This window comes from Streptomyces sp. NPDC037126 (genome assembly GCF_055605965.1).
In genome coordinates this window covers 165,067-273,116 of sequence record NZ_JBVJTD010000014.1, presented here as the reverse complement: position 1 = coordinate 273,116, position 108,050 = coordinate 165,067, and the positions used below count along the sequence as shown (strand labels likewise).

The window sequence follows — 108,050 nt, the reverse complement described above, 5'->3', positions numbered from 1 at the left end:
CCGGGTGTGCCCGGTGTCGTCGTAGTCGGTGTAGCCCTGCTCGTCTCCGGGACTCATGCCGCGTACGCCCCCTCCGCCTTGTAGACATACGACGGTAGCCGTGCTGGTTCCCGCGCGGGCGCGGTGTGGTGACTCGACATCAGGGAAACGCAACCTCAGCCGGTGGGCACGACGGGTGGGTGGGGTGGAGGGGACGAGGTCCGGGCGTGCCCGGCGGAAGGAGGGCGCCCGTCAGACGGCCATGCCGTACACGATGGTGAACAGCGTGCCCAGGGAGCCGATGATGAAGACCCCGGTGAGGCCGGCGATGATGAGGCCCTTGCCCTGCTCCGCGCTGAAGGTGTCGCGCAGGGCCGTGGCGCCGATGCGTTGCTTCGCCGCGCCCCAGACCGCGATGCCGAGGCAGAGCAGGATGGCCACGGCCATCACCACCTCGATCATCACCTTGGCCTCGTTGCCCAGGCTGCCGAAGGGGCCCCAGTCCGGAGCGATCCCGCCGATGATGGTGTTGATGTCTCCCTTGTCGGCCGCAAAGAGCATGTAAGTCACCGCCCCTGGTGGGTAGTTCCGCGAGCGCCCCTGCGGTGTGCAGAGGTCGGGCCTCATTCTCGCCGACAACGCCGCCAACGTATGTCGACTTGACGTCATTGACTGGCGGGTTTCGTACGAATAGCTCGTACGGTCACTCTGTGTATCACGGCAGGTCACCCCGGGCAACGAGGTCAGACCGGAACCTGTCGTGTGGTTCTGTCGTTGACCCCCTTTACGACCTGGCACGGTTTCTGACGGCAGGTCGGGTGAGGCGTCGCTTCGATGTTCTCACGCGCGGGGGGCGGAAAACGGACACAGGCCCCGGCGGCGGGCGCCGCGGGGCCTGTGGGGTGCGGGGTTCGGAGGGGTCGGCCGGTGAAGGCCGATACGCCCTCGGGGGTGCTCCGGCCGGTCGGGCCGTCGTAGCCCGATCGGGCGGTGTTCGCGCGGGCGGAGGTGCTGCGGTCCCGGCCCAACGCACAAGAGATGCAGGTGGGTTGCTCGGGGAGGGTGTCCCGGGCCGGGAAAACGGGTCGCGGCCGGCTGCCGTGACCCGTCCTCCCGCCGTGCCGCCGAGGGGACCCCACGTCCCCCTCAACTGGCGGCTCCCCGTGACCCGACGGGGCGGTCAGGCCGTGGTGGTTCAGCCCGTGAAGGCGTCCGTGCCCTCCGGGGTGCCCCAGCCGGTCGGGCCGTCGTAGCCGGACCTGGCGGTGCAGAAGTAGCTGGTGGAGCAGGAGCCGTTGTTGCCGCTGGTGACGTCGTTCAGCGCGGAGGTGCCGGCCGCGGCGTACGGGTACTGGGCCGGGTAGTCGCCGCTGCCCGGGGTGCCGGCCAGGGCGTAGACCGAGGCGATGATCGGCGAGGAGGCGCTGGTGCCGCCGTAGGTGTTCCAGCCGTTGCCGTCGGCGCCGTAGGTGTCGTAGACCGAGACGCCGGTGGCGGGGTCGGCGACGGCCGAGACGTCGGCGATCATGCGCTTCTTGCAGCCGGTGTCCGTCTGCCAGGTGGGCTTGGCGTCGTAGGCGGAGCAGCCGGAGCCGGTGCCCTCGGTGCTGGAGGTCTTCCAGACGGACTCGCTCCAGCCGCGGCTGTTGGAGGACGTCTTGAGGGCGGTGCCGCCGACGGCGGTCACGTACTTCGAGCCGGCCGGGTACTCGGCGCCGTAGGCCTCGTCGCCCGCGCTGGCGGTGATGGCGACGCCCGGGTGGTTGTAGTACTTGGAGTCGTACGAGGTGTCGGAGGAGGACTCCGAGCCGCCGTAGCTGTTGGAGACGAACTTCGCGCCCAGCTTGACGGCCTCGTTCACCGCGGTGCCCAGGTTGGCGTCGCTCGCGGTCTTCGCCTCGACCAGCAGGATGCTGCAGTTCGGGCAGGTCGCGCTGACCATGTCGAGGTCGAGGGAGATCTCGCCGGCCCAGCCGCTGTCGGCGGACGGCAGGGAGGTGGTCGAGCCGGTCTGGCCGACCTTCTCGAAGCAGCCGTTGTCGCTGGTGCAGTCCGGGAGGCCGTAGTACGACCGGTAGGCCGCGAGGTCCGCCTCGGCGTTCGGGTCGTCGTAGGCGTCGACGATGGCGACGGTCTCGCCGGAGCCGTTCGCGGCGGCCGCGTCCGAGAGGCCGTAGGCGGACTGGATGTCCGAGGGGCCGTAGCCGGTGGGGGAGTCGGCGGCGGCGTTCGGCCGGACCGTCTTCGGCGTGCTGCCCTTGAGGACCGCCTGCTTCTCCATGAAGGCGGTGGTGCCAGCGGTGACGCGCAGCGCGTCGCAGGCGGCGTAGCCCTTCTTCGGGGTCGCGGCGCAGGCCTTCGTGTACTGCACGTGGGCCTTGGCGACCTGGGCGGCGATCGCCTTGGTGCTCACCTTGTGGTGCGTGGTGGCGGGCTCCGCGCTCGCGTGTGCGGCGGTGCCGAGCCCGGCGATCAGCAGCGCGGCGGTGGCCGCCGCGGCGGAGCCGGCGCGGCGCCATCTGCCGCGTATGTGGGGGTTGGTGGGGGTGGTCGTACGCAAGGTACAGCCTCCTGTGAGTGGTGGGCAGAGGCCTGCGGGTGTGGGGGTCCACCGGCGGGGTACCGGTGGGGGCGGCGGCCCGCGACGACCATCGCGTTGTTGAGTACGCGACAACAAGAGGCTTTCGAAAACCTGACTTCCGCGTTGCCGAAGGCGGTACGGGGCTTACTGATCAATGACGCCTGGATGGCACTGAGCTGGGGGGGTCTTGACCGGCGTCACAGGTTGGCCGCTGGGTCAACGGCGCCTTTTTCAGCGGGGCTTGAGGCCGTTCAGCAGCAGGTGGACGTGCTCGTCCAGGCCGGCCATGGCCTCGCCGGCGTCGAGCGCGCAGCTGGCGATGAGGGCGGCCAGGCCGTGCAGGCTCGCGGCCGCGACCAGGGTGAGGCGCTCCGGGTCGCCCCGGACGATCAGGCCCTGCTCCTGGGCGTCCGCGAACATCCGGGTGAGGGAGCCGAGTGAGCGGTCGACGGCCGCGGCGAGCTGGGCGGAGCTGTCGGGGTCGTGCTTGCGCGCGAACATCAGCTCCAGCAGCTCGGGATGGTCGACGGCGAAGCCGAGGTAGGCCCGCGCCAGCGCCGTCATCCGTCCCTCGAAGGACTGGTCCGGGCCGTCCGCCGCGCCGTCCAGGGACTGGTTGAGGCGCTCGTACCCGTCGAGCGCCAGGGCGTCGAGCAGGGCCTGCTTGTCCCTGAAGTGGCGGCCCGGGGCGGCGTGGCTCACGCCGATGTCGCGGGCCAGCTCGCGCAGCGAGAGCGCGCCGGCCCCCTTGTCGCGCAGGGTGCGCTCGGCGCTCTTGAGCAGGGCGGCGCGCAGGTCTCCGTGGTGATAGGGGCGACTCGCCGAGGACGTACGCGACATGCGGACCATCGTATCGCGATGTTGTCATTGACAGCATTGTTGGCGATGCCTACATTGGCGGCATGGCCGATACGACCGACGCGCGCGGCGCGCGCAAGTGGAACGCGACCCACCTCCCCGACCTGAGCGGCCGTACGGCCGTGGTCACCGGCGCCAACAGCGGCATCGGCTTCGCCGCCGCCGAGGCGCTGGCCCGCGCCGGGGCGCACGTGGTGTTCGCCGTACGGGACCTCGCGCGGGGCGGCGCCGCCGCGGCGCGGGTCAGCGGCAGCACCGAGGTGCGCCGCCTGGACCTGGCGGACCTCGACTCGGTGCGCGAGTTCGCCGCCGGCTGGGACCGCCCGCTGGACCTGCTGATCAACAACGCGGGCGTGATGATGCTGCCGGAGCAGCGCACCCGGCAGGGCTTCGAGATGCAGTTCGGCACGAACCACCTCGGGCACTTCGCGCTGACGAACCTGCTGCTGCCCCACGTCACGCACCGGGTGGTGACCGTGTCGTCCACCTATCACGCGATGGGCGACAAGGTGATCCACTTCGAGGACGTGAACCTGCGGGGCGGCTACCACCCGACGCGTGCCTACGCCCAGTCGAAGCTGGCCAACCTGCTGTTCACCCTGGAACTCCAGCGCCGGCTGGCCGAGGCGGGCTCCCCCGTCCGCGCCCTGGCGGCCCACCCCGGCTACGCGGCCACCAACCTCCAGAGCCACGCGGCCAGCCCCCTGTCCCGGGTGGTCATGCGGCTGGGCAACGTCTTCCTCGCCCAGGACGACAGGGCCGGCGCCCTGCCCACCCTCTACGCCGCGACCCAGGACCTGCCGGGGGCGTCGTACGTCGGCCCCGACGGCCTCGGCGGGATGCGCGGCGCGCCCACCCTCGTCGGGCGCAGCGCGGCGGCGAGCGACCCGGAGGCTGCGCGGCGGCTGTGGAGGCTGTCGGAGGAGCTGACCGGGGTCGAGTGGAAGGACGCGCCCGCCGTCCGGCCCTGATGCCGCGGTCCCGAACGGTTACGGTGACAGGAAGGACCCTCCCCAGGACACACGGACCCACGATGGCGGCAGCGGCGGGCGGCAGCGGCCCGGTGGACTTCCGGCTCGACGGCCGTACGGCCCTCGTGACCGGGTCGGCGCGCGGGCTCGGCCTGGAGATGGCGCGCGGGCTCGCCGGAGCCGGAGCGCGGGTGGTCCTCAACGGGCGGGACCCCGCCAGCCTGGAGGCGGTGGCCGCCCGGCTGTGGGACGAGGACGGGTACGACGTCACGGCCGCCGCGTTCGACGTCACCGACCGGGAGGCCGGGGAGCGGTTGGTCGGGACGCTGGGCGCCCTCGACATCCTGGTGAACAACGTCGGCCACCGGGACCGGCGGGGCGTCAGCGAGATGACGCCGGAGGAGCTGAACGCGCTGCTCGACGTCCATCTCACCTCCGCGTACGCGCTGAGCCAGCAGATGGCCCGCGGGCTGGCCGGACGCGGGGTCCCGGGCCGCATCGTCAACGTCTGCTCGGCGGTGGGCCAGTTGGGCCGCACGGGTGACGTCGGCTACGCCACCGCGAAGGCCGGCCTGGACGGCCTGACCAGGGCACTCGCCGCGGACCTCGGCCCGAGCGGCACGACGGTCAACTCGGTGGCGCCGGGCACCTTCGCCACCGGGGCCGACGCGGATCTCGCGACGGACCCCCGCTGGGAGGCCTGGCTGCGCACCCGCACGGCCCTCGGCCGCTGGGGCCGCCCCGAGGAGATCGCCGGCGTCGTCGTCTTCCTCGCGAGCGACGCGGCCTCCTTCATCACCGGCCAGACCATCGCGGTGGACGGGGGCATGACGACGACGTTCTGAGGGGGGTCCGGGGTCGTGCGAAGGCCCGGCCCCCCGACGAGCCGTGGGGCCGGTGGGGCGGTTCATCCGATTCGACGCACGGGGGAGGCAGGTGGGAGGGGGGCCGGGTACGGTGGTGCTGCACCGGCCATCGGAAGGTTTCTGCGGAAAATCTCAGTGAAGTCGGGACGGGTTTCTCACCTTCGTGAGACAGAGTGAGGGCTGATGAAGCGCATCTCACGCATCTCGGTCACCTCGCGTCCCGCTCTGCTCGGGGCTGTGGTGATGCTCGCCCTGACCTCGGCGTCCGTGGCTGCCGCCGACGACGGGCCGGGCCCCTTCGGGGTCACCGCGGACGCCGTCGCCTCCCTGCGGAGCGCACGGGTCGGCGCGCTGTTCGGCGCCGACCGGGCGGGCAACCTGGCCGGCGGGCACTACTGCACCGCCTCGGTCGTGCACAGCCCGCACGGCAACCTCATCGTCACCGCGGCGCACTGCGTGAACGGCGCCGACAGCAACCTGGTGTTCGTGCCGGGCTACCGGAACGGCCGGGCGCCCTACGGGGTGTGGAAGGTGACGCGCCGGTTCCTGCCCGACGGGTGGGCCAGGGACCAGGACGAGGACAGCGACATCGCCCTCGCCACCGTGGCGGACCGGGGCGGCAGGTCGATCGAGGAAGTGGTCGGCGCCAACCGGTTCATGCCCGGGACGGCCACCGGCGCGACCGCGGTGACCGTCACCGGGTACCCGGACGCCCGCGAGGTGCCCATCCGCTGCACCAACAAGCCGCACTCGCACAGCCGCACGCAGCAGCGCATCGACTGCCCCGCGTTCACCGCCGGCACCAGTGGCAGCCCCTGGATCAACGGCGACGGACAGGTCGTCGGCGTCCTCGGCGGCCACGAGGAGGGCGGCTCGACGGACGACGTGTCGTACAGCGTGGTCCTCGGGTCGCAGGCGGCCGAGCTGTACCGGGACGCCATAGCCGCCTCCTGAGGTCACTGAGGTGGCGTCAGGCCGGAGCCTCCAGCCGTGAAATGCCGCCACTTCCCGACCAAATGGCTTTGAACCGCGCCCGCATGGGGGAAAGTTGGACCCGTGCGGAAGGTATGGGTGATCGGTGGGGCGGCCGTCGGGCTCGGGACGGGCTTCGTCATGCTGCTCGTCGTCGGGGTCTACATGGTCGCCGGCAACCTGGTGGGCGGGCTGGCCACGGGCGGCCGCGCGCTCGCCAAGGGCGCCGTGCCCGCCGCCTACAAGCAGCTCGTGCAGCAGTGGGGCAACCTGTGCCCGGCGCTCAGCCCGGCGCTGCTCGCCGCCCAGCTCTACCAGGAGAGCGGCTGGAACCCGACGGTCGTCAGCCCGGCCGACGCCCAGGGGATCGCGCAGTTCATCCCGAGCACCTGGGCCACGCACGGCATCGACGGCAACGGCGACGGCAAGCGGGACATCTGGGACCCGAACGACGCCATCCCGTCGGCCGCGTCGTACGACTGCGAACTCGCCAAGTACGTCAAGGACGTTCCCGGCGACGTCTCCGACAACATGCTCGCCGCCTACAACGCCGGTGCCTACCGGGTCATAAGGGCGGGCGGGGTGCCGGCGATCCGCGAGACGCAGGACTACGTCAAGCGCATCCGCAGCCTGGCGGAGAGCTTCGCCGCGCCGGCCGCCAGGCTCGACCCCACCCGGCAGGCCGCCGGCGCCATCGGCTTCGCCCAGAAGAAGCTCGGCACGCCCTATCTGTGGGGCGGCGAGGGCACGGCCGAACAGGGTGGGCGCTTCGACTGCTCGGGGCTGACCCAGGCCGCGTACGCGAGCGTCGGCATCACGCTGCCGCGCGTGGCCAACGACCAGTACAACGCGGGCCCGCACCCGACCCGCAGTCAGCTCCTGCCGGGCGACCTGGTGTTCTTCTCCACCGACCTCGGCGACTCCCGGGCCATCCACCACGTGGGCATCTACGTGGGCGGCGGGTACATGATCGACGCGCCGCGCACGGGAGCCGTCATCCGGTTCGACCCGATCGACAGCCCCGACTACTTCGGCGCCACCCGGGTGACCGAGGATGGCGCAAAAGCGCTGCCCACGGCGGTGTGAACCAAGCGTGAACCCATGCCCTGAGCTGCGGAGATGAGTCTCTCTTCGATAACGTCTGCGTGATCATTCAGTGGAGAGTGGAACGTATGGGTGGGGGCCGTGCGTTCCTGTTGACGTAGCCGAGCGGACGTCAGTGCGGCAGTGCAGCGGAAGCGGATCTACGCACCACGGGGGGCAGGAGCGACGCACACGAGGTGCGTCCGGGAAACCGACGAAGGGGCCGCAGCACCATGGCTGTACTCGCCGAATCCGGATCGAACCCCGACGTCGAACTGCTCTACGACATCAACGGCCTGGCCAAGGACGCCCCGCACTGGTTCGACCGGGTCATGGAGTTCGTGGGCGAGTACGGCCTGCTGCTCGCGATGGTCCTGCTCGTGCTGTGGTGCTGGTGGTCCGTGCGCCGCCGCGGCGGCGAGGACGCGGCGTCCTCGGTGGCCGCGCTGGTGTGGGCGCCGCTCGCGGCCGGCATCGCGGTGCTGGTGAACATCCCGATCCGGGGCTTCGTCGAACGCCCCCGGCCGTTCGTGGACCACCAGGGACTGGACGTCCTCGTCCCCGGCAAGACCGACTTCTCCTTCGTCAGCGACCACGCCACGATCACCATGGCGCTCGGGGTGGGCCTCTTCGTCGCCAACCGGAGGTTCGGCGTCGCCGGGATCGCCCTCGCGCTGCTGGAGGGCTTCTGCCGCGTCTTCATGGGCGTCCACTACCCGACCGACGTCGTCGGCGGCTTCGCCCTCGGCACCGCGGTCGCGCTGCTGCTGTCCCCGCCGGCCACGGCGCTGCTCACCCCGCTGATGCGGGCGGTGGAGCGGTCGCCGCGGGCCGGACGGATCGTGCGGCGCCGGCCGGTGGGCGGGGCGCAGGAGGGCGCCCTGCTGCCCGGCGCGCGTACGCCGGTCGAGTCGGAGGAGCGGGACCTGGCCGCGTAGCGGGCGGCGCCCCCGAGGGGGCGCCGGGCTGCGGCTACAGGCCCTGGCCGTAGGAGAAGAAGCGGTTCGGGTCGTACTGCTTCTTCACCTTGCCCAGGCGTGACACCGCGTCACCGTAGTAGGCGGTGCGCCAGTTCGTCAGCGTGGGGTCCGTGTAGTTCTGGTAGGCCGCGCCGGAGGCGTAGGGGGCCATCGCCTTGTGGGCCGAGGTGAGCCACGACTGGGCCGTCGCGCCGGAGGCCCCCGCGCCCCAGGAGGCGATGTACTGGGTCAGCATCCGGGAGCGGCGGTGCACGAAGGCCGTGGCCGTGGGGGAGACGCGGTTGACCGCGCCGCCGAGGGCGGTGAAGGCGATGCTGCCCGCGCCGCCGCGCACCGAGCCGATCTGCCGCAGCACGGTCTGGATGCCCGCGGCGGACAGCGAGCGGTCGAAGAAGTCGGAGCGGGCCGCGTAGGTCTCGCGGCCGAGCCTGCCCTGCGGGGACCGGCCCGGGGTGGAGCCCGGCAGGTGGCACTGGGGCTCGGTGGAGAAGGAGGAGCAGCCGGCGTAGATCTCCATGGCCTCCTCGTAGCCCCGTCGGCGCAGGGAGACGGAGGTGGCGTTCGCGCCGGCCTGGTGGGCCAGGCGGTCCACGGCGTTCTGGAGCTCGCCGTAGGTGCCGAGGGAGAAGCAGGCCACGGAGATGCTCGGGGTGCGGCCCGGCGAGCACTCCAGGTGCAGGGAGGACCAGATCTCGTCGGGCTGGCTCGGGCCCCACTCCTGCCAGGCCTTGAGGACGGCCGCGGCCTTGGCCCAGGGCCAGGTCATGTACGCGGTCACCGCCTGCGGTGCCGGGTGGGTGCGGAACTGCAGCTCGGTGACGACGCCGAAGTTGCCGTTGCCCGCGCCGCGCAGCGCCCAGAAGAGATCGGAGTGGGACGTGGCGTTCGCGGTGACCTGGGTGCCGTCGGCCGTGATCACGGTGGCCTGGGTGAGGCTGTCGCAGGTCAGGCCGTAGGCGCGGGAGGCGACGCCGTGGCCGCCGCCGAGCACCAGGCCGGAGACGCCGACCGTGGGGCAGGAGCCCGCCGGTATGGTCACGCCCTTCGCGCCGAGCCCCCGGTAGACGTCGATCAGCTTGGAGCCGGCGCCGACCACCGCCGTGCCGCCGCCGACGCGGATCCCGTTCAGCCGGGAGACGTCGAGGACGAGCCGGCCGTCGCCGGAGGAGTAGCCCGCGTAGGAGTGGCCGCCGTTGCGTATCGAGACCTTCAGGCGGTGGGCCTGGGCGTACGACAGGGTCGTACGGATGTCCCCGGCGTGGGCGACGTAGGCCACCGCGGCGGGCTTCAGGCCGTCGAAGCGGGTGTTGTACAGCTGGTGGGCCGTGGGCCAGCTCGCGTCGCCGGGCCGCACCAGGGTGCCGTCCAGGTCGTGGGCGAGGGCCGTCCAGTTCGAGGCGGCGGCCGCGCTGGTGGTCTTCAGAGACGTGAGGGAGGATGAGGACGCCCCGGCCGTGCCCGACGGGTGCGTCGAGGCCGCGGCGGAGTGGCCCCCGCCCGTACCGCACGCGGTCAGTGCCGTCGTCGCCAGGGCGGCCGCGCCGCCCGAGATGAACGTACGCCGTTCCATGTCTCCGTCGCCTTTCCTCGGCTCTCCTGGAACGAGACGACGGCGGGCAGGACAGGGTTCCCCCGTTCGGGTGATGAACACCGAATACGCGTTCGCGTAACCCGGCAGTCGGGACCGGGGCGTGCTCTACCCGTAAGCATTCCGTTACCTCACCGGGCCGACGGCAGGGGTTCACCCGTCGTTCACTTACGGCCTTCGGCGGCTTCACCTGTTCTGCCTAATTTCGGCCGTGCACGGTGCGGAGCGCGGCCTTACATGCACTCCAGCACTCACTTACCTCGCACGCCGCCGACAGCGGCGGCTCCTGGAAGGAACTTCCGAAAGTGATGCTTCAGCGCAAGAACCGGCTGCGCGCCCTTTCCCTCGGTGCTGTCGCCGTGACCGGCGCCCTGGCCCTGACGGCGTGCGGCTCCGACGACAACGGTGGCGGTTCCAAGGCGTCGGGCAACCCGTCCACGGCGGCCAACGCCAGCTCGATCAAGTGCGACAACGCCAAGGGTCAGCTGCTCGCAGACGGCTCCTCCGCGCAGAAGAACGCGATCGACGCCTGGGTGAAGAACTTCTCCCAGGCCTGCGGCGTGCAGATCAACTACAAGGGTGGCGGCTCCGGCGCCGGTGTCACCGCGTTCACGCAGGGCCAGGTGGCCTTCGCCGGTTCCGACTCCGCGCTGAAGCCGGAAGAGGTCGCGGCCTCCAAGAAGGTCTGCACCGGTGGCGGCCAGGGCATCGACCTCCCGATGGTCGGCGGCCCGATCGCCCTCGGTTACAACGTCCCGGGTGTCGACAACCTGGTCCTGGACGCCCCGACGATCGCCAAGATCTTCGACAGCAAGATCACCAACTGGAACGACCCGGCGATCAAGAAGCTGAACCCCTCGGCGAAGCTCCCCGACCTCAAGATCCAGGCGTTCCACCGCTCGGACGAGTCCGGCACCACGGACAACTTCACCAAGTACCTGATCGCCTCCACCCCGGCCAACTGGAAGTACTCCGGCGGCAAGGCCTGGCAGGCCAAGGGCGGCCAGTCCGCTCCGCAGTCCGCGGGTGTGGCCCAGCAGGTGAAGCAGACCTCCGGCGCCATCGGCTACTTCGAGCTCTCCTACGTCCAGGACGGCATCAAGGCCGTCTCGATCGACACGGGTGCCAGCAAGCCGGTCGCCCCGAGCACCGAGAGCGCCACCGCCGACATCGCCGCCGCCCAGGTCGTCGGCACCGGCAAGGACCTCTCCCTGAAGCTGGACTACAAGACCAAGGCCGAGGGCGCGTACCCGATCACCCTGGTCACGTACGAGATCATCTGCGACAAGGGCAACAAGTCCGACACCCTGCCCGCCACCAAGGCCTTCCTGAACTACATCGCCAGCGAGGACGGCCAGAAGATCCTCTCGGGCATCGGCTACGCACCGGTCCCCGACGCGATCATCAGCAAGGTCCGCACCACCATCGCGGGCCTCAGCTGACCTGATCCGAGAGTGCGGCCCGGTTCCCACGGCCTCCCCGCGGGCCGGGCCGCACCGTCCGGTGCACCGCCGCCACGAGCCGCACACCCAAGGAGGTGGACGGCTCCGCAGACCGGAGATCCCGATGGACATATCGACGAAGACGACAGACGCTCCACCCCCCGCCCCCCAGCCGGCCGTGACCGAGACGAAGCGCAACGCCCGCGGCGCGACCCGCCCCGGTGACCGCATCTTCCTCGGGCTCTCCCGCGGCTCGGGCATCCTGCTGCTGGTGATCATGGCCGCGATCGCGGTCTTCCTCGCCTACCGTGCCACCCTTGCGATCAGCAAGGACCACGGGAACTTCCTGACCACCTCCGAGTGGAACACCAACCTCCAGCCGGCGACCTTCGGCATCGCGGTGCTGGCCTTCGGCACGATCGTCTCCTCGGTCATCGCCATGGTCATCGCGGTCCCGGTCGCGGTGTCGATCGCGCTGTTCATCACGCACTACGCGCCCCGCCGGCTGTCCGGCCCCGTCGCGTACGTGATCGACCTGCTCGCCGCCGTGCCGTCCATCGTGTACGGCCTGTGGGGCGCCCTGATCCTGGTGCCGCACATGAACGGCCTGTACGGCTGGCTCAACGACTTCTTCGGCTGGACCGGAGTCTTCTCCTGGGACCAGGGCGCGCCGCGCTCGATGCTGACCGTCGGCATCCTGCTGGCGATCATGATCCTGCCGATCATCACCAACGTGAGCCGCGAGGTCTTCCGCCAGGTCCCGCAGACGCACGAGGAGGCGGCCCTGGCTCTCGGCGCCACGCGCTGGGAGGTCATCCGCATGTCCGTGCTGCCCTTCGGCCGCTCCGGCGTGATCTCCGCGTCCATGCTCGGCCTCGGCCGCGCGCTCGGCGAGACGATGGCCGTGGCCACCGTGCTCTCGCCGGACTTCATCATCCACGCCAGCCTGCTCAACCCGGGCGGCGGCACCTTCGCCCAGAACATCGCCAGCAAGTTCAGTGAGGCCGACGAGTTCGGCCGGGACGCGCTCATCGCCTCCGGTCTCGTCCTGTTCGTCATCACGCTGCTGGTCAACGGCGCGGCCCGGCTGATCATCGCCCGTCGCGCGGAGTACTCGGGGGCCAACGCATGAGCACCGCAGCCGTCAACGACCGGCGCCCCAGCACCCTGCGGGCCGCCAGCCTGCCCAAGTGGACGCCGTGGGCGATCGCCGGTGGCTCCCTCGTCCTGGGCATCGCCGTCAGCCTGGCCGCCGGCCTGGACAGCAAGATCCAGTGGGCCCTGATCGCCGCGGTCCTGTTCGTCGTCGGCACGTACGTCATCGCCGCGCGCGTCGAGGGGCGCCGGCAGGCCAGGGACCGCATCGCGACCAGCGTCGTGTGGGTCGCCTTCGTGCTCGCCGTGATCCCGCTGGTCTCCCTGATCTGGGTGACTGTGGCGCGCGGTGTGAAGGTCCTGAACGTCTACTTCCTGACCCACTCCATGGGCGTCGTCGCCGACACCGAGCCCGGCGGCGGCATCTACCACGCCATCATCGGCAGCCTGGAGCAGGTCGGCCTCGCCACCCTGATCGGCGCCCCGGTCGGCGTGCTCACCGCGATCTACCTGGTGGAGTACGGCCGCGGCCGGCTCGCCAAGACGGTCACCTTCTTCGTCGACGTGATGACCGGCATCCCGTCGATCGTCGCCGGTCTGTTCATCCTCAGCCTGATGCTCATCTTCCAGATGCAGCCGTTCGGCTTCGCCGGTTCGCTGGCCCTGGCCATCCTGATGATGCCGGTCGTGGTCCGCTCCACCGAGGAAATGCTCAAGCTCGTCCCGAACGAGCTGCGCGAGGCGTCCCTGGCGCTCGGCGTGCCGAAGTGGCGCACCATCCTGAAGGTGGTCCTGCCGACCTCCATCGGCGGCATCACCACGGGCGTCATGCTGGCCGTGGCGCGTATCGCGGGCGAGACCGCTCCGGTGCTGCTGCTGGTGTTCGGCAACCCGTTCATCAACAACAACCCGTTCGAGGGTGCGCAGTCGTCGCTGCCGCTGTACATCTACCAGCAGTTCGCCAACAGCGCGGGCGCGGGTGCGGCGTACGACAGGGCATGGGCGGCCTCGCTCACGCTGATCGCCTTCGTGATGATCCTCAACCTGGTGGCCCGCGGCATCGCCCGCTGGAAGGCCCCGAAGACCGGTCGCTGAGGCGACTAGATCCGGCTCCGCCGGGCGGAGCCACACAGCGACCGAGCTTGAATTTCTGGAAGTGAAGTAGACATGGCCAAGCGAATCGACGTAAGCGGACTGACCGCCTACTACGGCTCCCACAAGGCGATCGAGGACATCTCGATGACCGTCGAGCCGCGTTCGGTGACGGCGTTCATCGGCCCCTCCGGCTGCGGCAAGTCGACGTTCCTGCGCACGCTGAACCGCATGCACGAGGTCACCACGGGTGGCCGCGTCGAGGGCAAGGTGCTGCTCGACGACGAGGACCTCTACGGCCCCGGCGTCGACCCGGTGTCCGTGCGGCGCGAGGTGGGCATGGTCTTCCAGCGCCCGAACCCGTTCCCCACGATGTCGATCTACGACAACGTCGCGGCGGGCCTGCGCCTGAACGGCAAGTACCGCAAGAGCGAGCTGAACGACATCGTCGAGAAGTCGCTCAAGGGCGCGAACCTCTGGAACGAGGTGAAGGACCGCCTGAACAAGCCGGGCTCCGGACTGTCCGGTGGCCAGCAGCAGCGGCTGTGCATCGCGCGGGCGATCGCCGTGGAGCCGAAGGTCCTGCTCATGGACGAGCCCTGCTCCGCCCTGGACCCGATCTCGACCCTCGCCATCGAGGACCTGATCGGTGAGCTGAAGGAGCGCTTCACGATCGTCATCGTGACGCACAACATGCAGCAGGCGGCGCGCGTCTCGGACCGTACGGCGTTCTTCAACCTCGCCGCGGTCGGTCAGCCGGGCCGGCTGATCGAGATCGACGACACCGAGCGGATCTTCTCCAACCCGTCCGTCCAGGCGACGGAGGACTACATCTCCGGCCGCTTCGGCTGACGGACGCTGCCGCTCCGGCTGGGCCGGGGTGGCGTCGGACCCCTCGCGGTGCTGCATGGCGGTGCCACCGCGAGGACGCAAGAGGGCCCGCCCCTGGCTTTCGGGGGCGGGCCCACTGCGTTCGGCTTATGCCTGCCTCGGGGGCTCCGCCCCCAACCCCGCCGGGGCCCCGCCCCTGGCCCCCTCCGCCCACCCACCCGACTCGGTCGGCCGAGAGGCGAAAGTGCGAGGTGGGGAAGTGAGACGCCCGCATGTGTCGGCGCACCTGGAAGCCGGGCACGCCCGCCTGGCACGCCCGCCTGGCGCGGTCGGCGGGGAGGCGAGATCAAGGGCCGCTGCCCCCCCGGCTCGTCGGCCTAGGGGCGAGGGATGAGGGGGCGTCCCGGCTTCGTCGGGTGAGGGATGCCCCGTGGCTGAAAAGGGGTGTGGGGAAATGGCGCGCCCACCCTCTCGGCCGGTGGCGAGGTGGGTGGGCGGGGTGGGGTGGGAGGGGGGTCAGAGGACCGTCAGGTTCACCACTCCGAAGGCCGCCGCGGCCACCAGGGCCGCTGCCGGCATCGTGATGAACCAGCCGAGGACGATGTTCTTGGCGACGCCCCAGCGGACCGCGTTGACGCGCTTGGTGGCGCCCACGCCCATGATCGCGGAGGTGATCACATGGGTCGTGGAGATCGGCGCCTTGAAGAGGTACGCCGTACCGAACATGATCGACGCGCCGGTGGCCTCCGCGGCGAAGCCCTGCGGCGGGTCCAGCTCGATGATCTTGCGGCCGAGGGTGCGCATGATGCGCCAGCCGCCCGCGTACGTGCCGAGGGACAGCATCAGCGCCGAGACGATCTTGACCCAGACCGGGATCGGGTCGCCGAAGGTCTCGTGGCCGGAGATCACCAGGGCCATGACCACGACACCCATGGTCTTCTGGGCGTCCTGGAGACCGTGGCCGAGGGCCATGCCGGCCGCGGAGACCGTCTGCGCCATGCGGAAGCCCCGCTTGGCCTTGTGCGGGTTGGCCCGGCGGAAGAGCCACATGATCGCCAGCATCACCAGGTAGCCGACGATGAGGCCCACCACGGGGGACAGGAACATCGGGATGATGATCTTGTCGATCACGCCGTTCCAGTGCACCGCCGTGCCGCCCGCGAGTGCCGCGCCGACCAGGCCGCCGAACAGCGCGTGGGAGGAGGACGAGGGCAGGCCGAAGTACCAGGTGACCAGGTTCCAGGTGATGGCGCCGATCAGCGCCGCGAAGAGGATCCCCATGCCGGTGGCGCCGGAGGGCGTCTCGATCAGGCCCTCGCTGACGGTCTTGGCGACCCCGGAGCCCAGGAAGGCGCCGGCGAGGTTCATCACCGCCGCCATGGCCAGGGCCGCCCGCGGGGTCAGCGCCCGCGTGGACACCGACGTGGCGATGGCGTTCGCCGAGTCGTGGAAACCGTTCGTGTACGTGAAGAAGAGCGCGACCGCGATGGTCACGACCAGGGCGAAGGTGGCCATCGAAGTCTCAGGACTCCTTGACGGCGATGGTCTCCACCGTGTTCGCCACGTGCTCGAACGCGTCCGCCGCCTCTTCCAGGACGTCCACGATCTGCTTGAGCTTGAGCACCTCGATCGCGTCGTACTTGCCGTTGAAGAGCTGGGCGAGCAGCTTGCGGTGGATCTGGTCCGCCTGGTTCTCCAGCCGGTTGACCTCGATCCAGTACTCGGTGAGGTTGTCCAGGGTGCGGAGGTTCGGCATGGCCTCCGCGGTCAGCTCGGCCGCCCTGGCGAGCACCTCGATCTGCTGCTCGACGCCCTTCGGCAGCTCCTCGACGTTGTAGAGGACGACCAGGTCGACGGCCTCCTCCATGAAGTCCATGATGTCGTCGAGCGAGCCGGCGAGGGCGTAGATGTCCTCGCGGTCGAACGGCGTGATGAACGAGGAGTTCAGCTGGTGGAAGATCGCGTGCGTGGCGTCGTCGCCTGCGTGTTCCGCTGCCCGCATCCGCTCCGCGATCTCGGCCCGGGCGGAGGAGTCCGCCCCGAGCAGTTCCATCAGGAGTTTCGAGCCGGTGACGATGTTGTCCGCGGATGCGGCGAACATGTCGTAAAAGCTCGTCTCCCTGGGGGTCAGACGAAAGCGCACGTGGGGTCCTCGGGGTGCTTCGGTTTCGGTCAGGCTGATGCTAGGCGCATCATCCGGCCACGGCTATCGGGCCGCACCCCAGTGTCGCCCATCGGGCAAAGTGATCATCAGGGGGGCGTACCAAGGGCCACATACCCCGCGATGTTCGGTACCATATACCCACTAGGGGTATGTACCGCGATCGTGTCCACAGCCCGTCCCGAGATGGAGGCCCGCGATGACGACGACCGAGGCCGGCGCCACGCACGGCTACCACGAGCAGAAGGACGAGCACCTCAAGCGACTGCGCCGGATCGAGGGGCAGATCCGCGGTCTGCAGCGGATGGTCGACGAGGACACCTACTGCATCGACATACTCACCCAGGTCTCCGCGTCCACCAAGGCGCTGCAGTCCTTCGCGCTCCAGCTGCTGGAGGAGCACCTGCGCCACTGCGTGGCCGACGCGGCCCTCAAGGGCGGCGAGGAGATCGAGGCGAAGGTGGACGAGGCGACGAAGGCGATCGGCCGGCTGCTGCGGACCTGAGGGCTCAGGCGTCCCGCTCCTCGGCCACCCGCAGCACCTCGTCGATGCTCTCCAGGCTGAGCCGGTCCTCGGCGGCCGAGGCCGCGATGATCAGCTCGCCGCACAGCTCGATCTCGGCGAGGGCCACGTGGTCCTGAACCGCCGTGCCGCCGACCGGAGCCACCTGCCTCACCTCTTCCCTGCCGTCACCGACTTCCTAGAGTAGGCAGCGGTCTACACGCCGCGCATGGCACGGACGGGCTACTTACGGGGTGGCGTCCCGGACTAGTGCCCGGCCGGTTTCAGGCCTCGTCGCCGCGGTCGTCCCCGCCGTCGTCCTCGGCGATGCGGCCCGCGTAGATGTCCCGGGAGCGCGGCAGGCGCACGTCGGCGGGGGCGCCGAAGTCGTACAGCAGCAGGGTGGAGGCGACCGCCACCGGGGTCTTCTGCCGGCCGTTGACGAAGCTGAAGCGCTGCCTGAGCTTGCGGATGCGGCCCTGGTCGTCGAGGTAGACGTCGAACGGGACCTCGACCGTGGCGAACCCTTTCGCCGCGGCCGCCAGGGACTGCCTGACGTCCGCGGAGGCGTAGCGGGCGGCGCGGCCCAGGTCCGCGGTCCCCCGGTAGTGCCGCACCGGGATCCCGCCGACCTCGGTCCGGCCGACGTAGACCGCCCCCCGGGTCCCGCGCAGCACCTCGGCCGCCGCGTACGGGTCGGTCGCGCCGCCGGTGACCAGGTTGCCGTCGGAGAGCGAGGCGGTCTCCACGCGCACCCACTTGTCGGTGGGCACACCGGCCCCCCGGTTCTTCATGAACAGCGCGCCCGGCGCGAGGAGTTCCGTGATGGGCCGGTGCTCGGAGGCGCCCGCCGGGTCCTCGGGCAGGACGACGGTGAGCTGTCCGAGGTGGTGCCGGTAGTCGTAGACGCCCCGGCCGCGGATGGTGACCAGGGTGCCGCCGGTCGCCATCTCCATGGAGGTGCTGGCCTTCGAGCTGCCGGCGCCGAGCAGGGCGCCGGCGGCCCGGGTGAGGGTGGCGACCGGGTCGCCCGCGCCGCCCTTCACGTCCTCGGCGGCGGCACCGGTGCCGGAACAGCCCGTGCCGGTCGCCCCGAGCCCGAGCATGATGCCCACCGCCACGACCGTCCTGCCCGCGTGCCTGCGCTCCCGCCGATCCATCGCCTGCCTACCCCCAGCCGGTACGTCCGTCACGGGAACCCTGTCGCCCGGTTAACGACGGGTAGGGGACTGTCGTCACGCGCTGCCGAAGCCTGGGAAGGCGCACACGAACGCTTGGGGCCGCACTGGGTAACGTTGTCGGTGTGGCGCAGCAGGACGGGCCGGCGCGAGCCGGGCAGGGGCAGGAACATCTCACGACGACGACGGAACAGGGCCGCTTCTGCGTGGCCCGCTGCAGCTGCGGCTGGCGCGGGCCGGCCCGGCGGGCGCGCAGCCAGGCCCGCGCGGACGCGAGCGGGCACACGGACGGGCCGTAGCCCGGTCGCTACAGGTGCCCGGCCGGGCGGAACAGCGCGTCCACCAACTCCCGGTCGCGGGGCTGGGTGAGGCGGGCGCGGGCCGCGACGGGGGACAGCCAGAGGATGCGGTCCACCTCGTCGTTAGGCGTGAAGCGGCCGGCCGCGGCCTCGGCCGCCCAGTAGCGCACCTGCTTGGGGCGGCCGTTCGCGAGGTAGCGCATGGTCGGCAGCTCGGCGCCGGGCCTGGCCCCGTACCCGGTCTCCTCCGCGACCTCCCGCAGGGCCCCGGCGAGCGGGTCCTCGCCGCGCTTGAGCTTGCCCTTCGGGTGGGACCAGTCGTCGTACTTCGGCCGGTGGACCAGGCAGATCTCCAGGGCGCCGTCCACCGGGGAGCGGCGCCACAGGACGCAGCCCGCCGCCCGGACCAGGGTGTCGTTCACACCGCCTCCACCGTCGCCTTCTGCCACGCCTGCTGGAACGCGAACCTGGCCGCCTCCACCTCGTGCCGCTGGTCGGCGTGGAGGACGCCGAGCGCGTACGCCGTCGCCGGGGCGATCCTGGGCGTGCGGGCCGCCTGGGCGGCCGCCGCGGCCGCCTCCGAGGCGTCCCGGTGCCGGTTCAGTGCCTGGCCCGCGGCCAGCAGCCGGACGTCCACGGGGGCGTTGCCGCCGTGGAGCACCTCCCTGGCGTACCGGTGCAGGCGCAGCAGCAGGCGGACCTGGTGCCAGGGGCCGTCCTGGGGGTGCGGGGACGGGTCGGGGGACAGGCCGTGGACCAGGGCCTCGGCGTTGTAGGGGTGGCCGGCAGTGACCAGGGGCAGCGCCGCGACGGCGTCCGTGAGGCGCTCCTCCGCCGCGGCCGCGAGGGGGCGGAGGCCGGTGGTGGGGGCCGCCGGGGTGAGCAGCACCTCGCTGGCGAGCACGGCGAGCTTGTCGGCGACGGCGTGGAAGCGGGAGGAGCCGAGGGCCTGGAGGGCGGTCGAGTGGGCGCGGGTCCGGGCCAGGGTCAGCTGTCGTTCGAGCAACGCGCCGGCCTTCGCGGCGCCGACCGTGAGGTTGCCGCGTTCCAGGACGGCCGTGGCGCCGGCCGGGCCGCCGGCGCTCTCCAGCCCCGCCGCGCCGTCGACGGCCTGGGCGGGGAACACCGAGGCCCCGGACAGCCGGTGCAGGGCCAGCAGCAGCCGTTCCAGCCGGGCCTCGTAGGAGTGTTCGAGGCCGAGGGTGCCGGACAGCCAGGCCAGCTCGGGCCGCATCTCCTCCGACCAGTCGGGGTCCAGCAGGGGGCGGAAGGTGTGCAGGCTGCCGCTGATGCGGCGGGCCGAGCGCCGCAGGGCGCCGGCCGCGTCGACGGACTCCTTCGCGCCGTTCCCCCCCGCGCTCGCTCGCGCGGGGGAGCCCCCGTTGCCCCCGGTCTCCCGGTGCAGGCGCAGGGCGCGGAGGAACTCCGTGGCCTGGGCGCGCAGGTAGCCCGCGAGGGCGTCCCCGGTCACCACCCCGGCCGTGGGGTCCGTCGGGTCAAGGTGTTGCTGTGCCACGCCGGCGCCTCCGGGCGTCTATGAGCATCTCCTGGACGTTGCGCAGGGGCTGTCCGTCCGCGTCGGTCGCGTGCCGGGTCCACTCGCCGTCGGCGCCGAGGTGCCAGGAGGCGGTGGTGTCGGACATGCCGGTGTCGAGCAGCCGGTTCAGGGACGCCCGGTGGCCGGGGTCGACGACCCGGACCAGGGCCTCTATCCGGCGGTCGAGGTTGCGGTGCATCATGTCGGCGCTGCCGATCCACACCTCGGGCTCGCCGCCGTTGCCGAAGGCGAACACGCGGGAGTGCTCGAGGAAGCGGCCGAGGACGGAGCGCACCCGGATGTTCTCCGACAGACCCGTGACGCCGGGGCGGATCGCGCAGATGCCGCGCACCCAGACGTCGACCGGTACGCCCGCCTGGGAGGCCCGGTAGAGCGCGTCGATGACCGCCTCGTCGACCATCGAGTTGACCTTGATGCGGATGAAGGCAGGACGGCCCGCGCGGTGGTGCTGGGCCTCCTTGTCGATCCGCGAGACAAGGCCGTCGCGCAGCGACTTGGGGGCCACCAGCAGCCGGCGGTAGGTCTCGCGGCGCGAGTAGCCCGACAGCCGGTTGAACAGGTCGGAGAGGTCCGCGCCGACCTGCGGGTCGGCGGTGAGCAGGCCGAGGTCCTCGTAGAGCCGGGCGGTCTTCGGGTGGTAGTTGCCGGTGCCGACGTGGCTGTAGCGGCGCAGGGTCTCGCCCTCCTGGCGGACCACCAGCGACAGCTTGCAGTGCGTCTTCAGGCCGACCAGTCCGTAGACGACGTGGCAGCCGGCCTCCTCCAGCTTCTTCGCCCACTTGATGTTGGCGTGCTCGTCGAAGCGGGCCTTGATCTCCACCAGGACCAGGACCTGCTTGCCGGACTCGGCGGCGTCTATGAGCGCGTCGACGATCGGGGAGTCGCCGGAGGTGCGGTACAGGGTCTGCTTGATCGCGAGGACGTCCGGGTCGTCGGCGGCCTGCTGCAGGAAGGCCTGCACGGAGGTGGAGAAGGAGTCGTACGGGTGGTGCAGCAGCACGTCCCGCTGGCGCAGGGCGGCGAAGATGTCGGGCGCCGACGCCGACTCGACCTCGGCGAGGTCACGGTGGGTGCCCGCGACGAACTTCGGGTACTTCAGGTCCGGCCGGTCCAGGCCGTGGATGCGGAAGAGACCGGTGAGGTCCAGCGGGCCGGGCAGCGGGTAGACCTCGGCCTCGGAGATCTTCAGCTCGCGGACCAGCAGGTCCAGCACCTCGCGGTCGATGGACTCCTCGACCTCCAGGCGCACCGGCGGGCCGAAGCGGCGCCGCATGAGCTCCTTCTCCAGGGCCTGCAGGAGGTTCTCGGCGTCGTCCTCCTCGACCTCGAGGTCCTCGTTGCGGGTGAGGCGGAAGGCGTGGTGCTCCAGCACCTCCATGCCCGGGAACAGCTCCTCCAGGTGCGCGGCGATCACGTCCTCGACGGGGACGTAGCGGCCGGGGCTGCTCTCCAGGAAGCGGGACAGCAGCGGGGGCACCTTCACGCGCGCGAAGTGCTTGTGGCCGCTGACCGGGTTGCGCACGACGACGGCCAGGTTCAGGGACAGGCCGGAGATGTACGGGAACGGGTGCGCGGGGTCCACCGCCAGCGGGGTGAGGACCGGGAAGATCTGGTGCCGGAAGAGCGTGAACAGGCGGGCCTGCTCCTTGTCGGTCAGCTCGCTCCAGCGGACCAGGTGGATGCCCTCCTCCGCGAGCGCGGGGGCGACGTCCTCGTGGTAGCAGGCGGCGTGCCGGGCCATCAGCTCGCGCGAGCGGGCCCAGATCATCTCCAGCACCTCGCGGGGCTGCAGCCCGGAGGCGGAGCGCGTCGCCACGCCGGTGGCGATGCGGCGCTTCAGGCCGGCCACCCGGACCATGAAGAACTCGTCCAGGTTGCTGGCGAAGATCGCGAGGAAGTTGGCGCGCTCCAGCAGCGGCGTGTTCGGGTCCTCGGCCAGCTCCAGGACCCGCTCGTTGAACGCGAGCCAGCTGCGTTCCCGGTCGAGGAAGCGCCCCTGCGGCAGGGGGGTGCCGCCGGCCTTCATCTCGTCGTACGCGTCGAGGTCGGCGTCGAGGTCGGGCTCCAGGTCGGAGACCGAGCCGGCGACGGTCCGCGAGCGGTGCGCGGCTATGGAGCCCACGTCGGGCTGGATGTGCTTGATCTCTGCCTGGGCGTCTTGCTGACTCATGAACCCATTCTTCCGCGCGGCGGGCATCACAGGCGCGTCGGAACGTGCGGGCGGGAGCGTCACGGCCCCGTTTTCCGCGGGCCCCTCGGGGGGCGGCGAAGGCTCTGGCACGGCGGGCTTCATTGGCCGAGCGTCGCAAGCTCGTCTGAATCGATGGTTACGAAGACATGACGTGCGGGATAGCGAGGGGCGGCCCCCGGGGGTTTGCGTCGCGAAAGCGACGGATTTCGTACGGGACCGTACGCCCTTCGGTCGGTCCGGGCCACCCCCGGGGGCGGCAGCCACCGTGCGGCCGCCGCGCAGGAGGCACGGGAGAGGGCCCCGGCCGGCCCGGCCGGGGCCCTCACGGGTGTCGGGTCCTTGTCACGTCTCGGTGCGGTACATGAGGTCCGTCTCGTACGTCGTGAACCCGAGCCGTTCGTACACCGACACGGCCGCCTTGTTGTCGGCGTCGACGTAGAGCATCGCGGTCGGCAGCCCCTGCCCGGCGAGATGGCGCAGGCCGATCGTGGTGAGGGACTTGCCGAGGCCGCCGCCCTGCTCGCCGGGGCGGACACCGAGCACGTAGACCTCGCCCAGGCCCTCCTCGGCGTGCACCTTGGTCCAGTGGAAGCCGGCCAACTCGCCGCGTCGCTCGGCCAGGAAGAACCCGGCCGGGTCGAACCACGGCTGGGACTTGCGGTCGTCGAGGTCCCGCTGGGTCAGCGAGCCCTGCTCGGGGTGGTGGGCGAACGCGGCGGAGTTGACCGCGAGCCAGGCCGCGTCGTCCTTGCCGGGCACGAAGTTGCGCACGCTCACGCCCTCCGGCAGCACCGGGTCGGGCAGCTCCAGGTCCGTCAACGAGCGCCGCATCTGGCGCAGTTCGCGGAACAGGGTCAGCCCCAGCACCTGGGCGAGGTGGCGGGCGGCGGAGTGGCCGCCGTGCGCCCACACCCGCAGGCGCTTGCCGGAGGCGGCGAGCAGGGCCGCGCCGAGCGCCCGGCCGTGCCCGTGCCCGCGCTGCGCGGGGTGGACGACGAGTTCGGCGGCCGGGGCCTCCACCGGGTCGGTGTCCTCCAGCTGGGCGTAGCCGACGAGTTGGCCGTCGACGGACAGCAGCAGGTGCGTGACGCCCGCGCGGGCGCCGCCGCGCAGCTGCAGCCGGCCCTGCTCGGACACCGGTTGCTGTCCGTCGACCCGGGCGGCCTCGCCGAGCAGTGCCAGCACGGCTTCGGCCTGGTCCGGACCGAGCGCGGAGTAGGTCTCGATGGAGCGGGAGGAGAAGGCCCGTACGGCGTCGTCGCTGCTCATGCGTAGAGACTACGGCAGCCGACCGGTCAAACCCGGGTGAAGGACACTTCGGTTCCGCAATTTCCCCGCGAATTGTGTGCGGCGGTATTTAATCGAGTCTCCGGTGGAATTCGTCTTTTACCGACCTGCGGACGAGATGGGTGGAAAGCCCCACGTCGGAGCCTTGTATCGCCGTTGAGTGATGCTGGCGGAGAGTTTATCGGCGAAATTCACGGAAGGAGGAGAAGAGGCGCCTCAAACCCGTTACCGGGCCACCGGAGCAGGCGCCTTCTCCGGCGGCTACGGCTGGTCGTCGACCGGCTCCGGCGGGGCCGTCGGGGCGCCCGGGAGGCGCACGGTCGCCACGGTGCCGCCGTCCGGGGCGCGCGTCAGGGTGACCTCGCCGCCCGCCTGCTGGACGGTGCGCGCGACGATGGACAGGCCGAGGCCGGAGCCGGGGAGGGCGCGGGCGCTGGGGGAGCGCCAGAAGCGGTCGAAGACGTGCGGGAGTTCGTCCTCGGGGATGCCGCGGCCGTGGTCGCGGACGGTGAGGACGCCCTCGCTCAGCCGCACCTCGACCGCGCCGCCCTCGGGGCTGAACTTGACCGCGTTGTCGAGGACGTTGACGACCGCCCGTTCCAGCGCGGAGGGCTCCGCCCGGACGAACCAGGGCTCCAGGTCCGCCGTGATCGTCAGCTCGCGGCCGCGCAGGCGGGCCCGGCGCAGGGCGGCCTCGACGGTGTCCTGGAAGGACACCACCTGGACGCGCTCGCCGCGCTGGCCCTCGGAGCGGGAGAGCTCCTGCAGATCGCCGATGAGGGACGCCAGTTCCGTCATCTGCGCCTTCACCGAGTCGAGGAGCGCCTTGCGGTCCTCCGGCGGCAGCGGGCGGCCCGTCTCCTCGCTGCGGGTGAGGAGTTCGATGTTGGTGCGCAGGGAGGTGAGCGGGGTGCGCAGTTCGTGGCCGGCGTCCGCGATGAGCTGCTGCTGCAGCTCACGGGAGTTGGCCAGCGAGCCCGTCATGGAGTTGAAGGACCGGGACAGCCGGGCCACCTCGTCCTCGCTGTCCTCCTCCACGGGGATGCGGATGGTCAGGTCCTCCGTGCGGGCCACGTGCTCCACGGCCTCGGTGAGCTTGTCCACCGGGCGCAGACCCGCACGGGCCACGGCGAGGCCCGCCGCGCCGGCGCCCACGACACCGACGCCGGACACCAGGAGCAGGATGAGCGCGAGGTCGTTGAGGGTCTTCTCGGTGTTCTTCAGGGGGACGGCGATCATCAGGGCCGCGCCGGGGAACACCTGCGGACCCACGTCCGTCTCGGCCACCAGCGGCATGGTCAGCACCCGCACGTCGTTGCCGCTGGTGTCCGTGCCGTTGCGGAGGATGCCGCCGCTGTGGTTGCCCGCGTTCCTGACGACGACCCGGTCGGCGGACGTGGTCTTCACGGTGCCGGCGGAGTCCGGCAGGACGCAGGGCGTGCCGTCCGCCTTGACCAGCTGTGAGTAGAAGCTGTCGTGCGTGCGCAGGCCGCTGCCGTAGCCGGGCTCCGTCGGCTTCTGCAGGCACGTGGTGAGCAGGGCGTAGATCGCGTTCCGGTCCACGGGGCGCGGCGACGACTTCTGCAGGTCGTTGTCGACCTGGTCGTACAGCTTCCCCTGGACGATGAACCAGCAGGTCACCGACACCGCCGCGACCGCGAACGCCACGGCCGCCGCGACCAGCATCGCCAGCCGGGCCCGGATCGGCAGCGTGCGGTAGCGCCGTACGAGCTTGTTCACTCGGCGCCGCCCTGGCGCAGGACGTACCCGACGCCCCGCACGGTGTGGACGAGGCGGGGCTCGCCGCCGGCCTCGGTCTTGCGGCGCAGGTACATGACGTAGACGTCGAGGGAGTTGGAGGAGGGCTCGAAGTCGAAGCCCCAGACGGCCTTGAGGATCTGCTCGCGGGTCAGCACCTGGCGCGGGTGTGCCATGAACATCTCCAGGAGCGTGAACTCGGTGCGGGTGAGTTCGACGTGCCGGCCGCCGCGCGTGACCTCACGGGTGGCGAGGTCCATGCGCAGGTCGCCGAAGGTGAGGGCCTCGTCCTCCTGGGCCTCGGGGGAGATGGCCGCGGCGTAGGAGCTGCGCCGCAGCAGGGCCCGGATCCGGGCGAACAGCTCGTCCAGTTCGAAGGGCTTGACCAGGTAGTCGTCGGCGCCCGCGTCCAGGCCGGTCACCCGGTCGCCCACGGTGTCGCGGGCGGTGAGCATGAGGATCGGGGTGGTGTCCCCCGCACCGCGGATGCGGCGGGCCGCCGTCAGGCCGTCCATGCGGGGCATCTGGATGTCCAGGACGACCAGGTCCGGCCGGTAGGCCGTGGCCTTGTCCAGCGCGTCCGCGCCGTCGACGGCGACCTCGGTCTCGTACCCCTCGAAGGCGAGGCTGCGCTGCAGCGCCTCGCGTACGGCCGGCTCGTCGTCGACGATCAGGATGCGCTGGGTGTCACGGTCGCCTTCGGCGGGGCTCATGCTCGCGATTCCTCGGGGTGCGGTCGGTGGGCGTGCCAGGGTCGGGTGCTTCTCAGCCTGCCACGTCGGGGAGCCGCCGGGCACGTGCGGCGCCGTGCGGGGTGGGAGGGGCAGGGGCCTGGCGCCCGGTGGGGTCCGCGGTGCGGTGGGACCGCGAGCCCGGCGCGTCCGGGTGGCGGGGGCGGGGTGCCCGGCGGGCGTGGGTCAGGCGCCCAGGACCGCGAGGCTGCCCATCGTGGTCAGGCGGCGCAGCGGGACCTTGCGGCGGTGCGGACGGTCGGCGGAGGTGCGCAGGCCCATCAGCTGGGGGACCGGCGCCGGGATGATCTCCGGGGCGCGGGGGGCGGGCGGTGTGTGCAGGGCCTCGGCGATCCCGAGGGCGATGGTGACGTCGGCCGGGCCGCGGCCCGCGGGCTGGTGCGAGAACTTCCGGATCATGACGTGTTCCCTTCTAACTCTGCGAGCCCGAGCGGAGCTTGGCCAGATCGGACTTGACCGTGTTGACGGGGATCGCGAAGCCGAGGCCGATGCTGCCCGCGTCCGAGGACGAGGAGGACTGCTGGCTCGAGGAGTACATCGCGGAGTTGATGCCGATGATGTTGCCGCCGGCGTCGATCAGGGCGCCGCCGGAGTTGCCGGGGTTCAGGGACGCGTCGGTCTGGATGGCCTTGTACGTCGTCGTGGACGAACCGGTGTCGCCGTTGAACTGGCGGCCGCCGAACTGGAACGGCCACTGGCCGTCACCGCCCTGGCCCTGCCCCTGGCCCTGTTCGGTGGAGACGGTCACGTCCCGGTTGAGCGCGGAGACGATGCCGCTGGTGACGGTGCCGGTCAGGCCCTCGGGGGAGCCGATCGCGACGACCGTGTCACCGACCTGGACACCACTGGAGTTGCCGAGGGCCGCGGTCCTGAGGCCCGAGGCGCCCTTCAGCTTGATCAGCGCGAGGTCCTTGGAGCTGTCGGTGCCGACGACGTCGGCGGCGTAGCTCTTGCCGTCGCTGGTGCGCACCTTGATCGACTGCGCGCCGGCGATGACGTGGTTGTTGGTGACGACCTCGCCGCCGGAGGAGATGACCACACCGGAGCCGGTGGAGGAGCCGTCGCTGAGGGTCGCGTTGATCTCGACCACGCTCGGGGTGACCGCGGCGGCGATCGCGGCGACGTCGCCCTTCTTGCTCGACGGCACCACGGCGGTGCTGGTGCCGGCGGCGACCGTGTCCTTGCCGGTCAGCTCCTGGAAGGCGTACGCCGTGCCGCCGCCGACCGCCGCCGCGACGATCGCGACCGCCGCGAGGAGGGCGACCGGACCCCGGGGGCGCTTCTTCCCGGGCTCGGGCGCCGGCGGCACCGCGCTCGTCGCCGCCGCAGGCTCGTACGGCGGCGGGGGCGGCCACACGGGGTTCACGGGAGCGGAGTAGCTGTACTGCTGGGCGTACGCACCCTGGGGTTCGCCGTACGCGCCCTGGGCGTCGTCGTACTCGTACTCGCCGCTGCGGCGGATGCTCTCGGTCATGACAAGAAGGGTCCCCCGTGACCATGAGAGCTTCCTGAGTGCTTGCTGAGAAGCCCGGCAGAACCTCGTTTGCCCGATATAAAGGCGCTTCCGGCGGGCCGGGACCCGCTCTCAGCCGCCTCTCACGAAGCCGTCAGACCCCGCAGCCGCAGGAGGTGCGCACCACCAGCCGGGAGGGGAACGTCTTCAGCCGCTCCCGCCGCGACCCGGCCACCCGCAGCCCGTCGTCCAGCACCAGGTCGACCGCCGCACGGGCCATCGCCGAGCGGTCCGAGGCGACCGTGGTCAGCGGCGGGTCGGCGAGGGCGGCCTCCTTGATGTCGTCGAAGCCGGCGACGGCCAGCTCCCCGGGCACGTCGAGGCGCAGCTCGCGCGCGGCCCGCAGCACGCCGATCGCCTGGTCGTCGGTGGAGCAGAAGACCGCCGGCGGCCGGTCGGGGCGGGAGAGGACCTCCAGGGCCACGCGGTAGGCGTCGTAGCGGTTGTACGGCGCCTCGAACAGCCGGCCCTCGGTGCTGAGGCCCGCCTCGGCCATGGCCCGCTTCCAGCCCTCGACGTGGTCGGAGACCGGGTCGCCGACGGCCGGCGTCTCCGCCGTGCCTCCCATGCAGGCGACGTAGTCGTAGCCGTGCTCCAGCAGGTGGCGCACGGCGAGCTGGGCACCGCCGAGGTCGTCGGTCACCACGGCCACGTCGTCGATGGCCTCGGGGCGCTCGTGCAGCAGCACCACCCGGGCGTCCCAGGCGTCGATCTCGGCGGCCGCGAGGTCGTTCAGGGCGTGGCTGACGAGGATCAGCCCGGAGACGCGCATGCCGAGGAAGGCGCGCAGATAGTGGACCTCGCGTTCGCCGATGTAATCGGTGTTGCCGACGAGGACCATCTTCCCGCGCTCGGAGGCGGCCTGTTCGACCGCGTGCGCCATCTCGCCGAAGAACGGCTGGCGGGCGTCCGGGATGATCAGCCCTATGAGGTCCGTGCGGCGCGAGGCCATCGCCTGCGCGACGCGGTCGGGGCGGTACCCCAGTTCCTTGATCGCGGCGAGGACACGCTCGCGCGTGGCCGGGGCGACCGGCCGGGGTCCGTTGTTGATGACATAACTGACGACGGCGGTGGAGGTTCCAGCCAGCCGTGCCACATCATCCCGAGTCACCTTGGCCACGCGCGGAGTCTACGCGGATTGACCCGCTCTGGGCAGGGCGTATCGCCGCTTGGATGTGCGGGAGCAATGCCCCGCGCGAGCGCCTTTCACGCGTGGCGCGGGAATCTAGGCGTCCGCGTGGATCTCGGCGTCGCCCAGCACGCCGGGTGTGTCTGAATCGCCCGCCTTTGCCCGGTCCGCCTTAGCCTTGGCGTCCTCGGTGGCGCGGTCGCCCTTCTCGGGGGTAACGAATCGATAACCGACGTTCCGTACGGTGCCGATCAGCGACTCGTGCTCCGGGCCGAGCTTGGCGCGCAGCCGCCGCACGTGCACGTCGACCGTGCGGGTGCCGCCGAAGTAGTCGTAGCCCCACACCTCCTGCAGCAGCTGGGCGCGGGTGAAGACCCGGCCCGGGTGCTGGGCGAGGTACTTCAGCAGCTCGAACTCCTTGAAGGTGAGGTCGAGGACCCGGCCCTTGAGCTTCGCCGAGTAGGTGGCCTCGTCCACGGAGAGGTCGCCGTTGCGGATCTCCATCGGGGAGTCGTCGTTGACGATCTGCTGACGGCCCATGGCGAGCCGCAGTCGCGCCTCGACCTCGGCCGGGCCCGCGGTGTCGAGCAGGACGTCGTCGATGCCCCAGTCCGCGGTGACGGCGGCGAGGCCGCCCTCGGTGACGACGAGGAGCAGGGGACAGCCGGGGCCGGTGGAGCGCAGCAGCTGGCACAGGCTGCGCACCTGAGGCAGGTCGCGGCGGCCGTCGACGAGGATGACGTCGGCGCCCGGGGTGTCGACGAGGGCCGGACCCTCCGCCGGGGCGACCCGCACGTTGTGCAGCAGCAGGCCCAGGGCGGGGAGCACCTCCGTCGACGGCTGGAGGGCGTTGGTCAGGAGCAGCAGAGAACTCATACGTCTGGTTCCTCCTCGGTCCCGGCGGGCGGTGCGGCACTGCTCTGCGATCCCGAAGGCCCCGTACACCCACGGTCACCTGAGGTTTCCCGTTTCGTATACAACGCTTCCGAAAGCACAAAAGGACCCGGGGGCTGCGCTGCCCGAGTCCTCTGCCCAGCAGAATAGCCCACATGAGCAACCGTGCGGCAGGTCATGTGGCGCGTTCCACCGTTCGTCCGAATCGCGAGACGGGCAGACGGGGGCCTGTCCGGACGTTCCTGCGCACGGCCGACGGCATTCCGATCGATTCCGTATACGAACCGGGTCCCGTCGTATACGAAGGCGGTCCGGACCCCTCCCGGACACCCTCGGGCGACCTGGTGTTCGTGATCGCCCACGGCTTCACCGGGGACGTGGACCGTCCGCACGTACGAAGGGTGGCGGGCGTGCTCGCCCGTTACGGCCCGGTCGTCACCTTCTCCTTCCGGGGCCACGGCCGCTCCGGCGGCCGCTCCACGGTCGGCGACAAGGAGGTGCTCGACCTCGACGCCGCCGTCGAGTGGGCCCGCGGCCCCGGGCACCGGCGCGTGGTGACCGTCGGCTTCTCCATGGGCGGCTCGGTGGTCCTGCGGCACGCGGCGCTGCGCCCCGGCACGGTCGACGCGGTGGTCGCGGTCAGCGCGCCGGCCCGCTGGTACTACCGGGGCACCGCCCCCATGCGCCGCCTGCACTGGCTGGTCACCCGCCCCGAGGGCCGCCTGGTCGGCCGCTACGGCCTGCGCACGCGCATCCACCACCGCGACTGGGACCCGGTGCCGCTCTCCCCGGTCGAGTCGGTGCCGAGGATCGCCCCGGCCCCGCTGCTCATCGTGCACGGCGACCGCGACGGCTACTTCCCGCTCGACCACCCCCGCATGCTCGCCGAGGCGGCCGGCGGTCACGCGGAACTGTGGCTGGAACCCGGCATGGGCCACGCGGAGAACGCGGCGGACGACGCCCTGCTGGCCCGGATAGGGGACTGGGCCGTCAGCCGCCCCCGTCCCGGCGCCGCTTCGTGAGCTGCCGCGCGCCGCGCGACCGGGGCGCGGGAGAGCGGGCTCCACGCCACGGGTGATCAACGGGCACCGTTCGACGGCCGGGACGGCGCAGGTGGCCGGGGCGGCTCGGGGGTGCCTTAGCCTGGCAGCGTCCGTTCCTACTCTTTGCCGCCGATTGAGGAACCAGATGCCCAAGGTCACGGTGCGCTACTGGGCCGCCGCCAAGGCCGCGGCCGGGGTCGCCGAGGAGCCGTACGACGGGGACACCCTCGCCGACGCGCTGGCCGCCGTACGCGCGCGACATCCCGGTGAGCTGACGCGCGTGCTGCAGCGATGCTCCTTCCTCCTCGACGGCGACCCCGTCGGCACCCGCCCGCATGAGACGGTACGGCTGGCCGAGGGCGGCACGGTCGAGGTGCTCCCGCCGTTCGCAGGAGGATGAGCCGATGAGCGACCAGCCGTACGAGGGCGGCCCCTACCAGGGCTACGACGCCTACCAGCAGCAGGGTGCCCCGCAGGACTGGGCCGGACACGACCCCCACGCGCAGCCCGGCTACGACCCGGGGCACACGCAGCAGTGGCAGGGGCAGACCTGGGACACCCAGACGCACGCACCGGTGCAGTCGGCGGAGACGGCGTACCCGCAGCAGCAGCAGCCGTACCAGCAGCCGCAGCAGGCGTACCAGCAGCACCCTCAGCAGGAGGGCTACCAGCAGCAGGGGTTCCAGCAGCCGCAGCAGCCCCAGCAGCAGGCGTACCAGCAGTACCAGCAGCCTCAGCAGCGGTTCACGGAGCAGCCGTACGCCCAGTCGCAGCCGGAGCCGGAGATGCAGGCGCAGCCCGCGCCCGCGTCGGCGGCGGCGCCGGTCCAGGCCCCGGCGTCCGAAGGGGAGGCCGGGCCCGGCTACGGTCCCGCCACCCTCGGCGGCAACGCCCGGATCACCGACGCTCAGCGGGCGCGCCTGGAGGGCCGTTCGCCGATCATCGAGCCCGGCATGCAGTCGGCGGCGCTCACCGCGCTGCTCGGCCTGCTGCTGGCCGCGACGGCGGGCATCGGCTCCTACGCCCTCGTCGTCCCGCTCGTGCTGCTCCAGGCGGTGACGGCCGCCGGCTGGTTCCGGCTGAACGGCATGTGGCCGGCGAGGCAGGGCATCGCGCTCGCCTTCGCGGGCGGCCTGGCGGCCGACGCGTCGGTCCTGGCCGCGGGCCGCGCGCACGCGCCTGCCGCGATCCTCGGCCCGCTCGGGGTGTGGGTGCTGCTGTCCCTGGTCCTCCAGCTGCGCTCGCACGCCTCACCGGACGAGCGCATGTACGGCCTCATGGCGACGGTCGTCTCCGCGGCCCTGACGGTCCTGGCCACCGGGTACCTGGGCGCCCAGCCGCACGCGGCCTCCGTCGGCGCGGCCGCGGTGGCCGTGGCCGTCCTGGCGCGTGCGCTGCCGCTGCCCACCCCGGCATCGGTCGTCGTCTCGGTGCTCGCCGCGGCGGGCGCGGGCATCGCCGTGGGCGGCATGACGGGCTTCGGCACGAAGGGCGCGCTGCTCGGCGCGGCCGCCGGAGCCTGCGCGCTGATCGGCCACCGGGTGGCCGCCTACGACTACCCGTCGCGGTTCGTGCACTTCACGGCGGGCGTGGCGCTGCCGCTGTCGGCCGCGGCCCCGGTCGTGTGGGTGCTGGGGCGCGCGCTGGGCTAGCCCCCGTGGGGGTGCCCGACGGCCCGTCGGGTGCGGTCCGTCGTGACCGGCGGGCCGGGCACCCCGCCATGACGGCAGACCGAAGGGCCGTATCCCCACCGGCGTCCAACCCCGGGGATACGGCCCTTCAGTCCGTCACGCGACCGCTCAGACCGCGATGGCGACCTCCGCGAGGCCGCCCTGCTGGGCGACGACCGTGCGGTCGGCGGAGCCGCCCGGCACCAGCGCCCGGACGGTCCACGTGCCCTCGGCCGCGTAGAAACGGAACTGTCCGGTCGCCGAGGTCGGAACCTCCGCGGTGAACTCGCCGGTCGAGTCCAGCAGACGGACGTAGCCCGTCACCGGCTCGCCGTCCCGGGTCACCTGGCCCTGGATCGTCGTCTCACCGGGCTTGATCGTCGAGGCGTCCGGGCCGCCGGCCTTCGCTCCACACATGTACTTCTCCAGAAGGGTCTGACCGGAAGGCCGGTCGGGATGGATACCTGTTGCCTTACTTGCCGGCGCCGAGCTCGATCGGCACGCCGACGAGGGAGCCGTACTCGGTCCAGGAGCCGTCGTAGTTCTTGACGTTCTGCACGCCGAGCAGCTCGTGCAGCACGAACCAGGTCAGGGCCGAGCGCTCACCGATGCGGCAGTAGGCGATCGTGTCCTTGGCGAGGTCCACGTCCTCGGCGGCGTAGAGCTCCTTGAGCGCGTCGTCCGACTTGAAGGTGCCGTCGTCGTTGGCGTTCTTCGACCACGGGATGTTGCTGGCGGTCGGGACGTGGCCCGGACGCTGCGACTGCTCCTGCGGCAGGTGGGCCGGGGCGAGCAGCTTGCCGGAGAACTCGTCGGGCGAGCGGACGTCGACCAGGTTCTGGGCGCCGATCGCGGCGACGACGTCGTCGCGGAAGGCGCGGATCGAGGTGTCCTGCGGCTTGGCCTTGTAGTCGGTCGAGGCGCGCTCGGGCACGTCGGAGCCGTCGACCAGCTCGCGGGCGTCCAGCTCCCACTTCTTGCGGCCGCCGTCGAGGAGCTTGACGTTCTCGTGGCCGTACAGCTTGAAGTACCAATAGGCGTACGACGCGAACCAGTTGTTGTTGCCGCCGTAGAGGATCACCAGCGTGTCGTTGGCGATGCCCTTCTTCGACAGGAGCTTCTCGAAGCCCTCCTGGTCGATGAAGTCACGGCGGACCGGGTCCTGGAGGTCCTTGGTCCAGTCGATGCGGATCGCGTTCTTGATGTGGTTCTTCTCGTAGGCGGACGTGTCCTCGTCCACCTCGACGATCGCGATGGTCGAGTCGTCCAGGTGATCCTGGAGCCAGTCGGCGTCGACCAGGACGTCGCTGCGGCTCATGCTCTTCTCCTCCGGGGCAGTCGCGGCGGGGCGTGCGAGTGTGAGGGGGCGCGCGCCCGGGGTGCGGGCAGCGCACAGGTGCCCTTCCAGCAGGGCGAGGGGTGAAATGCGGAAGTCGGGGACTTTCGCTCAGAAGGGGCGACAGAGCATGGCGGCAACGCGGCACAGGTCCACTGCCCGCCGCTTCGTGAGATCCGCCTGTCGCTTCATGCCGTCGATCGTAGGGACGTCCGGGCGGGCGTGTCACCGGTGTGTCACATGACGAGACGCGATCGTCCGGATGCTGGGATATGAAACGCGCCCGGGCGGCTGCCGCGCAGCCTCCGGGCGCTCGTGCGACACTCCGCGTCCCTGTCGCGGACGCGACCGTCTCGCCCATCGGACGAGTGGTCCACCGGCGGTCGCCGCCGGGAGGTCGTCTACCCCGCCAGCTTGACGTCCGAACCCTTGACGGTGATCTCCACGCCGTCCTTCGCGGCCTCCACCCTGTCCAGCTTGATGCCGCCGGGCAGCCGGTCGATGGCCTGCTGGAAGTCGGTGATCTGGCGGATGCGGTCGTCGGCGATCGCGGCGGCCCCCAGCTTGGGCAGGGAGTCGGCGTGGACCTCGACCTTGTCGTTCGCGACGGTCACCGTGCTGAGCACGGACACGGTCTGCTTGATCCCGAGGCGGGGGACGGTGCCCTCCACCGCGACCTTGATCTTGCCGTTGCCGCCGTCGGACAGGCCCACCACGCGGGCCGTGATCCCCGGGGCCACCGCGGTCGGCTCGGACTTGGCGGTCCTCAGCAGTTCGGCGTACGAGATGGTGGCGGTCCCGGTGGCGCTGGAGGCGGTGGCGGAGCTGTAGTCGCCGGAGAACTCGACGCCCTTCATGTCGGCCTTCAGGTCGTCGATCCTGATGGTCCGGCCGGCGGTGCCGGTGGCCGCCTCGTAGTTCTTGATCCCGACCTCGACGTCGTCCAGGGAACCGCCCGCGACCTGGGTGAGGAACGGGAACCCCTTGATGTTCACGTCCGGCGTCGACGCCAGGTTCTCCGTGGCCTTCAGCTTGTCCGCCGCCTCGCCCTCGGCGAAGTGCACCGCGACCCGGTCCACGATCACGAACAGGCCGCCCAGGATCACGACGAGGATCAGGAGTATTCGCAGGGCGCGCATGTGGTGTTCCCCCGGGTCGGCGTTGTCGTTCGACGTGCGGTTCGGCGTACGCCACGGTAACCCCGTCCGGCGCGCGGCCGGACGGATTGTCGATCACTTGTGACAGGCCCCGCCCCGCGGCCCGTTCAGGCCCCCGTCGTCGCGGCGCCGAACCGGGGGGTCGGACCTACTCTGGAGGCATGTACGCACGGCGGCGTCACGTTTACTTCGCCATGATGGCGGTCTGTGTCGGACTGTTCGTCCTGGCGTGGGGCGTCGTGCGCATCTGGTCGGTCCCCGCGGCCGTCGGCATGTGCATCGTGGCCATGGTGATCCCGCCGGTCGCCGCGATGATCGCCAACCGGCGGGGCCCGGAGGACCGTTGGTGGGACGATCCGTCCGGGGACCCGCAGTCCGACGAGTGGTGGGACGAGCTGGACGGCAAGAAACCGCCGCGCTCGTGAGGGGACTCAGTACACGAGCGCCTGGGTGCCGTCCGCCAGCGCCTCCTGGACGAACACCTGCGCGCCCGCGATCCGCACGCCCTCGAGGACGTCCTTCTCGGTGATCTCCCGCCGGGCCGCGCACTGCGTGCACAGCGTGACGCGGCCGGCCGCGAGGATCGAGTCGATCAGGTCGGGCAGCGGGGCCGCGTGCGGCAGTTCGAACTCCGCGGCCCGTCCGGGCAGCGCGAACCAGGACGACTCCCCGGTGAGCCACAGCGAGACGTCCACCCCACTGGCCACGGCCACCGCGGCCACCGTGAACGCCTGCGAGCAGCGTTCGGGGGCATCGGCCCCGGCCGTCACCTTGATCACGAGCTTCTTCGCCATGTCCGAATCGTAATCCGTCCCCCTACAACTCCATGGACATGCCATGAGTCTCCTGTGCGCTCGGGCGACGGAGTCCGCGCTTCCCGTTCTGCAGGGAGACATCTTGGAAGTACTGGAAACGCCGTGGGCAGCGGAACCGGACGCCTCCGCGCCCCCGGCCCGGCGACGACGCGGCCGCACCGCCGGTCTGGTCGCGGGCGCCGCGGTCCTCGGCGTCGTCGCGGGCACCTGTGCCGGATACGTCGTACAGGCCGGCCGTCCGCCCACGCGGCTGCCCTCCCTCTCCCAGCCGGTCGTCCGCCAGGCGAAGGGGGACGTGGCGCCCCTGTCGGCCGCCGAGGACCACCGGGTGACGACGGACGGCGACCTGCGCAAGCTGCTGCTGAAGCGGCCGCGCGGTGCCCGGGACGGGGACTTCGTCACCGGGGCCGGCGGCTGGATGGACGTCGCCGACTACGCGGACACCTTCGACAGGCCCACCGACGCCTTCTCCCAGCTGCTGACGGACGAGTTCCGCCGCGCCGCCGTCGTCGGCTGGCGGGTCGGCGGTACGTACAGCGTCGAGATACGGCTCGTGCAGTACCGCCAGGAGACGAAGGCGGCCGCCGCCCAGCGCGTGGAGAACCAGCAGTACTGGTCGGGACGGCGTCCGAACACCAGCAGCTGGCCGGTGCCGGGCGCCGGCGACGGCATGGCGTACGTGCACCACACGCCCCGGAGCGAGCCCGGCTACCTGCCGGAGTACCAGGCCGAGGCCCAGGCGTCGCGCGGCGACATCGTCATGGAGGTCTGGGTCACCGACACCAGGCCGATCGCCAAGGAGAAGATCATGGACCTGGCCGAGCGGCAGGTGGCCCGGCTGTGAAGAGCTCAGTAGGCAGGATCGCCGGTGCCGGTGTGCTGGCCGCCGCGGTCGTCGCCGGGATCGGGTAGGGCGCCACGGCGGACAAGGCGCTCGCGGGGGGCCACGGCTGGGTGCGGCCCAAGGTCTTCCTCGACGAGTACGCCTCCAAGGACGACCGGGAGAAGCTGGCCGGTGTGCTCACCGACCGCGGCCTCCGGCACGTCGCCGCCCGCGGCTGGACCATGCCGGACGGCACCCGTACCCGCATCTACCTGCTGCAGTTCGACACCGGCCTGATCGCCGGGGAGGTCCAGCAGGACGAGTTCTCGGGCTACGACCTGACGGCCGACCTGCTGCGCGGGGCGCCCCGCTCGCTGCTGGACGAGCGGTTCCCCGAGCGCGCCCAGGTCCCGAACGTGCTGCACTACGCCTACGTCGAACCCAAGCCGTACGGCGCCGAACACGTACCGCAGGCCTACATCGTGGCCGGGGACGTCGTCGGACTCGTGGTGCAGTCCCGCAAGGGCGGTGCCCGGGAGGTGCCGTTCCAGCAGACGGTCGTGCTCCAGGAGCAGCTGCTCGGCTGAGGCCCACCTCGGAAAGAGGGCCGGGGCCCGGCCGCGTAAGCTGGGCCCCGGCTCTGTCGTATGCCCACCCTCGCTCAAGGAGCACCCGTGGAGATCTTCTTCGAAACCCTGCTGGTCCTGGTCTGCGTCGGCGTGCTCGCCTTCGCCTACCTGACCGTGAAGAAGCTGTACCAGGGCCAGCGCTGACCCCCCACCCAGGAAAGCTCCGCTCATGATCGAGATCCCGTCCGACCTGCACAAGGACCTCGTCCCGCTCGCCTTCCTGCTCGGCAACTGGGCCGGCGCGGGCGTGCACGACTTCCCCGGCTCGGAGAAGTGCAACTTCGGGCAGGAGGTCACCTTCGGCCACGACGGCCGGGACTTCCTGGAGTACCACTCCCACACGTGGGTGCTGGACAACGACGGCAACAAGGTCCGCCCGCTGGAGTCGGAGTCCGGCTTCTGGCGGATCGACGCCGACCGCAAGGTCGAGGTCACGATGACCCGTGACGACGGCACGGTGGAGATCTGGTACGGCTCGATGGCCGACAAGAAGCCCCAGATCGACCTCGTGACGGACGCCGTCGCCCGGACGGCCGCCTCGCAGCCGTACTCCGGCGGCAAGCGCCTCTACGGGTACGTCAAGAGCGACCTGATGTGGGTCGGCGAGAAGCAAACCCCCGAGGTCGAGCTGCGCCCCTACATGTCGGCCCACCTGAAGAAGGTCGTCACCCCGGAGGACGTCGAGCGCTGGGCCAAGGCCCTCCCCGACGACATGCCCGACGACGGCATCGCCTTCTTCAAGTAGTCCTAGACTTTCCGGTGTGGTGAGCACCGACTGGAAGAGCGACCTCAGGCAGCGCGGCTACCGGCTGACGCCGCAGCGGCAGCTTGTCCTCGAAGCCGTGGACACCCTTGAGCACGCGACCCCCGACGACATCCTCGTGGAAGTGAGGAAGACGGCGTCGGGGGTCAACATTTCCACCGTCTACCGCACGCTGGAGCTGCTGGAGGAACTGGGCCTGGTCAGCCACGCCCACCTCGGCCACGGCGCGCCGACGTACCACCTCGCCGATCGGCACCACCATCTGCACCTGGTGTGCCGCGACTGCGACAACGTCATCGAGGCCGACGTGGCCGTGGCCGCCGAGTTCACGGCCAAGCTGCGGCAGCAGTTCGGCTTCGACACCGACATGAAGCACTTCGCGATCTTCGGCCGCTGCAAGGACTGTTCGCCGAAGAGTCCGACGACCACGTCGTAGGCTTGATCATATGAAGAGCCCCCTGCTGTCCCTGCCCGGCGCCGTCCCCGCCGAGGGCGTGGACGAAGGTGTCGCCGCCCACTACGGCGAACTGTTCCGTGAGCAGCGCGCCCTCGCCGACGGCGCCGGATTCGTCGACCTCTCGCACCGCGGCGTCGTCACCGTCACCGGCGAGGACCGTCTCGGCTGGCTGCACCTGCTGCTCACCCAGCACGTCAGCGACCTGCCCGTCGGCGAGGCCACCGAGGCGCTGATCCTGTCCGCGCACGGCCACATCGAGCACGCCCTGTACCTGGTGGACGACGGCACGACGGTCTGGGCGCACGTGGAGCCCGGCACCCAGGACGCGCTGCTCGCGTACCTGGAGTCGATGAAGTTCTTCTACCGGGTGGAGACCGCCGACCGCACCGCCGACTTCGCGGTGGTCCACCTGCCCGCCGGTTCGATCGCCGAGGTCCCCGAGGGCGTCGTCGTACGCGAGACGGCGCACGGCCGTGACCTCTTCCTGCCGCGTGCCGACCTGGAGTCCTTCGCGGCCGCGCACGGCCCGGCCGTGGGGCTCCTCGCCTACGAGGCGCTGCGCGTCGAGCACCACCGCCCCCGCCTCGGCTTCGAGACCGATCACCGCACCATCCCGCACGAGCTGGGCTGGATCGGCACGGCGGTGCACCTGCAGAAGGGCTGCTACCGGGGGCAGGAGACCGTGGCCCGCGTCCAGAACCTGGGCAAGCCGCCGCGCCGTCTGGTCTTCCTCCACCTGGACGGCAGTGAGGTCCACCTCCCGGCGGCCGGCACCGGCATCCGCCTCGCCGACGAGGGCCCCGACGGCCGCAAGATCGGCTTCGTGACGACGTCGGTGCGCCATCACGAGCTGGGCCCGGTGGCCCTGGCCCTGGTGAAGCGGAACGTGCCGGTCGACGCGAGGCTCGTGGCCGGGGAGACGGCCGCCGCCCAGGAGGTCGTGGTCGAGCCGTAGCCGCGCGCTGGTCAGATGTCCAGCAGGACCGTGAACGGGCCGTCGTTCGTCAGGGACACCCGCATCTGCGCGCCGAAGCGGCCCGTGGCCACCGTCGCGCCCAGCTCCCGCAGCCGGGCCACCACCTCGTCCACCAGCGGCTCGGCGACATCGCCCGGCGCGGCGGCGTTCCACGTCGGGCGGCGGCCCTTGCGCGCGTCCCCGTACAGGGTGAACTGGCTGATGACCAGCAGCGGGGCGTCGATGTCGCTGCACGACCGCTCGTCGTGCAGCATCCGGACCGACCACAGCTTCCGGGCCAGCTGGGCCGCCTTCTCCTTGGTGTCCTCGTGGGTCACCCCGACGAGGACGCACAGCCCCTCGCCCTCGATCGCGCCGACCGTCTCGCCGTCGACGACGACGCTCGCGCCGTCCACCCTCTGCACCACCGCACGCATGCGGACCATCATGCCGGGTGCCCGGCGCGCGTCCACCGGCGGTCCACTATGGATCCCTTACCCCCCATCTGGGGCCGTTCGGGGGCACTCGGTCACATAGCGGCCACTTGGGGTGGCACGATGCTGTCACACGCCGGTCGAGGGGACGGTCAGAACCAGATGAGCACACCGAGCACCAGCGGTCGGCTGAGCACGCCGGGCACGTACCGGCCGCCCGCGCAGCGCGCCGACGGCCCGGCGCCGCCCGCGGAGCCGCCCGAGCACGACCTGGCCCCGCTGAGCCTGCCCGAACTGCGCACCCTGCGCCGCGACGCCCAGCGCGACGAGGCGGACCTCAGCTATGTGCGGCGGCTGCTGCAGGGGCGGATCGACATCCTGCGCGCGGAGCTGGCCAGGCGCGGCCGGGCGGCCGTGCCGGCGCCCGCGGACGGCTCCGTGGTGGACCGGCTCCCGGAGATCCTCAAGGACGCCCCGGCCCGGCAGCGTTCCTCGGCCCGCCATGTCACGCTCGGCACCCCGCACAACGAGGAGTACCGGCAGCTCGCCGCCGAGATGCTCGGCGAGGTCGAGCTGAGCGACCTCGGGGCGCGCACCGACCTCGAACTGACCACCGCGATGGGGCGCCTGGTGCGGTACGAGCAGGAGGTGTCCCGGCGCCGCGCGCGGCTGCAGCACACCGCGGACGACTGCAGCGGGGAGATCGCCCGCAGGTACCGCGAGGGCGAGGCGCAGGTGGACGACCTGCTGCTGTGAGCGGGGCCGGGGGGCGTACGACCTGGTAATGCGGACGACAGGCGCCGGGCCGCCCGCCTACGGTGACACCATGATTGACGTCCGCACCGTCACCGAGGCCGAGTTCGAGGACTGGCAGCGCGCCCTGTCCGTCGGGTTCCTGCAGCCCCCCGTCATATCCTCCGAGCAACTCGAGGCCCGTCGCGCGCAGTTCGTCCCGGGCCGGCTGCTCGGCGCCTTCGACGGCGGCCGGTGCGTCGCCACCTTCCGCTCCTTCGCGCAGGAGCTGACCGCGGTGGGCGGCGCGCCGGTCCCCGCCGACGCGATCTCCAACGTCACCGTGAGCCCCACCCACCGCCGCCGTGGCCTGCTGAGCCGCATGATGGGGCAGGACCTCGCGGCGGCGAAGGAGCGCGGTGACGTCGTCGCCACCCTGATCGCCGCCGAGTACCCGATCTACGGGCGGTACGGCTTCGGTCCCGCGACCTGGACGACCCAGTGGACCGTCGAGGTCACCCGGGCCGGCCTCGACCCGCGCTGGTCGGGTCCGGCGGACGGCGGCCGCATCGACCTGGTGGACGGCGAGGACGTGCGCAAGCTCGGCCCCGAGCTGTTCGAGCGGTTCCGCCGCGCCCGGCCCGGCGCGGTCAGCCGCGACGAGCTGTGGTGGCGGATGCACACCGGGGCGGTCCGCTTCCACGACACGTGGACCGAGCCGTTCCACGCCGTCTACCGCGCGCCCGGCGGCGAGGTCGAGGGCCTGGTGTCGTACAGGTCCGACGAGACCTGGCACGGCAAGCAGCCGGAGCAGACCGCCGCCGTGCAGAAGCTGATCGCGACCACCCCTGCGGCCGAGCGCGCGCTGTGGCACTACCTGTGCTCGATCGACTGGATCACCAAGGTCAAGAGCGGTTACCGCGGCCCCGACGACCTGCTGCCCGACCTCCTCCCCGACCCGCGCGCGGCCCGGGTGACCGATCACGCGGACTGGCTGTGGGTGCGGATCCTGGACGTCGTACGGGCCCTGGAGGCGCGGACGTACGAGGGGGAGGGGACGCTGGTGCTGGAGGTCGCCGACGGCGCCGGGCTCGCCGGCGGGCGGTTCCGGCTGGAGGCCTCGCCCGAGGGCGCCTCCTGCTCGCCGGCGGGCGCCGCGGGCGCCGATCTCACGCTGGACGTGCGCGAGCTGGCCTCGGTGTGGCTCGGCGGGGAGTCGCTGCTCCGGCTCGCCGCGCTGGGGCGGGTCCGGGAAGAACGAGAGGGCGCCGCCCGGAAGGCCGACGCCCTGTTCCGCTCGTCCGGACGACCGTGGTGCCCGGACATCTTCTGACGGCTCCCTTCTCCCGGTGGCCCTGACCGTTCATCCGTAGCGAGCTGTTCAGTTGTGGCTGTGCTCTGCGGTGTTCAGTTGTGGCTGTGCGATGGCGTGTTCAGTTGTGACTGTGCGCTTCGGTGGCCGTCCCCTGTCCGGGCTCCCGGCTCCCCTCCGGAGGGGAGCCCGGTCGGCCAACCACTGGGAAGCTCGACCATGTCGTGCGAGTTGGTAGCCAACTTCACTGTACTTATCTCCGTTGGAAGGCGGCTCATAACCAGCTGTCGCCGAACTGCCGCAAGATGGCGGGAAGTTGTAGGGTTTGTCCGTGGACCCGGAGCACGCCTCCGCCAATGGACGGACGAGGTCACAGCGGCCCCACGCGTCCCACGGCGAGATCGCCGACGAACTGCGCAGCCGGATCAGGTCCGGACAGCTGCGGCCGGGTCAGCGCATGCCCACGCAGGCCGAGCTGGCCGTCGAGTTCGGTGTGGAGCGCGGGGCCGTGCGCCAGGCGCTGGGCATCCTGCAGTCGGAGCAACTGCTCACCAACGTCTCCAAGGGCAGCCCGGCCACGGTGGCGGCCGGTCCCGGGACCCCGCGTCCGGTGCCCGGCCCCCCGGCGCCGCCCCAGCCCACCATGGTGGGTCTGGCCCCGCGCATCGCGGCGGCCTTCGCCGCCCCGCACGTGGAGATCGACGCGATCTGCCTGACCTCGGTGTCGCTCACGCTGGCCGTCGGGGAGCCGCTCCGGCAGATCCACGCGGGCCGGCTGAAACCGGCCAAGATCGACGTGCGGGTGCTGCTGCCCAGCCGTGACATCGACCTCGCGTTCCCGGCGCCGGTGGACGCCGACGACGGGGGGCTGCTGCACCGGCGCTGGCTGAGCCAGCGCAACGCCCAGGGCATGGTGCTGCGGCAGAACCTGCTGGCGCTGTGCACCACGCACGGCATCGACGTGCGCGTGTCCTTCCGGGCGCTGCCGTTCACGCCGCCGGTGAAGCTGTACCTGCTCAACGGGTCCGAGGCGCTCTTCGCGTACTACACGCTCAAGCGCCGCGAGCGGCAGATCGGGCACGAGTACCTGCAGCTGTACGACACCGACGGCACGCGCTCGATGCTGTTCGCGTTCCCGCAGGGCGCGGGGCTGCGGGACACCACGTTCGTGGAGCAGTCCCATCTGTGGTTCAACGCCCTGTGGGAGACGATCAGTTCGGATCTGGTGCTGACGTCGTAGCGCCCCGTGCCGTCACAGCACGGGGCCCGCGAGGAGCAGCGCGAGCAGGACGGCCCCGGCGGAGCTGACCGCCGGGCTCCGGGCCTTGACGCCCACGGAGAGCAGCAGCAGGCCGACGATGCCGGCGGCACCGTACTTCCACTGGACGATCTGTTCGAAGCCGACGACGAGGACGGCGGAGAGGAGGGCGAGGGCGGGCACGGCGATTCCCCCTTCGGGTGCCGGTGGGAGGCAAAAGTTCCGCCAACTTGCAAAAGTTGGCAACCAACTCCAACTAAGTTGTCCCCACTTGGCAGTAGTTCATAAACAACTTCCGGGCAACTCCCCTCAGATGGATCCGAGTTGTAGCGTTTGGTCGTGACCCAGGAGCACGTGGCAGTGAACGGGAGCAGCAGGCGCAGCCCGCAGGAGATCGCCGACACCCTGCGCGCACGCATCCGCGCCGGCGTCCTGCGGCCGGGCGAGCGGCTGCCCACGCAGGCCGAGCTGGCCGAGGAGTTCGGCGTGGAGCGCGGAGCCGTGCGCCAGGCCCTGCGGGCACTTCAGCAGGACGGTCTGCTCACCCACGTCAGCAAGGGCAGTCCGCCGCGGATCGCCGGGCCGCAGTCGGCCCCGGAGGAGCCGCAGCCGACCATGGTGGCCCTCGCGCCCCGGCTGACCGAGGCCTTCGCGGCCCCCCATGTGCGCATCGACGCGGTCTGCCTGACCGCGCAGAGCCTGATCCCCGCCCTCGGTGAGCCGCTGCGCCTGATCCACGAGGGGCGGCTGCGCCCGGACCGGATCGACGCCCGCGTTCTGCTGCCCTCCCGGGACATCAACCTCGCCTTCCCGGTCTCCGTCGACGCGGGCCGCGCCGACGACGCCGTCCACCAGCGCTGGCTGGCGATGCGCAACGCCCAGGGCCAGGTCCTCCAGTACAACCTGCAGGCCCTGCGCGGCACCCACGACATCGACGTCCAGGTGACCTTCCGGGCGCTGCCGTTCACCCCGCCGGTGAAGCTGTACCTGCTCAACGGGACCGAGGCGTTGTTCGCCCACTACATGATCATGCGCCGGGCGGAGCCCACCGACACCGGGACGCTGGAGATGTTCGACGCCGTCGGCTCCGAGTCCCTGCTGTTCTCCTTCGAGCGGCGGTCCGGGCAGCGGGACGCGGCGTTCGTGGAGCAATCGCAGAAGTGGTTCGACGCCCTCTGGGAAACCATCACGACGGACCTGACACTCTCCTAGTGACTTCTGATGCGACTTCTGATGCGTCCTCCGGTATGACTTCTGCTGCTAACGAGACCGAGAAGCTTCGTGGACTGATCACTTCTGCCCGGGTCGTGCTGTGGGACTTCGACGGGCCCATCTGCCGGCTGTTCGCCACCCACAAGGCCGAGCGGGTGGCCGCCGACCTGGTGGCGTGGCTGGAGGGGCAGGGCCTGCACGGGCTGCTCACCGAGACCGAACGGGAGACGCTGGACCCGCAGGTGGTGCTGCGCGCGGTGGGCCGCCGGCGCCCGGGCAGCGACCTGGTGGCCGGGCTGGAGGAACGGCTCACCCAGGAGGAGCTGCGGGCCGCCTCCTCCGCACTGCCCACCGCCTACGCCGACCCGCTGATCCGCACCTGGACGGCCGTCGGCGCCCGGCTGGCCGTCACCACCAACAACTCGCCCCGCGTGGTGCGCACCTACCTGGAGACCCGGGGCCTGGCCGGCTGTTTCGCCCCCCACCTGTACGGCCGCACCGAACATCTGCACCACCTCAAGCCGGACCCGCACTGCCTGGTCCGCGCGCTCAGCGCGATGGGCGCGGCCGCCCGGGCCGCCCTGATGATCGGCGACGCGCCCTCGGACCTCGCCGCGGCCCGGGACGCGGGCGTTCCCTTCCTGGGCTACGCGCGTAACGAGACGAAGGAGAAGCACCTGCGGGCGGCGGGCGCCGAACAGGTCGTACGGTCGCTCGAGCCCTTGCTGAGGTTGCTCCGGAGCGGGCGTCCGGTCGGCTAGCATGCCGACACGTCCGGGCCACCGCTCGGACGTGTGCGTACCCGTGCGCGGGGAGCGGCGACGAGCCGGTCCCGGCCGGGGGCCTGGCACGGACGAGTGGCGGACCACCCGCCGGGCCACTCCACCGCGCCTCGCAGGCCGCACCGGCCACCACCGGGGAACCGTGTCGCCCCGGGCATGTCCCCCGACGTGTCCGTGAGACGCCGTACCCGTGCCCGACCCTTCCTTATCGCGCGATCGACCCCGGAGCGGCCAGTGGGCGCACCGCCTGTTCCCCGTGCCGCGGCCGGGGGGCACGCCGGCAGAGTTCGGACGGAAGCCGCCGTCCAGGCGTTCGTGGCCCGTGCCGCCGCGGCCGGCGGGGGGAGCGCCGGCTTCCACCACCGCAACCATGTGCTGCCCCTGACCGAGCCGCTCGCCGGGCTGCTGGGCAGGGCGCCGGGCACCCTGGTGACCGTGCGGCTGCCGCGGCCGGACGTGGTGCCCGTGGTGATCCGGACCTGGCCGAGCGAGCCGGAGATCCTGCGCGCGGTCCACCGGGTGCTGCCCCAGGTGCCGCAGTGCCTGGCCGCGGGGGACGGGTACGCCGTCCACAGCCATGTGGAGGGGCGGGTGCTGGCCGACGTATGCGGTCCCGGCAAACCCGTCGACGGACCGCTCCTGAGGGACCTCGCGGACCTGCTCGCCGCCATCGTCCAGGTGCGCGGCGGCGCGCTGCCGCCCCTGCCGCAGGGCTGGCCGCGCAACCACACCGACTCCCAGGGCTTCCTGCGCACCCTCGCCCACCTCTCCGACCAGCAGATCCGGCGCCCCAACTGGCGCCGGTACGGCGGCCTGTTCACGGCCCTCGGCGTGCCCGAGGACGCCCTGCTGCGGTTCGCCGACCGGGTGCCGGCGATGACCCGGCGGCCGTACGGCCTGCTCCACGGCGACCTGCACCGCGGCAACCTCGTGCTGCCGTCCGCCGGCACCCCGCCGCTGCACTGCGTGGACTGGGAACTGGCCGGATTCGGCGACCCGTTGCACGACCTCGCGGTCCATCTGGTGCGGATGCGCTACCCGGACCACCAGTGGCACGAGGTGGTGGACGCCTGGTCCGACGCGGTGCGCCGGGTGCGGCCCGCAGCCGTGGCCGGATTCGGCCGGGACCTGCGCCACTACCTCGCGTTCGAACACGCGCAGTCCCTCTACGCCGACGTCATCCGGGCCGCCCGGACCCTGGAGCACTCCTTCGACCCGGAGAGCCTGCGCCGGGCGACGGCGACCGTGCGCGACGCGCTGGGGGCGGCCACCGAGCCGCTGCGGCTGGGCCGGGTGCCGGGGGAGCCCGAGATCGAGCGGGTCCTCTTCCGGCGCGGCGCCTGCCGGCCCGGCAGGCGCCCGCGCAGCATCGGCTGGGTGCCGGACCGGCGGGTGCCCGAGCGCCGGGACTTCCCGCACGAGGCGGTCGCCGACGCGCTGTTCCTGGAGGGCGCCGCCCCGGCCGACCGGGTGTTCAAGGGGGCCGCGCACCTCAACACCGTGATCCGCGTCCCGGGCGCCGCCTTCCCCGTCGTCGTCCGCCGCGAGGTGACCGTCCTGCTGCGGCGCGAGCGCAGCTTCCTGAGCGAGCACGCCGTCCTCGCGGCGATCGAGCGGTCCGGGGTCCCGGTGGCCGCGCCCCGGGTCCTGGCCCTGGGCCGGAGCCACGCCACCGACCCGGACCACCACTACGGCGGCGACCGCTTCGCCGTCCACACCTACGAGGGTGCCCGCGACCTGGGCCGCCGCCCCGAGCACCCGGTGCACGGGCTGCGGCCGCACGAGGCGGACTGCCTGGTCGACCAGCTGGCCGCGCTGACCGAGGTCGACCACGCCGGGATCGACCCGGTGGGCGGCCGGCCCGGCTTCTACGGCTGGCTCAGCGACCAGTTGGTCGCGCTGGTCGAGGGGCTGCCCCGGGAGTCCCAGCAACTGGCCCGTTTCCTCGGCCTGCCCGACGCGTCCCGGCTGCGCGAGATCCTCGCCCGGCACACCGTCACCGACCGCGACCCCGCCCTGCTGCACGGCGACCTCAACCCCTGGAACCTGGTGCGCCGCGACGACGGCACGGCGCTCACCCTCATCGACTGGGAGATGGCCCTGGTCGGCGACCCGCTGTACGAACTGGTCCGGCACATGCACCTGACCCCCACGCGGCCGGAGATCCGCGACCGCATGTTCCGGCGCTGGGAGGCCCGGCTGGCGGAGCGGTTCACCCGGAACTGGCGCGAGGACTGGCGGGTGTACCGGTGGACCGAGCTGGTCCGCTCCGCCTACGTCGACCTCGACCGGCTGGTCACCGGGACCAGCCTGGACGCCCCCAACGTGCGCCGCGCGGTGGAGTCGTACGCCATGACCCTGGCCGCGGCCACCGCGTCCCTGGGCCTGTCGTCCCGCAGGCGCGGCGCCCCGCCCCTGGCCTGGCCGACCGGTCCGGGCGGCGCTGCGTAGGCTCGCCCCATGGGTGAGATGGGGCTGCGCGAGCGCAAGCGGCAGCGGATGTACCAGGACGTGTCGGACACCGCGGTGCGGCTCTTCCTGGAGCGGGGCTTCGACGCGGTGTCGGTGGCGGAGGTCGCCGCCGCCGCGGGGATCTCCAAGCCGACCCTCTTCCGGTACTTCCCGGCCAAGGAGGACCTGGTCCTGCACCGGATCGCCGACCACGAGGACGAGGCCGCGCGGGTGGCCGCCGGGTCGGCCGACCCGGTGGACGCGCTGCGCCGGCACTTCCTCGCCGGGCTGGAGCGGCAGGACCCGGTCACCGGGCTGAACGACCACCCCCAGGTGCTCGCCTTCCACACCCTGCTCTACGGCACCCCGGCCCTGGTGGCGCGGGCGTACGGCCATCAGCGGCGGTCGGAGGAGGCGCTCGCCGGGGCGCTCGGGGGCGGCCTCGAGGCGCGGCTGGCCGCCGGGCAGATCATCGCCGTCCAGCGCATTCTCGCCGAGGACAACTGGCGGCGGATCGCGGCCGGGGAGCCGGTCGCCCGGGTGGCGCCGGACGCCGTACGGGCGGCCGGGCGGGCGTTCGGCCGGCTGGCGCGGGGGCTGCCGGAGCTGAGGTCCGACGGCCGCGACCCGGAATGAGACACGGTTAAAAATGTAACTCGGTAACGACATGGCGGTACGCTGGCGCCATGACCGCACCGGACCCCGCCCTCACGGCCGCCCTCCGTGCCGAGCGCGCCCACCACGACACCTGCCGTGCCGCCCTCGCCGCGATGGTCGAGGGCGCCGCCGAGCAGGTCGTCGTCGGCGAGGACGTGTCCGCCTCCGGAGCCGACGCCGAGGTCCTCGGGTACCGGCTGCGCAGCCGGGCCAAGGCGCTGCGCGAACTCCCGCCCGGCCCCCTGTTCTTCGGCCGCCTGGACTTCACCGACCGCGATCCCGGGCACGGCGGGCAGAGCTACCACGTCGGCCGGCTCCGGATCACCGAGGACCCGGCCGCCCCGCCCCTCGTCGTCGACTGGCGGGCCCCCGTCTCGCGCGCCTTCTACCAGGCGAGCGCCCGCGACCCGCGGGGCGTCGGGGTACGGCGCCGGTTCGGCTGGGCGCCGGGCGGCCGGGGGCGCTCCGCCGACCTCACCGGCCTGGAGGACGAGCACCTGGCCCGGGGCGAGTCGCGCACCAGCGACATCGTGGCCCGCGAGATCCAGCGGCCCCGCGTCGGGCCCATGCGGGACATCGCCGCCACCATCCAGCCCGACCAGGACGACCTGGTGCGGGCCGCCCTCGCCGACTCGGTGTGCGTCCAGGGCGCGCCCGGCACCGGCAAGACCGCCGTCGGCCTGCACCGCGCCGCCTACCTGCTGTACACCCACCCCAAGCGGCTCCAGCGCGCCGGCCTGCTCATCCTCGGCCCCAACCGCACCTTCCTGCACTACATCGCCGAGGTGCTGCCGTCGCTCGGTGAGACCGGCGTGCGCCAGGCCACCCTTCTGGACGAGATCGCCCGCCACCCGGTCACCGGCACCGACCCGCCGCCCACCGCCTCGGCCAAGCACGACGCCCGGATGGCCGAGGTGCTGCGCCGGGCGCTGTACGCGCGCGTGACGACCGACGGCGTGGGCGACCTCGTCGTACCGGACGGCTCCTGCCGGCTGCGGGTGCCCGCCGCCGAGGTGGCCGCCGTCGTCGCCGGGGTGCGTGCCGAGGACCCCCCGTACGCCGTGGGCCGCGAGCGGGTGCGCACCCGTCTGGTGCGGCGGCTGCGCGACCGGGCCGAACGGCACTCCGGGGTGCTGCCCGCCTCCTGGGCGCGCCGCGTCGAACGGGCCCGGGCGCTCACCGCGCACCTCGACGCGGTCTGGCCGCGGGTCCGCCCCGAGGAGGTGCTGGCCGAACTCCTCACCGGCGGCACGCTCCTGGCCCGCGCCGCCGACGGCCTGCTCGACCCCGGTGAGCGGGCCGCGCTGGTGTGGCCCCGCCCGCCGCGCTCGTACAGGTCGGCGCGGTGGTCGGCCGCCGACCTCGTCCTCCTGGACGAACTGGCCGGGCTGACCGAACGCCCCGAGGGGTACGGCCACATCGTCGTGGACGAGGCGCAGGACCTCTCGCCCATGGAGTGCCGGGCGATCGCCCGCCGTGCCGCCTTCGGCTCGCTGACCGTGCTCGGCGACCTCGCCCAGGGCACCACCCCCTGGGCCGCCCGTGACTGGGCCGCGCAGCTGCGCCACCTCGGCCGGCCGGACGCGGCCGTGGTACCGCTGACCACCGGGTTCCGGGTGCCGGCTGCCGTCGTCGAGCTGGCCAACCGGCTGCTGCCCCGGCTGGGCGTCTCCGTGCCCCCGGCCGGCTCGCTGCGCGCCGACGGCGAGCTGACCATCCGCCCGACCGGCGACGTGCCCGGCACGACCGTGACCGCCGTGCGCGAGGCCCTCGCCCGCGAGGGCTCCGTCGGCGTCGTCGCGGCGGACGCCGACGTGGACCGCCTGCGGCGGGCCCTGGTCGCGGCCGGCGTCGAACCGGCCGCCCCCGACGTCCTCGGCGCCCGCCTGGCCCTGGTGCCCGCGAGCATGGTCAAGGGCCTGGAGTACGACCACGTCGTCGCCGTCGAACCGGCCGCCGTCGCGGAGGCGGAGGAGCGCGGCGCCCACCGGCTGTACGTCGTCCTCACGCGTGCGGTGTCCCGGCTCGACGTGGTGCACGCCCGGCCGCTGCCCTTCTGAGGCGGCATCGGTGCCGGTGCCCACTGCACCGCGTCGGCGGGGCCCTGGCCGGGCGGGGCCCCACGGGCCGATCCTGGGACGGTGACGCTGCTCTTCCTCGACGTCGACGGCCCGCTCATCCCGTTCGGGGCGGCGGACCGCGCGTACCCGGTCTACGGCGGCCCCTCGGCGCCCACCGGTGACCACCCCCTGCTGTCCCGCGTCGACCCCGGCCTCGGGCCGCGTCTCGCCGCGCTGGGCTGCGAGCTGGTGTGGGCCACGACGTGGATGGACGACGCCAACACCTGCCTCGCGCCCTGGCTCGGCCTGCCCCGGCTGCCGGTCGTGGAATGGCCCGACGAGGACGAGCCGCCGGAGCTGCTGCACTGGAAGACCCGGCCGCTGGTCACCTGGGCCGCGGGCCGTTCCTTCGTCTGGGTGGACGACGAGATCACCGAGGCCGACCGCGCCTGGACCGCCGTCCACCACCCCGGCTCCGCCCTCCTCCACCGGGTCGACCACCGCTACGGCCTGACGGCGACCGACTTCACGATCATGGCGGAGTGGCTCGGCCGGCCCGGCTGACGACCGGGCCGGCCGTGCGGCTCACGCGCCCACGTACGCCGCCAGGTGCTCGCCGGTGAGGGTGGAGCGGTCGGCGACCAGGTCGGCGGGGGTGCCCTCGAAGACGACGCGGCCGCCGTCGTGGCCGGCGCCCGGGCCGAGGTCGATGATCCAGTCGGCGTGCGCCATGACCGCCTGGTGGTGCTCGACGACGACGACCGACTTGCCCGAGTCGACGAGCCGGTCGAGCAGGCCGAGGAGCTGCTCCACGTCGGCCAGGTGCAGTCCGGTGGTCGGCTCGTCGAGGACGTAGACGCCGCCCTTGTCCGCCATGTGGGTCGCCAGCTTCAGCCGCTGCCGCTCGCCGCCGGAGAGCGTCGTCAGCGGCTGGCCCAGGGTGAGGTAGCCGAGGCCCACGTCGGCCATCCGCCCGAGGATCCGGTGGGCCGCCGGGGTGTGCGCCTCGCCGGCCCCGAAGAACTCCTCCGCCTCGGTCACCGGCATCGCCAGCACCTCGCTGATGTCCCGGCCGCCGAGGTGGTACTCCAGCACCGACGCGTCGAACCGCTTGCCCTCGCACTCCTCGCAGGTCGTGGCGACCCCGGCCATCATGGCCAGGTCGGTGTAGACGACCCCCGCGCCGTTGCAGGTGGGGCACGCCCCCTCGGAGTTGGCGCTGAACAGCGCCGGCTTCACGCCGTTGGCCTTGGCGAACGCCTTGCGGATCGGTTCGAGCAGTCCGGTGTACGTCGCCGGGTTGCTGCGCCGGGAGCCGCGGATCGGGGCCTGGTCGACCGAGACGATCCCCGCGTCGGCCGGGATCGACCCGTGCACGAGCGAGCTCTTGCCGGACCCGGCGACGCCGGTGACGACGGCCAGCACCCCGAGCGGGATGTCGACGTCCACACCCCGCAGGTTGTGCGTCGTGGCGCCGCGGATCTCCAGCGCCCCGGTGGGCTTGCGCACCGACTCCTTGAGGACGGCCCGGTCGTCGAGGTGGCGGCCGGTGAGGGTGCCACCGGCCCGCAGGCCCTCGACGGTGCCCTCGAAGCACACGGTGCCGCCCGCCGTACCCGCGCCGGGACCGAGGTCGACGACATGGTCGGCGATCGCGATCACCTCCGGCTTGTGCTCCACCACGAGCACCGTGTTGCCCTTGTCCCGCAGCCGCCGCAGCAGGTCGTTCATCCGCTGGATGTCGTGCGGGTGCAGGCCGATGGAGGGTTCGTCGAAGACGTAGGTGACGTCGGTGAGCGAGGAGCCGAGGTGGCGGATCATCTTCACGCGCTGCGCCTCGCCGCCCGACAGCGTGCCGGAGGGCCGGTCGAGCGAGAGGTAGCCGAGGCCGATCTCCACGAACGAGTCGAGCGTGTGCCGCAGCGACGCGAGCAGCGGCGCCACCGACGGCTCGGCGAGGCCGGCGACCCATGCGGCGAGGTCGCTGATCTGCATCGCGCAGGCGTCGGCGATGCTCAGGCCGCCGATCCTCGACGAGCGGGCCGCCTCGGTCAGCCGGGTGCCGGCGCAGTCGGGGCAGATGGTGAAGGTGACGGCCCGGTCCACGAACTCCCTGATGTGCGGCTGCATGCCCTCCCGGTCCTTGGCGAGCATCGACTTCTGGATGCGCGGCACCAGGCCCTCGTAGGTCATGTTGATGCCCGCGATCTTCATCCGGGTCGGCTCGAGGTGCAGGAAGTCGTGCAGCTCCTTCTTGGTGTACCTGCGGATCGGCTTGTCTGGGTCGACGAGGCCGGACTCGGTGTAGAGGCGGTAGTTCCAGCCGCCCGACTTGTAGCCGGGCACGGTCAGCGCGCCCTCGTTCAGCGACTTGGAGTCGTCGTAGAGCTGGGTGAGGTCGAGGTCGGTGACGGTGCCCCGGCCCTCGCAGCGCGGGCACATGCCGCCGGTGATGCTGAAGCTGCGCCGTTCCTTCACGGTCTTCCCGCCGCGCTCCACGGTGACCGCGCCCGCCCCGCTGATCGAGGCGACGTTGAAGGAGAACGCCTTGGGCGAGCCGATGTGCGGCCGGCCGAGCCGGCTGAAGAGGATGCGCAGCATGGCATTGGCGTCGGTGGCGGTGCCGACGGTGGAGCGCGGGTCGGCGCCCATCCGCTGCTGGTCGACGATGATCGCGGTGGTCAGCCCGTCCAGCACGTCCACCTCGGGACGGGCCAGCGTGGGCATGAAGCCCTGCACGAAGGCGCTGTAGGTCTCGTTGATCAGCCGCTGCGACTCCGCGGCGATCGTGTCGAACACCAGCGAGCTCTTGCCCGATCCGGAGACGCCGGTGAACACGGTCAGCCGGCGCTTGGGGATCTCGACGCTGACGTCCTTGAGGTTGTTCTCGCGTGCCCCGTGCACCCGGATCAGGTCGTGGCTGTCGGCGGCGTGCGATGCGATGGCGTCGTCCATGCCGGCCACGCTATCCGCGCCCCGCGCCGCCGCGCTTCTCGATTCCTGACCGTTCCCGAACCCGGCCCGTCCACCGGTGGGACCGGCGCGACACACTCTTGCAAGCAGGCTGCTTGCAATTGTTAGCGGGAGTGGGGCAAGGTGGAGGCATGGCATCGCTGAACGTCGGCAATCTCGGTGAGTACCTGCGCGAGCAGCGGCGCAACGCCCAGCTGTCGCTGCGGCAGCTCGCCGACGCCGCCGGGGTGTCCAATCCGTACCTGAGCCAGATCGAGCGCGGGCTGCGCAAGCCCAGCGCGGAGGTGCTCCAGCAGGTCGCCAAGGCCCTGCGCATCTCCGCCGAGACGCTGTACGTCCGCGCCGGGATCCTCGACGCCGAGCGGGACCGGGACGAAGTGGAGACGCGTGCCGTCATCCTCGCCGATCCCTCGCTCAACGAGCGGCAGAAGCAGGTGCTGCTCCAGATCTACGAGTCCTTCCGCAAGGAGAACGGATTCGGGATCGGCGAACCCGCCGCGGCCGAGGACGACGAGAACGGCGCCGGGCTCACGGACGAGGGGACCGGCGGCACCGCCGTGCGCGGCACCCGCACGGCCGACCCAGACGATGCCGGCCCGCGGCGGACGGCCGGATAACGCCGGACCAGGGCACCGGACGCCCACCGCGGACCACACAACCTCAGCCGAACGCGAATCCGGGAGGACCATCACCATGGCCATCACCGACGACCTGCGCAAGACCCTCAGCGACCCGACTCCGCTCTACTTCGCCGCCGGCACCGCCGACCTGGCCCTGCAGCAGGCCCGGAAGGTGCCCGCCCTGGTCGAGCAGCTGCGCACCGAGGCGCCGTCCCGCATCGAGAAGGTGCGCAACACCGACCCGAAGGCGGTGCAGGAGAAGGCCACGGCCCGGGCCAAGGAGGCGCAGGAGACCCTGCAGGCCAAGGTCAACGAGCTGATCGGCACCCTCGACGTCGACCTGAAGAAGCTGGGCGAGCAGGCGCAGGACCTGGCCCTGCGTGGGGTGGGCGTCGCCGCCGAGTACGCCGTCAAGGCCCGGGAGACCTACGAGAAGGTCGCCGAGCACGGCGAGCTGACCGTGCGCACCTGGCGCGGCGAGGCCGCCGAGGAGATCGAGGACCTGGCCATCGTCGTCGAGGGCAAGCCCGACTCGGCCGAGGGCGAGGGCGCCGGGCCCGCCGAGGCCGGCACCGCCGCCGCGGACCGCAAGCCCGCCGCGAAGAAGGCTCCGGCGGCCCGCAAGGCCACCCCGGCGAAGAAGACGGTCCCGCCGGCCAAGTGACCGTGCGGAACGAGGCGCGTACGGGCCGGGCACCTATGGGGTGCCCGGCCCGTTCTATGGGTACGGTGGCGGCGTACGGACCGGGGGACGCGCACTGATGGGGACACGGACCGGGAGGCACGGGCGGTGGGCAGCATGCTGATGTTGGGCTTTGCGGGGTTCCTGGGGATCTTGAAGATCATCCTCATGGCCCTCGCCGCGTTCGGGCTGTTCGACGCCGCGTTCCGGCGTGAGGACGCCTTCCGCGCGGCCGGCAAGCAGAACAAGGTCTTCTGGCTGATCATCCTGGCCATCGCGCTCGTGGTCAGCTACCTGTTCACGATCCTGTCCATCCTGCCGATCGCCGGTGTGGTCGCGAGCATCGTCTACATCGTGGACGTCCGCCCCGCCCTCAAGCAGGTCTCCGGCGGCGGCAACGGCTGGGGCCGCCGCCGCGGCGGAAGCAGCAGCGACGGCCCGTACGGCCCCTGGAACGGCGGCCGCTGAGCGCCCCCTCACGGGGGCGCCGGGCCCGGCCCGGTCTCAGCCGGTCCGGTCCAGCAGGACCACCGCGACGTCGTCCGTCAGCTCGCCCCCGTTGAGGTCGCGGACCTCGCTCACCGCGGCGCGCAGCAGTTCCTCGCCCCGTAGGCCCTGGGCGAGCTGGCGCCGGATCATGTCGACCATGCCGTCCTGGCCGAGCCGCTCGCCCTCCGTGCCGACCCGGCCCTCGATCAGGCCGTCGGTGTAGAGCATCAGGCTCCACTCGGCGCCCAGCTCCACCTGCATGCGCGGCCAGCGGGCGCCGGGCAGCAGGCCGAGGGCGGGCCCGTTGTTGTCGTACGGCAGCAGCCGGGCGGTCCGGCCGGGGCCGGACAGCAGCGGGGCCGGGTGGCCCGCCAGGCACAGGCCCGCGCTGCGGCCGTCCGGGGCGATGTCCACCGTGCACAGCGTCGCGAAGATCTCCTCGTCGGCGCGCTCGTGCTCCAGCACCTCCTGGAGGGTGCCCAGCAGCTCGTCCCCGCACAGCCCGGCCAGGGTCAGCGCCCGCCAGGCGATGCGCAGCTCCACGCCGAGCGCGGCCTCGTCCGGGCCGTGGCCGCAGACGTCGCCGATCATGGCGTGCACGGTGCCGTCGGGGGTGCGGACGGCGTCGTAGAAGTCGCCGCCGAGCAGCGCCCGGGAGCGGCCCGGGCGGTAGCGGGCGGCGAAGCGCAGCGAGGAGCCGTCCAGCAGCGGGGTGGGCAGCAGACCGCGCTCCAGGCGGCGGTTCTCCTGCGCGCGCAGCCTGCCCTCGGCCAGCCGCCGCTCGGCGGTGTCGGAACGTTTCCGCTCCACCGCGTACCGGATGGCGCGGCTGAGCAGCCGGCCGTCCAGCTCGTCCCGGAACAGGTAGTCCTGGGCGCCCACGCGCACGGCCTCGGCGCCGCGCTCGGCGTCGGCGGAGGCGGTCAGCGCGAGCACGGCGTGCCGGGGCGCGAGCCGGAGCACGTGCCGGAGCACCGCCAGCTCGTCGTCCGGGTCGCCGCCGCCCGGCGCCGGCAGCGCCAGGTCCAGCAGGATGCAGTGGACGTCGTCGGTCAGCAGCCGCTCGGCCTCGGTGAGGTTGCGCGCGGTGCGGACGCGGATCGGCTTGCCGTCCGAGTCCAGCAGGTCGGGCACGATCGGCGAGCCGGCCGGGTCGTTCTCTATCAGCAGCAGGGTGAGAGTGGCGCCGGTGCCGTTCGCGGGCGCGGCGTCGCGGTGGGCCTCTTCCTTGAGGGGGCCGCCGACTGCGGAGGCGGCCTGCGCCTGACCACTCTCCACGGCCGGGATCGCTCTCTGCCGCGGTACGGGTACGGGCATGGTCTGGGTTCCTTCCCTCCCCCCGAGGGCACGGCGGCGTCGAGGGGTCTCGACCCACCGACGGGTGACCATAGCGGGTGCTCCCACCCCGATGGAATGGTGTGAGCCGCGTCGCTCCGGAGCAGGCCCTTGTCATATGCCGCGTTCTATACCGCAGTTGGACAGCCCGCCCCGGAAGGGGGGATGACGAAGCTCACGTCGGGCCCGGGTTTGGGCCGGTGTTGGCGGTGCACTGGGTCACACGGCACACATCACGGGGGCATGGCCGGACATGACCTGCCTCACGCGTCGGGGCGCACGACGCCCAGGATCGGCATGGAACCGGCGCCCGCCACCGTCACCGTGCGTCCCGGGCGCGGGGCCTGGATGATCGCGCCGTCACCGACGTAGATGGCGACGTGGCTCGCGTCGTCGAAGTAGATGACGAGGTCGCCCGGGCGCATGTCCTTGACGTCGACGTGCTTGAGCTGCTTCCACTGCTCCTGCGAGGTGCGCGGGATGGGACGGCCGGCCGCGGCCCAGGCCTGGGAGGTCAGGCCCGAGCAGTCGAAGGACGCGGGTCCCTCGGCGCCCCACACGTACGGCTTGCCGAGCTGGGCGGTGGCGAACGCCACGGCCTTCTCGCCCTGCGCGGAGGCCTTGCCGTGGATCTTCTTGAGTATGCCGGTGTCCAGCCAGGCGGTCTGGGCCTTCAGGGCGGCCTGCGCCTCCAGCTGGGCGAGCCGCTCCTTGTCCTTCTTCTCCAGCCTCGACTCCAGCTTCTCGGCGGCGTCGATCTGCTGCTGGATCTTCTTCTTGGCGGCGGCCTTCTCCTTGCGGTCCGCGTCCAGGTTCTTCCACTGCGCGGCCGCGTCGTCGGCGTAGTCCTCCAACTGCTTCTGGGTGACGCTCAGTTCGCTGATGAGCCGGCCGGCCGCATGCTGCCCCTGGAGGGCCAGTCCCGCGCCGTCGAGGAACTGGCCGGGGTCGTTGCTGAACAGGAACTGGGCGGTGGGCGGCAGTCCGCCGTTGCGGTACTGCTCGCGGGCCGTCGCGCCCGCCTGGTCCTTCAGCCTCGTCAGCTTCTGCTGCCCCTCGACGATCTTCTTGGCCAGCGCGACGATCTGGGCGGACTGCTGTTTCGCCTTCTCCTGGGCCGCGTTGTAGGCGTCGGTGGCGACGGCCGCGTCGTGGTAGAGCTTGTCGAGCTTCACGCGGACCTGTTCAAGGTCCTTGCTGGGCGGGGGAGTCGGTGTGCCGCCCGTCGTCGGTGCGGGTGTCGGCGCCGGGGCCGCGAACGCCGTACCGGGTGCCGTGAGCACGGTCACCGCGCAGACGACCGTCAGGGCGGCCGTGAGCAGACCGCGCTTGCCCGTACCCATACCTCTTCCCCCAAACTGATTTACCGTCAGTAACTTACGGTCGCCCGAGGGATCGTGCCACGGCCGCGCGCAAAGCGACAGAGGGCGTCGGAAGTCGTGTTTCCCCCCGCGCCCCGCCCGTAAGACGATCTCCTCGCCGATGTGACGTGCGACGCGCGGAGATCGTTCCGCTCCCGGCTCCCCGAACGGGTGATGTCAGACGCGGGGCGCCAAAGCCGCCCAGGCCACGGTCACTTCGCCCTGCCGCCAGCGGCCCGGGGTGTCCGTCACCGGCCAGTCGGCCGTCAGGTCGCGGACCGTGCGGAGCCAGCGCTGGCGGGCGCCGTAGGAGGCGTAGGGCGCGGCGGCGGCCCAGGCGCGGTCGAAGTCGCGCAGGAAGGCGTGCACCGGCTCGCCGGGCACGTTCCGGTGGATCAGCGCCTTCGGCAGCCGCTCGGCGAGGTCGGAGGGCCGCTCCAGCGAACCCAGCCTGGTGGCGAAGGTGACGGTCCGCGGCCCCTCCGGGCCGAGCGCCACCCACACGTGCCGCCGCCCGATCTCGTCGCAGGTCCCCTCGACCAGCAGGCCGCCCCGCGAGCCGCCGCCCGCCGGGGCGAGCCGCGCGCGCAGCCGCTGCCACACGGCGGCGACCTGTGCCTCGTCGTACTGCCGCAGCACGTTGGCGGCGCGGATGAGCGCCGGGCGCCCGGGGACGGGGACCTCGAAGCCGCCGTGCCGGAAGACCAGCCCGTCGCGCTCGTACGGCCCGGCCGCCGTCACCCGCTCCGGTTCGATCTCGATCCCGACCACCCGCGCGCGGGGGGCTACGGTCCGCAGCCGGCCGAGCAGCTCCACGGCGGTCCAGGGCGCGGCCCCGTAGCCGAGGTCGACCGCCACCGGTTCCCCGGCACGCCGGAGCTCCGCGCCGTGCGTCGCCGCGATCCAGCGGTCCATGCGGCGCAGCCGGTTGGGGTTGGTGGTCCCGCGCGTCACGTTCCCCACGGGGCGGGAGGCGGCGCGGGCTGTCATGCATACGAGGGTAGGGGCGTCCTGCCCCTGCCCACGCACACCGTCATCGAACGGTTGATCGATCAAGGGTAATGATTCGGTAAAGCGGTCCCGGCCGGAAATGGCTGGGCACCCGGGCGCTGTTGGACTCCCTTGGAGGGCGAGACAGGCCCTCCGTCCGGCATGCCCGCAGCAAGGAGGACCGCCACGTGAGCCAGTACGTCAGCAGGCTCGGGCGACGCTCCCCGTCCGCCGCGTCCCGGCTCCGGCTGCACCGCAGGCCCCGCCGGGTCGCCATGCTCTCCGTGCACACCTCCCCGCTGCACCAGCCGGGCACCGGTGACGCCGGCGGCATGAACGTCTACATCGTGGAGCTGGCCCAGCGGCTCGCCGCGATCAACATCGAGGTGGAGATCTTCACCCGGGCGACCGCCGGCGACCTGCCGCCCACGGTCCAGCTCGCGCCCGGCGTCCTGGTCCGGCACGTCGACGCCGGCCCCTACGAGGGCCTGGCCAAGGAGGACCTCCCGGCCCAGCTGTGCGCCTTCACGCACGGCGTGATGCAGGCGTGGGCCGGCCACCGCCCCGGCCACTACGACCTCGTCCACTCCCACTACTGGCTCTCCGGACACGTCGGCTGGCTCGCCGCCCAGCGCTGGGGCGTCCCCCTGGTGCACGCCATGCACACCATGGCCAAGGTCAAGAACGCCAGCCTGGCCGACGGCGACACCCCGGAGCCCGCCGCCCGGGTCATCGGCGAGACCCAGATCGTCTCCGCCGCCGACCGCCTGATCGCCAACACCGCGGAGGAGGCCGGCGAACTCGTCCGGCACTACTCGGCCGCCCCCGGCAACGTCGCCGTCGTCCACCCCGGCGTCAACCTGGAGCGCTTCCGCCCCGCCGACGGCCGGGCCGCCGCCCGCGCCCGCCTCGACCTCCCGCAGGACGCCCTGATCCCCCTCTTCGCGGGCCGCATACAGCCCCTGAAGGCCCCGGACGTGCTGCTGCGCGCGGTGGCCGTCCTCCTGGACGAACGCCCCGAGCTGCGCTCCCGCATCCTCGTCCCCGTCGTCGGCGGCCCCAGCGGCAGCGGCCTCGCCAAGCCCGAGGGCCTGCAGAAGCTCGCCGCCCGGCTGGGCGTCGCGGACGTCGTACGGTTCCGCCCGCCCGTCGGCCAGGAGCAGCTGGCGGACTGGTTCCGGGCCGCGTCGGTGCTCGTCATGCCGTCCTACAGCGAGTCCTTCGGGCTGGTCGCCATAGAGGCGCAGGCGGCCGGGACCCCGGTCCTCGCCGCCTCCGTCGGCGGCCTGCCGGTGGCCGTGCGGGACGGCGGCACCGGCTTCCTCGTCGAGGGCCACGACCCGGCCGACTACGCGCGCGTGCTGGGCCGGTTCGCCGACGATCCGTCCCTCGCCACCCGCATGGGCGACGCCGCCGCCCGGCACGCCCGGTCCTTCGGCTGGGACGCGGCCGCCGCGGCGACCGCCGACGTCTACGCGGCCGCGACCCAGTCGCACCGCCGTCGCGTACGCTCCCACCATGGGTGACGTCGAGAAGGCCGGACAGGTCCTGGAGGCCGTGTTCAAGGACGCCGAACTGGAGTGGGAGAGCCCCGAGCCGGGGAACTACGTGGTCAGACTCCCCGGCACCCGCAAGCTCAACACGACGGTGTCCTTCCTCGTCGGCCGCCACTCCCTCTCCGTCAACGCCTTCGTCGTCCGCCACCCCGACGAGAACGAAGCGGGCGTCCACCGCTGGCTGCTGGAGCGCAACCTCAAGCTGTACGGCGTGAGTTACGCCGTCGACCACCTCGGCGACGTCTACGTCACCGCGCGCCTGCCGCTGTCCGCGGTCACCCCGGACGGGATCGACGGCCTCCTCGGCCAGGTCCTGGAGGCTGCCGACGGCGCCTTCAACACCCTGCTGGAGCTGGGCTTCGCCTCCTCCATCCGCAAGGAGTACGCCTGGCGGGTGTCCCGCGGCGAGTCCACGCGGAACCTGGAGGCGTTCATGCACCTGATCGACCGCCCGGCGAACTGACGCCACCGGCCCGGACGTCCGGCCGCGACGGCCGTACGGGGCTCAGCGCGCGCTGCCGCGATAGCGCCCCGGTGTCACCCCGACCAGCTTCCTGAAGTGCCGGGTGAGATGGGCCTGGTCGTAGAACCCGGCCACCGCCGCCACCTCGCCCGGCGCCAGCCCGTCCAGCAGCAGCCGGCGGGCCCGGCCGACCCGGCGGGACATCAGGTACCGGTGCGGGGGGATGCCGTACGCGGTGCTGAACGCCCGCACCAGATGGGCGGGATGGGCGTGCAGCAGCCGCGCGGCCTCCTCCAGCGAGACCCCCGCCACGACCCGGGCGTCGAGCAGTTCCCGCAGCTCGCGCGCGAGCCCCGGGTCCCGGGCGGCCCGCGGCGCCCCGGCCCGGCGCCGCAGATGGTCCCGCAGCCGCTCCCCGACCAGGGTCAGCCGGCTCTCCGCCTCCAGCTCGTCGCCGGGCCTGGCCAGGGCGGAGTGCAGCCGGCCCACACCCAGCCGCAGCGACCTGTTCGCCACGGGCAACGACCGCGACAACCGCGCGGCCGTCCGCGCCGTGCCCACCGCGGAGCTGGACCTGGCCGGGCTCGCCGTGTACGGGCCGCGGAACGCGGTGGACAAGGTGCTGAAGGGCGCGCGGATGCACCCGTGACCACCGTCTCGCGGCCCGCCGCCGCGGGTCAGCCGAACATGCCCGGCACGTAGTCGCCGGCGGGCTGCTGGACGATGACGTTCGCCCGGTTGTAGGCGTTGATCAGGGCGATGAGGGCCACCAGGGCGGCGAGCTGGTCATCGTCGTAGTGCTTGGCGGCGTTCGCCCAGGCCTCGTCCGACACCCCGCCCGCCGCGTCCGCGATCCGCGTGCCCTGCTCCGCCACCTCCAGCGCGGCCCGTTCGGCGTCGGTGAACACCGTGGCCTCCCGCCAGGTCGCGACCAGGTTCAGCCGGGTGGCGGTCTCGCCGGCGGCCGTGGCGTCCTTGGTGTGCATGTCGGTGCAGAAGGCGCACCCGTTGATCTGACTGGCGCGGATCTTCACCAGTTCCTGCGTGGCGGCGGGCAGCGTGGAGTCCGAGATCACCTTGCCCGCCGCGTTGAAGTGCTTGAGCATCTTGCCGACGACGGGGTTGGTGTGGAGGTTCAGCCGAGCGTCCATGGTCTGCTCCTGTGTGGTAGCCGCTGCTTACACCTCTACGACGGGACGGCCCGGCGGGATGTGACACGGCTGGTTGTGACGCGCGGCACATCCCCCGTCAGGCGGTACTGAGCTCCGCCCCGGCCTCCGCCGGCGCCGCGGCCGGCGCCGTGCGCTCCGGCGGGAGGCGGCGCATGAGCACCGCGTACCCGAGCCCCGCGACCGTGCCCACGGCGGCGCACATCATCCACAGCCACCGGGCGCCGAACCGGTCGATGACCGCGCCCGACATCAGCGGCGCGACCAGGGCGGCCAACGACCACGACAGGGTGTACACGCCCTGGTAGCGCCCGCGCCCGTGCACCGGCGAGAGCCGGACGACGAGCCCGGTCTGGGTCGGCGCGTTGACGATCTCGGCGAGGGTCCACACGCACACCGTGACCATGAAGGCGCCCACCGAACCGGCGAAGGCGGTGAGCCCGAAGCCGTAGCCAGCGAGGACGGACGAGACGACCAGCAGGGTGCGCGGGTCGCGGTGCTCGATGAACCGGGTGACCGGGATCTGCAGGGCGACGATCAGGACGCCGTTGACGGCGACGGCCATGCCGTAGTCGGCGGGCGAGAACCCGGCCCGCCCCATGGCCACCGGCAGCCCGACCGAGCCCTGCTGGAAGACCAGCGCGACGAGGAAGGACAGCCCGACGACGGCCATGTACCGCCCGTCGCGCAGCACCGTGCCGAGGCCGACGTCGCCGTCCGCGTGCTTCGCCGAGGCCGCGGGCCGCGACTCGGGCAGCTTCAGGAACACCACGGCCGCGCACAGGGCCGTCATCCCGGCCTCGATCAGGAACCCGGCGCGGTAGCTGTACTCGGCGATGAACCCGGCGGCCGTGGAGGACACCGCGAACCCGAGGTTGATCGCCCAGTAGTTGAGCGAGAAGGCCCGCACCCGGTCCTCGGGCCGGACGATGTCGGCCATCATCGCCTGCACGGCCGGCCGGGAGGCGTTGGAGGCCATGCCGACGAGGAAGGCGACACCGGCGATGGCGACCGGGTCGGTCATGAACCCGAGCAGCGCCACGGAGGCGGCGGTCGCCGACTGGGCGACGAGCAGGGTCGGCCGCCGTCCCAGCCGGTCGGCCATCACCCCGCCGCCCAGCGAGGAGACGACACCGCCGAGCCCGTGCAGCGAGGCGACGAGACCGGCGTACGAGGCGGAGTAGCCCCGGTCGAGCGTGAGGTAGAGGGCCATGAAGGTGGCCACGAACGCGCCGAGCCGGTTGACAAGGGTGCTGGTCCACAGCCACCAGAACTCACGGGGGAGCCCGGAGACGGTTTCCCGGGCAGCACGTCTGAGACGGGCGGCGGACATGACAGGACCCCCAGGTGACGGGCGCCCCCGGTAGGGGCGCCGTAAGCCGCTCAAGCGGTAAGCACAACTTACAGAGAGGGTCTGGCAGGGGCCACCGGATTAACAGATGCCGTCAACGGTCCACCCACCGGTCGGGCCGGGCGATGTCCCGGAGGCGTCGATTACGCTCTGAACCATGGCCGACGCACCGTACAAGCTGATCCTCCTCCGCCACGGCGAGAGCGAGTGGAACGCGAAGAACCTGTTCACCGGCTGGGTGGACGTCAACCTGAACGAGAAGGGCGAGAAGGAGGCGGTCCGCGGCGGTGAGCTGCTCAAGGACGCCGGCCTGCTGCCCGACGTGGTCCACACGTCCCTCCAGAAGCGCGCGATCCGTACCGCGCAGCTGGGCCTGGAGGCCGCCGACCGCCACTGGATCCCGGTCCACCGCAGCTGGCGCCTGAACGAGCGCCACTACGGCGCCCTCCAGGGCAAGGACAAGGCGGCGACGCTGGCCGAGTTCGGCGAGGAGCAGTTCATGCTCTGGCGCCGCTCCTACGACACCCCGCCGCCGCCGCTCCCGGAGGACTCCGAGTTCTCCCAGGCGCACGACGCCCGCTACGCCTCCATCCCGCCGGAGCTGCGCCCGGACACGGAGTGCCTGAAGGACGTCGTCGTCCGGATGCTCCCCTACTGGTACGACGGCATCGTCCCCGACCTCCTGGCCGGCCGCACGGTCCTGGTCGCGGCCCACGGCAACTCGCTGCGCGCCCTCGTCAAGCACCTCGACGGCATCTCCGACGCCGACATCGCGGGCCTGAACATCCCGACGGGCATCCCGCTGTACTACGAGCTCGACGCCGACTTCAAGCCGGTCACCCCCGGCGGCAGGTACCTCGACCCCGAGGCGGCCGCAGCAGCCATCGAGGCGGTCAAGAACCAGGGCAAGAAGAAGTAGAGAACGTGATCATGCCTCCCACCTGCGCGAACGGCGCGGATGGGAGGCATTTTCATGTGCTGGAACCTCCCTGGAACCTCAGCCCGTGGGGCCCTGCGGTCGGAGCGCTCGCCCGAGAGCCTTCCGGGCGCGGTCCCGGCTGCTCGGCATGAGGTGCGCGTAAACCTTCAGCGTCAGCCCCGGATCGGAGTGCCCGAGGTATTCCGCGAGGGCCTTGATACTCTCCCCGGCGTCCAAGAGCACGGACGCGTAGAAGTGCCGGAGCGCGTGCATGCCGTGCTCGCGCGCGGCGGCGTGCTCGCGGCTCTTGGCCTTGGGGATGACCCCGGCCTTGGCGAGCGCGGGCTTCCAGTGGTCTTCGTTCAGCGACGTGCGCCAGACGTGCCCACCGTTGGGGCCCGAGAAGATGAGGCGCCGGGTCACCGGCTGGCCGTTCGCTCGCATCCACGGGAGCTTGATCTCCACAGGCGGGAACCGCTTGATGTGCGCCTGTAGGGCCTCTGCCACGGGGTCGGGCAGCGGTACGTCACGGAGCTTGCCGCCCTTCGGGGGCGCGAACACTGCCTTGCTCAGGCTCAACTTCAGTTGCTGCACCACGTGCACGGTGCCGTTGTCGAAGTCGATGTCATCGACGGACAGACCGAGGATCTCGCCTTGGCGCAGACCGCACCCTGCACCGACGTCGACCATGGGCCGGAAGCGTTCGACCATGGCCGCGCGCATGGCGAAGACGCGCTCAGGCTCCCAGGGGACGACACGGCGCGCACCGATGGCCGGCGGGGTCACCGTGTGCGAGTTGCAGGGGTTCCGGCGTAGGCATCCGTCCTCCACAGCGGCGGAGAGCACGGAGCGGACGTTGGAGAAGATGACGCGGGCGTACGAGCCGGACATGCCGGTCTCTTCGAGCTGGGTCACGAACTCGCGGATGTGGCTCGGCTGGAACGACCCGAGCTGACGCGACCCGATGCGGGGGAAGGCGTGCAGCTTGAGCTGAGACTCCATCGACGCGCGAGTGTTGGGGTCGCCGCTCTGGCTCGCGAGCCACTTCTCCGCGAACTCCTGGAACGTCGTACGGGACGCGTTCGGGTCGATGAAGTCGCCGCGGGCCACGTCCGCTTGCATGGTGCTCAGCCACTGCTCAGCGAGGCGTTTCTGTCCGTCGGGGAAGGACTTGTTCTTCCGCTTGCCGTCGGGCGTGAGGTAGCGCGCTTGGTAGCGCATCCCCGTGCCGTAACGGTCGGTCTTGACGCGGACGGCCTTGCCGTCGGCGTCGGTGGTGGTCTTGATCCAGCGGTCGAAGATGTGGCCAGCCATGTGGGCTGAGTCCCTTCTCGGTAGTAGGGCGCGGCGAGGAAGGGCGGGTCCCGTCGGGCCGGTTTCGGGGTGTGCTGGGCCAGGCCTGCTACTTGCTTAAGGCCTGATCACGTGGGGTTTGGGGTGCTAGCGGGGTTGCTACCGGTAGCGGGTGGGGTTCCTACCGGTAGCAGGCCCCGGCGGGGGTTCAGGGAGGCGGAGACAGGGGGTGTCGGGTGCCTTCCTGAGGAGGTTTTCGGGGGTGCTGGGGGCGTGCCTCCCTGCCTCCCTGAGGGGCCATCTGTGCTGATCAGGTGGAGGGAGGCGGGTCAGGGAGGGGGGCAGGGAGTTCTCCCTGCCTCCCTTGGCCGGCGGGCCGTGCGTCCCTGTCTCGCGCCGCATCGACCGGGTGCGGTGGGGAGGCTGGGGCAGGGATCCCGAAGGGCTCGTAGAGGGCGGTTCGGTGGCGGTGACGGCGGTGCCTCCCCGCCTCCCCGAACGGGTCTTTGCGCTGATCAGTGCGGGGGATGCGGGGTGGGGAGGCGGGTGGGGAGTTCTCCCCGCCTCCCCAGCGAGACGGGTACTGCCTCCCCCGTCCGTCCGGGCCGGTTTCGGGGGTGCTGACGGACGGGCCGCTAGACGCTAGATCGCAGGCCAGAGGAGGAATGAGCCGCTAGTGGGGTTGCTAGACCTAGCAGGGGCGGGTGCTAGGTCTAGCAGCGGTTCACGCCGCGTCTTCGAGTGCGGTCCGGTCTGCCTCCCACGCCTGTACGGCGGCCGGGTTGAAGCGGAGGTAGCGGCCGACGCGGAAGCCAGGCGGGCCGATGCGCTTGCGCCGCCAGGCGTAGACCGTCTCGACGCTCGGGAGGCTGAACATGGTGACCAGGTCTTCGGGGGTCAGGTAGCGGTCCGGGAGACCACTGCGCAGGAGGGTGCGCGGGTCGGTCGGCTCTTCGGTGGCCATGCGGTTGATGACTCCTCGTGTCCGTGGGGGCGGTGCGGGGGAGTGGTGCCGGTCGCCGTTCTAGAGAGTTGGTGTATTTCAGCGTCCGCAGCGTCCTAGCGTCCGCAACGGCAGATTGGCGCAGTTCAGTTGGGGTGAGGGTTGCGGACGCTAGTGCGGACACTGCGGACGCTGGAGGGCGGTAGCGTCCGCACGTTCGACGTGTCCGGGCCGCTGGTGCGCGGCCCGGCCCGGATGGTCTTCCGGCTACGTCATCCCTGTTCAGGCCAGGTATCACGCTCCCGTGGCGGGCCGGTCTCTCGCCACAGAGAGGCCTGTTCGGGTGCGGACGCTGACTCCTCTTCGGCGGGTGCGCGGGAGAGCGTGAGGAGCCGGTGTCGCTCCCGGTCCCGGCTACGCTGCGTGTCGTCCACGGTGATCCCGATGGACCGCAGCAGCGGGGCGAGCCTCTTGACGCGCCCGCTCGCGCGGGTGGCGTCCACGGGCCAGTTCTTCGGCCTCACCAACGGCACGGCCAGCACTTCGAGCAACTGCCCGGCGGTGCCCTGCCAGGTACCTACCTGGTCGACTAGGTGTGCGATGGCCAGCGCGAACGCGTCGCCCTCCATCGCGTCAACGGCGACGTTCGCCGACGTGGCCAGGTAGTCGCCCAAGGTGTTCCAGCCCTGAGTCTGGTCGACTGCCGCCAGCACGCGGGCGAAGTCCGCCATGCGCGGCATGGACTCCAGCCGGACCGAGGGCAGCACGGCGAGCGCGCACGCCAGCACGTCGAACAGGGCCCCCAGCACGGCCGGGCGGACCACGTCGAACGTGGTGTCCAGCTCCTCTTCGGACCGGCGCCGGGTGGCGTCGATGAGCTGCAAGTCGAGCATGAGGACGCGTTCGGCCAGGTCCCCCGCGAGCGCCCCGGCGTCGATCGTGGTCATGGCGAGCACCCGCTTGAAGGTGAGCACCACGACGTCGTCGTCGGTGTACAGGGCCCGGTCGACCACACCGTCACCGGTCACGGCCTTGCACAGGGTGTCCGACAGCCACGGCGGGATCGTGCTGATGTTGTCCAGGCACAGCGCCCATGAGCTGAACGCCTGCCGGGACCACGCCTTTTCGTCCCGTGGCTGGCTGCGCTTGGCGGCCGGTGACGGGTCGATGAGGTTGATGAACATCTGTGCGGCCTTGGACTTTCCCGTGCCCTGCTCGCCCTTGCAGACCAGCGCCGGGTGTGGGATGTCCGGGATCCACGCGGCGATGAGCCAGGCAACGAGCTGATGGAACGCGGACTCATCCATGTTCAACAGCGCATGCAGCTTGGCCAGGCCGTCACCGTCCAACACGGGCTCGGGCATAGGGGCCATCGCTCCAGAGCGGCGGAAGAGTACCGGGGCCCGGTCGACCACCTGCCAGCCGATCCCGGAGACCACGACCGCGCGGCCGTCGGCACTGCCGAGATCGACCACGATCGCGCCGGACGGGTCGCGGCCCACCCGCAGATTCACGGCCACCGGGTCGTCGTCTTCGGCGACGCCTTCCAGGACCGTCATGGCGTCGGCGAGCGCGGACTGTGAGGCGACCTCTCCGGGGTAGGCGTCGGCGAACTGGCGGGCGAGACGCTGCCGCAACCCCGCTTTGCCTCGCAGCGGGAGCCCGATGTTCGGGCCGTTGAGAGCGACTGCGTAGGGGCGGCCGTCGGTGGACATGACGAACCGGTAGTCCTCACGCGCCATGGCCACGATCCGAGCGGCGGCCGGCGGCGGCTTTCCGTCGTCACCCGTGCCCGCGGCCGACCCGCGCCGGGTGTTCACGGCCTTGCGTGGGGTGTTCACGCCACCGGGGGTCTCGTTCACGGGACCGTTCATCGGGCTCACGGGTCGGGTCGACCCGTTCACGCGCGGGGCCGATCCGTTCACGCTGCCGTTCACAGCGTTCACGCGAACACCGCCTCTCCAGTCGGGCCCGCGCACGTCCGCACCGGGCGGGGCGCGCGCAGGCAGTCGGGTCGGATCGACGCACGGCGCACGACCGCACGGCAGACCGGTCGGGCCGACCGCACCGAGCCGTGACGCCGGGCGTGACCCGACTCGTCACGCAGGTCAGGGGTCGATCGACGGTTGATCGAGTCGGGCGCCCAAACCGCCTCAAAGGTCGACCGGTTGGCGTGGGCGAGTCGGGCCAGCAGGGGCCAGACGGCCGGGTCGACGGTCGGCCGAGTCGGGTCGGCCCACCGCAGCAGGCACAGCGCGAGCGAGAGCGGGAACCGGTCGGCCTTGGCCCGGTTGCAGTCGCGGCACGCCAGCATCAGTGAGGTGACCGACCACGTCCACCACAGCGACTTGGGCGCGATGTGATCGAGGGTGGCCTGAGCCAGGTCCGGGAACGGGCGGCGGCAGTAGGCGCAGTGCTGCCCGTGGCGGCGCGCGAGCTGTTCCTTGCGCACGCGCCGCTTGGCGGAGTTGATCGGGTGAACGCCCACGCTCACCACTCCGTCCGGGCCGACCGCAGCCACAGGCCATCAGGCGCGGCGGGCGGCGTCAGACCGACCAGGTAGCCCCCGGCATCCGGACGCACGATCAGCGGCGCGGGCTGGCTGCGGTCCCAGCGCACCAGGTCGAACGCGAACCGGCGGCGGTGGTAGTCCGGCAGAGCCTGCTTGTACAGCCACTCACGGTCCCGGTCGCGGTCGGCGGTCCGGCCGAACTCACCGGACATGACGGCACCGAGACGGATCAGGGTGTCGGTCGGCACGGCCGTCACACCCTCGTGGATGGCACGGGCCACCATCAGCTTGCGGCGCGGGAGTTCCCGGAACTCCGCCACGCGGTACCGGTCCAGGCTGGAGAGGTAGATGGCCACGCCGACTTCCCCGGCCGTCATCGGGCGGGCACGGGCGCCCTCGTACCAGAACGACAAGGCCAGCCGGTAGGCGAACCTGCGGCAGTCGGCCACCTCGGGAAACTCCCCGGCGGGCAGGTCTTCGAATGTGGGCGTGATGCCCGCGATCCCGGCCGGACCGAGCGTGCGCACGGCGCCGTTGAGCGCGTCGTACAGGGTGTCCGTGTCGGGCACCGGAACGGCGAGTTCGTCGGCGGCCGTCTCGAAGAGCGCGGCGGCGGCTTCCGTGACCGTCAGTTCCAGACCCATGACCGGGATGGTGGGGAAGTCCTCCCCGGCGGGGCGCCGGTCCATCTCCGTGAGGGAGAAGACCGGCGCCGCGCTCGGAGCGACCTGCGCGTACAGCGCGTCCGTCGTGTTCGTCACGCCGCGACCCCGTACACGCGGGTGATCGCGGCGGCCAGAGCGCGGGCCCACTTCACGGTGGCCCGGTTCCCACGGCCGTGCAGGGCCGCCAGGGCGTTGGCCGCCTGGTCCTCGAACATGACTACGTCGGTGGCCAGGATCGCGAAGTTCAGCGCGTCCCGAACGGCCTGGTCGTCGTCCAGCTCCTCGTACACGAGACCGCCCGACTCCATCAGCAGTCCGAGCATGTCGGCGAACGACAGGTGCGCCACGACCGGGACCGCGACCCGAACGAACTCCTCTTCGTCCGGCTCACCGAAGACGTTCACGCGACGGCCGGGCAGCGCCGGAAGACCGGACATGAGAGTTGCAGGCATCATGGATATACCCCTTCGAGGGTCAGGGAGCGGCTATCTGCTTGGCGGTGGAGGCCGCTCCTTGCTTTTCCTGGCGTTGGCCAGGGCGTTTTCGCGGAATTCCCGAGTGGTTCCGAGACCGCTTGCTAACTAGCTTGCACTAGTCTGCTGTGGTGCACAACCCCTATGGAGTGGTGTGCACTAGTTCGCTGTGGTGGGTACGCTCAGGGCATGACTGTCACAGGAGGGCCCAAGCCCAAGGCGGTGCAGGTCGCCGACGCGCTGCGCGAGGAAGTCAAGCGGATGAAGCCTGGTGACAAACTCCCCTCACAACGGGAGCTGATCGAGCGCTTCGGGTTCGCGAGCCAGACCATCCAGAACGGGTTGGCCACGCTCAGGGCTGAAGGGCTCATTGTGTCGGCCGGCAACCTCGGTAACTTCGTTGGTGACGGGACCGTTCCGCATGACGACGTGCGGGCCGAGATCAATGAAATCCGCTCCCTGATTCAGACGTTGGCTGAACGGGTGGAAGCGCTCGAAAAGCGCGCCACCGCGAGTGGTGCTTGATCTGCAACCAGCATGCGGGGAACGGAGTGCGTCCGGTAAGTGACACCGAGGGGGCAGACGGGAGAGCTGGGGACATGTCCACTGTCCCTTAGCTGTCCCCTTCCCTGTCCCCGGGGGCGAAGCGCGAGACTCGGCAGGTAAGCACTCGGAGGAGGAGCGTATGAGCGACGGCAGGCCTGCATGGGCGCAGCGCATCGCGGCTGAGCGGGCTGCGCGTGACTGGTCTCAGCGGGACGCAGTAAAGGCGCTTCGAGCGCACGCTCAGGAAGAGCTTCCGGCCGATGAAAGCCTGATCCGGCAGTGGAAGCGGTGGGAGTCTGGACAGATCCCCAACGAGTTCTACCGGCCGCTTATCGCGGCGGTCTTCGGCACCGTGACGCACGCCCTCTTCCCCGCGCCGGCGCGCCGCGACGGGGGCAAGGAGATCCTGGCCGTGAGCGGTATGGAGACGCTGGAAATCGTGAGTCGCCTCAATCGGTCCGACGTCGATACGGCCACGCTTGACGCGCTACGAATCACGACCGATCGGCTGTGCTCGGAGTACCCGTACATGCCGAGCGCACAGCTCCTCATCGAAGGGCGCCAGTGGCTCCGTCGGGTCGTTGAGCTGCACTCGAAGAGCCTCACTCTCTCGCAGCACCGCGAAGTGCTGGCGCTCTCCGGATGGCTCGCCCTCCTTGTGGGGTGCGTCGAGTACGACATGGGCGACCGGCACGCTGCCGAGTCGACGCGTCGGGCCGCGCTCTCGTTGGCGACTGAGTCTGAGCATGCCGAAGTCGCCGGTTGGGCCCACGAGATGCGAGCCTGGTTCGCTCTCACGACTGGCGACTATCGAGGGGTTATCGCCGCAGCGCAGGCCGGAACCGAGGTTGCCGCCCACCAGGGCGTAGCCGTTCAGCTCGCCGGACAGGAAGCCAAGGCGTGGGCCCGACTCGGAGACCGCCGACGGGTTGAGGTCGCGCTCGATCGGGGCCGCAACCTGCTCGAAGCAATGCCGCACCCCGAGAACCTGGACAACCACTTCGTGGTAGACCCGGCAAAGTTCGACTTCTACGCGATGGACTGCTACCGCCTGGTGGGCGAGGACAAGTTGGCACGCACGCTCGCTGAGGAGGTTCTGCGCACAGGCACGGACTTCGACGGCACGGAGCGATCGCCCATGCGTAACGCGGAAGCGCGGGTCACCTTGGGCGTGACGGCCGCGCGGGAGGGCGACCTCGAACAAGCCCTCATCATGGGAGAACGGGCCCTCGAAGGAGAGCGCCGATCGGTGCCGTCACTCATCATGACAAGCCGCGAACTGGCGGCAGAGATGAGGCGAAGCTACGCGACGGAGCCTGCCGCTCAGAACTACCTTGCCCATCTGCGTGATCTAGGGCAGTCGGCTCCTGGCTTTCTCCCACAGTGAGCTGTTAGGAGCGGCCACGGCCGCACGACCCTTGGCAGCTCGCTGCGCTCGCGCGGCGGCGCCGTGGGGGTCCGACGGCCGTTGCGCCCCTGCGGCAGAACCCGCTTTACCGGCCTTACCCGCAGGTCGGAGGGCGCGGGCGCTACCCGGCCCGCCACCGAGGTAAGGAACCCCCTCTACCCGGCGCCTCGCCGGAGGAACAAAGAGACCACCCGGCGCGGCGGCGGGGTGGTCTCTTCGCCGTTCCGGAGGGTTCAGCGTCCGCAGCGTCCGCAACCCGCCCCCTACTAAGAGCCTCCTTGACCTGCGGAAACCTGCTCCTAGTAACTCGGGGTGACCGGACGCTGCGGACGCTGGCGGACGCTAAACAAATTGTTTAGCGTCCGCAGGAAACATGCAGGTCAGGGCGGGTGTAGATGCACCGGCGGACGCTGCGGACGCTGTTTTCCTTACATCTCTAGGAGAGAGATGGGGAGGGCGGCTTTTCAGAGGGGGGCGCGGCCGCATCCGGCCGCCTCCTGAAAAGCCGTGGTGCGCCCCACTGTGCGGAGGAGGCCCGTCGGCGGCGCCCACGCGTGCCGTCTGCCCGTTGGAAGGCCTGTGAGGCGGCAGTCCAGGGGGGCCGTCCCCGGCAGGTATAGGCGCCTGTATAAGCAAGAGGAGCACCCCGGGCGGCGCCGTGCTCTTCTTGGATGTGCAGGGCGGTCGTGGTGCCGCCGGACGCTTTCCAAGGCGGGGGTGCTCGATGCCGCCGCCCCTGGACTGCCTCCCGCAGGTGTGCGAGGGGACCGTGCACGGATGTCGGGTGGCCTGGCGGCTCTACTGGCTACTGCCTAGTGGCAAGTCGAGATGACCGTTCCGGGGCCCGCTACCGGCCTGTGAGACGTCTCTACTGCCTACTGGCAACCTTGGCAGTAGGCAGTAGACAGTAGGCCGCAGCGAGCGGCCGTCAGGGCGCCAGACGGCATGTGGGCGGCCGGGCCCGACGCCCGTGAATGCCCCTCCGTGCGGTGCTACTGGGTAGTGGGGCGCAGCACCCCACTACCCAGTAGGACACCCCAGTAGCGCCCCACAGGGCTTCTACTGGGGTGTTTCTACTGGGGCCCCACTACCCACTACCCAGTAGGCGCCCGCGTGCGGGAGCTCCCGTGGCGAGTGGGCGCCCGAAGAGCGCCCGCCCGAAGGGCGGTCCTTCTTGCTCTTCCCTCGCGACGGCCGTCGCCCTGCGCTGCCGGCGCCCGCTTGTCTTGTCGCTTGTCGCCCTCAGGACATGGCCGCCCCTCATGCGCGCCATGGGGGCGAAAACCACGTCTGACCTGCGAGCCGACAAGCGACAAGACAAGACAAGCGACAAGCCAGGCGACAAGCGACGCGACATGCGGCCGGGAACTCAGCCGGAGTCGGGATCTCCCGACTAGCCCGACGCTGGCCGATAAGTGAACGCCAGCCATTGGGTTAGTTCCGATGGGGCGGCGGAAGGATGCGGACATGCCCAAGCCGAAAAGTTTCACCGCGTGGTTGAAGACTCATGTCGATCAGCACAACGCCATCGGGGATCTCGCTCGGGATGTCTCCGCTGATCCAGACTGGCCCTCACGCAAGGGAAGGCAGGGCCAGCTTGACTACCTTGAAGAGCGCGGCGCCATCGAGGCGGCTACCGAGGCGCTCGAACGCGCCTGGACTCAGTACGAGGTATACCGGGTAGCCCAGAGCGATGCCTGAGCGGTCGGCGGACGGCCCTCGCTGGGGCGGAGCCGGAACCTCTCTGGAACCTCCGAGGTCAACAAACAACGACAGACAACGACCGCCAACAACCGCTCACCCGCAGGTCAGCCGGGTGCCCAGCCCGCTGATCAGCGTCGAAAAACGGGCGGTCGAAACCCAGGGCAAGAAGAAGTAGTTCTCGCGAACATGCCCCTGAGCTGCGCGGACGGCGCGGCTCAGGGGCGTTTTCATGGCCTGGGGACCCTGCTGGGCCCTTGGGGGCCCGGTGCTCGGCGCCGGCTGCCCGGCATGAGGTACGCGTGCATCGGCGGGGGGGGGGGGGGGTGTCAGGCCGTGGGCGGGGTGGCGGGGGAGTTCTGGTAGGCGGCGAGGAGCCACCTGCCGTTCCTGCGGGTGAGTACCCAGGTCGCGATCGCGAGGCGGTCGTCCGGTGCCTCGGTCTCGCCGGGGAAGAGGATGTTCGTCTCGCTGACGACGATGGCGGCGTCGTCGTCGAGGAAGCGGATGTCCAGCACCTTGTTCGTGGTGGTCGAGCCCTTGAGGAAGCCGCTGAAGCCGGCCTCCATGCTCGCGCGGATCTCGTCGCGGGACTTCCGGTAGGACCCGGGCAGGATCGCGCTGGCGTCCTCGGTGTAGTCGGTCACGAACGCGTCCGCGTCGTGCGCGTCCCATGCGGCGTAGACGCCCTTGAGCACATCGAGGACGGCGGACTCGTCCGCCGAGTGGGTCTGGTGCGCGGTCAAGGTTTCCCTCGCTTCGTCGTCCTGGTGCGGATCGCCGCGGTCTGCGGCGCACCGGGAGCCTGGTGCGGCTCCGCGGATACGTACCGGCGGCGGGTCCGGAACTCATCGCGCCCCGCGAAGACTTTGGCGGATGCCGCAGACCCGCGGTCCGGTTTTGTTCCTGCCTCGTCCTGAAACCCCAGGTCAGTGGCACGAAGCGGTTGCAGCGTTGTGGATCTGTGCCCATGGCCACAGCGAACGGGATGCGCGTGGGCCCATACTGAACCATGACTAAGCCCGCTGCGCCGAAGCGTCATCTGCCCACCAGCCCCTTCAAGGCCCCGGTCACACCGGCTCCCAAGCACTTCGCCGTCGGCGACCAGGTGACACACGACGTGTACGGCCTCGGCCGCGTCATCGGCATCGAGGACGGAATCGCCGCGCTCGTGGACTTCGGCTCCGCGCAGATGCGGATCTTGAGCCCGTACGCCAAGATGACCAAGTTGTAGGACCGTTGTGCCCGGTCACGGCACACCCGGGTCCCCTTGGGGACCTGTAACGAAAGAGAGTCCTCCCATCGACACGACAGCGCTGTTCTCCGCCCTGGAAGGGCAACCCCGCCGCTCCACGGCGGCATCACCGCCTCCGGCGACCAACCCCTTCCAGGCCCCCGACTTCGGGGAGGACGACACCTTCCTCCCCGAGGACGCCCAGGAGCCCTTCCCGGACGCACGCGCGAGCCACTCCAAGGCGGCCTAGCCTCCGCCGAGGCTCTGGCGCGGGGCAGGAGTCTCAGCGCCGGGCGTGGCGGTTCCCCCGCCACCCGAACCCCATGCCCGAACCCCATGCTCCGGGAGATCCGGATCTTCGGCCCGCCCGGGCCGGAACGCCGCGGGACCTTCCCGCGCAGGTCCTGCGCCCCGGTGTGCGGCCCCTCGACCACCCGTCGACCTCGATGACCGCGTCGAGCGGCACCGTGATCCTGGCGCCGCCGGTTTCCGGCCGCGGCGAGACGCCGACGGCCGGATGTTCGACGACTGGATGCGCGACGGTCGGATGCGCGACAGCCGGATGCGTGACGGCCGGATGCCCGCCGGCCGGATGCTCGACTGACGTCCGGGACCGATCCAGGCGCACCCGCGCCGCAGGCGACCCGGTCTCCCGGCGGGGCGGCGCGGTACCCCCATGGCCGAGGCCCGGGTCGGGAGCCCGGGCCCTCGAACGGGCGCGCAGGCGTCACCAGGTGACGGCGTCGTCCATCGACTGCTGCCAGTACGTGACCTTGAGCGAGTCGTCGACGTAGACGCCCTTGGCGGGCAGCGACGGGTGGGCGCCCGCACCGACGCTCTCGCTGCCGGAGCGGCCCTGGAAGTAGACGGCCAGGGACTTCACGGTGTGGCCGTGGGCGGCGCTGCCGTCGGTGGCGGACAGGTTCACCGACGCGTAGCCGGACTCGCCCGGCCGGAGCGTGACGACCGCCTGCGGCTGCGAGGCCTCGATCACCGGCGGCACGGCCTGGGCCTCGCCGAAGCGGACGGCCGGGTAACCGTAGAGGAAGCAGGTCCTGCTGCCCGTGTTGGTCACCGTGAGCAGCATGTGGTTCACGGGTCGGTTCAGCGGGGCCGCGACCGTCCTGGTGTTGGAACCCTCGCAGGTGACCGGCTTGCCGGAGGAGACGGGCGCCTTCGACGCGGGAGTGTGCGCCGCGGGCCGGGTGGTGGCGGTCTCGGGCCTGGCCTCCGGGGAGGTACGGGAGCCCGAGCCGGACTGTGGAGCGCCGGCCGAGGAGTGCGCGCCCTGCGGGACGGACGCCGCGGCGCCCTCGCTGTGGACGCCCGTGCCGTCGTCGCACGCGGTCAGCGAGAGCGCGGCGAGGACGACGGTCGCGGCCGCGGCGGCGAGACGGGTGCGGGAGGTGCGGAGGTTGGACATTGGCCGTGCCCCTTCGGTGTTCGTTAACGGGGTGGTGATTGGATGACCGAAGCTTGTGAGGCGTTCTGTCCCAACCGCCATGCCCGGCGGGCAGTTGGGGACGACGGGACAACAAAACCCGCTCTGACCAGGCGGAATTCGGTGGCCCTGGAACGCGTGACTGGAACACGAGGGGATGGGGGAACGGGTGCCAGGGGCAACAGGGGCCGGCGGGACGGAGGCCTTCGCGCGGCTGCTGCGGGAGCTCAAGGACCGCTCGGGACTGAGCTACGGGGCGCTCGCCAAGCGGCTGCACATGAGTACGTCGACGCTGCACCGCTACTGCAACGGAACGGCGGTGCCCCTCGAGTACGCGCCGGTGGAGCGCCTCGCGCGGGTCTGCCGGGCGACGCCGGACGAGCTGGTGGAGCTGCACCGGCGCTGGATCCTGGCGGACGCCGCACGGGGGAGCAGGGCGGAGCAGGTCGCGGCGGCGGGTTCGGCGCGGGGAGCCGGTTCGGCCGACACGGGCGGGGCAACCGGCGCGTCCGACACCTCTGCTGCAGATACAACTGGTACGGCTGGTACGGCTGGTACGGCTGGTACGGCGGATACGGCCGATGCGACGGGGACGGCCGGTCCGGGCGGTCCCGGCCCGGGGCAGGGCGAGGACGGCGAGCCGGTCGTCGTCGACGTGCCGCGCGCGCCCGCGCCGCCGCGCCGCCGCCGTGCCGTGCTGATCGCCGCCGCGGTCGTCGCCGTACTGGGAGCCGTCGTGTTCAGCGTGCGTCCGCCGGGCGGCGGGAAGGACACCGGCGACCGGAGGGCGGCCGGCGCCGCCACGACCACCCGGGCGACGGACACCGGCAAGCCCTCCGTCACCCCGTCCCCGAGCGCGAAGCGGCACAAGCCGTCCCCGTCGGCCTCCGCCACCGCCACCGAGTCCGGGAGCACCGGCTCCCGCACCTCGAACGGGGCCCAGGGCACCGACGGCAGCGCCACCGGTGCCGACCCGCTGACCGTCGCCACCCGTCCCTTCGTGTACGACAACCCGTGCAGCCAGCACTTCCTGGTCGACAGCGAACCCCAGCAGGTGGGGCCGCCGGCGGGCGAGCAGGACGCGCCGCGCTGGGCGGCCGCGTACGGGGCGGTGTCCTCGGGAGACCAGGAGATCGCCCTCACCGTCCAGGGCACCGGCCGCGACACCGTCGTACTGGAGGCGCTGCACGTGCGCTTCCTGACCAAGGACGCGCCGCTCGCCTGGAACGACTACGCGATGGGCGTCGGCTGCGGCGGCAACGTCGAGACCAAGTCGTTCGACATCGACCTCGACAACGGCAGTCCCGCGATCACCGTCAAGAACGGCCAGCGCGACTTCCCGTACAAGGTCAGCGAGTCCGACCCGGAGGTCTTCTACGTCACCGCCCACAGCAAGGCCCACGACGTCCGCTGGGACCTCACCCTGGACTGGTCCAGCGGGAGCCGCCGCGGCACCGTCCACATCGATGACGGCGGCACCCCGTTCCGCACCAGCGCCGACGTGGCCCGCCCGGGCTACGACTACCCGCTGGGCGGCAGCGAGTGGATCAAGCGGGAGGACTGAACCGGGTCCCGCAGGGGCGTTCGCGGTGGGTTCAGCCGCGGGTCCCGGCGCCCGTGCAGGGCGGGTAGAACGTCTCCAGGCCGGCCTCGGGCATGGAGTCCGGGGTCTCCCGGTCCGTCCGGGCCGCTTCCCTCGTGTAGCGCCTGCTGTGGGGAGTCGGGTCCCCGGCGGACATGCGCGATACCTGCCCCGCCTCCGGGTCAGGAGCGACACCTGGACGCGGGGCCCGGAGCACCACCGGCGCGGGTCAATCCGTGTCGGCCTGCCCGGGGGTCTCCGCGAGGGTCGCCGCGAACGCGGCCACGGTGCCGGCCGGCCTCTCCGGTCCCCCCCGGCACCGGGCCTGCACGGGTGGTCCGGCGACCGTCGGGCGTGGGCGTCTTTGCGGTCCGGTGGTCCGTGCGATTGCTTTCCCCTGGCGGGGAACCCGGCACGCGGACCGTTTCAGCGGTGCTTGGACGGGCCGGACGGGATACTGGTGGATCATGTCTGCTGATCGCGCGAGTGGCCGGGGGTGATGACCGTGCCGCCCGAGGAGCCCAGGCCGTCGGACGGTGGTGGTGTGCCGCCCGACGCCGAGGCGCGCCTGCGGGTGAGCGAGATGCTGGCCGCGGCCGCGCGGGGCGCGGAGGATCCGCAGGGCGTCCCGGCCGCCCTGTGCGAGGCGTGCGTACGGCTGCTGCCGGCCACCGGCGCCTCGGTGTCGATCTCCGGCGGCAAGGGCGTCCGCGTCACCTGGTGCGCCAGTGACCGGGTCGCCTCCCGGCTCGCCGAGCTGCAGTACACGGTGGGGGACGGTCCCTGCCAGACCGCGCTCGACCATGGTGCCCCCGTCATCGCGGCCGACCTCACCCAGGGCCGCGACGCCCGCCGCTGGCCGATCTTCGCGATCGAGGCGGTGGGGCTCGGCGTCCGCGCGGTCTTCTCCCTGCCCCTCGGTGTCAACGGCGCCGCCATCGGCACCCTCGACCTGTACAGCGAAGGTACGGGAGGGCTCGCTGAGCCGGATCTGCGGACGGCGCTGTGGGTACGAGACGCGGTCACCTACGCGCTGATGAGCCAGACCGTCGAGCAGGGCGGTGCCGCGGACGACACGGACGACGACGGGGTGGCTTCCTGGATGGCGGCCTCGGAGTCCGACCACACCGAGGTCTACCAGGCGGTCGGCATGGTGATGGTGCTGCTGGAGGTGGACCCCGAACAGGCCCTCGACCGGCTGCGGGCCCGCGCCTACGCCGACGGCCGCACGGTCAGCCAGGTGTCCCGGGACGTACTGACCCGCAGGCTCCGCTTCGAGCCGGAACCGGAACCGGCACCGGGTGGCGGGGACGCCGGTGGCGACGGCGGGAGGGGGCGTCCCGCCGGGCAGGGCGGGGCCGACGTGGGCGAGGACGGACATGACCGCGGTGACGAAGGAAGGGACGGTGATCGGTGATGGGCCGTGAACAGCAACTCGCGGAGGCGCTCGTCGGCCTGGCCGATTCCCTCGCCGACGACATCGACCCCGTGGTGCTCGTCGAGCGCCTCGCGCGGCACTGCGTCCGCGTCACCGGTGCCGACGGGGTCGGCGTTCCGGGGGTGTCCGCCCGGGGCGACCTGCGCCCGCTGGCCGTCACCGAGGACGACGCCGCCCTGATGGAGTTCGTCCAGCTCCAGGCCGACGAGGGACCCTGCCCGGACAGCTTCCGCGAGGGCCGCCGCGTCGACGTGCCCGATCTGGGGCTCAGCACGGACCGCTGGCCCGCGGTGGCGCCGTACGCGCTCGGGCGCGGCTACCGCTCCCTGCACGGTCTGCCGCTGCGGGTGCACCAGCAGACCGTGGGCGCGTGAACCTCCTCGCGCGCCGACCGGGCGGGCTGCCGGCGCTGGACGTGGAGCTGGCCCAGGCGCTCGCCGACGTCACGGCCGTCGCCCTGATCAACTGGAGCCCCGAGCCGCTGCGGGCGACCGACGTCACCAGCCGGGTCCAGGCCGCCCTCGCCGCCAAGGCGGCCGTCGACACGCCGAGACCGGCCGTCTCGGCCCGTCCGCGGCCCGCGCGGCCCTGCGCGCCTACGCCGTCCGCCACCACCGGCGCCTGATCGACACCGCGCACGCCCTGGTCGGCCGCGCCCTGCGCCCGGAGGACGTACTCGCCGCCGAACGGACGTGACCCCGGGGGCCCATGACGAGCCGTACCCGGCGGGCACCGTACCCGTGCACGGCCGGGCGGCGGCCGTATACGGCGGCGCACGAGGCGCGGCCTTGTACGGCGGCGCACGAGGCTGACGCGCCACCCCGGCGCGACTACGCTGAGAGTGGGGCCAAGCCAGGGGACCGGATCCCGTGGCGCGCAGGCAGGGGGCCCGCGATGGAGCACTTCACCTGCCGGACCGTGGCGGATCTGGTCGTGCCCGGGCTGGTGACGGGACGGCTGACGGTCCTGGCCCTGCACGGCGACGCCGACGCGGGCGCCGAGCTGGACTCCGCGCTCCGCGCCGCGGGCCCCGCCCAACTCGTCCTCGACCTCGGCGGCCTGGACCGGCTGTCGCCCACCGCCGCCGCGACCCTGTACCGGTTCACCGGGGCCGCCGCCGGGCACGGCCGGGGGCTGTTCCTCGCCGCCTGCTCCGCCGGCGTCGCGGCCGTCCTCGCCCGCGCGCGGCCGGCCGGCGCCCGGGAGCCCGAGCTGTTCGCGACGGTGTCCGACGCCCTCGCCGCCGTCCTCGCCTCGGCCGCCGGCGACCCGGCACCGGTCGGCCCGATGCTGCGCCCGCGCGCCCTGGAACTGCGCCGCCATGCCGTGGAACTGCGTCACGCGCTGCTCGGCCGCGCCCTCCTCGCCCGTGCGCACGGCATCCTCATGGAGCGCTACGGCCTGCCGGACGCGGCGGCGGCCGACGGGCTGCTCCGCGAGGTCGGCCGGGCGCACGGCATCGAGCCGGTGCGGCTGGCGGCGGCCCTCGCGCAGACCCCGCCGCCGCGCACCGGCGAGCCGTGGTTCCCCGCCCAGGGGCGGGCGGCCGCGCCCACGGTCGGTTTCGTCACCGCGCCCGCGGGCCGGCCGCTGCCGCTGCCGGTGTTCCTGGACGCGCTGCGGGACGCCGTCTGCGCGATCACCCACTCGCACATGGCCAGCGTCCAGCTCATCGACCCCAGCGACAACACGCTGTGGCTGGAGTCCAGTTGCGGTCTCCCCGCCGAGTTCGTGCGCTTCTTCGCGGTGATCGACGACACCTGCACCTGCTGCGGGGAGGCGGCCCGCAAGAGTGAACGGGTCGTCGTCGACGACGTCGTCACCGACCCGTGCTTCGACGAGCCCTCCCGGGCGATGATGCTCGCCGCGCACAGCCGCTCCGTGCAGAGCACCCCCATCCCGGGCGCGTCGGGACGGCCGCAGGGCATGCTCTCCACCCACTACGAACAGCCGGGGCACCTGTACAGCGGGGCCGAACTGGGCGCGCTGGACACCGTCGCCCGGGAGGCGGGGGTGTGGCTGGACTGGTACCGGGCGAGCACGCTCCGGGACGCACTGGAGGAGCTGCACCGGCGCGCCCAGGGGCCGTGACCCCGGGGCCGGGCGCACCGGGTGCACGCGTAGGGCCGGTGTGAAGTCGATTCACACCGGCCCTACGACGTCGTGACGTCCGTCAGCCGCACTGGCAGGGGCCGCCCGACTGGCAGCCGCAGCCGCACCCGGAGCCGCAGCCGCAGGCGGCGACCAGCGGCAGGCTCCTGATCTCGGCGGGCTGCTCGGTCTCGCGCTCCTGGGTGGGGTCGGGTGTGGTGCTGGGGGAATCGGCCATGGGTCCCTCCTAGACGCTGGGGCAGGGTGCCCTCGTCCATTTCATGCCCGTTCCGCCCGGCGCATCAACGGCGCACGGAGGCGCCCGAGCGCCCCGGTGACCCGGCCCCGGCGGGGTTACGCGCCCTCGACGCCCGTCGCCGGCTGGATGTCCGCCTGCAGGTCGTCCGCGTGCTCGCCCGTGACCAGGAAGACGACGCGCTTGGCGACGGCCACGGCGTGGTCGGCGTAGCGCTCGTAGTAGCGGCCGAGCAGGGTGACGTCCACGGCCGTCTCGATGCCGTGCCGCCAGCGCTCGTCGATCAGGTGCTGGAAGAGGGTGCGGTGCAGCAGGTCCATCTCGTCGTCGTCCTGCTCCAGCTGGAGGGCGAGGTCGACGTCCTTGGTCACGATGACCTCGGCGGCCTTCGCCATCAGGCGCTGGGCGAGCTGGCCCATCTCCAGGATGGTGGCGTGCAGGTCCTGCGGGACCGCCCGCTCGGGGAAGCGCAGCCGCGCCAGCTTCGCCACGTGCTGGGCGAGGTCGCCGGAGCGCTCCAGGTCGGCGGACATGCGCAGGCTGGTGACGACGATGCGCAGGTCGGTGGCCACCGGCTGCTGCCGGGCCAGCAGGGCTATCGCCCGGGCCTCCAGGTCGTGCTGGAGCTCGTCGACCTTCTGGTCGGCCTCGATCACGCTCTCGGCCAGCTTCAGATCGGCGTCGAGGATCGCGGTCGTGGCGCGTCCGATCGCGGAGCCGACCAGCCGGGTCATCTCCACCAGGCCGTCGCCGATCGAGTCCAGTTCCTCGTGGTACGCGTCCCGCATCAGGGGTCCTCTCCTACGTGTGCTTCGGGGGTTCCGGGGGCCGTCGCAGCACGCGCGCGCCCCGTGGCGAAACCGGCGGTGCGAACCCCACGCTCCCACGTTCTGGCTCGTACGCGTCCGTTTCCGCCACCCCAAATGAACCAATACTGGCTCCAAGGTGAACTCTGGGCGACGAGTGTTCGAGGTCGCACTCCCACGGCTGTGGTCAGGTCGTACGTCATGCCTAACCTTGAGGCATGGACGTGAACGCGGCGGTCGCCGCAGCGGCAGCGATCGCCGGGGTGCTGACCGGTGTCATCGCCATGCTGGCGTTCCGCTGGAGCGAACGCGACCAGAAGCGACCTACCAGGACTTCCTTGCACACTGATCCCGTACTCCCGCCCGGCGTGGACACCGTGCTCTCGGTGCTGCGCTCCTCGGCCGTCGTCCTCGACGAGGGCGACGCCGTGGTCAAGGCCAGCTCCGCCGCCTACGCCCTCGGGCTGGTCCGCGGAGGAAAACTGGCCATCGAACCGATGCTCCAGATGGCCCGGGACACCAGACGGGACGGTGAGATACGCCAGGTCGAGCTGGACCTGCCCAGACGCGGCACCGGACGCGGCGAGGCCCTCGCCGTCTCCGCCCGCGTGGCCCCGCTCGGCTCCCGCCTGGTCCTGCTGCTGGTCGAGGACCTGACCGAGGCCCGCAGGATCGAGGCGGTGCGGCGCGACTTCGTCGCGAACGTGAGTCACGAGCTGAAGACCCCGGTCGGCGCGCTCTCCCTGCTCTCCGAGGCCGTCATGGACGCGTCGGACGACCCCGAGGCCGTCCAGCGCTTCGCCGGCCGCATGCAGATCGAGGCGACCCGGCTGACCAACCTGGTCCAGGAACTGATCGACCTCTCCCGGGTGCAGAACGACGATCCCCTCGAGGACGCCGAGCCCGTCCGGGTGGACGAACTGGTCGCCGAGGCCATCGACCGCTGCCGCCACCAGGCGGGCACCAAGCAGATCACCATGGCCGCCGGCGGCACGGCGGACCTGCATGTCTGGGGCAACCGCGGGCAGCTCGCCGCCGCCCTGGGCAACCTGGTCGAGAACGCCGTCAACTACTCCCCGGCCCGCACCCGCGTCGGCATAGCCGCGCGCCGGGTCAGCGCCTCCGGCGGCGACATGATCGAGCTCGCCGTCACGGACCAGGGCATCGGCATCTCCGACAGGGACAAGGAGCGCATCTTCGAGCGCTTCTACCGCGTCGACCCGGCCCGCTCCCGGGCCACCGGTGGCACCGGCCTGGGTCTCGCGATCGTCAAGCACGTGGTCGCCTCGCACGGCGGGGAGGTCACGGTCTGGAGCGCCGAAGGCCAGGGCTCCACCTTCACCCTGAGGCTGCCGGAGGCGGGTCTGGCCCGTGACCGCGCACAGCAGCACCCCGACCCCGACCTCGACGACGAGGCCGGCGGCCCCACCGAGTCATCCCCGTACGAACCGCTTCCCGCCCCGGAGGTCCTTCCGTGACCCGAGTGCTCGTCGTCGAGGACGAGGAGTCCTTCTCCGACGCCCTGTCGTACATGCTCCGCAAGGAGGGCTTCGAGGTCGCCGTGGCGGCGACCGGCCCCGACGGACTCGACGAGTTCGAGCGCAACGGCGCCGACCTCGTCCTCCTCGACCTGATGCTGCCGGGGCTGCCCGGCACCGAGGTGTGCCGCCAGCTGCGCGGCCGCTCCAACGTACCCGTGATCATGGTGACCGCGAAGGACAGCGAGATCGACAAGGTCGTCGGTCTGGAGATAGGAGCCGACGACTACGTCACCAAGCCCTTCTCCTCGCGCGAGCTGGTCGCCCGCATCCGCGCGGTGCTGCGCCGCCGCGGGGAGCCGGAGGAGGTCACCCCGGCGGCGCTGGAGGCCGGCCCGGTCCGCATGGACGTCGACCGCCACGTGGTCACCGTCGCCGGCTCCAAGGTCGACCTCCCGCTGAAGGAGTTCGACCTGCTGGAGATGCTCCTGCGCAACGCGGGCCGGGTGCTGACCCGTATGCAGCTGATCGACCGGGTCTGGGGTGCGGACTACGTGGGCGACACCAAGACCCTCGACGTCCACGTCAAGCGCCTGCGGGCCAAGATCGAGCCGGACCCGGGCGCGCCGCGCTATCTGGTGACCGTGCGCGGCCTGGGCTACAAGTTCGAGCCGTAGACCGGCCCCTGCGCCAGGCACGACGAAGGGCGGCACCCCGGCAGGGGTGCCGCCCTCGCGCGTTCACGGCCGCGAGCGGCGTCCGGGCCGCCCGACGCGCGTGCGGCCGCCCGGCGCGGGCGGCCGTTCGGCGTGGGCGGCCGTTCGGCGTGTACGGCCGCTCAGTGGCCGGCGGCCGACTGCGACGCGGAGTCGCTCGGGTTGGCGCCGGTGCCGGTGGTCGCGGTGGTGCTCGCGGTCGCCGACGCGGTGGCCTTGCCGTGCTTGCCCGGCTTGGCGCTGCCGGAGGCGGTGGCGCCCGGGGCGGGGGAGGCGGTGGCCGGGCCGGACGGGATCTGGCTCGGGCCCCACTTGTCGAAGTAGCTGGTGGCCGGGACCACGAAGGCGGGCAGGCTCACCGCACCGGTCTTGCTGAAGGTGAAGGTGATCGGCTGGGCGTTGCCGTCCTGGACCGCCGTGCGGCCGCTGGGGATCTCGGCGGAGGCGTTGCCCTGGCCGCCGAGGATCAGCGAACCGTGCGCCGGGACGGTCAGGCTCTGGCCCTTGGCCGCGGTCAGCTTCACCGTCTCCGTGGAGTTCGGGATGCTGATCGACTGCAGGGTCTCGTCGGCGTTGCCCATGTTGAACAGGGTCGCGGAGACCGCGGCCGGGCCCGTCGACTTCAGGTCGGGCTGGGTGATGATCGTGGCGTTCTGGATCTTGATGTCGCCGACGCTGGTGGCCGCGTTGTCCGGCTTGACCTCCAGGGTCTGGGAGTGGTTGCCGGCACCGCAGGCGGCGAGCGACGCGATCGAGAAGACAATGGCGGAGGCGGCGAGGGCGCCGCGTCGAAGGCTGCTGCTCACGGCGGCGGCAACTCCTTGAACGCACGGGCGGCTCCTTATAAAGCCACCCTAAGTGTCTGTCAGCGGCCTTAGGTTACCGAGCCGTTCCCGAGCGTCCGCACCCGACCCTCCTCCGGGCCCCGGCTTCCCACCCGGTGGGGGTACCTCGGCCCACTCGTCACCCCTGTCACAGGTGACCCTTCAGTCACTTTGCCCGGGGCTCGTACGCCATTCACATAACCACGCGCAAAATTTCCGTGAAGGAATGCGCGGGCGCCCCCGAAATTGATCACGGGGCACCCGCCCGGAGGCCGCTGATCAATTCCGGATTCGGCTCACATCCGCCTCGGGCCACCGAACGGAGTAGCGGAAGTCGTACGCTTGGAACCGGACAAATCGGGATGTTCATCCACTTGGAGAGGCCTCCGGGGGTGTGTGGCGTACGCGTTTCACCTCGCCCGGAGAGCCCCTCCCACCTGCGAATACCCGCTTCCGCGGGCCGGTCGAAGCACGTTCCGGTTGCTGTTGTCAAGCCCCGAGATATGCCCTGACCTGCGAAAACGCCATTCAGAACCGCCGGTTTCCGTGTTACCCTGGATAGCCACGGAAGGGGTACCTGTCACATGACGTTCAAGGTTGGCGACACCGTGGTCTATCCCCATCACGGGGCCGCGCTGATCGAGGCCATCGAAACTCGCCAGATCAAAGGCGTGGACAAGACCTACTTGGTGCTGAAGGTCGCCCAGGGTGACCTGACGGTACGTGTGCCAGCGGACAATGCGGAGTTCGTCGGCGTGCGTGATGTGGTCGGTCAGGACGGGCTGGACCGGGTCTTCGAGGTGCTGCGCGCGCCGTACGCCGAGGAGCCCACGAACTGGTCTCGCCGCTACAAGGCAAACCTGGAGAAGCTCGCCTCCGGCGATGTCATCAAGGTCGCGGAAGTCGTGCGTGACCTGTGGCGTCGTGAGCGCGAGCGCGGACTGTCCGCCGGTGAGAAGCGCATGCTCGCCAAGGCCCGCCAGATCCTGGTGAGCGAGCTGGCTCTCGCGGAGAACACGAACGAGGACAAGGCCGAGGCCCTGCTCGACGAGGTGCTCGCCTCCTGACACGCCATGGGTAGCGGTCTCCCGCTCCCGGCACGCTCAGCACAGTCACAATGCCGCGGTGCCCGATGACACTGAACCTGTCGCCGGGCGCTGCGGCATGTTCGTCCCCGCAAACCGGTACATGCATTGCAAACCGGTACGTGCGTTGCGGTACGTCGGGAAGCCCACGGAACAAACCCCCCGATACTTGATGTGCCGGGCCCGGGCGGATGGCTCGACCAGGGTCACGGAAGGGGTCCGGTCAAGGCGTCGCGCCCGGCACTCCTCCAGGCCATACCCACCTAGGTCGAGCACACAAACCTGACAGGAACCGATGTCTGACGAATCGCGCCCCTCGTCCGCGCCGACCCCCGTCGCCGCCGTGATTCCGGCCGCCGGCAGGGGCGTACGCCTCGGTCCGGGCGCCCCCAAGGCGCTCCGGGCGCTGAACGGCACGCCCATGCTGATCCACGCCGTCCGTGCCCTCGCCGCGTCCCGGCACGTCTCCCTCGTGATCGTCGTCGCCCCGCCGGACGGCGCCGCCGAGGTCAAGTCCCTGCTCGACGTCCACGCGCTGCCCGAGCGGACCGACTTCCTGGTCGTCCCCGGCGGGGACAGCCGCCAGGAGTCGGTGCGGCTCGGCCTGGACGCCCTGCCCCCCGAGTACGGCGTCGTCCTCGTCCACGACGCGGCCCGCCCGCTCGTCCCCGTCGACACGGTCGACGCCGTCATCGAGGCCGTGCGCGACGGCGCCCCGGCCGTCGTGCCCGCGCTGCCGCTGGCCGACACCGTCAAGGAGGTCGAGCCCGCGGCCGAGCCCGGCGCGCCCGAGCCGGTCGTCGCCACGCCCGAGCGGGCCCGGCTGCGCGCGGTCCAGACGCCGCAGGGCTTCGACCGCGCGACCCTGCTGCACGCCCACGAGACCGTCACCGAGGACGTCACCGACGACGCGAGCATGGTGGAGCAGCTCGGCCTGCGGGTCGTGACCGTCCCCGGGCACGAGGAGGCCTTCAAGGTCACGCGCCCCCTCGACCTGGTCCTCGCCGAGGCGGTCCTGGCCCGCAGGAGGCTCAACGATGGCTTCTGACCGTCCCCTGCCGCTGCCCCAGGTCGGCATCGGCACCGACATCCACGCCTTCGAGGAGGGCCGCGAGCTGTGGTGCGCGGGCCTGCGGTGGGAGGGCGAGGGCCCCGGTCTGGCCGGGCACTCCGACGCCGACGTCGTCGCGCACGCCGCGTGCAACGCCCTCTTCTCCGCCGCCGGGCTCGGTGACCTGGGGCAGCACTTCGGCACCGGCAGGCCCGAGTGGTCCGGGGCCTCCGGCACCACCCTGCTCACCGAGGCCGCCCGGATCGTCCGCGCGGCGGGCTTCACCATCGGCAACGTCGCCGTCCAGGTGATCGGCCCCCGCCCGAGGATCGGCAAGCGCCGCGACGAGGCCCAGAAGATCCTCTCCGAGGCGGCCGGCGCGCCCGTGTCCGTCTCGGGCGCCACCACCGACGGGCTCGGTTTCCCGGGCCGCGACGAGGGGCTGATGGCGGTGGCGACGGCACTCGTGGTGCGGGTGGGCTGAGAGCGTGCGAGGGTACCCGGAGAGTCACCGCTGACCATGGCTTTCCGGAGGTACCCGTGTCCGCAGCCCTGTCCGACCGGCTCAAGTCCCTGCTCGACGACAAGGTGTTCGTCACCGTCGCCACCGTCCAGCCCGACGGGAGTCCGCAGCTGTCCCCGGTCTGGGTGAAGCGCGACGGCGACGACCTCCTCTTCTCCACGACGGTCGACCGCCGCAAGAAGAAGAACCTGGACCGCGACCCCCGGGTGACGGTCGTCGTCATGAATCCCGAACAGCCCTACGAGTACGCCGAGATCCGCGGCACCGCCGACATGACGACCGCCGGCGGCCCGGACCTCATCGAGGAACTGAGCCTGAAGTACACCGGCAGGAAGTACGCCGAATTCAACCCGTCCTCCGCGCAGGACGCCCAGCGGGTGGTCGTGCGGATCACCCCGCGCAAGGTCGTCGGGGTGATCTGAGGCGCCGGGATTGCGGGGAAGGGGCGTGAGGCACTGCCTGGCGCCCACTACCCTGGAGTGGTGACTATTCGCCTGTACGACACCAGCGCCCGGCAGATCCGTGACTTCACCCCGCTCAAGCCGGGTTGTGTCTCGATCTACCTGTGTGGTGCCACCGTGCAGGCGGCGCCTCACATCGGGCACGTCCGCTCGTATCTGAACTTCGACATCATGCGGCGCTGGTTCGAGTACCGCGGCTACGAGGTGACGTTCGTCCGCAACGTCACCGACATCGACGACAAGATCATCGCCAAGGCGGAGCAGCAGGACCGGCCCTGGTGGTCGATCGGGTACGAGAACGAGCGCGCGTTCAACGAGGGCTACGACGCGCTGGGCTGCCTGCCGCCGACCTACGAGCCGCGGGCCACCGGCCACGTGACCGAGATGGTCGAGATGATGCGCACGCTGATCGAGCGCGGGCACGCCTATGAGGCCGACGGCAGCGTCTACTTCGACGTGCGCTCCTGGCCGTCCTATCTGGAGCTGTCCCGGCAGGACCTGGACGAGATGCGCCAGCCGGCCGAGGAGGGCATCTCCGGCAAGCGGGACCCGCGGGACTTTGCCATGTGGAAGGCCGCCAAGCCGGGTGAGCCCGACTGGGAGACGCCCTGGGGGCGCGGCCGCCCGGGCTGGCACCTGGAGTGCTCGGCGATGGCCCACAAGTACCTGGGCTCCGCGTTCGACGTCCACGGCGGCGGCCTGGACCTGATCTTCCCGCACCACGAGAACGAGATCGCCCAGGCCAAGGCCTTCGGTGACGAGTTCGCCCGGTACTGGGTGCACAACGCCTGGGTGACCATGAGCGGCGAGAAGATGTCCAAGTCGCTCGGCAACTCGGTGCTGGTGTCGGAGATGGTCAAGCAGTGGCGGCCGATCGTGCTGCGCTACTACCTGGGCACGCCGCACTACCGCTCGACCATCGAGTACAGCGAGGACGCGCTGCGCGAGGCCGAGTCCGCGTTCGCGCGGATCGAGGGCTTCATGCAGCGCGTGGTGGAGAAGGCCGGGGGCGCGGTCGAGCCCGCCGCCGAGGTCCCGCCCGCCTTCGCCGAGGCGATGGACGACGACCTGGGCGTCCCCGGGGCCCTCGCCGTGGTGCACACCACCGTCCGGCAGGGCAACAGCGCGCTGGCCGCCGACGACAAGGAGGCCGCGGTCGCCCGGCTCGCGGAGGTGCGGGCCATGCTCGGCGTCCTCGGCCTGGATCCGCTCGACGCGCGCTGGGCCGGTGACGAGGCGGGCCGCCGCGAGGAGCTGCACGGCGTCGTCGACAGCCTGGTACGGCTCGTCCTCGACCAGCGCGAGTCCGCCCGCGCCCGCAAGGACTGGGCCACCGCCGACGCCATCCGCGAACAGCTGGGCCAGTCGGGCCTCGTCATCGAGGACAGCCCCCAGGGACCCCGCTGGACCCTCGGGTCCCGGTAGCCCCGGCCCTTGATCGATTGTGCCGCCCGGCCCCCCGGGCGGCACACTGCATAGACGTACACACATTTTCCGCAGAGAACAGGTAGGTCATGGCCGCGAACAACCGCCGCATGTCCGGCAAGAAGGGCGCGCAGGTCGGCAGTGGCGGCCAGCGGCGCCGGGGCCTGGAGGGCAAGGGCCCGACCCCGCCCGCCGAGATGCGCAAGGGACACGCCAAGCAGCGCGCCGCCGCGGCCAAGGTCCGCCGCTCGCAGGGCCGCCCGCAGCAGCGCCGGGGCGGCGGCAGGTCCACCTCCGAGCTGGTGGTCGGCCGCAACCCGGTGGTCGAGGCGCTCCGCGAGGGCGTCCCCGCCTCCACGCTGTACGTCCAGCAGTTCATCGACAACGACGAGCGGGTCCGCGAGGCCCTCCAGCTCGTCGGCGAGCGCGGCGGCATCAACCTGATGGAGGCCCCGCGGCCCGAGCTGGACCGCATGACGAACGGCCTCAACCACCAGGGCCTGGTCCTGCAGGTCCCGCCGTACGAGTACGCGCACCCCGAGGACCTGCTCGACGCCGCGGCCGACGAGGGCGAGGACCCGCTGGTCGTCGCGCTCGACGGGGTCACCGACCCGCGCAACCTCGGTGCGGTCGTCCGCTCCGTCTCCGCCTTCGGCGGCCACGGCGTCGTCGTGCCCGAGCGCCGCTCGGCCGGCATGACCGCGGGCGCCTGGAAGACCTCCGCCGGTGCGGCCGCCCGCACCCCGGTCGCCCGGGCCACCAACCTCACCCGGGTCCTGGAGGCCTACAAGAAGGCGGGCGTCACGGTCGTCGGCCTGGCGGCGGACGGCGAGATGGAACTCGGTGACCTGGAGGCCCTGGGCGGCCCGGTCGCCATCGTGGTCGGCAGCGAGGGCAAGGGCCTGTCCCGTCTGGTGGGCGAGACCTGCGACTACCGGGTGCGCATCCCGATGCCGGGTGGCGCGGAGTCCCTCAACGCGGGCGTGGCCGCGGGCATCGTGCTCTACGAGGCCGCCCGCAGGCGTGCCTGACGGGATGCCACGCCGACGGGACTGAACACCCGTCCGGAATCTCACCCGTACGGGGTAATTCTGGTGTCCGTACGGTGTTCCGGGCTGCTTTGACGCGGTCCGGACACATCCGCCCGGTCAAAGCAGTGTCCTAACGTCACGTCACTCGGTTAGATGAGTGTGGACACCAGAACACCCCGCACACCCACGGGGGACCGCTCGTCGGGATTCGACGACGCTCCCGCGCTGAGCATGGTGAAGGTGCCGAGCGATCCGGCGCAGGTCATCGTCAATCACGCCAGTTTCCGCGTGCAGTTGGGCACGGCGACGCGGCGTACCCAGTCCCCGCGGATCGCACGGCATCTGAGCGCCGCCCAGGACACCGCCCGGATGCCCGTCGCGGGCACGGCGGGCCGGGCGGGCGCCGCCGCCGGCCGCCGCCGCCCCGTCGTGTGGAGCGGCAGGTCCGCCCCCGACGACACCGGGGCCCACCGGCTCCTCCAGGCCGTGCGGGGCAGCAGCGTCCGCCACGCCGACGAGGCCGAGGCCGGCGCGACCCAGGTCATCCCGCGCGTCGGGACCACCGGCTACGCCGACACCTACGGCGAGCTCGACCGGACCGTCGAGACCCCCGTCGTCGGCCACCAGCGCACCGCCGCCGACGCCGAGGGCACCCGCCTGCTGCCGCACATGCGCAGCGGCGGCGGCGCCTACGGCGAACCGGCCTACGCGGGCGACGACTTCGGGTCGTACGGCGACTACGACGACCCCGGCCACTACGACGGCGCCGACCACTACGACGGCCCCGACGACTACGACGAATACGACGAGTACGCGGACACCGACCCCGACGCCCGGCGCGCCAGACGGCACGGCGACGACCCGGCCCGGCACGCGTACTACCCGGGCCGCCGGATGAACCTCGGTGTCGTCCTGCTCCCGCTGCGCATCTTCCTGGGCTTCATCTCCATCTACGCCGGCATGGGCAAGCTGTGCGACCCCGTCTACTTCGACGGCGGCAAGCGCGGCTCCATGGTCAAGTGGCTCGACACCCTGCACCCGTGGGACGTCGCCGAGCCGCTGCGCCAGCTCGCCCTGCACCACCCGGTCGGCTGCGGTCTCGTCATCGCCTTCCTGCAGGTCGTGGTGGGCGTCCTCACGATCCTCGGCTGCTGGCAGCGTGTCGCCGCGGTCGTCGGCGCCCTGCTGTCCGCGGCACTGATCGTCACCGTCAGCTGGAAGACGGTCCCCGCGTACGACGCCCCCGACTTCATCTACATGGCCGCCTGGTCCCCGCTGGTCATCGCGGGCGCGCCCGTCTACTCCGTCGACGGCCGCCTCGCGGGCAGCGCCTGGCGGCGCCTCGGCCCCCGCTCCGACATCTGGGAGCTGCGCCGCTACGTCCTGCGCCGCGGCGCCCTCGTCACCGCGGTCACCGTCGGCCTCACCCTGCTCGTCGGCTCCCTGCTCGGCGGCGCGGTGCGCGACTCCAGCCGGGTGGTCGTCCCGGGCCCCGGCGAGGCCCCCCGCAACAACCTCCCCGGCTCCGCGCTGCCGCAGCAGCCCGGGACCCGGCACAAGAGGACCCCGGCGGCCTCCACCTCGCCCTCCGGGGGCGCCACGGCCGGCGCCAGTCCGTCCGGCGCGGCCACCACCCCGGGCGCGACCCGCACCATCGGCGGTACGACCACCACCCCGAGTCAGACCCAGGGCACCACGGGTCAGGTCCCGCCCCGCCAGTCCGCCCCGACCGGCGGCGTCCCCAGCACCACGGCGGGGCCGACCAGCACGGGCGGCAGCGGCGTCGGCGGCGGCTCGTCGACCGGCGGCACCTCCAGCTCCGGCGGCAGCTCCTCCACGGGCCAGCCGGGCCTGGTGGGCGGCCTGCTGGGCTAGCCCGTCCCGTCAGCACAAGGCCCCGCACCACCCGGTGCGGGGCCTTCTCGGGGTGTGGGGGCCGGGGCCGTCAGCGTCCGAGGGCCGCCAGTTCCTTGGCCGCCTCGGTCAGGTCCTTCGCGGTGTCGATGGCCCGCCAGTACGCCCCCTGCGGGAGGGGGAAGCCCGCGAGCCTGCGCTCCCGGGCCAGTCCGGGGAACGTGGTCCGCTCGTGGTCACCGCGCTCGGGGAGCATCCCGGCGAACTCGGGCGAGAAGACGTACACACCGGCGTTGATCTCGAAGGTGGACGGCGGTGCCTCGATGAAGTCGGTGATGTGCCCGAACCCGTCGGTCTGCACCGCGCCCCAGGGGATGCGCGGCCGGGCCAGCGCCAGGGTCGCGACGGCGTCCCGCTCGGTGTGGAAGTCGGCCATGTCCCGCAGGGAGAAACGGGTCCAGATGTCGCCGTTGGTGGCGTACCAGGGACTGTCCGGGCGCGGGAGGTGGGCGGCGGCGTACTTCAGGCCGCCGCCGCGGCCGAGGGGCTCGGTCTCCACGACGGTGCGCACGGAGACCGGCAGGTCGGCCGAGTCCAGCCACTTCTGCAGGACGTCGGCGAGGTGGCCGCAGGAGACCACCACGTCCGTCACGCCCTCCTCGGCGAGCCAGGTCAGCTGGTGGCCGATGATCGGGGTGCCCGTGCCGGGGATCTCGACCATCGGCTTGGGCCGGTCGTCGGTGTACGGACGCAACCGCGATCCCTGGCCACCGGCCAGGATCACGGCTTGAGTGGGGCGCGACGCGGCGTTCGGATGGGTCATGACCGCACTGTACGTGGCGCCCCGTCCGGGCACGCGCGGCCGAGCGGGCTCCGCGGGGAGCCGTCATCGGCGCGCCGGCCCGTGTCCGGCCGGGGCGCCGGGTTCAGCTGTGCGCGGCCAGCACGCCGGAGGCGAAGGCGGTGTCGCACACCGGGCGGGCGTACGACTGGGCGCGGGAGGCGCCGTAGATGCGCACCGCGGCCCTGCCGAGGGAGCGGGCGATGGAGGAGCAGTGCCGGGCCAGTGACGGGTGGCCGTTCACCGCCTCCTGGAGGTGGGTGAGGACCACGCCCGGGTTCTTGTCCTGCAGCTCGCCCATCAGCTGGTCGCGCAGCACGTCCTGGGGGGCGCGGGCGACCGACCTGGTGGCGACCTCCGCCGAGGAGACGTCCGAGGCGGTGAGCACCGAGCTGGAGGAGCTTCCCGTCCAGTTGACCCGGGTGACCGCGAGGGTCCCGGAGAGCACCAGGACGACGGGCAGGACGAGGGCGAGGGTGCGGCCGATCCGGCGGGCAGGGCCCCGGTGGCTGCGTCGCGTCTGAGTGGTGGTGGAGTGCTTCACGCGTGTGAGGGTAGCGCCCGGTAATGATTTGGAGACATTCAGTCACCCTTATGGGGGATGAGAACGCGTTGCTTTCTGGGTAAGGGGTTGACGCCGCCACCTGGAACGATCACTTCGCCGGGGGGTCCGCGCACACGGAGGAGGGCCCCGCGCCGGTGCGCGGGGCCCTCCTCGCGGAGCGTGTCCGGCGGGTCAGTCGGAGAGGCGCTCGCCGCTGGACGTGGCGAACACGTGGGTCTCGCCCGGGCGCGGCACGACGTGCAGCGTGGAGCCCTTCTCCGGCACCTGGCGGCCGTTGACCCGGACCACCAGGTCCTTCGTCTCGCCGCCGACCTCGGCGGAGCCGTAGACGTAGCCGTCGGCGCCCAGCTCCTCGACGACGTTCACGGAGACCGCGAGGCCGGCCGGCGCGTCGCTGGTGTCCTTGGTCAGGGCGGTGGCGGCGCCGCCGCCCAGCTCGACCACGTCGAAGTGCTCGGGGCGGACGCCCACGGTCACCGTGCGGTCACCCTTGTCGGTGGCGGCCTTCAGGGCGTCCCGGTTGACGGGGACGACGCTGTTGCCGAACTTCACGCCGCCGTCGGTGATCGGGACCTCGACCAGGTTCATGGCCGGGGAGCCGATGAAGCCGGCGACGAACAGGTTCGCCGGCCTGTCGTACATGTTCCGCGGCGAGTCCACCTGCTGGAGCAGACCGTCCTTGAGGACCGCCACGCGGTCGCCCATCGTCATGGCCTCGACCTGGTCGTGGGTGACGTAGACGGTGGTGATGCCGAGTCGGCGCTGCAGCGAGGCGATCTGGGTGCGGGTCGAGACGCGGAGCTTGGCGTCCAGGTTGGACAGCGGCTCGTCCATGAGGAACACCTGCGGCTCGCGCACGATCGCGCGGCCCATCGCGACACGCTGGCGCTGACCGCCGGAGAGCGCCTTCGGCTTGCGGTCCAGGTACTCGGTGAGGTCGAGGATCTTCGCCGCCTCCTCGACCTTCTGCCGGATCTCCGCCTTGTTGACGCCGGCGATCTTGAGGGCGAAGCCCATGTTGTCCGCGACGGTCATGTGCGGGTACAGGGCGTAGTTCTGGAACACCATGGCGATGTCCCGGTCCTTGGGCGGCAGGTGCGTGACGTCGCGGTCACCGATGCGGATGGCGCCGCCGTTGACGTCCTCCAGGCCCGCGAGCATCCGCAGGGAGGTGGACTTTCCGCAGCCGGACGGGCCGACCAGGACGAGGAACTCGCCGTCCTCGATCGCGATGTCGAGACCGTCGACGGCGGGCTTGGTGGAACCCGGGTAGATCCGGGTCGCCTTGTCGAACGTGACAGTGGCCATGGTGAATGGGCCCCCTTCTACCGGCAGGAACGTGCCGGACGATCCGTTGTAGGAAGGTGGTTGGTGTAGTCCACACGAGTGGACTGGCTCAGGACCGTACCTGGCGTCCACTCGATCTGTCAGTACCCGGACCCCTGTGAACTTCGCGGAAATTTTCGACGGGGCCGGAGTGGGACCTGGGTACACTGCACAGGCACGGACGCGCCACGCGCGTGCAGGCCTCCTTAGCTCAGCTGGTCAGAGCGCCGCTCTTGTAAAGCGAAGGTCGTCGGTTCGAATCCGACAGGGGGCTCTTGATCTACCTGTGTCAACGCCCTCACGATCCATGATCGTGAGGGCGTTGACGGTAGTTCTTGACGGCAGTCGCGTCTGTCGGGTCCGGCTCAGGAGCCGCGGAGCTACGGCTTCTTCACGGCGTCTTTGATGTTGCCCTTGACCTGCTGCGCTTCCCCCTTAAGTTCCTGCGCCTTGCCCTTGGCCCGAAGCTCGTCGTTGTCCGTGACCTTGCCGGCACCCTTCTTGACGTTGCCGACCGCCTCGTTCGCGAGGCCCTTCGCCTTGTCCTTCGCACCAGACATGACTCTCCTCCAGTTCGTAATGGATGGATCTCATGACCAGGAAGACACGGGACGCCCCCAGCCGCTTTCTGAGCTAGCCCGCTTGCGCAGCAGATGATCCGAAGGAAACGGCCTAACGGCGTCGCTTGAGCAGTCGGTCCATGGGCCCCATGGCCTGCCGTCGGTCGCCGTCGCTCACTCTCCATGACGGTGCGGGGCGCGACCCCGGCCGCGAACAGCAGCGAGGCGGCTCGATCGGCCGACCGCTCCTTGTGGTGAACACCTGGTCGCTCTCGTGCCACTGCGCGCCGGCAGCCGCACGCCGGTCCGCCTGCCGTAGGCGCTGCCACCGAAGCGGCGCCACGCACATCAGCGGAATCGGGATGACCCGCGCCCGCCGGTTCTTGGTCGTGTCCAGGTACAGCTCCGTGCCACCCCGGTGCAGCGTGGTCCGCACCGTGACGGTGCGCCGGTCAAGGTCCACGTCCTTCCACTGCAATCCCAGGATCTCCCCACGCCAGGCCAGGGCCAGGCACTCGGTCTCGGCGCCGGCGAAGTTGCACAGGCGCAGCAGGAGGTCGATGCCCTTGCCGTCGGTGTCCCGGGCGGGCAGGGGGAGTTCGCTGGTGAGTTGGGTGCGCCGCCAGCAGACTTCCTGCGGGTCGGGGGTGCGGATGCCCCAGCCGGTGGGGTGGATACGGACGGAACGGCCGTCGTCGCGGCCCAGGTCGAGCCGTCGAATCCGGGGGCGACGCGGATGTGGGTGGGCTGTACGTCCTCGGTCAGGGCAAGTGCTTCGATCAGAGGCGTGCGCGGTGTGGCGCTGGTCCGGTTGGCGGGGGGGAGTGCCGACCAGACGGGTGAACGTCCGCGTGCGAGGCGTCGGCTGCCTGTTGAGCCGGGAAGTCGTCCGAGCGGGCTGCGCTCCTCGCGCCGGAACGGCGCTCCGGGAGCTGCCCGAGACGAACCCTCGCCCGTTCGGACTCAAAGAAAGCGAGTCATGATCGCCATGAAGAAGATGCTTGCGGTTGCCGGCGCTGCCTGTGCCGTCGTCCTGAGCGGAGCGGGCCTCGCGGCCGCCGACGCCGGTGCCCAGGGCACCGCAACGGGCTCTCCCGGCGTGCTCTCCGGCAACGTGATCGAGATCCCGGTCCACGTCCCGGTCAATGCCTGCGGCCTCACCGCCGACGTCGTCGGCCTGCTCAATCCCAGCGGCGCCAACGCCTGCGACAACGGCTGATCTGATCGGACAGACCCAACGGGCCCGACGGGCCCTCGTGTGTCCGCGTGAGCGTGGGCGGCCGGACTTCCCTTCCCGGCCGCCCACACCTGTGGAACCGGTCAGGGCCGCATGGTCACCACCACCTGGACGACTTCTTCGCGGCGTTGGCCTTGCCGGCCTCGGTGATGAGCCTGAGTCGGCACTGACTGTCGTGCGAGAGCGCGTGCGCATAGTGGACCAGGATCCGTACGCACCGGCTGACTCGTACTTCCCCGAGGAGTTCGTCCGAGGAACCCCGCTGATGCTTCCCGAGGACGTCTCAGCACCGGGTGGCGTACTGGCCCGCGTGGGCCTCGTGCAGGCCCGGTACCGCGATGAGATCACGGTTCGCATGCCTACTCGCGCTGAGATCGAGAAGCTCGCGCTGCCTTCGGCGACTCCGGTCGCTGTCCACACGCGCACGGGCTACGACAAGGACGGCCGGCCCTTGCCGACAGGGGGCTCCACAGGAGAGGGCCACCCGCGCCGCGCGCGGGTGGCCCTTGTCGTATGCGCGGGTCAGGCCGTTTGGAGCAGGGACCTCAGTACCTCGCGGAGCACGCCTTCCGGGTCGGGCGCGGCGACGGAGGTGCGCCAGGCCACGAAGCCGTCGGGGCGTACCAGCACCGCGCCGTCGGCGGTGACGCCGTGCAGCCGGGCCCAGTCGGGGTCGTCGGCGCCGTCGGTGTCGTACGTCAGGTCGGCGTCGCCGCCCGGGCCGATCCGGTAGGCGTCGAGGCGTACGCCGTCCGTGGCGGCGACGCGGCGGGCGGCGGCGTGCCAGCCCGCGTCGTCCGGGGCGTCGGCGAGCAGGACGAGGGAGGCCTCGTACAGGTCCAGGGTGGACAGGCGGCGGCCGGCCTGGCGCAGCCACAGGTGGGGGGCGCGGGTACCGGGACGGCCGCTGAGGGCGAGGCCGTCGGGGACGATCGGCGCCTCGGGGTCGGTGCCGAGCACCGCGCCCTGGGCGTAGTGGTAGCCGAGGACGACGTTGAGGATGCCGCCGCGCTTGGCGCCGCCGACGCCGGGGGCGGGGGCGAAGCCGGGGTGGCTGTGCTCGACGGAGCGGGCGGAGGCGCGGGCGCTGGTGGCGAGGGCGACCGGGCGGCGTTCGGCGTCGTAGGTGTCCAGCAGGGCGGGGGCGGCCCAGCCGTCCAGCACGGCGGCCAGTTTCCAGGCGAGGTTGTGGGCGTCCTGGATGCCGGTGTTGGAGCCGAAGGCGCCGGTGGGGGACATCTCGTGCGCCGAGTCGCCGACGAGGAAGACCCGGCCCGCGCCGTAGCGGTCGGCCACCCGTTCGGCGGCGCGCCAGGAGGCCATCCCGGTGATCTCCACGTCGAGGCCCGGTACGCCGACGGCCCCCGCGATGTGCCGCTGGAGGCGCTCCTCGGTGAACTCCTCCAGTGCTTCGCCGAGTTCGGGGTGCCAGGGGGCGTGGAAGACCCAGTGTTCCTTGTTGTCGACGGGCAGCAGGGCGCCGTCGGCGTCGGGGTGGGTGAGGTAGCAGCAGATGAAGCGGCGGTCGCCGACGACCTCGGCGAGCTGGGCGGAGCGGAAGGTGACGCTGACGTTGGCGAACAGGTCGCCGGGGCCGCTCTGGCCGATGCCGAGGGCGCGCCGGACGGGGCTGCGGGGGCCGTCGGCGGCGACGAGGTAGTCCGCCCGGACGGTGTGGCGCTCGCCGGTGCCGCGGTCGAGGACGACGGCGGTCACTCCGTCGGCGTCCTGCTCGAAGGACTCCATCTCGTGGTGGTAGCGCAGGTCGCCGCCGAGTTCGCGGGCGTTGTCGAGGAGCACGGGCTCCAGGTCGTTCTGGCTGCACAGGCACCAGGAGGTGGGGCTGAACCGCCTCAGGCCGCCCCCGGGGTCGATCTCCTTGAACAGCCACTCCCCGGCGTCGCCGACGAGCGTCGGGGTCTGCAGGATGCCGTGGTTGTCAGCGAGCAGTGAGGCCGCGGCCTTGATGTCCGGCTCGATGCCGGCCCCCCGGAAGAGCTCCATCGTGCGGACGTTGTTGCCGCGCCCGCGGGGGTGGATCGAGGTCCCGGAGTGCCGCTCGACGAGCAGGTGGCGCACGCCGAGGCGGCCCAGGAACAGGGATGTGGACAGGCCCACCAGAGAGCCGCCCACGATGAGGACGGGAACCCGGTGGTCGGCTTTGTGATGCATCGAGGCCTCCAGAGGCAGGGTGCGTGTGGGGCGCCTGTGAGGTTCATGCCCGGTGTCGGCTTATTTGGGCCCATTTGCGCGCCAGATCACCCACGTGGTTCCTACGAGTCGCGGGCTTTCGGCCATCGGCACAGGATCAAAAAGCGCTGACGTCGCGTCACGGCGGTGACCGGCGCACCCCGAGATCCCCCGCCAAGGAGATGTCCGCAGGATGACCACAATCTCTGAACGTCTGTCAGAAGCGTCGGCACGCGAGGTGTCGAAGCGAGTCTCCCAGTCCGTGTTCGACGGCTCCCGGCTCCGGGTCGTTCTGCTGGTCGACGTCTTCGACGGCGCGCAGCAGCAGTTCCTGGAGGCCTACGAGCAGCTGTGCAACCAGGTTGCGTCCGTGCCCGGCCATGTCAGCGACCAACTCTGCCAGTCCATCGAGAATCCATCCCAATGGCTCATCACCAGCGAGTGGGAGAGTGCTCCGCCGTTCCTCACCTGGGTGAACAGCGAGGAGCACGTGCGGATGGTGGAGCCGCTGCACTCCTGCGTGCGCAACACCAGGTCGCTGCGCTTCCACATCGTCCGTGAGACGGGCAGCGCGTTCGAGACCGCGGTGCCGTCCCGGGGCCGGCTGCAGACGGAGGTGCGCATCGGCGACGGTGTCATCCGGCACGCGCTGACCTTCACGGTCAAGCCGGGCACGGAGGAGAGGGTCGCCAAGCTGCTCGCGGACTACCAGTCGCCCGAGGCCCGGGTCGACGACACCACGCGGCTGTGCCGGACCTCGCTGTTCATGCACGGCAACCGGGTGGTGCGGGCCATCGAGGTGCGCGGTGACCTGCTGGCGGCCCTGCGCCATGTGGCGCGGCAGCCCGAGGTGCGGGCCGTGGAGGAGGCCATCAACCCCTATCTGGAGCAGGACCGGGACCTGAACGACCAGGAGTCGGCGCGCCTGTTCTTCACCCGGGCGGCGCTGCCGGCGGTGCACCACGTGCTGGTGGACGACCGGCCGGAGGGGGCGCGGCAGGCCCTTTACTACCCGGCGCGCCCCGGGTGCGGCATGAAGCTGGCCGAGCTGCTCGCGCGGCACGACTCGGCGGCGGCGGACGACCCGGAGGGCCCGGTGCTGCGCAGCACGGTCTTCGAGCGCGAGGACGTCGTGGTGCGGCTGGTGGACCTGCGCGAGGAACGGGACGTGGAGCCGCTGCCGCGGGACGCCGGGCAGGCCGCGGAGCTGCGGGCGCTGCTCGACGGCGAGGCCGTCCGCATGGCCCTGGTCACCGACCGTCATTCGCCCGAGGCCTGAGTGCCCGGACGCCCGAGCCCCTCTGGAAGCCCGATCACACCCATCGGAGGAATGTCGTGATCAAACCCCGTCCGAGAATCGTGGACCTCAGCGAGGTCGAGCCCAACACGCGGCGCGGCGGTGATCTGCGCGCCATGCTCACCCCGGCCACGGTCGGCTCGACCAGCGGCTTCATGGGTGTGGCCATCGTGCAGCCCGGCGACCGCATCGCTGAGCACTACCACCCGTACTCCGAGGAGTTCGTCTACGTCGTCTGCGGCGAGCTGGAGGTCGACCTGGACGGCGAGCCGCACGTGCTCCGCCCGGAGCAGGGGCTGATGATCCCCATCGACATGCGGCACCGGTTCCGCAACGTCGGCAACGTGGAGGCGCGGATCGTCTTCCACCTCGGTCCGCTGGCGCCGCGCCCGCAGCTGGGGCACGTCGACACCGAGGAGACGTCGGTCATCGGCGCGGCCGCCGTGGTCACCGAACCCGCCGCGGCGGGTGCCGACCGGGGACAGGTCCGGTCATGACCCGGCGCGTGGCGGTCACTGGCATAGGCATCGTGGCTCCGGGTGGCATCGGCGTACCCGCGTTCTGGGACCTGCTTGCCCACGGCCGGACCGCGACGCGGGGCATCACCTTCTTCGACCCCGCGGGGCTGCGGTCACGGATAGCGGCGGAGTGCGACTTCGACCCGGCGGCGCACGGCCTGGACGTGGACCAGGTCGAACGGGCGGACCGGTACATCCAGTTCGCCCTGGCCGCCGGCGACGAGGCGGTCCGGGACTCGGGTCTGGACATGGCCCGCGAGGACCCGTGGCGGATCGCGGTGTCGGTGGGCACCGCGGTCGGCGGCACGACCCGGCTGGAGCACGACTACGTCCTGGTCAGCCACCGCGGGCAGCGCTGGGACGTGGACCACACCGAGGCGGAGCCGCAGCTGCACCGGGCGTTCTCGCCGAGCACCGTGGCCTCCGCGGTGGCGGAACGTTTCGGCGCCCATGGCCCGGTGCAGACCGTGTCCACCGGCTGCACCTCCGGACTGGACGCGGTCGGGTACGCCTTCCACACCGTCCAGGAGGGCCGGGCCGACATCTGCATAGCCGGCGCGTCGGACTCGCCGATCTCCCCGATCACCATGGCGTGCTTCGACGCGATCAAGGCGACGTCGCCGAACAACGACGACCCCGCGCACGCCTCCCGGCCCTTCGACAACAACCGTGACGGCTTCGTCATGGGCGAGGGCGGCGCGGTGCTCGTCCTGGAGGAGCTGGAACACGCACGGGCCCGCGGTGCGCACGTGTACTGCGAGTTCGGCGGCTACGCCACCTTCGGCAACGCCTACCACATGACCGGTCTGACCAAGGAGGGCCTGGAGATGGCGCGGGCCATATCGACGGCCCTGGACCAGGCCCGGCTGGACCCGACGGCGATCGACTACGTCAACGCCCACGGCTCCGGCACCCGGCAGAACGACCGCCACGAGACCGCCGCGGTGAAGCGGGCGCTCGGTGAGCACGCCTACGGCACCCCGATGAGCTCCATCAAGTCCATGGTGGGGCACTCCCTCGGGGCGATCGGTGCCATCGAGCTGGTCGCCTGCGTACTGGCCATGGCCAAGCAGGTCGTACCGCCGACCGCGAACTACGAGATTCCCGACCCCGAGTGCGACCTGGACTACGTCCCGCGCGTCGCCCGCGAACGAAAGCTGGCCAGCGTGCTGTCCGTGGGCAGCGGGTTCGGCGGCTTCCAGTCCGCCGTGATCCTGACCCGGCCGAGGGAGTGAGGACACCATGAGCGAACCGACAGACCGGCGTGCGGCCGTCACCGGCATCGGTGTGGTCGCACCCAACGGCACCACCACCGACGCGTTCTGGAAGGCCACCCAGGAGGGCCGATGCGTCCTCGGCCCGGTCACCCGGGAGGGCTGTGAGGACCTTCCGCTGAAGGTGGCCGGTGAGGTCCGCGCCTTCGACCCGGCGGAGACGATCGAGGAGCGCTTCCTCGTCCAGACCGACCGGTTCACGCACTACGCCATGGCCGCGGCCGACTTCGCGCTGGCCGACGCCCGGCTCGGGCCGGCCGACACCGCCGACTCGCCGTACTCCATCGGCGTGGTCACCGCCGCCGGCTCCGGCGGCGGCGAGTTCGGCCAGCGCGAGCTGCAGCGACTGTGGGGCAAGGGCAGCCGGTTCGTCGGGCCGTACCAGTCCATCGCCTGGTTCTACGCGGCGAGCACCGGCCAGGTGTCCATCCGCCGTGGCTTCAAGGGCCCCTGCTCGGTCGTCGCCTCCGACGAGGCCGGCGGCCTGGACGCCCTCGCGCACGCGGCGCGGGCGGTGCGCCGGGGTACCGACGTGATCGTCGCCGGCTCCACCGAGGCGCCGCTCGCGCCGTACTCGATGGTCTGCCAGCTCGGTTACGAGGAACTGAGCAGGGAGCAGGATCCCGCCCGGGCGTACCGGCCGTTCACGGACAGCGCGTGCGGGTTCGTGCCCGCCGAGGGCGGCGCGATGCTCGTCGTGGAGTCGGTGGGTGCCGCCCGGGAGCGCGGCGCCGACGTCCGGGCCCTCGTCGCGGGGCACGCGGCGACCTTCACCGGCGCCTCCCGCTGGGCCGAGTCCCGCGACGGCCTCGCCCACGCGATCCGGGCGGCCCTCGCCGACGCCGGCGTCGCGCCCGAGGAGGTCGACGTCGTCTTCGCCGACGCCCTCGGGGTGCCGGACGCGGACCGGGCCGAGGCGCTGGCGCTCGCCGACGCCCTCGGCGCGCACGGCACCCGGGTGCCGGTCACCGCGCCGAAGACCGGCTTCGGCCGGGGGTACTGCGCGGCCCCCGTGCTGGACACCACGGCGGCCGTGCTCGCGATGGAGCAGGGCCTGATCCCGCCGACGCCGAACGTCGTCGACGTCTGCCACGACCTCGACCTCGTGACCGGCCGTGCCCGGGTCGCCGAGCTGCGGACGGCACTGGTCCTGAGCCGCGGCCTCATGGGGTCGAACGCGGCGCTGGTGCTGCGGCACGGCGCCGAGCAGTGAGCACAGCAAAGGAGGAAGGCACATGTCCAAGATCACCGTGGAAGAACTCGCGGCGCTCATGAAGAAGGCCGCGGGGGTCACCGTCAGCCCGCAGCAGCTCGAGGAGGGGCCGGACACCGGCTTCGACGTCCTCGGTGTCGACTCGCTGGGCCTGCTCGGCATCGTCGGCGAACTGGAGAACACGCACGGCACCCCGATGCCGGTCGACGCCGAGCGCTGCAAGACGCCCCAGCAGTTCCTCAACCTCGTCAACAGCACCTTGATGGCAGGAGCCTGACATGGCAGGACACACCCGGAACGAGATCACCATCGCCGCTCCCCTGGACCTGGTCTGGGACATGACCAACGACCTGGAGCGCTGGCCCCAGCTGTTCAGCGAGTACGCCTCGGTGGAGGTGCTCGAACGGCAGGGGAACAAGACCACCTTCCGGCTCACCATGCATCCGGACGACAACGGCACCGTCTGGAGCTGGGTCTCCGAGCGCGAGCCGGACCGCGACAGCCTCACCGTCCGGGCGCGCCGGGTGGAGACCGGGCCCTTCGACCACATGAACATCCACTGGAGCTACGAGGAGGTCCCCTCCGGCACCCGGATGGTGTGGACGCAGGACTTCGCGATGAAGCCGGACGCCCCGGTCGACGACGACTGGATGACCGACAACATCAACAGGAACTCCAAGGTCCAGATGGCCCTGATCCGGGACAAGATCCAGAAGGCCGCCGCCGGGCACCGGGCCGCGCCGGCGCTCGCCGACTGAGCCGTACCCGAGAAGCCGAGAAGGACCGAGAGAGACCGGCAAGGACCGAGAAGAGGGACGAGAGGACGACACGTGACGCACCAGGCCCTGATCGTCGCCCGGATGGCTCCGGGCTCCGCCCCCGACATCGCCAAGGTCTTCGAGGAGTCCGACCGCGGTGAACTGCCCCACCTCGTGGGCGTCGTACGGCGCAGCCTGTTCCAGTTCGGCGATGTGTACATGCACCTCATCGAGTCCGAGCGCGACCCCGGCCCGGCCATCGCCAAGGTCACGGCCCACCCCGAGTTCAAGGACGTCAGCGAGCGGCTGACGGCGTACGTCAGCGCGTACGACCCGGAGACCTGGCGGTCCCCCAAGGACGCGATGGCGCAGCGTTTCTACGTCTGGGAGCGCCCCTGAAATCGGGGCTCCTCACCGGACGGTCGTCGGCCGCCGGGCCCGCGGTGTCGCGGGCCCGGCGGCCGACGTGTCCGGGCGGGGCGCCCGGTCACCCGGGCACGTGGCAGTCGAACGCGTGCAGGTAGGGGTTGACCGGGCTGATGTCGTCCACGACCAGGCCGGCCGAGGTCAGCCGGCCCACCATGCTGTCGGTGGTGTGCTTGGCGCCGCCGACGTTGAGGAGCAGCAGCAGGTCCATGGCGGTGCTGAACCGCATCGACGGGGTGTCGTCGACGAGGTTCTCGATGACCACCACGCGGGTGCCGGGGCCGCCCGCCTCGACGACGTTGCCCAGCGTGCGCGCCGTGCTCTCGTCGTCCCACTCCAGGATGTTCTTGATGACGTAGACGTCCGCCTGGACCGGTACGGCCTCCCGGACGTCGCCGGGCACGATCCGCGAGCGCGCGGCGAGGTCGCCGCCCTCGCGCAGCCGCGGCAGCGCGTTCTCCACCACCCGGGGCAGGTCGAGCAGGCTGCCGTGCATGGCCGGGTACTTGTCCAGCAGGCAGGCCACGACGTGCCCCTGCCCGCCGCCGATGTCCGCGACGGACTTGGCCCCGGACAGGTCCAGCAGGGCCGCGACCTCCCGCGCCGACTGCTCGCTGGAGCGGGTCATCGCCCGGTTGAAGACGTCCGCGGACTCCGGGGCGTCCTCGTTGAGGTAGGTGAAGAACTCCTTGCCGTAGATGCCCTCCACGACGTTCCTGCCGGTGCGCACCGCCTCGTCGAGCCTGGGCCAGGCGGCCCAGGTCCATGGTTCGGTGCACCACAGCGCGATGGCGCGGAGGCTGCCCGGGTCGTCCTCGCGCAGCAGCCGGGACATGTCCGTGTGGGCGAACGCGCCGTCCGGCTGCTCGGTGAAGACGCCGTAGCAGGTCAGGGCCCGCAGCATCCGGCGCAGCGGCTTGGGTTCGGTCTTCACCGCGGCCGCGAGGTCCTCGGCGGTCATCGGCGTGTCCCCTAGGGCGTCGGGGACACCCAGCCGGGCGGCGGCCCGTACGGCGGCGGCCAGGGCCGCTCCGAACACGAGCTCGCGCAGCCGCATCGGTGGGGGCGGGGCTGTCTCAGCGGTGGTCATCTGCCGCCTTCCTTCGTTCTTCGGCCTGCGTCTGTCCAGCAGGGGCAGGGGTCGGGCGGTCAGCACAGACCCGCGGGCTTGGAGACCCGGCAGGAGTTGTGCTGGAAGGTGTTGCCCCTGCCGCGGGTCTCGGTGTTGATGAGGTCCGCGGGGGAGTTGCCGGTCAGCGCGTTGTCGCTGATGCGGTTCTGGTCACTGGTGGCGCCCACGAAGCTCTTGAAGAGCACGATGCCGCCGGACAGCGGGGACTTGCCCGTGTTGCCGACGACCCGGTTGCCGTCCACCACGGTCTTCTCGGCGCCGGTCAGGACGATGCCGGAGCCCTGGAGCGCGGGCAGCTTGTCGGTCTTCGCGCAGGACTTGTTGTTCCTGCTGACGTCGTTGGCGGCCACTTCGATGTCGCCGGCCTTGGGCTTGTTCTCGTCGCCGACGACGAAGACGCCGGCGCAGTTGCCGGTGATGTAGTTCTCCGCGACGGCGAGGTCGCGCAGCCGCCGTACGGTGACGCCGATCCGGTTGTTCTCCAGCCGGTTGCGCTCGACGACGGTCCGCTCGGCGTCGGTGGCCCCCGCCTCCTCCTTGATGGTGTTGGCGAGGAAGACACCGGCGTCGCCGTTGCCCGCGGCGTAGTTGCCCAGGATGCGCGCGTGCACGGACCGCTCCTGGGCGATGCCCCACACGCCGTTCTTCACGGCCTGCACACCGCGCACGGTCATGGTGTCCGTCGCCATGCCGAACACGCCGGTGCGGGTGAAGCCGGTGACCTTCAGGTCGGCGACGGTGACGTCCTTGACGTTCCTGGTCTTGGTGCCCAGCACGCAGATGCCGTTGCCGCCCTCGGCGCAGCTGATGGAGGCCTTCTTCGTGCCCGTCTTCGCCGGCTTCTGCGCCGACTTCGCCGGGGCGGGCTTGATCACCGTACGGCTGCCCACACCGCGCAGGGTGACCTGGGGCGTCCTGATGGTGACGCTCTCCTTGTAGGTGCCCGCGAGCACCAGGACGGTGTCGCCGGGCTGTGCGCGGTCCACCGCCTTCTGGATCGACTCGCCCTGGTGGACCAGGTAGGTCCGGTGGGCGGCCGCGGCGGGGGAGGCGCTCAGCACCGTGCCGAGGAGGGTGGCGGCGCACGCGGCGTAAGCGATGTGACATTTCTTCATATCGCGTACGGTATGACCTATTAATCCCTACTCGTCCGGATAGGCCATACGGCGGCGTGTCAGCCCCCACCGGCCGACGGCCCCGGTCCACGGCGGTGGCCAGGAAGGGGCCCGCCTCGGCCGCCCGTTGAATTTCTCCTGAGAAATGGCCTGCTCACCAGGCACCTCGATCACCCCGCCGCCCATACTGGCGGGTGTGAACCGGGCCATCCGCTTTCGGCGTGTGCTCGGGGCGGCCGCGGCCTACGTCCGCAGCGCCCCGGGCGCCTACGTCTGGCTGGCGATCCTGTTCCTGACGACCGTCGCGCTGCACCGCATGTCGCCGGGGTTCGAGCAGCACTTCCTGCGCCGAAGGTCGACCAACATCCACGAGTTGTCCCGCAATCCGGTGCGGGTGCTCATCACCAGCGCGATGTGGATCGACGGCGGGCGCTGGCTGCCGTACGCCTTCCTGTACACGGTCTTCCACGCCCCCGCCGAGCGCTGGCTGGGCACCGTCCGCTGGCTCGCGGTGTGCGTGGCCGCGCACGTGCTGGCGACCCTGATCAGCGAGGGACTGCTGCTGAGGGCGATCCGGGAGGGCATGGCCCCGCACTCGGCGGTCAACACCCTGGACATCGGGGTGAGTTACGCGCTGGCCGGGGTCGTCTCGGTGCTCACCTACCGGATCGCGGCGCCCTGGCGGTACGCCTATCTCGCCGTGGTCCTGCTCGTCTACGCGCTGCCGCTGACCGAGTCGCCGACCTT

Annotated in this window: 113 protein-coding genes, 1 tRNA gene and 4 pseudogenes (2 of these 118 only partly in view); 65 read left to right on the top strand and 53 right to left on the bottom strand. The window is 71.8% G+C overall.

Annotation, left to right across the window (positions count from 1 at the left end):
* The 4 genes from ACZ7FF_RS28600 to ACZ7FF_RS28585 all read right to left on the bottom strand — a co-directional run.
* Positions 1–57 carry the start of a DUF8175 domain-containg protein gene (locus ACZ7FF_RS28600; RefSeq protein ID WP_470815533.1) on the bottom strand. The gene continues 774 nt to the left of window position 1, outside the view, so the window shows 57 of its 831 coding nt (coding positions 1–57); it begins with the start codon at positions 55–57; its stop codon lies off the left edge, out of view.
* A gap of 174 nt (positions 58–231) precedes the next feature.
* Positions 232–540, bottom strand: a complete 309-nt coding sequence (locus tag ACZ7FF_RS28595) for a hypothetical protein (protein WP_014673544.1) — start codon at positions 538–540, stop codon at positions 232–234.
* A 634-nt stretch (positions 541–1,174) separates the two neighbouring features.
* Positions 1,175–2,539 (bottom strand): S53 family peptidase, encoded by a 1,365-nt coding sequence (locus ACZ7FF_RS28590; RefSeq protein ID WP_470815531.1) that lies wholly within the window; start codon positions 2,537–2,539, stop codon positions 1,175–1,177.
* Between the two features lie 252 nt (positions 2,540–2,791).
* Positions 2,792–3,409 carry a TetR/AcrR family transcriptional regulator gene (locus tag ACZ7FF_RS28585; RefSeq protein ID WP_470815529.1) on the bottom strand — a complete coding sequence of 206 codons (618 nt, stop codon included), beginning with the start codon at positions 3,407–3,409 and terminating at the stop codon, positions 2,792–2,794.
* Positions 3,410–3,462: 53 nt separating this feature from the next.
* On the opposite strand from ACZ7FF_RS28585, the gene ACZ7FF_RS28580 reads away from it, so the two are divergent.
* The 5 genes from ACZ7FF_RS28580 to ACZ7FF_RS28560 all read left to right on the top strand — a co-directional run bounded on the left by ACZ7FF_RS28580 (position 3,463) and on the right by ACZ7FF_RS28560 (position 8,248).
* Complete coding sequence (locus tag ACZ7FF_RS28580; RefSeq protein WP_470815527.1) at positions 3,463–4,389, top strand: oxidoreductase; 927 nt, start codon at positions 3,463–3,465, stop codon at positions 4,387–4,389.
* Positions 4,390–4,451: 62 nt separating this feature from the next.
* Positions 4,452–5,234, top strand: coding sequence for an SDR family oxidoreductase (locus ACZ7FF_RS28575; protein ID WP_470815525.1), 783 nt, complete (start codon positions 4,452–4,454; stop codon positions 5,232–5,234).
* A gap of 204 nt (positions 5,235–5,438) precedes the next feature.
* Positions 5,439–6,209, top strand: coding sequence for a trypsin-like serine peptidase (locus tag ACZ7FF_RS28570; protein ID WP_470815523.1), 771 nt, complete (start codon positions 5,439–5,441; stop codon positions 6,207–6,209).
* Positions 6,210–6,368: 159 nt separating this feature from the next.
* A complete protein-coding gene (locus tag ACZ7FF_RS28565; protein ID WP_470815555.1) occupies positions 6,369–7,313 on the top strand; it encodes a C40 family peptidase in 945 nt (314 codons plus the stop codon).
* Between the two features lie 230 nt (positions 7,314–7,543).
* Positions 7,544–8,248: a phosphatase PAP2 family protein gene (locus tag ACZ7FF_RS28560; RefSeq protein WP_470815521.1), complete on the top strand. Its 705-nt coding sequence runs from the start codon at positions 7,544–7,546 to the stop codon at positions 8,246–8,248.
* Between the two features lie 34 nt (positions 8,249–8,282).
* Here the strand turns inward: ACZ7FF_RS28560 and ACZ7FF_RS28555 are convergent, their stop codons facing one another.
* Positions 8,283–9,860, bottom strand: a complete 1,578-nt coding sequence (locus ACZ7FF_RS28555; RefSeq protein ID WP_470815519.1) for an FAD-binding oxidoreductase — start codon at positions 9,858–9,860, stop codon at positions 8,283–8,285.
* A gap of 323 nt (positions 9,861–10,183) precedes the next feature.
* Between ACZ7FF_RS28555 and pstS the strand changes: the two genes are divergently transcribed.
* The 4 genes from pstS to pstB all read left to right on the top strand — a co-directional run bounded on the left by pstS (position 10,184) and on the right by pstB (position 14,359).
* Positions 10,184–11,320, top strand: coding sequence for a phosphate ABC transporter substrate-binding protein PstS (pstS, locus tag ACZ7FF_RS28550; RefSeq protein ID WP_470815518.1), 1,137 nt, complete (start codon positions 10,184–10,186; stop codon positions 11,318–11,320).
* A 124-nt stretch (positions 11,321–11,444) separates the two neighbouring features.
* A complete protein-coding gene (pstC, locus tag ACZ7FF_RS28545) occupies positions 11,445–12,452 on the top strand; it encodes a phosphate ABC transporter permease subunit PstC (RefSeq protein ID WP_470815516.1) in 1,008 nt (335 codons plus the stop codon).
* A complete protein-coding gene (gene pstA, locus ACZ7FF_RS28540; RefSeq protein ID WP_470815515.1) occupies positions 12,449–13,510 on the top strand; it encodes a phosphate ABC transporter permease PstA in 1,062 nt (353 codons plus the stop codon). The genes pstC and pstA overlap by 4 nt, the downstream gene beginning before the upstream one ends.
* A 72-nt stretch (positions 13,511–13,582) precedes the next feature.
* A complete protein-coding gene (pstB, locus tag ACZ7FF_RS28535; protein ID WP_470815513.1) occupies positions 13,583–14,359 on the top strand; it encodes a phosphate ABC transporter ATP-binding protein PstB in 777 nt (258 codons plus the stop codon).
* Between the two features lie 495 nt (positions 14,360–14,854).
* Here pstB and ACZ7FF_RS28530 read toward each other — a convergent pair whose 3' ends face one another.
* Both ACZ7FF_RS28530 and ACZ7FF_RS28525 read right to left on the bottom strand, forming a co-directional pair.
* Complete coding sequence (locus ACZ7FF_RS28530; RefSeq protein ID WP_470815511.1) at positions 14,855–15,853, bottom strand: inorganic phosphate transporter; 999 nt, start codon at positions 15,851–15,853, stop codon at positions 14,855–14,857.
* 7 nt (positions 15,854–15,860) lie between these two features.
* On the bottom strand, positions 15,861–16,481 hold the full coding sequence (locus ACZ7FF_RS28525; RefSeq protein WP_470815509.1) for a DUF47 domain-containing protein: 621 nt from the start codon (positions 16,479–16,481) through the stop codon (positions 15,861–15,863).
* 217 nt (positions 16,482–16,698) lie between these two features.
* Between ACZ7FF_RS28525 and ACZ7FF_RS28520 the strand changes: the two genes are divergently transcribed.
* The gene (locus ACZ7FF_RS28520; RefSeq protein ID WP_470815507.1) at positions 16,699–17,004 is read left to right on the top strand and encodes a metal-sensitive transcriptional regulator; all 306 of its coding nucleotides are present in this window, start codon (positions 16,699–16,701) and stop codon (positions 17,002–17,004) included.
* A gap of 4 nt (positions 17,005–17,008) precedes the next feature.
* On the opposite strand, the gene ACZ7FF_RS28515 is transcribed toward ACZ7FF_RS28520, so the two are convergent.
* Both ACZ7FF_RS28515 and ACZ7FF_RS28510 read right to left on the bottom strand, forming a co-directional pair.
* Positions 17,009–17,167, bottom strand: coding sequence for a hypothetical protein (locus ACZ7FF_RS28515; protein ID WP_452965091.1), 159 nt, complete (start codon positions 17,165–17,167; stop codon positions 17,009–17,011).
* Positions 17,168–17,285: 118 nt separating this feature from the next.
* Entirely contained in the window at positions 17,286–18,161 is an 876-nt protein-coding gene (locus ACZ7FF_RS28510; protein ID WP_470815505.1) for an SCO4651 family lipoprotein, read from the bottom strand.
* A gap of 143 nt (positions 18,162–18,304) precedes the next feature.
* On the opposite strand from ACZ7FF_RS28510, the gene ACZ7FF_RS28505 reads away from it, so the two are divergent.
* Positions 18,305–18,478 carry a hypothetical protein gene (locus ACZ7FF_RS28505; RefSeq protein ID WP_470815504.1) on the top strand — a complete coding sequence of 58 codons (174 nt, stop codon included), beginning with the start codon at positions 18,305–18,307 and terminating at the stop codon, positions 18,476–18,478.
* An 8-nt stretch (positions 18,479–18,486) separates the two neighbouring features.
* On the opposite strand, the gene ACZ7FF_RS28500 is transcribed toward ACZ7FF_RS28505, so the two are convergent.
* The 10 genes from ACZ7FF_RS28500 to ACZ7FF_RS28455 form a co-directional block, all read right to left on the bottom strand.
* Positions 18,487–18,900: an NUDIX hydrolase gene (locus ACZ7FF_RS28500; RefSeq protein ID WP_470815502.1), complete on the bottom strand. Its 414-nt coding sequence runs from the start codon at positions 18,898–18,900 to the stop codon at positions 18,487–18,489.
* Positions 18,897–19,994, bottom strand: coding sequence for a CHAD domain-containing protein (locus ACZ7FF_RS28495; RefSeq protein WP_470815500.1), 1,098 nt, complete (start codon positions 19,992–19,994; stop codon positions 18,897–18,899). The genes ACZ7FF_RS28500 and ACZ7FF_RS28495 overlap by 4 nt, the downstream gene beginning before the upstream one ends.
* Positions 19,975–22,329, bottom strand: a complete 2,355-nt coding sequence (locus tag ACZ7FF_RS28490) for an RNA degradosome polyphosphate kinase (RefSeq protein ID WP_470815498.1) — start codon at positions 22,327–22,329, stop codon at positions 19,975–19,977. Before ACZ7FF_RS28490 ends, ACZ7FF_RS28495 begins: the two co-directional genes overlap by 20 nt.
* Before the next feature lie 240 nt (positions 22,330–22,569).
* Complete coding sequence (gene mshD / locus ACZ7FF_RS28485; protein ID WP_470815496.1) at positions 22,570–23,496, bottom strand: mycothiol synthase; 927 nt, start codon at positions 23,494–23,496, stop codon at positions 22,570–22,572.
* A gap of 279 nt (positions 23,497–23,775) precedes the next feature.
* Entirely contained in the window at positions 23,776–25,254 is a 1,479-nt protein-coding gene (locus ACZ7FF_RS28480; RefSeq protein WP_470815495.1) for a HAMP domain-containing sensor histidine kinase, read from the bottom strand.
* A complete protein-coding gene (locus ACZ7FF_RS28475; protein ID WP_470815493.1) occupies positions 25,251–25,985 on the bottom strand; it encodes a response regulator transcription factor in 735 nt (244 codons plus the stop codon). The genes ACZ7FF_RS28480 and ACZ7FF_RS28475 overlap by 4 nt, the downstream gene beginning before the upstream one ends.
* Positions 25,986–26,189: 204 nt before the next feature.
* Entirely contained in the window at positions 26,190–26,423 is a 234-nt protein-coding gene (locus ACZ7FF_RS28470; protein WP_470815492.1) for a hypothetical protein, read from the bottom strand.
* Between the two features lie 13 nt (positions 26,424–26,436).
* Complete coding sequence (locus tag ACZ7FF_RS28465) at positions 26,437–27,498, bottom strand: S1C family serine protease (RefSeq protein WP_470815490.1); 1,062 nt, start codon at positions 27,496–27,498, stop codon at positions 26,437–26,439.
* A gap of 133 nt (positions 27,499–27,631) precedes the next feature.
* The gene (locus ACZ7FF_RS28460) at positions 27,632–28,657 is read right to left on the bottom strand and encodes a LacI family DNA-binding transcriptional regulator (RefSeq protein ID WP_470815488.1); all 1,026 of its coding nucleotides are present in this window, start codon (positions 28,655–28,657) and stop codon (positions 27,632–27,634) included.
* Between the two features lie 105 nt (positions 28,658–28,762).
* The gene (locus ACZ7FF_RS28455) at positions 28,763–29,542 is read right to left on the bottom strand and encodes a winged helix-turn-helix transcriptional regulator (protein WP_470815486.1); all 780 of its coding nucleotides are present in this window, start codon (positions 29,540–29,542) and stop codon (positions 28,763–28,765) included.
* Between the two features lie 173 nt (positions 29,543–29,715).
* Here ACZ7FF_RS28455 and ACZ7FF_RS28450 point away from each other — a divergent pair, with 173 nt between their 5' ends.
* From ACZ7FF_RS28450 to ACZ7FF_RS28440, 3 genes are all read left to right on the top strand, one after another.
* A complete protein-coding gene (locus ACZ7FF_RS28450) occupies positions 29,716–30,582 on the top strand; it encodes an alpha/beta hydrolase (RefSeq protein WP_470815484.1) in 867 nt (288 codons plus the stop codon).
* Between the two features lie 166 nt (positions 30,583–30,748).
* Complete coding sequence (locus ACZ7FF_RS28445) at positions 30,749–31,003, top strand: MoaD/ThiS family protein (protein WP_470815483.1); 255 nt, start codon at positions 30,749–30,751, stop codon at positions 31,001–31,003.
* A 4-nt stretch (positions 31,004–31,007) separates the two neighbouring features.
* Complete coding sequence (locus tag ACZ7FF_RS28440) at positions 31,008–32,255, top strand: hypothetical protein (protein WP_470815482.1); 1,248 nt, start codon at positions 31,008–31,010, stop codon at positions 32,253–32,255.
* 147 nt (positions 32,256–32,402) lie between these two features.
* Here ACZ7FF_RS28440 and ACZ7FF_RS28435 read toward each other — a convergent pair whose 3' ends face one another.
* The 4 genes from ACZ7FF_RS28435 to ACZ7FF_RS28420 form a co-directional block, all read right to left on the bottom strand.
* Positions 32,403–32,690, bottom strand: coding sequence for a DUF1416 domain-containing protein (locus ACZ7FF_RS28435; RefSeq protein WP_006139129.1), 288 nt, complete (start codon positions 32,688–32,690; stop codon positions 32,403–32,405).
* A gap of 55 nt (positions 32,691–32,745) precedes the next feature.
* A complete protein-coding gene (locus ACZ7FF_RS28430) occupies positions 32,746–33,591 on the bottom strand; it encodes a sulfurtransferase (protein WP_470815480.1) in 846 nt (281 codons plus the stop codon).
* 129 nt (positions 33,592–33,720) lie between these two features.
* Positions 33,721–33,801 (bottom strand): Ms5788A family Cys-rich leader peptide, encoded by an 81-nt coding sequence (locus ACZ7FF_RS28425; protein ID WP_350751515.1) that lies wholly within the window; start codon positions 33,799–33,801, stop codon positions 33,721–33,723.
* 209 nt (positions 33,802–34,010) lie between these two features.
* Positions 34,011–34,748: an LmeA family phospholipid-binding protein gene (locus ACZ7FF_RS28420; protein WP_470815478.1), complete on the bottom strand. Its 738-nt coding sequence runs from the start codon at positions 34,746–34,748 to the stop codon at positions 34,011–34,013.
* A gap of 179 nt (positions 34,749–34,927) precedes the next feature.
* Here ACZ7FF_RS28420 and ACZ7FF_RS28415 point away from each other — a divergent pair, with 179 nt between their 5' ends.
* Positions 34,928–35,191 (top strand): DUF3099 domain-containing protein, encoded by a 264-nt coding sequence (locus ACZ7FF_RS28415; protein WP_470815477.1) that lies wholly within the window; start codon positions 34,928–34,930, stop codon positions 35,189–35,191.
* A gap of 6 nt (positions 35,192–35,197) precedes the next feature.
* Here the strand turns inward: ACZ7FF_RS28415 and ACZ7FF_RS28410 are convergent, their stop codons facing one another.
* Positions 35,198–35,560 carry a DsrE family protein gene (locus ACZ7FF_RS28410; RefSeq protein ID WP_470815475.1) on the bottom strand — a complete coding sequence of 121 codons (363 nt, stop codon included), beginning with the start codon at positions 35,558–35,560 and terminating at the stop codon, positions 35,198–35,200.
* 103 nt (positions 35,561–35,663) lie between these two features.
* On the opposite strand from ACZ7FF_RS28410, the gene ACZ7FF_RS28405 reads away from it, so the two are divergent.
* The 5 genes from ACZ7FF_RS28405 to ygfZ all read left to right on the top strand — a co-directional run bounded on the left by ACZ7FF_RS28405 (position 35,664) and on the right by ygfZ (position 39,208).
* Entirely contained in the window at positions 35,664–36,425 is a 762-nt protein-coding gene (locus tag ACZ7FF_RS28405; protein WP_470815473.1) for a hypothetical protein, read from the top strand.
* A 110-nt stretch (positions 36,426–36,535) separates the two neighbouring features.
* Positions 36,536–36,991, top strand: a complete 456-nt coding sequence (locus ACZ7FF_RS28400) for a hypothetical protein (RefSeq protein ID WP_470815471.1) — start codon at positions 36,536–36,538, stop codon at positions 36,989–36,991.
* Between the two features lie 211 nt (positions 36,992–37,202).
* Positions 37,203–37,778, top strand: coding sequence for a heme-binding beta-barrel domain-containing protein (locus ACZ7FF_RS28395; protein WP_470815469.1), 576 nt, complete (start codon positions 37,203–37,205; stop codon positions 37,776–37,778).
* A 16-nt stretch (positions 37,779–37,794) separates the two neighbouring features.
* Positions 37,795–38,232 carry a Fur family transcriptional regulator gene (locus ACZ7FF_RS28390; RefSeq protein WP_470815468.1) on the top strand — a complete coding sequence of 146 codons (438 nt, stop codon included), beginning with the start codon at positions 37,795–37,797 and terminating at the stop codon, positions 38,230–38,232.
* Positions 38,233–38,242: 10 nt separating this feature from the next.
* A complete protein-coding gene (ygfZ, locus tag ACZ7FF_RS28385) occupies positions 38,243–39,208 on the top strand; it encodes a CAF17-like 4Fe-4S cluster assembly/insertion protein YgfZ (RefSeq protein WP_470815466.1) in 966 nt (321 codons plus the stop codon).
* Positions 39,209–39,219: 11 nt separating this feature from the next.
* Here the strand turns inward: ygfZ and dtd are convergent, their stop codons facing one another.
* On the bottom strand, positions 39,220–39,645 hold the full coding sequence (gene dtd / locus ACZ7FF_RS28380) for a D-aminoacyl-tRNA deacylase (protein ID WP_470815464.1): 426 nt from the start codon (positions 39,643–39,645) through the stop codon (positions 39,220–39,222).
* A gap of 159 nt (positions 39,646–39,804) precedes the next feature.
* On the opposite strand from dtd, the gene ACZ7FF_RS28375 reads away from it, so the two are divergent.
* The 3 genes from ACZ7FF_RS28375 (at position 39,805) to ACZ7FF_RS28365 (ending at position 42,926) form a co-directional block, all read left to right on the top strand.
* Positions 39,805–40,398, top strand: a complete 594-nt coding sequence (locus ACZ7FF_RS28375) for an RsiG family protein (protein WP_470815463.1) — start codon at positions 39,805–39,807, stop codon at positions 40,396–40,398.
* Positions 40,399–40,468: 70 nt separating this feature from the next.
* The gene (locus ACZ7FF_RS28370) at positions 40,469–41,707 is read left to right on the top strand and encodes a GNAT family N-acetyltransferase (RefSeq protein ID WP_470815462.1); all 1,239 of its coding nucleotides are present in this window, start codon (positions 40,469–40,471) and stop codon (positions 41,705–41,707) included.
* Positions 41,708–42,011: 304 nt separating this feature from the next.
* Positions 42,012–42,926 (top strand): winged helix-turn-helix domain-containing protein, encoded by a 915-nt coding sequence (locus ACZ7FF_RS28365; RefSeq protein WP_470815461.1) that lies wholly within the window; start codon positions 42,012–42,014, stop codon positions 42,924–42,926.
* A gap of 12 nt (positions 42,927–42,938) precedes the next feature.
* Here ACZ7FF_RS28365 and ACZ7FF_RS28360 read toward each other — a convergent pair whose 3' ends face one another.
* Positions 42,939–43,127 carry a hypothetical protein gene (locus ACZ7FF_RS28360; protein ID WP_470815460.1) on the bottom strand — a complete coding sequence of 63 codons (189 nt, stop codon included), beginning with the start codon at positions 43,125–43,127 and terminating at the stop codon, positions 42,939–42,941.
* A gap of 150 nt (positions 43,128–43,277) precedes the next feature.
* Between ACZ7FF_RS28360 and ACZ7FF_RS28355 the strand changes: the two genes are divergently transcribed.
* The 6 genes from ACZ7FF_RS28355 (at position 43,278) to ACZ7FF_RS28330 (ending at position 50,670) form a co-directional block, all read left to right on the top strand.
* Complete coding sequence (locus ACZ7FF_RS28355; protein WP_470815459.1) at positions 43,278–44,156, top strand: winged helix-turn-helix domain-containing protein; 879 nt, start codon at positions 43,278–43,280, stop codon at positions 44,154–44,156.
* 35 nt (positions 44,157–44,191) lie between these two features.
* Positions 44,192–44,917 carry an HAD family hydrolase gene (locus tag ACZ7FF_RS28350; protein WP_470815458.1) on the top strand — a complete coding sequence of 242 codons (726 nt, stop codon included), beginning with the start codon at positions 44,192–44,194 and terminating at the stop codon, positions 44,915–44,917.
* Positions 44,918–45,172: 255 nt separating this feature from the next.
* Positions 45,173–47,389, top strand: a complete 2,217-nt coding sequence (locus ACZ7FF_RS28345; RefSeq protein WP_470815457.1) for a phosphotransferase — start codon at positions 45,173–45,175, stop codon at positions 47,387–47,389.
* Positions 47,390–47,398: 9 nt separating this feature from the next.
* Positions 47,399–48,025 carry a TetR family transcriptional regulator gene (locus ACZ7FF_RS28340; protein ID WP_470815455.1) on the top strand — a complete coding sequence of 209 codons (627 nt, stop codon included), beginning with the start codon at positions 47,399–47,401 and terminating at the stop codon, positions 48,023–48,025.
* Positions 48,026–48,075: 50 nt separating this feature from the next.
* The gene (locus ACZ7FF_RS28335; RefSeq protein ID WP_470815453.1) at positions 48,076–50,106 is read left to right on the top strand and encodes a HelD family protein; all 2,031 of its coding nucleotides are present in this window, start codon (positions 48,076–48,078) and stop codon (positions 50,104–50,106) included.
* Between the two features lie 81 nt (positions 50,107–50,187).
* Positions 50,188–50,670, top strand: coding sequence for an HAD domain-containing protein (locus ACZ7FF_RS28330; RefSeq protein WP_470815451.1), 483 nt, complete (start codon positions 50,188–50,190; stop codon positions 50,668–50,670).
* A 21-nt stretch (positions 50,671–50,691) separates the two neighbouring features.
* On the opposite strand, the gene ACZ7FF_RS28325 is transcribed toward ACZ7FF_RS28330, so the two are convergent.
* On the bottom strand, positions 50,692–53,061 hold the full coding sequence (locus ACZ7FF_RS28325) for an ATP-binding cassette domain-containing protein (RefSeq protein ID WP_470815450.1): 2,370 nt from the start codon (positions 53,059–53,061) through the stop codon (positions 50,692–50,694).
* 149 nt (positions 53,062–53,210) lie between these two features.
* On the opposite strand from ACZ7FF_RS28325, the gene ACZ7FF_RS28320 reads away from it, so the two are divergent.
* The 3 genes from ACZ7FF_RS28320 (at position 53,211) to ACZ7FF_RS28310 (ending at position 54,849) form a co-directional block, all read left to right on the top strand.
* Positions 53,211–53,696 (top strand): helix-turn-helix domain-containing protein, encoded by a 486-nt coding sequence (locus tag ACZ7FF_RS28320; protein WP_470815448.1) that lies wholly within the window; start codon positions 53,211–53,213, stop codon positions 53,694–53,696.
* A 76-nt stretch (positions 53,697–53,772) separates the two neighbouring features.
* Positions 53,773–54,363: a hypothetical protein gene (locus ACZ7FF_RS28315; protein ID WP_470815446.1), complete on the top strand. Its 591-nt coding sequence runs from the start codon at positions 53,773–53,775 to the stop codon at positions 54,361–54,363.
* Positions 54,364–54,498: 135 nt separating this feature from the next.
* Positions 54,499–54,849 carry a DUF2516 family protein gene (locus ACZ7FF_RS28310; RefSeq protein WP_470815444.1) on the top strand — a complete coding sequence of 117 codons (351 nt, stop codon included), beginning with the start codon at positions 54,499–54,501 and terminating at the stop codon, positions 54,847–54,849.
* 36 nt (positions 54,850–54,885) lie between these two features.
* Here ACZ7FF_RS28310 and ACZ7FF_RS28305 read toward each other — a convergent pair whose 3' ends face one another.
* From ACZ7FF_RS28305 to ACZ7FF_RS28295, 3 genes are all read right to left on the bottom strand, one after another.
* Positions 54,886–56,187 carry a PP2C family protein-serine/threonine phosphatase gene (locus tag ACZ7FF_RS28305; RefSeq protein ID WP_470815442.1) on the bottom strand — a complete coding sequence of 434 codons (1,302 nt, stop codon included), beginning with the start codon at positions 56,185–56,187 and terminating at the stop codon, positions 54,886–54,888.
* A 281-nt stretch (positions 56,188–56,468) separates the two neighbouring features.
* Positions 56,469–57,548, bottom strand: a complete 1,080-nt coding sequence (locus ACZ7FF_RS28300; protein WP_470815440.1) for a C40 family peptidase — start codon at positions 57,546–57,548, stop codon at positions 56,469–56,471.
* Between the two features lie 195 nt (positions 57,549–57,743).
* Positions 57,744–58,556: a class I SAM-dependent methyltransferase gene (locus tag ACZ7FF_RS28295; RefSeq protein ID WP_470815438.1), complete on the bottom strand. Its 813-nt coding sequence runs from the start codon at positions 58,554–58,556 to the stop codon at positions 57,744–57,746.
* Positions 58,557–58,744: 188 nt separating this feature from the next.
* On the opposite strand from ACZ7FF_RS28295, the gene mshA reads away from it, so the two are divergent.
* Together mshA and ACZ7FF_RS28285 are read left to right on the top strand one after the other, a co-directional pair.
* Complete coding sequence (gene mshA / locus ACZ7FF_RS28290) at positions 58,745–60,082, top strand: D-inositol-3-phosphate glycosyltransferase (protein ID WP_470815436.1); 1,338 nt, start codon at positions 58,745–58,747, stop codon at positions 60,080–60,082.
* Entirely contained in the window at positions 60,075–60,575 is a 501-nt protein-coding gene (locus tag ACZ7FF_RS28285; protein WP_470815434.1) for a type III secretion system chaperone family protein, read from the top strand. The genes mshA and ACZ7FF_RS28285 overlap by 8 nt, the downstream gene beginning before the upstream one ends.
* Before the next feature lie 42 nt (positions 60,576–60,617).
* On the opposite strand, the pseudogene ACZ7FF_RS28280 reads toward ACZ7FF_RS28285, so the two are convergent.
* Positions 60,618–61,076 (bottom strand): annotated as a pseudogene (locus ACZ7FF_RS28280) (helix-turn-helix transcriptional regulator); the annotation flags it as partial.
* Here ACZ7FF_RS28280 and ACZ7FF_RS28275 point away from each other — a divergent pair.
* Positions 61,075–61,224, top strand: a pseudogene (locus ACZ7FF_RS28275) (DUF2000 family protein); the annotation flags it as partial. The pseudogenes ACZ7FF_RS28280 and ACZ7FF_RS28275 overlap by 2 nt on opposite strands.
* A gap of 28 nt (positions 61,225–61,252) precedes the next feature.
* On the opposite strand, the gene ACZ7FF_RS28270 reads toward ACZ7FF_RS28275, so the two are convergent.
* Positions 61,253–61,726, bottom strand: a complete 474-nt coding sequence (locus ACZ7FF_RS28270) for a carboxymuconolactone decarboxylase family protein (RefSeq protein ID WP_470815432.1) — start codon at positions 61,724–61,726, stop codon at positions 61,253–61,255.
* A 97-nt stretch (positions 61,727–61,823) separates the two neighbouring features.
* Positions 61,824–63,077 carry an MDR family MFS transporter gene (locus ACZ7FF_RS28265; RefSeq protein WP_470815430.1) on the bottom strand — a complete coding sequence of 418 codons (1,254 nt, stop codon included), beginning with the start codon at positions 63,075–63,077 and terminating at the stop codon, positions 61,824–61,826.
* A gap of 175 nt (positions 63,078–63,252) precedes the next feature.
* Between ACZ7FF_RS28265 and ACZ7FF_RS28260 the strand changes: the two genes are divergently transcribed.
* Positions 63,253–64,014, top strand: a complete 762-nt coding sequence (locus tag ACZ7FF_RS28260; RefSeq protein WP_470815428.1) for a phosphoglyceromutase — start codon at positions 63,253–63,255, stop codon at positions 64,012–64,014.
* Between the two features lie 78 nt (positions 64,015–64,092).
* Here the strand turns inward: ACZ7FF_RS28260 and ACZ7FF_RS28255 are convergent, their stop codons facing one another.
* The 6 genes from ACZ7FF_RS28255 to ACZ7FF_RS28230 all read right to left on the bottom strand — a co-directional run bounded on the left by ACZ7FF_RS28255 (position 64,093) and on the right by ACZ7FF_RS28230 (position 69,882).
* On the bottom strand, positions 64,093–65,328 hold the full coding sequence (locus ACZ7FF_RS28255; protein WP_470815426.1) for a tyrosine-type recombinase/integrase: 1,236 nt from the start codon (positions 65,326–65,328) through the stop codon (positions 64,093–64,095).
* A 703-nt stretch (positions 65,329–66,031) separates the two neighbouring features.
* The gene (locus tag ACZ7FF_RS28250) at positions 66,032–66,271 is read right to left on the bottom strand and encodes a helix-turn-helix transcriptional regulator (protein WP_470815424.1); all 240 of its coding nucleotides are present in this window, start codon (positions 66,269–66,271) and stop codon (positions 66,032–66,034) included.
* A gap of 251 nt (positions 66,272–66,522) precedes the next feature.
* Complete coding sequence (locus tag ACZ7FF_RS28245) at positions 66,523–68,112, bottom strand: ATP-binding protein (RefSeq protein ID WP_470815422.1); 1,590 nt, start codon at positions 68,110–68,112, stop codon at positions 66,523–66,525.
* Between the two features lie 80 nt (positions 68,113–68,192).
* Entirely contained in the window at positions 68,193–68,738 is a 546-nt protein-coding gene (locus ACZ7FF_RS28240) for an HNH endonuclease (protein WP_470815420.1), read from the bottom strand.
* A gap of 2 nt (positions 68,739–68,740) precedes the next feature.
* On the bottom strand, positions 68,741–69,523 hold the full coding sequence (locus ACZ7FF_RS28235) for a hypothetical protein (protein ID WP_470815419.1): 783 nt from the start codon (positions 69,521–69,523) through the stop codon (positions 68,741–68,743).
* Positions 69,520–69,882 (bottom strand): hypothetical protein, encoded by a 363-nt coding sequence (locus ACZ7FF_RS28230; RefSeq protein ID WP_470815417.1) that lies wholly within the window; start codon positions 69,880–69,882, stop codon positions 69,520–69,522. The genes ACZ7FF_RS28235 and ACZ7FF_RS28230 overlap by 4 nt, the downstream gene beginning before the upstream one ends.
* A 207-nt stretch (positions 69,883–70,089) precedes the next feature.
* Between ACZ7FF_RS28230 and ACZ7FF_RS28225 the strand changes: the two genes are divergently transcribed.
* The 3 genes from ACZ7FF_RS28225 to ACZ7FF_RS28215 all read left to right on the top strand — a co-directional run bounded on the left by ACZ7FF_RS28225 (position 70,090) and on the right by ACZ7FF_RS28215 (position 73,555).
* Positions 70,090–70,425, top strand: a complete 336-nt coding sequence (locus tag ACZ7FF_RS28225) for a GntR family transcriptional regulator (RefSeq protein WP_470815416.1) — start codon at positions 70,090–70,092, stop codon at positions 70,423–70,425.
* 160 nt (positions 70,426–70,585) lie between these two features.
* Entirely contained in the window at positions 70,586–71,833 is a 1,248-nt protein-coding gene (locus ACZ7FF_RS28220) for an XRE family transcriptional regulator (protein WP_470815414.1), read from the top strand.
* A gap of 1,488 nt (positions 71,834–73,321) precedes the next feature.
* On the top strand, positions 73,322–73,555 hold the full coding sequence (locus ACZ7FF_RS28215) for a YozE family protein (RefSeq protein WP_470815412.1): 234 nt from the start codon (positions 73,322–73,324) through the stop codon (positions 73,553–73,555).
* Between the two features lie 329 nt (positions 73,556–73,884).
* On the opposite strand, the gene ACZ7FF_RS28210 is transcribed toward ACZ7FF_RS28215, so the two are convergent.
* Positions 73,885–74,301: an SgcJ/EcaC family oxidoreductase gene (locus ACZ7FF_RS28210; RefSeq protein ID WP_470815410.1), complete on the bottom strand. Its 417-nt coding sequence runs from the start codon at positions 74,299–74,301 to the stop codon at positions 73,885–73,887.
* A 266-nt stretch (positions 74,302–74,567) separates the two neighbouring features.
* On the opposite strand from ACZ7FF_RS28210, the gene ACZ7FF_RS28205 reads away from it, so the two are divergent.
* The gene (locus tag ACZ7FF_RS28205; protein ID WP_067316111.1) at positions 74,568–74,789 is read left to right on the top strand and encodes a hypothetical protein; all 222 of its coding nucleotides are present in this window, start codon (positions 74,568–74,570) and stop codon (positions 74,787–74,789) included.
* A gap of 727 nt (positions 74,790–75,516) precedes the next feature.
* Here the strand turns inward: ACZ7FF_RS28205 and ACZ7FF_RS28200 are convergent.
* On the bottom strand, positions 75,517–76,212 hold the full coding sequence (locus ACZ7FF_RS28200; RefSeq protein WP_470815408.1) for a DUF4232 domain-containing protein: 696 nt from the start codon (positions 76,210–76,212) through the stop codon (positions 75,517–75,519).
* 187 nt (positions 76,213–76,399) lie between these two features.
* On the opposite strand from ACZ7FF_RS28200, the gene ACZ7FF_RS28195 reads away from it, so the two are divergent.
* Positions 76,400–77,794 (top strand): helix-turn-helix domain-containing protein, encoded by a 1,395-nt coding sequence (locus ACZ7FF_RS28195; protein ID WP_470815406.1) that lies wholly within the window; start codon positions 76,400–76,402, stop codon positions 77,792–77,794.
* Between the two features lie 31 nt (positions 77,795–77,825).
* Here the strand turns inward: ACZ7FF_RS28195 and ACZ7FF_RS28190 are convergent, their stop codons facing one another.
* Entirely contained in the window at positions 77,826–77,969 is a 144-nt protein-coding gene (locus tag ACZ7FF_RS28190; RefSeq protein ID WP_470815404.1) for a hypothetical protein, read from the bottom strand.
* A gap of 342 nt (positions 77,970–78,311) precedes the next feature.
* On the opposite strand from ACZ7FF_RS28190, the gene ACZ7FF_RS28185 reads away from it, so the two are divergent.
* The 4 genes from ACZ7FF_RS28185 (at position 78,312) to ACZ7FF_RS28170 (ending at position 81,341) form a co-directional block, all read left to right on the top strand.
* Positions 78,312–79,229, top strand: coding sequence for a GAF and ANTAR domain-containing protein (locus tag ACZ7FF_RS28185; protein WP_470815402.1), 918 nt, complete (start codon positions 78,312–78,314; stop codon positions 79,227–79,229).
* Positions 79,229–79,624, top strand: a complete 396-nt coding sequence (locus tag ACZ7FF_RS28180) for a GAF domain-containing protein (protein WP_470815400.1) — start codon at positions 79,229–79,231, stop codon at positions 79,622–79,624. The genes ACZ7FF_RS28185 and ACZ7FF_RS28180 overlap by 1 nt, the downstream gene beginning before the upstream one ends.
* Positions 79,621–79,875: a hypothetical protein gene (locus ACZ7FF_RS28175; RefSeq protein WP_470815398.1), complete on the top strand. Its 255-nt coding sequence runs from the start codon at positions 79,621–79,623 to the stop codon at positions 79,873–79,875. Before ACZ7FF_RS28180 ends, ACZ7FF_RS28175 begins: the two co-directional genes overlap by 4 nt.
* Before the next feature lie 269 nt (positions 79,876–80,144).
* Positions 80,145–81,341, top strand: a complete 1,197-nt coding sequence (locus tag ACZ7FF_RS28170; RefSeq protein ID WP_470815397.1) for a GAF domain-containing protein — start codon at positions 80,145–80,147, stop codon at positions 81,339–81,341.
* 82 nt (positions 81,342–81,423) lie between these two features.
* On the opposite strand, the gene ACZ7FF_RS28165 is transcribed toward ACZ7FF_RS28170, so the two are convergent.
* Both ACZ7FF_RS28165 and phoU read right to left on the bottom strand, forming a co-directional pair.
* Positions 81,424–81,579, bottom strand: a complete 156-nt coding sequence (locus ACZ7FF_RS28165) for a hypothetical protein (RefSeq protein ID WP_470815395.1) — start codon at positions 81,577–81,579, stop codon at positions 81,424–81,426.
* Between the two features lie 116 nt (positions 81,580–81,695).
* The gene (gene phoU / locus ACZ7FF_RS28160) at positions 81,696–82,385 is read right to left on the bottom strand and encodes a phosphate signaling complex protein PhoU (RefSeq protein WP_470815393.1); all 690 of its coding nucleotides are present in this window, start codon (positions 82,383–82,385) and stop codon (positions 81,696–81,698) included.
* A gap of 236 nt (positions 82,386–82,621) precedes the next feature.
* Between phoU and phoR the strand changes: the two genes are divergently transcribed.
* Together phoR and phoP are read left to right on the top strand one after the other, a co-directional pair.
* On the top strand, positions 82,622–83,881 hold the full coding sequence (gene phoR / locus ACZ7FF_RS28155; protein WP_470815391.1) for a two-component system sensor histidine kinase PhoR: 1,260 nt from the start codon (positions 82,622–82,624) through the stop codon (positions 83,879–83,881).
* 5 nt (positions 83,882–83,886) lie between these two features.
* Entirely contained in the window at positions 83,887–84,558 is a 672-nt protein-coding gene (phoP, locus tag ACZ7FF_RS28150; RefSeq protein ID WP_466437636.1) for a two-component system response regulator PhoP, read from the top strand.
* Positions 84,559–84,719: 161 nt separating this feature from the next.
* On the opposite strand, the gene ACZ7FF_RS28145 is transcribed toward phoP, so the two are convergent.
* Positions 84,720–85,403 (bottom strand): copper chaperone PCu(A)C domain-containing protein, encoded by a 684-nt coding sequence (locus tag ACZ7FF_RS28145; RefSeq protein WP_470815389.1) that lies wholly within the window; start codon positions 85,401–85,403, stop codon positions 84,720–84,722.
* A 602-nt stretch (positions 85,404–86,005) separates the two neighbouring features.
* On the opposite strand from ACZ7FF_RS28145, the gene ACZ7FF_RS28140 reads away from it, so the two are divergent.
* The 7 genes from ACZ7FF_RS28140 (at position 86,006) to ACZ7FF_RS28110 (ending at position 92,872) form a co-directional block, all read left to right on the top strand.
* The gene (locus ACZ7FF_RS28140; protein WP_003953493.1) at positions 86,006–86,488 is read left to right on the top strand and encodes a CarD family transcriptional regulator; all 483 of its coding nucleotides are present in this window, start codon (positions 86,006–86,008) and stop codon (positions 86,486–86,488) included.
* Between the two features lie 313 nt (positions 86,489–86,801).
* Entirely contained in the window at positions 86,802–87,554 is a 753-nt protein-coding gene (ispD, locus tag ACZ7FF_RS28135) for a 2-C-methyl-D-erythritol 4-phosphate cytidylyltransferase (RefSeq protein ID WP_470815387.1), read from the top strand.
* Positions 87,544–88,041: a 2-C-methyl-D-erythritol 2,4-cyclodiphosphate synthase gene (ispF, locus tag ACZ7FF_RS28130; RefSeq protein ID WP_470815385.1), complete on the top strand. Its 498-nt coding sequence runs from the start codon at positions 87,544–87,546 to the stop codon at positions 88,039–88,041. The genes ispD and ispF overlap by 11 nt, the downstream gene beginning before the upstream one ends.
* A 56-nt stretch (positions 88,042–88,097) precedes the next feature.
* A complete protein-coding gene (locus ACZ7FF_RS28125; protein WP_470815384.1) occupies positions 88,098–88,502 on the top strand; it encodes a PPOX class F420-dependent oxidoreductase in 405 nt (134 codons plus the stop codon).
* Positions 88,503–88,562: 60 nt separating this feature from the next.
* Positions 88,563–89,966: a cysteine--tRNA ligase gene (gene cysS, locus ACZ7FF_RS28120; protein WP_470815382.1), complete on the top strand. Its 1,404-nt coding sequence runs from the start codon at positions 88,563–88,565 to the stop codon at positions 89,964–89,966.
* A gap of 89 nt (positions 89,967–90,055) precedes the next feature.
* Positions 90,056–90,997, top strand: a complete 942-nt coding sequence (rlmB, locus tag ACZ7FF_RS28115; protein WP_470815381.1) for a 23S rRNA (guanosine(2251)-2'-O)-methyltransferase RlmB — start codon at positions 90,056–90,058, stop codon at positions 90,995–90,997.
* Between the two features lie 153 nt (positions 90,998–91,150).
* Positions 91,151–92,872, top strand: coding sequence for a DoxX family protein (locus ACZ7FF_RS28110; protein WP_470815379.1), 1,722 nt, complete (start codon positions 91,151–91,153; stop codon positions 92,870–92,872).
* Between the two features lie 70 nt (positions 92,873–92,942).
* Here ACZ7FF_RS28110 and ACZ7FF_RS28105 read toward each other — a convergent pair whose 3' ends face one another.
* The 3 genes from ACZ7FF_RS28105 to ACZ7FF_RS28095 all read right to left on the bottom strand — a co-directional run bounded on the left by ACZ7FF_RS28105 (position 92,943) and on the right by ACZ7FF_RS28095 (position 95,565).
* Positions 92,943–93,674, bottom strand: coding sequence for a nucleotidyltransferase family protein (locus ACZ7FF_RS28105; protein WP_470815377.1), 732 nt, complete (start codon positions 93,672–93,674; stop codon positions 92,943–92,945).
* A gap of 103 nt (positions 93,675–93,777) precedes the next feature.
* Entirely contained in the window at positions 93,778–94,236 is a 459-nt protein-coding gene (locus ACZ7FF_RS28100; RefSeq protein ID WP_470815375.1) for a hypothetical protein, read from the bottom strand.
* A gap of 192 nt (positions 94,237–94,428) precedes the next feature.
* Positions 94,429–95,565, bottom strand: a complete 1,137-nt coding sequence (locus ACZ7FF_RS28095) for an ABC transporter ATP-binding protein (protein ID WP_470815373.1) — start codon at positions 95,563–95,565, stop codon at positions 94,429–94,431.
* Between the two features lie 218 nt (positions 95,566–95,783).
* Here ACZ7FF_RS28095 and ACZ7FF_RS28090 point away from each other — a divergent pair.
* A tRNA-Thr gene (locus ACZ7FF_RS28090) sits at positions 95,784–95,857 on the top strand.
* Between the two features lie 106 nt (positions 95,858–95,963).
* Here the strand turns inward: ACZ7FF_RS28090 and ACZ7FF_RS28085 are convergent.
* A complete protein-coding gene (locus ACZ7FF_RS28085; RefSeq protein WP_470815371.1) occupies positions 95,964–96,143 on the bottom strand; it encodes a CsbD family protein in 180 nt (59 codons plus the stop codon).
* 478 nt (positions 96,144–96,621) lie between these two features.
* Positions 96,622–96,929 (bottom strand): annotated as a pseudogene (locus ACZ7FF_RS28080) (ATP-binding protein); the annotation flags it as partial.
* Between the two features lie 193 nt (positions 96,930–97,122).
* On the opposite strand from ACZ7FF_RS28080, the gene ACZ7FF_RS28075 reads away from it, so the two are divergent.
* The gene (locus ACZ7FF_RS28075) at positions 97,123–97,362 is read left to right on the top strand and encodes a chaplin (protein WP_470815369.1); all 240 of its coding nucleotides are present in this window, start codon (positions 97,123–97,125) and stop codon (positions 97,360–97,362) included.
* Positions 97,289–97,822: pseudogene (locus ACZ7FF_RS28070) on the top strand (UTRA domain-containing protein); the annotation flags it as partial. The gene ACZ7FF_RS28075 and the pseudogene ACZ7FF_RS28070, both read left to right, overlap by 74 nt.
* Before the next feature lie 80 nt (positions 97,823–97,902).
* Here the strand turns inward: ACZ7FF_RS28070 and ACZ7FF_RS28065 are convergent.
* A complete protein-coding gene (locus tag ACZ7FF_RS28065) occupies positions 97,903–99,552 on the bottom strand; it encodes an FAD-dependent oxidoreductase (RefSeq protein ID WP_470815367.1) in 1,650 nt (549 codons plus the stop codon).
* Between the two features lie 211 nt (positions 99,553–99,763).
* Between ACZ7FF_RS28065 and ACZ7FF_RS28060 the strand changes: the two genes are divergently transcribed.
* The 7 genes from ACZ7FF_RS28060 to ACZ7FF_RS28030 all read left to right on the top strand — a co-directional run bounded on the left by ACZ7FF_RS28060 (position 99,764) and on the right by ACZ7FF_RS28030 (position 105,029).
* On the top strand, positions 99,764–100,849 hold the full coding sequence (locus ACZ7FF_RS28060; protein WP_470815365.1) for a SchA/CurD-like domain-containing protein: 1,086 nt from the start codon (positions 99,764–99,766) through the stop codon (positions 100,847–100,849).
* Between the two features lie 56 nt (positions 100,850–100,905).
* Positions 100,906–101,364, top strand: coding sequence for a cupin domain-containing protein (locus ACZ7FF_RS28055; protein ID WP_470815363.1), 459 nt, complete (start codon positions 100,906–100,908; stop codon positions 101,362–101,364).
* The gene (locus ACZ7FF_RS28050; RefSeq protein ID WP_470815361.1) at positions 101,361–102,620 is read left to right on the top strand and encodes a beta-ketoacyl-[acyl-carrier-protein] synthase family protein; all 1,260 of its coding nucleotides are present in this window, start codon (positions 101,361–101,363) and stop codon (positions 102,618–102,620) included. Before ACZ7FF_RS28055 ends, ACZ7FF_RS28050 begins: the two co-directional genes overlap by 4 nt.
* A 7-nt stretch (positions 102,621–102,627) precedes the next feature.
* Positions 102,628–103,872: a beta-ketoacyl synthase N-terminal-like domain-containing protein gene (locus tag ACZ7FF_RS28045; RefSeq protein ID WP_470815359.1), complete on the top strand. Its 1,245-nt coding sequence runs from the start codon at positions 102,628–102,630 to the stop codon at positions 103,870–103,872.
* A gap of 22 nt (positions 103,873–103,894) precedes the next feature.
* Entirely contained in the window at positions 103,895–104,149 is a 255-nt protein-coding gene (locus ACZ7FF_RS28040) for an acyl carrier protein (protein WP_470815357.1), read from the top strand.
* 1 nt (position 104,150) lies between these two features.
* On the top strand, positions 104,151–104,630 hold the full coding sequence (locus ACZ7FF_RS28035) for an SRPBCC family protein (RefSeq protein ID WP_470815355.1): 480 nt from the start codon (positions 104,151–104,153) through the stop codon (positions 104,628–104,630).
* 72 nt (positions 104,631–104,702) lie between these two features.
* A complete protein-coding gene (locus tag ACZ7FF_RS28030) occupies positions 104,703–105,029 on the top strand; it encodes a TcmI family type II polyketide cyclase (protein ID WP_470815353.1) in 327 nt (108 codons plus the stop codon).
* An 88-nt stretch (positions 105,030–105,117) separates the two neighbouring features.
* Here ACZ7FF_RS28030 and ACZ7FF_RS28025 read toward each other — a convergent pair whose 3' ends face one another.
* Positions 105,118–106,146, bottom strand: coding sequence for a methyltransferase (locus tag ACZ7FF_RS28025; protein WP_470815351.1), 1,029 nt, complete (start codon positions 106,144–106,146; stop codon positions 105,118–105,120).
* Positions 106,147–106,205: 59 nt separating this feature from the next.
* On the bottom strand, positions 106,206–107,303 hold the full coding sequence (locus ACZ7FF_RS28020; RefSeq protein WP_470815349.1) for a right-handed parallel beta-helix repeat-containing protein: 1,098 nt from the start codon (positions 107,301–107,303) through the stop codon (positions 106,206–106,208).
* A 145-nt stretch (positions 107,304–107,448) separates the two neighbouring features.
* Here ACZ7FF_RS28020 and ACZ7FF_RS28015 point away from each other — a divergent pair, with 145 nt between their 5' ends.
* Positions 107,449–108,050: the 5' portion of a rhomboid-like protein gene (locus ACZ7FF_RS28015; RefSeq protein WP_470815347.1), read on the top strand. The gene runs 115 nt beyond the window's last position; the window shows 602 of its 717 coding nt (coding positions 1–602); its start codon is at positions 107,449–107,451; its stop codon lies off the right edge, out of view.

What these genes read in the sequence shown, in the direction of transcription:
- ACZ7FF_RS28595 (WP_014673544.1), bottom strand. Translation starts at nt 540, where the DNA reads ATGCTCTTTGCGGCCGACAAGGGAGACATCAACACCATCATCGGCGGG.
- ACZ7FF_RS28585 (WP_470815529.1), bottom strand. Translation starts at nt 3,409, where the DNA reads ATGGTCCGCATGTCGCGTACGTCCTCGGCGAGTCGCCCCTATCACCAC.
- ACZ7FF_RS28580 (WP_470815527.1), top strand. Translation starts at nt 3,463, where the DNA reads ATGGCCGATACGACCGACGCGCGCGGCGCGCGCAAGTGGAACGCGACC.
- ACZ7FF_RS28575 (WP_470815525.1), top strand. Translation starts at nt 4,452, where the DNA reads ATGGCGGCAGCGGCGGGCGGCAGCGGCCCGGTGGACTTCCGGCTCGAC.
- ACZ7FF_RS28570 (WP_470815523.1), top strand. Translation starts at nt 5,439, where the DNA reads ATGAAGCGCATCTCACGCATCTCGGTCACCTCGCGTCCCGCTCTGCTC.
- ACZ7FF_RS28565 (WP_470815555.1), top strand. Translation starts at nt 6,369, where the DNA reads ATGCTGCTCGTCGTCGGGGTCTACATGGTCGCCGGCAACCTGGTGGGC.
- ACZ7FF_RS28560 (WP_470815521.1), top strand. Translation starts at nt 7,544, where the DNA reads ATGGCTGTACTCGCCGAATCCGGATCGAACCCCGACGTCGAACTGCTC.
- ACZ7FF_RS28555 (WP_470815519.1), bottom strand. Translation starts at nt 9,860, where the DNA reads ATGGAACGGCGTACGTTCATCTCGGGCGGCGCGGCCGCCCTGGCGACG.
- pstC (WP_470815516.1), top strand. Translation starts at nt 11,445, where the DNA reads ATGGACATATCGACGAAGACGACAGACGCTCCACCCCCCGCCCCCCAG.
- pstA (WP_470815515.1), top strand. Translation starts at nt 12,449, where the DNA reads ATGAGCACCGCAGCCGTCAACGACCGGCGCCCCAGCACCCTGCGGGCC.
- pstB (WP_470815513.1), top strand. Translation starts at nt 13,583, where the DNA reads ATGGCCAAGCGAATCGACGTAAGCGGACTGACCGCCTACTACGGCTCC.
- ACZ7FF_RS28530 (WP_470815511.1), bottom strand. Translation starts at nt 15,853, where the DNA reads ATGGCCACCTTCGCCCTGGTCGTGACCATCGCGGTCGCGCTCTTCTTC.
- ACZ7FF_RS28520 (WP_470815507.1), top strand. Translation starts at nt 16,699, where the DNA reads ATGACGACGACCGAGGCCGGCGCCACGCACGGCTACCACGAGCAGAAG.
- ACZ7FF_RS28510 (WP_470815505.1), bottom strand. Translation starts at nt 18,161, where the DNA reads ATGGATCGGCGGGAGCGCAGGCACGCGGGCAGGACGGTCGTGGCGGTG.
- ACZ7FF_RS28490 (WP_470815498.1), bottom strand. Translation starts at nt 22,329, where the DNA reads ATGAAGCCCGCCGTGCCAGAGCCTTCGCCGCCCCCCGAGGGGCCCGCG.
- mshD (WP_470815496.1), bottom strand. Translation starts at nt 23,496, where the DNA reads ATGAGCAGCGACGACGCCGTACGGGCCTTCTCCTCCCGCTCCATCGAG.
- ACZ7FF_RS28475 (WP_470815493.1), bottom strand. Translation starts at nt 25,985, where the DNA reads ATGAGCCCCGCCGAAGGCGACCGTGACACCCAGCGCATCCTGATCGTC.
- ACZ7FF_RS28470 (WP_470815492.1), bottom strand. Translation starts at nt 26,423, where the DNA reads ATGATCCGGAAGTTCTCGCACCAGCCCGCGGGCCGCGGCCCGGCCGAC.
- ACZ7FF_RS28465 (WP_470815490.1), bottom strand. Translation starts at nt 27,498, where the DNA reads ATGACCGAGAGCATCCGCCGCAGCGGCGAGTACGAGTACGACGACGCC.
- ACZ7FF_RS28455 (WP_470815486.1), bottom strand. Translation starts at nt 29,542, where the DNA reads ATGAGTTCTCTGCTGCTCCTGACCAACGCCCTCCAGCCGTCGACGGAG.
- ACZ7FF_RS28450 (WP_470815484.1), top strand. Translation starts at nt 29,716, where the DNA reads ATGAGCAACCGTGCGGCAGGTCATGTGGCGCGTTCCACCGTTCGTCCG.
- ACZ7FF_RS28445 (WP_470815483.1), top strand. Translation starts at nt 30,749, where the DNA reads ATGCCCAAGGTCACGGTGCGCTACTGGGCCGCCGCCAAGGCCGCGGCC.
- ACZ7FF_RS28440 (WP_470815482.1), top strand. Translation starts at nt 31,008, where the DNA reads ATGAGCGACCAGCCGTACGAGGGCGGCCCCTACCAGGGCTACGACGCC.
- ACZ7FF_RS28435 (WP_006139129.1), bottom strand. Translation starts at nt 32,690, where the DNA reads ATGTGTGGAGCGAAGGCCGGCGGCCCGGACGCCTCGACGATCAAGCCC.
- ACZ7FF_RS28430 (WP_470815480.1), bottom strand. Translation starts at nt 33,591, where the DNA reads ATGAGCCGCAGCGACGTCCTGGTCGACGCCGACTGGCTCCAGGATCAC.
- ACZ7FF_RS28425 (WP_350751515.1), bottom strand. Translation starts at nt 33,801, where the DNA reads ATGAAGCGACAGGCGGATCTCACGAAGCGGCGGGCAGTGGACCTGTGC.
- ACZ7FF_RS28420 (WP_470815478.1), bottom strand. Translation starts at nt 34,748, where the DNA reads ATGCGCGCCCTGCGAATACTCCTGATCCTCGTCGTGATCCTGGGCGGC.
- ACZ7FF_RS28415 (WP_470815477.1), top strand. Translation starts at nt 34,928, where the DNA reads ATGTACGCACGGCGGCGTCACGTTTACTTCGCCATGATGGCGGTCTGT.
- ACZ7FF_RS28410 (WP_470815475.1), bottom strand. Translation starts at nt 35,560, where the DNA reads ATGGCGAAGAAGCTCGTGATCAAGGTGACGGCCGGGGCCGATGCCCCC.
- ACZ7FF_RS28395 (WP_470815469.1), top strand. Translation starts at nt 37,203, where the DNA reads ATGATCGAGATCCCGTCCGACCTGCACAAGGACCTCGTCCCGCTCGCC.
- ygfZ (WP_470815466.1), top strand. Translation starts at nt 38,243, where the DNA reads ATGAAGAGCCCCCTGCTGTCCCTGCCCGGCGCCGTCCCCGCCGAGGGC.
- dtd (WP_470815464.1), bottom strand. Translation starts at nt 39,645, where the DNA reads ATGCGTGCGGTGGTGCAGAGGGTGGACGGCGCGAGCGTCGTCGTCGAC.
- ACZ7FF_RS28375 (WP_470815463.1), top strand. Translation starts at nt 39,805, where the DNA reads ATGAGCACACCGAGCACCAGCGGTCGGCTGAGCACGCCGGGCACGTAC.
- ACZ7FF_RS28370 (WP_470815462.1), top strand. Translation starts at nt 40,469, where the DNA reads ATGATTGACGTCCGCACCGTCACCGAGGCCGAGTTCGAGGACTGGCAG.
- ACZ7FF_RS28350 (WP_470815458.1), top strand. Translation starts at nt 44,192, where the DNA reads ATGACTTCTGCTGCTAACGAGACCGAGAAGCTTCGTGGACTGATCACT.
- ACZ7FF_RS28340 (WP_470815455.1), top strand. Translation starts at nt 47,399, where the DNA reads ATGGGTGAGATGGGGCTGCGCGAGCGCAAGCGGCAGCGGATGTACCAG.
- ACZ7FF_RS28335 (WP_470815453.1), top strand. Translation starts at nt 48,076, where the DNA reads ATGACCGCACCGGACCCCGCCCTCACGGCCGCCCTCCGTGCCGAGCGC.
- ACZ7FF_RS28325 (WP_470815450.1), bottom strand. Translation starts at nt 53,061, where the DNA reads ATGGACGACGCCATCGCATCGCACGCCGCCGACAGCCACGACCTGATC.
- ACZ7FF_RS28320 (WP_470815448.1), top strand. Translation starts at nt 53,211, where the DNA reads ATGGCATCGCTGAACGTCGGCAATCTCGGTGAGTACCTGCGCGAGCAG.
- ACZ7FF_RS28315 (WP_470815446.1), top strand. Translation starts at nt 53,773, where the DNA reads ATGGCCATCACCGACGACCTGCGCAAGACCCTCAGCGACCCGACTCCG.
- ACZ7FF_RS28310 (WP_470815444.1), top strand. Translation starts at nt 54,499, where the DNA reads ATGCTGATGTTGGGCTTTGCGGGGTTCCTGGGGATCTTGAAGATCATC.
- ACZ7FF_RS28305 (WP_470815442.1), bottom strand. Translation starts at nt 56,187, where the DNA reads ATGCCCGTACCCGTACCGCGGCAGAGAGCGATCCCGGCCGTGGAGAGT.
- ACZ7FF_RS28300 (WP_470815440.1), bottom strand. Translation starts at nt 57,548, where the DNA reads ATGGGTACGGGCAAGCGCGGTCTGCTCACGGCCGCCCTGACGGTCGTC.
- ACZ7FF_RS28295 (WP_470815438.1), bottom strand. Translation starts at nt 58,556, where the DNA reads ATGACAGCCCGCGCCGCCTCCCGCCCCGTGGGGAACGTGACGCGCGGG.
- ACZ7FF_RS28285 (WP_470815434.1), top strand. Translation starts at nt 60,075, where the DNA reads ATGGGTGACGTCGAGAAGGCCGGACAGGTCCTGGAGGCCGTGTTCAAG.
- ACZ7FF_RS28270 (WP_470815432.1), bottom strand. Translation starts at nt 61,726, where the DNA reads ATGGACGCTCGGCTGAACCTCCACACCAACCCCGTCGTCGGCAAGATG.
- ACZ7FF_RS28265 (WP_470815430.1), bottom strand. Translation starts at nt 63,077, where the DNA reads ATGTCCGCCGCCCGTCTCAGACGTGCTGCCCGGGAAACCGTCTCCGGG.
- ACZ7FF_RS28260 (WP_470815428.1), top strand. Translation starts at nt 63,253, where the DNA reads ATGGCCGACGCACCGTACAAGCTGATCCTCCTCCGCCACGGCGAGAGC.
- ACZ7FF_RS28255 (WP_470815426.1), bottom strand. Translation starts at nt 65,328, where the DNA reads ATGGCTGGCCACATCTTCGACCGCTGGATCAAGACCACCACCGACGCC.
- ACZ7FF_RS28250 (WP_470815424.1), bottom strand. Translation starts at nt 66,271, where the DNA reads ATGGCCACCGAAGAGCCGACCGACCCGCGCACCCTCCTGCGCAGTGGT.
- ACZ7FF_RS28230 (WP_470815417.1), bottom strand. Translation starts at nt 69,882, where the DNA reads ATGATGCCTGCAACTCTCATGTCCGGTCTTCCGGCGCTGCCCGGCCGT.
- ACZ7FF_RS28225 (WP_470815416.1), top strand. Translation starts at nt 70,090, where the DNA reads ATGACTGTCACAGGAGGGCCCAAGCCCAAGGCGGTGCAGGTCGCCGAC.
- ACZ7FF_RS28220 (WP_470815414.1), top strand. Translation starts at nt 70,586, where the DNA reads ATGAGCGACGGCAGGCCTGCATGGGCGCAGCGCATCGCGGCTGAGCGG.
- ACZ7FF_RS28215 (WP_470815412.1), top strand. Translation starts at nt 73,322, where the DNA reads ATGCCCAAGCCGAAAAGTTTCACCGCGTGGTTGAAGACTCATGTCGAT.
- ACZ7FF_RS28205 (WP_067316111.1), top strand. Translation starts at nt 74,568, where the DNA reads ATGACTAAGCCCGCTGCGCCGAAGCGTCATCTGCCCACCAGCCCCTTC.
- ACZ7FF_RS28200 (WP_470815408.1), bottom strand. Translation starts at nt 76,212, where the DNA reads ATGTCCAACCTCCGCACCTCCCGCACCCGTCTCGCCGCCGCGGCCGCG.
- ACZ7FF_RS28190 (WP_470815404.1), bottom strand. Translation starts at nt 77,969, where the DNA reads ATGTCCGCCGGGGACCCGACTCCCCACAGCAGGCGCTACACGAGGGAA.
- ACZ7FF_RS28185 (WP_470815402.1), top strand. Translation starts at nt 78,312, where the DNA reads ATGACCGTGCCGCCCGAGGAGCCCAGGCCGTCGGACGGTGGTGGTGTG.
- ACZ7FF_RS28180 (WP_470815400.1), top strand. Translation starts at nt 79,229, where the DNA reads ATGGGCCGTGAACAGCAACTCGCGGAGGCGCTCGTCGGCCTGGCCGAT.
- ACZ7FF_RS28170 (WP_470815397.1), top strand. Translation starts at nt 80,145, where the DNA reads ATGGAGCACTTCACCTGCCGGACCGTGGCGGATCTGGTCGTGCCCGGG.
- ACZ7FF_RS28165 (WP_470815395.1), bottom strand. Translation starts at nt 81,579, where the DNA reads ATGGCCGATTCCCCCAGCACCACACCCGACCCCACCCAGGAGCGCGAG.
- phoU (WP_470815393.1), bottom strand. Translation starts at nt 82,385, where the DNA reads ATGCGGGACGCGTACCACGAGGAACTGGACTCGATCGGCGACGGCCTG.
- phoR (WP_470815391.1), top strand. Translation starts at nt 82,622, where the DNA reads ATGGACGTGAACGCGGCGGTCGCCGCAGCGGCAGCGATCGCCGGGGTG.
- ACZ7FF_RS28140 (WP_003953493.1), top strand. Translation starts at nt 86,006, where the DNA reads ATGACGTTCAAGGTTGGCGACACCGTGGTCTATCCCCATCACGGGGCC.
- ispD (WP_470815387.1), top strand. Translation starts at nt 86,802, where the DNA reads ATGTCTGACGAATCGCGCCCCTCGTCCGCGCCGACCCCCGTCGCCGCC.
- ispF (WP_470815385.1), top strand. Translation starts at nt 87,544, where the DNA reads ATGGCTTCTGACCGTCCCCTGCCGCTGCCCCAGGTCGGCATCGGCACC.
- rlmB (WP_470815381.1), top strand. Translation starts at nt 90,056, where the DNA reads ATGGCCGCGAACAACCGCCGCATGTCCGGCAAGAAGGGCGCGCAGGTC.
- ACZ7FF_RS28110 (WP_470815379.1), top strand. Translation starts at nt 91,151, where the DNA reads ATGAGTGTGGACACCAGAACACCCCGCACACCCACGGGGGACCGCTCG.
- ACZ7FF_RS28105 (WP_470815377.1), bottom strand. Translation starts at nt 93,674, where the DNA reads ATGACCCATCCGAACGCCGCGTCGCGCCCCACTCAAGCCGTGATCCTG.
- ACZ7FF_RS28095 (WP_470815373.1), bottom strand. Translation starts at nt 95,565, where the DNA reads ATGGCCACTGTCACGTTCGACAAGGCGACCCGGATCTACCCGGGTTCC.
- ACZ7FF_RS28085 (WP_470815371.1), bottom strand. Translation starts at nt 96,143, where the DNA reads ATGTCTGGTGCGAAGGACAAGGCGAAGGGCCTCGCGAACGAGGCGGTC.
- ACZ7FF_RS28075 (WP_470815369.1), top strand. Translation starts at nt 97,123, where the DNA reads ATGATCGCCATGAAGAAGATGCTTGCGGTTGCCGGCGCTGCCTGTGCC.
- ACZ7FF_RS28065 (WP_470815367.1), bottom strand. Translation starts at nt 99,552, where the DNA reads ATGCATCACAAAGCCGACCACCGGGTTCCCGTCCTCATCGTGGGCGGC.
- ACZ7FF_RS28060 (WP_470815365.1), top strand. Translation starts at nt 99,764, where the DNA reads ATGACCACAATCTCTGAACGTCTGTCAGAAGCGTCGGCACGCGAGGTG.
- ACZ7FF_RS28050 (WP_470815361.1), top strand. Translation starts at nt 101,361, where the DNA reads ATGACCCGGCGCGTGGCGGTCACTGGCATAGGCATCGTGGCTCCGGGT.
- ACZ7FF_RS28045 (WP_470815359.1), top strand. Translation starts at nt 102,628, where the DNA reads ATGAGCGAACCGACAGACCGGCGTGCGGCCGTCACCGGCATCGGTGTG.
- ACZ7FF_RS28040 (WP_470815357.1), top strand. Translation starts at nt 103,895, where the DNA reads ATGTCCAAGATCACCGTGGAAGAACTCGCGGCGCTCATGAAGAAGGCC.
- ACZ7FF_RS28035 (WP_470815355.1), top strand. Translation starts at nt 104,151, where the DNA reads ATGGCAGGACACACCCGGAACGAGATCACCATCGCCGCTCCCCTGGAC.
- ACZ7FF_RS28025 (WP_470815351.1), bottom strand. Translation starts at nt 106,146, where the DNA reads ATGACCACCGCTGAGACAGCCCCGCCCCCACCGATGCGGCTGCGCGAG.
- ACZ7FF_RS28020 (WP_470815349.1), bottom strand. Translation starts at nt 107,303, where the DNA reads ATGAAGAAATGTCACATCGCTTACGCCGCGTGCGCCGCCACCCTCCTC.